Here is a 115343-nt window from a genome sequence, read left to right on the forward strand (position 1 = left end):
CAATCCCCCCCCCCCGGGGGGGGCTTTTTTCGCCGCCCCCCGCCTACCCACCCCCCCCACGACGAGACCCAGATCAGGCCTCGTAGGTACCCGTGATCACGGCACGTCCGATGGCGTGCGAGAACAGGTTGAACCCGAGGTACGCCGGGGTCGCCGTCTCGTCGACCTCGAGCCGATCGACGTCCACGGCGTGCACCGCGATGAAGTAGCGGTGTGGGCCGTGGCCTGCGGGCGGGGCAGCACCGATGTACCGGAACAGGCCCGCGTCGTTCTTCAGCGTCACGGCCGTACTGGGCACCCCGGTTCCACCGTCGTCGCCTGCTCCCGAGACCAGCGACGTCGTCTCGACCGGAATGTTCGCCACGGCCCAATGCCAGAACCCCGAGGCGGTCGGTGCGTCGGGATCGTAGACCGTCACCGCGAAGCTCTTGGTGCCCTCGGGAAATCCGGACCAGGACAGCTGCGGGGAGTTGTCGTGTCCACCGGCTCCCATGATTCCGCTGACCTGCTGGGCCTTCAGGGGCTTGCCGTCCTGCACATCCTCGGACGTCAACTCGAAGGACGGTAGGTCCGGAAGCGAGTCGTATGGGTTGTACGCCACGATGGTTCCTTTCGTATCAGCTGTGCATCAAGAAGTGCTCGAGCACCTGTGTGCCGAACTCCAACGACTCCACGGGTACTCGTTCGTCGATGCCGTGAAACAACGCCGCGAAATCGAGTTCGGGCGGAAGCTTGAGCGGAGCGAACCCGAAACAACGAATTCCGATGCGCGCGAACGCCTTTGCGTCGGTACCGCCGGACAACATGTACGGCACGGTGCGCCCGTTGGGGTCGTGCGCGAGGACGGCGTCGTTCATCGCGTCGACGAGATCCCCGTCGAACGTGGTCTCGTACGGTTCGAGCTTGGTGATCCACTCGCGTTCGACATTCGGGCCGATCAGTTCGTCGACCTCCTTCTCGAAGGCCGCCTGGCGGCCGGGCAACACGCGGCAATCCACCACGGCTGTCGCGGTCTGCGGGATCACGTTGGCCTTGTAGCCGGCCGAGAGCATCGTGGGGTTCGCCGTGTCACGCAGGGTCGCGCCGACGATGCGGGCGATGCTGCCGAGTTTGAGCAGCGTGCCGTCGATGTCCGGTGACGTCGGATCGAAGTCGAGTCCGGATTCCTCGGAGACCGCCTGCAAGAACTGCGATACCGACTCGGTGAGCACCAGGGGAAATGTGTGATTGCCCAGTTTCGCCACGGCCTCGGCCAGGTAGGTCACGGCGTTGTCGTCGTGCAGGAACGATCCGTGTCCGGCCCGCGCCTTCGCGGTCAGCCGCATCCACGCCAGACTCTTCTCGGCGGTTTCGACCATGTACAGCCGCTTCTCGGTGCCGTCCGGTCGAGCGACCGTCAGAGAGAACCCGCCGACTTCGCCGACTGCCTCCGTCACGCCCTCGAACAAATCCGGTCGGTTGTCGACCAGCCAGTGCGATCCGTACTTGCCGCCCGCCTCCTCGTCGGCGAGGAACGCGAACAGGATGTCGCGGGGCGGAACCGTGCCGTTCGACTTGAACTGGCGGGCCAGCGCCAGTGCCATCCCGACCATGTCCTTCATGTCCACGGCACCTCGACCCCAGACGTAGCCGTCTTCGACGGCTCCGGAGAACGGGTGCACACTCCAGTCGGCCGGCTCGGCCGGGACGACGTCGAGGTGTCCGTGTACGAGCAGAGCTCCACGGGACGAGTCGGCGCCGCGCAGCCAGGCGAAGACGTTGCCGCGTCCGGGGGCACCGGATTCGACGTACTCGGTCTCGTACCCCACCTCTTCGAGCTTGCTCGCCACCCATTCGGCGCATTCCTTCTCGCCGACCGTGGTGTCGAGTTCGCCGGTGTTCGAGGTGTCGAACCTGATCAGAGAGCTGACCAGCTCCACCACTTCGTCGAGAGCGACGGTGGGAGCGCGTTCTCCTCGGCTTCGGGCATTGCTCACTTCGGGATCGTTCGAATCGTTTGCCACATCGTCGTTCCTACCATCACCGAGGTGTCGGGGCACCACCGAAAACCGCTCGACGCATGAACTGACGTGGGGATTTGGGTTATCGGGAACCCGTCGGATAATCTTACGCAGCGCACAGCGACCAGCTGTGAGAGCAACAAGAGAATATGCGGCAACGGTCGCACATGTCCGAGTGGCGGAATGGCAGACGCGCTAGCTTGAGGTGCTAGTGTCCTATTAACGGACGTGGGGGTTCAAGTCCCCCCTCGGACACCGTCTGAATGTTGTTCACAGACAAAGATTTTCAAAGATCTGAGTTGAGACAGACGAAACTGACCCTGATTCTTCGGAATCGGGGTCTTTTTCGTTGTTCTCACGTCGACGGCTCGACCGGGCCGATGCTAGGAGACTGAAGATGGACTCGATCGACCCCACCGATCTCGACACGTGTCTGCGGGTGCTCGCACAAGCCGCCGAGCTGGACAAGAATCATCCGGATTCCATCGCCGTCCAGCGGGCGTCCGGTGCCATGTTCAAAGATCTCAAGCGTGCTCGACGCGTTGCCGCACGGAACGCCGTCAGCGCAGCCGACCGGGCCGTCGTGGCGGCCACGGCGACCGGATCCCCGGATCGTATCGACGACGAGACCGCAGGTCTGTCCCTCACCTCGCGCGCCGAGGGTGAGATCGCGGGCACCTTGATCAGGGCGCGCCCGTGCTACATCTGCAAGCAGCGCTACACCGATGTCGATTCGTTCTATCACCAGCTGTGCCCCGAGTGCGCGGCTCTCAACCGCGGTAAGCGAAACGCTCGGACCGACCTGTCGGGGCGACGTGCACTGTTGACCGGTGGCCGAGCGAAGATCGGGATGTACATCGCGCTTCGACTGCTGCGCGACGGTGCCCATACGACCATCACCACCCGCTTCCCCAACGATGCGGTGCGGCGATTCGCCGCGATGGACGACAGCGACCAATGGCTCCATCGTCTGCGCGTCGTCGGCATCGACCTACGAGATCCGGCACAGGTTGTCGCTCTTGCGGATTCGGTGGCGGCCGAGGGACCGCTCGACATTCTGATCAACAACGCTGCGCAGACGGTCAAGCGCTCCCCCGGCTCGTACAGCGCGCTGGCCGACGCCGAAGCGGAACCGTTGCCCGCGGCACTGACCGACGGTGCCGGGCCGGAACGGATCACGTTCGGCAAGACCAGCGACGCCCACCCTGCGTCGTTGGCCAGCTCGTTGCCGGCCACGGCGATCGGCGGTCAGCAGGTCTCGGCGACTCTGAGCGCAGACGACGTTGCGTCTCTGGCGATGGTGGCGGGTTCGGTGACAGCGGAGCGCATCGAGAACGGACTGGCGATCGACGCGGGCGGCCTGGTGCCCGACCTCGCCGAGACCAACAGCTGGATTCACACCGTCGAGCAGGTCGATCCGGTCGAGTTGCTCGAAGTGCAGCTGTGCAATTCCGTGGCACCGTTCATCCTCGTCTCACGCCTGCGCGCGTCGATGGAGGCGTCGCAGGCTCGACGCAAGTACGTGGTCAACGTTTCTGCCATGGAGGGTCAGTTCGGTCGGGCATACAAGGGCCCGGGGCATCCGCACACCAACATGGCCAAGGCGGCACTGAACATGCTGACCCGCACCAGCGCCAAGGAGATGGTGGAGAGCGGCATCCTGATGACCGCCGTCGACACCGGATGGATCACCGACGAGCGCCCGCACCCCACCAAGATGCGGCTGGCCGACGAGGGCTTCCACGCGCCGCTGGATCTGGTCGACGGTGCTGCGCGGGTGTACGACCCCATCGTGCAGGGCGAACTCGGAATCGATCTGTACGGCTCGTTCCTCAAGGATTACCAGCCCTCGCCCTGGTGACGATCGGCCCCGGGGTCGTTCCTCCGGGCGATTCTGCACGTGGATGCCCCGGAGCAACCCCGGGCTGCGATACTCGGAAACGACGCCGTCTCGCGTGAGCGAACGGCACCGAGACACAGCGTTAGGCGGTCACCATGGGCGAGGATGTCGAACGCCGAAAGTTCACCAGACAGGACCGACACCAGTTTCGGCAGAAGGTTCAGGACTGTCTCGACGCGTTGGCCATCATGTTGGCCGACGAGACGTTCCAGGTCGGCGAACCCCAGATCGGCATGGAGATCGAGCTCAACCTCGTAGACGAGGACATGGCACCGTCGATGGCCAATGCCGAAGTACTCGACGCCATCGCCGATCCTGATTATCAGACCGAGCTGGGCCAGTTCAACATCGAGATCAACGTCGATCCTCGACCGCTGCGGGGCTCGTCGATCGCCGAGTTGGAGACGGATCTGCGGCGATCGCTGAATGCTGCCGACGAGCGGGCCCGTGGCTCGGGTAGTCGACTTGCCATGATCGGCATGCTCCCGACTCTGACGAAGGAACACTTCGAGCATCGGTGGCTGTCGGCGAATCCGCGATACGACCTACTGAACCAGCAGATCTTCGCCGCCCGTGGTGAGGACATCGAACTGAAGATCGCGGGCGTGCGTCTGCCCGGGTCTGCGGCCGCCGAGAACCTCGATATCGTGACCGACACGATTCTGCCCGAGGCGGCCTGCACGTCCGTCCAACTGCATCTGCAAGTCGCCCCTGACGAGTTCGCGTCGTATTGGAATGCCGCACAGGCGTTGTCGGGTGTTCAGGTCGCGCTCGCCGCGAACTCGCCGTTCCTCGCCGGGCGTGCACTGTGGCACGAGACCCGCATACCGTTGTTCGAGCAGGCCACCGATACGAGGCCGCAGGAGCTCAAGAACCAGGGAGTTCGCCCGCGAGTGTGGTTCGGGGAGCGATGGATCACCTCGATCTTCGACCTGTTCGAGGAGAACTCGCGCTACTTCCCCGCCCTGCTCCCGGTGAGCAGCGAAGAGGACCCCAAAGCCGCTCTGGCCCGAGGTGACACACCGTCGCTGTCGGAACTGCGGATGCACAACGGAACCGTGTACCGGTGGAACCGGCCGATTTACGATCGGTCCGGCGACGGGCACCACATCCGGCTCGAGAACCGCGTTCTGCCTGCCGGACCGACAGTCGTCGACACCCTCGCCGATGCCGCGTTCTACTACGGCACCGTACGGGCTCTCGCGGATGCCGATCGGCCCCTGTGGTCGCAGATGTCGTTCGATGCCGCCGAGGAGAACGTGCACTCCGCGGCGCGCGGCGGGTTCGATTCGATGCTCTACTGGCCCGAGGTCGGCTGGGTGAGTCCGCAGGAGCTGGTACTGCGCCGATTGCTTCCGATGGCCGAGGCCGGTCTCGCCGCGTACGGCGTCGACTCTGCCGTACGTGACCGCTATCTCGGCATTATCGAAGCGCGGTGCCTGGCCAAGCAGTCGGGTTCGGGGTGGCAGCGAGCCGCCGTCGTCGCGCGCGAACGGGCCGGCGATACTCGGGAGCAGGCTCTCGCGGGGATGTTGGGAGATTACGTGGACAGGATGGACACGGGAGAACCCGTGCACACCTGGACCCACTAGCCGACGCTGCCGGCGGCGTTCGCGTTAGTGTCGTAACCATGACTACGTCCGACTCGGATTTCACCTCAGGCCCCGACCGCACCCACGACATCGTCGTCTACGGCGTCACCGGATTCGTAGGAAAGCTGACGGCGAAGTACCTCGCCGAACACGCGCCTGCCGACACCCGTATCGCGCTGGCAGGCAGGTCCACCGGACGCATCGAGGCAGCGCGAAAGGAACTGGGACCCACCGCCCAGAACTGGCCCGTCATCGAAGCCGACGCCGCCGACACCGCTGCGCTGCGATCCATGGTCGAATCGACCCGAGTCGTCATCACGACGGTCGGCCCGTATGCCAAGTACGGCATGCCACTGGCAACTGCGTGCGCCGAGGCCGGAACCGACTACGTCGACCTCACCGGCGAGGTGCTCTTCGCTCGCGAGAGCATCGACACCAACCACGAGATCGCACAACGTACCGGTGCCAGGATCGTCCACTCGTGCGGGTTCGACTCGGTTCCGTCCGACATCGGTGTCCACGCTCTGTACGAGGCCGTCACGGCCGACAATGCGGGCGAACTCACCGACACCACGCTCGTGGTCACCTCGATGTCGGGCGGGGTCAGTGGCGGTACCGTCGACTCGCTCCGTGGTCAGATCGAGGCCATGAAGAAGGACAAGCGGGCCCGACGCATCGCGGCCCGTCCGTATTCGCTGAGCCCCGATCGAAGCCTCGAGCCTCAGCTCGGCCGCCAACTCGATACCGTGCTCATCGACGGAAAGAAGATCGATCCGAGCCTGCGCGGGTGGAAGGCTCCGTTCGTGATGGCCTCGTACAACACACGAGTCGTGCGGCGTACCAATGCACTTCGAGACTGGGCCTACGGGAAGCAGTTCCGGTACAGCGAGGTGATGAGCGTCGGCTCGTCCGTCGTCAGCCCGGTGCTCGCCGGTGCACTGTCGGCAGGACTGTTCGTCGGAGTGTCGGCCATGACGGTACTGCCGGGCAAGGTGCTCGATCGCATCCTGCCCAAGCCCGGTAGCGGCCCCAGTGAAAAGGCCCGAGAGAAGGGCCATTTCACGGTCGATCTATACACCCTGACGACGTCCGGGGCGCGATACCGGGCCCGGGTCAAAGCGTCCGGCGACCCCGGCTACAAGGCGACGGCGGTCATGCTCGCCGAGTCCGCACTCGCGCTGGTTCTCGGTGGAGACGCACTGCCGAAAGCCAGCGGAGTTCTCACTCCCGCGACGGCCATGGGCGACGTTCTGGTGGACCGTCTGAATGCGGCCGGTATGGAGATCTGGGCCAAGCGGAACTGATTGCGGTGCAGGGAACGTCGGGCACGACTGGATATCTCGCATCGACACTTCCGGTCGCGGCGCTCGCCGCCGAGTCGGTCGGTGCCCTCGGCACCGCCGTCGCCCAGTTGCAAAGCGCGCTGGGATCGGTGACGACGGATTCCGAGACGGTGACGCCGACAGCGTCCATGGCGCGTATCACCGCGTCGTTCATGGGCGACACCGTGTTGCGGATCGACGGCGAGCCGGTGCAGGGTTTCGCCGATCTGTCCGGCTTCTTCCCGGTGTCCGACGGTTGGGTGAGAACCCACGCCAACTACCCACACCACCGAGAGGCATTGCTCGGTGTGGTGGGCCTCGGTGGCGCCGGCTCGGCGGAGTCGATCGACGTGTTCGGCGATCGACTCCGTGGAATGTCCGGGTTCGAGCTCGAAGAGCTGTGCGCGGCGTCGGGCGCTCTGGCCGTGCGGGTCCGCACGGAAGATCAATGGTCCGCTCACCCCGCTGGTATTGCCGCGAGCTCCGGTCCGGTCGTTACACGAAGTGCGGCCGATCCGGCTGCCCGAGTGCGCATTCCGTCGTTCCGGCTGCTTTCGTCGCTTTGGCCACACGGTGCCGAATACCCGTTGGCGGGTATCCGGGTGCTCGATCTGACGCGGGTGATTGCCGGTCCTGTCGCTACGCGCGCTCTCGCACTTCTCGGTGCCGACGTGCTCCGTGTCGATTCGCCCCGGCACCCGGAGTTGCCCTGGCAGCATCTGGAGAACGGCCAGGGCAAGCGGTCGGCCCTGCTGGACCTGGACACGGCGGAGGGACTCGATCGGATGCTCGGGCTCCTCGACTCGGCCGACGTGCTCGTCACCGGGTATCGGCCGGGGGCCCTCGATCGTTTCGGCCTCGAACACCGGGCGGACCTCGTCCACGGGCGCATCAGCGCATGGGGCACAGAGGGTCCCTGGTCGCGGCGGCGGGGCTTCGACAGCCTCGTTCAGGCTGCGAGCGGTATCTCTGTTCTGGAAGGCCGTGACGGTCGGCCCGGTCGGCTTCCGGCTCAGGCGCTCGATCATGCGAGCGGTTATCTGCTGGCTGCCGGAATCGTCTCGGAACTGGCGGCGCGCGTAGAAGGGTCGGGCGCTGCGGCACCGGTCGACGTAGCGCTCGCAGCAACGGCGGCGTGGCTGACCGGTCTTCCCGGGCGCGACCCCGAACACGGCCCCGCCGCGCTACCGCCACCCGAGTGCGTGGTCACGCACGGCTCGGTGACGGCAGCGCGACCGGTGTTCGACTGCTACTCCGACTACGCGTACCCGGCTCACGTCTGGGGTAGCGACGAGGCCGGTTGGTTACCGCGCTGACCGGTCTGCGGAGCTACTCCCGGTCAGTGCAGAAGCCTCGGTGTACAGATCCTTGGCCTCCTCGGTCGAATCCACCTGGGGCGGAGAACCATCGAGCGGCTGAGTAGCCGACTCGCGGAGGAAACCGACGGCGATCAGACCGATGACGCCGCTGATGATCAGGTAGTAGGCCGGGATCATGGTGCTGCCGGTGGAACTGACCAGGGCCGAGGTGACCAGCGGTGTGGTGCCGCCGAAGATCGACACCGACAGGTTGAATCCGATCGACAGTGCGGCGTAGCGCACGCGCGTCGGGAACAGTGCAGGCAAGGTGGAGGCGCTGGGTGCGGCGAAGCACGCCAACACCACTCCCAGCAGCAGGCACGCAATCAGAGGCCCGATCCATCCGCTGCGCTGAATCAGCAGAAAGCACGGGATGGCCAGGACTATCTGTCCGATGGCACCGAACACGAACACCGGCTTGCGGCCGATTCGGTCGGTCAGCCGACCGACGGCCACGATGATGGACACGACCACGACCATCGCGGACAAGACCAACAGATCGGCGCTGAGCTGGCTGCGACCGACGACCTCGGTGAAGTACGTGGGCAGGTACGAGGTCACCATGTAGTTGGTGACGTTGTACAGCAACACGATTCCCATGCAGATGAGCAGTGCTTTCCAATGGACCGTGAAGATCTTTCCGATCGAGCTGCGTCCGGTCTCCTGCGCCTTGACCTTGGAGTCGTGCTCGTCGAGTTGCTTGCGGAACGCGGGGGTGTCCTCGAGCTTGAGGCGCAGGTACAAACCGATGATGCCCATCGGTCCGGCAATGAAGAACGGTATGCGCCAGCCCCATTCGATCATGGTGGCGTCGCCCAGTACCGCATTGAGAATCGTCACCAATCCGGACCCCATCGCGTATCCGACGAAAGTGCCGAAGTCGAGCCAACTGCCGAGAAAACCACGTCTTTTGTCGGGTGAGTATTCGGCGATGAAGGTCGTGGCACCGCCGTATTCACCACCGGTCGAGAATCCCTGAACCAGGCGGGCGACGAGCAGCAGGATGGGAGCCCAGATTCCGATCGAGTCGTAGCTGGGAATCAGGCCGACGGCCAACGTACCGATCGACATCATGATCATGGTGGCGGCCAGGACCTTCTGGCGTCCGATGCGGTCGCCGAGAGGGCCGAAGAAGAGTCCACCGAGTGGCCGTACTACGAACGCGGCCGCGAACGTGGCGAAGGTCGACAGCAACTGGACTGCGGGTGACGCGTCCGGGTAGAACACCTTGCCCAGTGTCGCGGCCAGATAGCCGTACACACCGAAGTCGAACCATTCCATCGTGTTGCCCAGTGCCGCTGCAGACACGGCCCGCTTGAGCATGGGCTGGTCCACGACTGTGATGCTCTCTTCCGACATCGCCGGCTTGCGACGCATACGTTTGAAGAATGCGTCACGCCGCAGACGCTGTACGTGGCGCTGGCCCCATTTCGGGATCTGGGGTGACGACTCGGGCGATTCTGGACCTTGCGCAACCGTCATTGCAGCAACGTTAGCGAGCGCAATGACCAGCAGACAAACGCCGAAACGGACATCGGCACGCACGAGCGTATATTCCCCCAGGTAGAGGACGGTCGATCGAATCTTGGCCACTACCTTGACAATTGGCGCATTGATCGCAATACGGACAGGTCTCCTCGGCGTGCGTGACGACGGTGGACGGCGGCCTGGCACGATGGACCCATGCCCACCCATGACTACGCCCTGGCCGTGAGCTGGACCGGCAATCTCGGACACGGGACGGCGAATGCAGCCGCATACGACCGCGATCATTTGGTCACGGCACCCGGAAAACCCGATCTCTCGGCCAGTTCCGATCCGAGCTTTCGAGGCAATCCCGAGCGGTGGAATCCAGAGGAGCTACTCGTGGCGTCGCTGTCGAGCTGCCACATGCTGTGGTACCTCGGGTTGGCCGCCGCGTCGCACGTGACCGTCACCGACTACGTCGACTCCCCCACCGGGGTCATGACCGAGCAATCCGACGGCTCGGGGCAGTTCGTCGAGGTGACCCTGGCTCCGGTAGTGACGGTCGCCGAGTCCTCGATGGTGACCCGTGCGGAGGAACTGCACGCCGAGGCCGCAGCCAAGTGCTTCATCGCCCGATCGGTCAACTTCCCGGTCCGCCACAACCCGACGACTCGGGTGAACGCATGACCGTACCGATGATCGTCGACGTCGACACCGGGATCGACGACTCGCTCGCACTGCTCTACCTGTTGGCCACCGACGAGGCCGAGATCCTCGGCATAGCGTCCACCGCCGGTAACGTGCCGGTGAACCAGGTCGCCGCGAACAACCTGGCCTGGCTCGACCTGTGCCGCGCGGCCGATATCGAAGTGTCGCTCGGTGCGCAGGTGCCGTTGGTGGCACCTTTGATGACCACCGAGGACACTCACGGACCGCAGGGCATCGGATATGCGGAGCTGCCGGTGTCGAGTCGGGACCTGTCCGCACGCGATGCCACCACGATGTGGATCGAGTTGGTTCGCTCGCGACCGGGTGAGATCACCGGTCTCGTCACCGGTCCGCTGACCAATCTCGCGCTGGCGGTCCGCCGAGACCCCGAGTTGCCTCGGCTTTTGAAGCGATTGGTGCTGATGGGTGGTGCTTTTCAGCATCAGGGCAACACGACGCCGACGAGCGAGTGGAACATCGCGGTGGACCCCGAGGCTGCAGCGGAGGTCTTCGCCGCTTTCTCCGGACTACCCGAGGACCGGCGTCCGATCGTGTGCGCACTCGACATCACCGAGACCATCGAGATGACACCCGAGCACATTCGCCTTCTCGGTGAACGCGCCGGAAGCGTTCCGGCCGAGCTGATCTCGTCGACCGATGCGCCGGGGACGCGATCGACGGCCTCGAACCCGATCGTGCGCCATTTCTCGGACGCGGTCCGCTTCTACTTCGAATTCCATCGCGATCACGAGCAGGGCTTTCTGGCCCACATGCACGATCCGTTCGCCGCTGCAGTGGCGGTGCAACCGGATATCGCCACCTACCGGCACGCGACCGTGGACGTGGAACTGGTCGGAACCCTCACTCGCGGAACGACGGTGGCGGATTGGCGCGGAATGTGGGGCAAGCCTCCGAACGCAGCCATCGCCACCCACGCCGATCCTCAGGCGTTCTTCGATCAGCTCGTCGAACGCGTCGGCGAGCTGGCGGCGACTCTGTACCCCGCCCAGTAGGGACAGCAGACGTCAGGAATCGAAGGCGTCGAGTAGTTCCTGAGCGGCCAATGCGGCCGTGAGCGACCCGTCGCGCACGCGAGATTCCACGTCGTCTCGAATTGCCTTCACCGACGGGCTCTGAGCCAACCGGCGCAGTAGCTGATCGTTGACCATCGTCCACGTCCAGTCCACCTGCTGCTTGCGACGCTTCTCGGCGAACTCGCCTGCGTCACGGAGCACCTGCTGGTGGCGGAGCACCGTGTTCCAGAACTCGTCGAGGCCGGTGCCTTCGATGGCGCTCATCGTCAACACCGGGGGCTTCCAGATCGCATCGTGCGGATAGATCAGCCGCAGCGCACCCGCCAACTCTCGCGCCGCGTTCTTCGCGTCGGTCGCGTGCTTGCCGTCGGCCTTGTTGACGGCCACCAGATCTGCGAGTTCGAGAACGCCCTTCTTGATGCCCTGCAACTGATCCCCGGTACGCGCAAGCGTGAGGAACGTGAAGCAGTCGACCATGTTCGCGACGGTCACCTCGGACTGGCCCACGCCCACGGTCTCGACCAGGATCACGTCGAACCCTGCGGCTTCGAGCAAGACGATGGTCTCTCGAGTCGCGCGGGCCACTCCGCCCAACGTTCCCGAGGTCGGCGACGGCCTGATGTATGCGTTCTCCTGCACCGCCAAGCGCGACATACGGGTCTTGTCACCCAGGATGGAACCACCGGTCCGCGTCGACGACGGATCGACGGCCAGCACCGCGACCCGGTGGCCCTGTTCGATCAACCGCATTCCGAGCGCATCGATGAACGTCGACTTCCCGACCCCCGGAACCCCGGTGATGCCCACCCGGTGCGATCCGCCGGCGTCGGGCAGTACCCGGAGGAGCAACTGCTGCGCCAAGTCGCGATGGTCCGCGCGGGTCGACTCGACCAACGTGATCGCCCGCGCGAGGCCGGATCGTTCGTTCGCTCGGACCGACTCGGCCACCGCATCGATGTCGATGACGCGGCCCTTGTTCGGAGAGTTCATATTCAGGCGTTGGCCTCGCGTGGTGCATGCCCGAGCGCAACGGACAGCTTCTCCACCAGGCCGATCGCCGCGTCGGCGATGACGGTGCCCGGAGGGAAGATCGCCGCGGCACCCGCCGCGTAGAGCTCGTCGAAATCGCCCGGGGGGATGACGCCACCGACGACGATCATGATGTCCTCGCGCCCGACGTCGGCCAAGGCCTGTCGCAAGGCAGGCACCAGCGTCAGATGGCCCGCCGCCAGCGACGACACTCCGACGACATGGACGTCGTTATCCGCCGCCTGCCGGGCCACCTCCTCGGGCGTCTGGAACAACGGACCGACGTCGACGTCGAAGCCGATGTCGGCGAACGCCGTGGCAATGACCTTCTGGCCTCGGTCGTGTCCGTCCTGCCCCATCTTGCACACCAGAACACGAGGACGACGGCCCTCGTCCTCGGCGAACTGTTCGACCAACGCGGTGGCACGGGTGATGTTCTCGGATTTGCCTGCCTCGTCGCGGTACACACCACTGATTGTCCGGATTTCGGCCTGGTGGCGCCCGTAGACCTTCTCCAAGGCGTCGGAAATCTCACCGACGGTGGCCATCTTGCGGGCGGCATCGATGGCGAGAGCCAGTAGATTGTTCTCCATGCCCGGCTGATCCGACGCTGCGGCCCGAGTCAGGTTCGCCAATGCCGCCTCGACCTCGGCGGTGTCCCGCTCGGCACGAAGACGCTCGAGCTTCTCGATCTGTTCTTTTCTCACCTTCGAGTTCTCGACCTTGAGTACCTCGATGGTGTCGGGCTCGTCGGGCACGTACTTGTTGACGCCCACCAGCGGTTGGCGCCCGGAGTCGATGCGCGCCTGGGTACGAGCCGCCGCCTCCTCGATGCGCAACTTCGGAATGCCTTCGCCGATGGCCTGCGCCATGCCGCCCGCTTCCTCGACCTCCGCGATGTGTGCGCGAGCCCGATTCGCCAGCTGATGGGTGAGCCACTCGACGTAGTGCGACCCGCCCCACGGATCGATCGGCCGAACGGTGTTGGATTCCTGCGCGATGAGTAGCTGAGTGTTGCGGGCGATACGGGCCGAGAAGTCGGTCGGCAACGCCAGTGCCTCGTCGAGCGCGTTGGTGTGCAGGGACTGCGTATGGCCCTGGGTCGCGGCCATGGCTTCGACACAGGTGCGGGCGACGTTGTTGAACACGTCCTGTGCGGTCAGCGACCAACCCGACGTCTGCGAATGAGTGCGCAGGGAACGGGATTTGGCACTCTTGGGCTCGAATTGTTGGACGAGCTCGGCCCACAGCAGGCGCCCCGCGCGGAGCTTGGCAACCTCCATGAAGAAATTCATTCCGATGGCCCAGAAGAACGACAGTCGCGGTGCGAACGTGTCGATGTCCATGCCCGCATCCAGACCGGCCCGGATGTACTCGACACCGTCCGCAAGGGTGTAGGCGAGTTCGAGATCGGCTGTGGCACCGGCTTCTTGGATGTGGTAGCCGGAGATGGAGATCGAGTTGTACTTCGGCATCTTCTCGCTGGTGTACGCAAAGATATCCGAGATGATGCGCATCGACGGCTTCGGCGGATAGATGTAGGTGTTGCGCACCATGAACTCTTTGAGGATGTCGTTCTGGATGGTGCCGGCGAGTTTCTCCGGCCCGACGCCTTGCTCCTCCGCGGCGGCGACGTACAGCGCCAGAATCGGCAGCACCGCTCCGTTCATGGTCATCGACACCGAGACGCTACCGAGGTCGATGCCGTCGAACAGCTGACGCATGTCGTAAATGGAATCGATTGCCACCCCGGCCATTCCGACGTCACCCTGCACTCGCGGGTGATCGGAGTCGTAGCCCCGGTGCGTGGCCAGATCGAACGCCACGGACAGGCCTTTCTGCCCGGCCGCGAGGTTGCGGCGGTAGAAGGCGTTGGACTCGGCCGCGGTGGAGAATCCGGCGTACTGACGAATGGTCCACGGCTGGTTGACGTACATCGTGGGATACGGCCCGCGGAGGAACGGCGGAGCACCCGGATAGCTGTGCAACGGGTAGCCCTCTGCCTCGGCGGCGTCCCGGTCTGCCTCGGTGTACACCGGCTTGACGTCGATGCCCTCGGGAGTGGACCACACCACCTGCTCGGGGGTGTAGAAGTTCGCCTTGGCACCGTTCTTCACGTGTGTGGCCACGTCCTCCGCGGACGGCGACGACGGCGTCGGCTCGTCGGGATCGACCAGCGGTACGTCGGCGAAACTGCCGATGGTGTGCGAGATTCGGTTCTCGTCGGTACTCACTTCGAGGCTCCCAGCGTGTCGAGAAGTTCGGTCAGCACGGCGACGGCGTCGACCTTGGCGGTCAGGAATCCATCGGGACGGGACGGGCCGTCGACGCCGGCGAAGATCTTTTCCGGGCCGGCGAGCAAGACCCGCGAGACCCCTGCTGCACGCAGAGCATCCACGGCAGTAGCGGCCTCGTCGCCGTAGCGCTTGTCGGTTCCGCACACCACGGCGATCGAGGCTCCCGACGCTTCGACAGCACCGGCGACAGCGTCGACGCCCAGGGGGCCGGGGTTGACCGCTTCGATTCCCCCCGACGCCAACAGATTGGACGCGAAGGTCGTCCGGACGTTGTGCTCGGCGACGGTCCCCAACGGGACCAGTAGCACCTGGGGCCGCGAATCATGTTGGGCCAGATAAGAATCGGATCGATCTCGGAGCGACTCGAATGCCCGGCCGTACCGATACACGGGTGCCGAGCCGGCAGGCTGCGTCTGCTCGGGAGTCAGGGGGGCCTCGGCCAGATTCGGAAACTCGTTGACACCGGTCAGCGGAGTGATGCGATGCGCGATGTCGGAATCGCGCTCTGCACGGGTCTTCTCGATGTCGGCGACCAGCGAACCGTCCGCGGTTGCTGCAGCGAATCCGCCCGACGCTTCGATGGTCTGGAAGAAGTCCCACGCCGTCGCGGCAACCGCAGCCGTGAGTTCCTCGATGTACCACGAGCCCGAACCCGGATCCAGAACCCGACCCAGATGGGCTTCCTCCAGCAGGAGCAACTGAGTGTTTCTCGCGATACGGGCAGCGAACGTCTTGGACACTCCGGCGGCGCCACCGTTCAGTGCCGCGTCGAACGGCAGCACCGTCACCGAATCCGCACCACCCACTCCGGCGCCGAACGACGCAAGAGTGGTACGCAGCATGTTCACCCACGGATCGCGCTGCGACATCATCGCTTCCGACGTCACCGCATGCTGAGGAGCATCACCGGCGTCGGGCGCACCGCACACCTGCGCAATCCGTGCCCACAGAATGCGAGCAGCGCGAAACTTGGCAATGGTCTGGAACTGGTCGTCGGTTGCCGCGAATCGAAACTCGATCTGGCGCAAAGCATCCGAGACGGCCACACCGTTCTCGGTCATCGAACGGACGTACTCGAGTCCGGCCGCGATCGACGCACCCAGTTCCTGCGCATCCGACGCACCGAGATTGTGGAACACGGTGCCGTCGACGGTGATGGCACGCATCGACTCGGCGCGGTCGATGCACGCGCGAGCCAGTTCGAGTGCCTCGGCCATCGCTATGGATTCCGTGCCTGCCACTGCAGCAGTGAGAGTGTCCACTCCGAGCCTGACGTCGACGGCGGCGCGATCGTCGATCTCTGCCGCATCGAGAACGTCGAACAGTGCCGTCGCTGCCGCGCGAACATCCCTGCGGGCATCGATCGTCAACGGGGCCAGCTCGAGCAGCACACCACGGAGAGCCTCCGACAGATCCGACGGATCCAACCCACGCGACCCCACCGTCAACCAGAGCGCACTGGTGCCGTTGGCGAGCGAATCGAGGATCTGACCGTTCAGCGCGGGCACACCGTCACGAACGTCGGAACCGTGACGCGTGCACACCTTCCAGCCCGCGTTGACGTCCCGATGCGGATCACGCCCCCGCAGGTACGGAAACTGCCCCGGCAACGGACCCTCGGGGCGCTCGTCGAACGCGGTGTACAGCGGAGACACCGTGATTCCGTCGTACGTCGTGGAATCGAGAAGATGTTCGGGATCGGCAGGCAGATCGGCCACATCGACCCGGCGAGACTTGGCCAGGACCCCGGCCACCGCCTGCTGCCAGGCCGCGTGGGCACTGCGTGCGGCATCTTCGTGCGACGCGATGGACACGTGTGCTGCTCCCTCGGTTCGGCGGGCAGTCCTACACCCGACTTGAAGTGATGCTAACCCCACCTACATGCAGGCTATCGTGAGGATCACCTCACGTTCGGTGACCCACGCCGCAGGCTCCGCTCCCGCCCCTTTTCGGTCACTCCGCAGGCTCCGCTCCCGAACCGTTCTGTCATCTCACGCCGGTACTCTTGCCTCTCGTGACCCGGCACCTGCGCGACCTTCGTCTGATCGCGCTACTGGCGGTGATCGTCGTCCTGGCTGTCGTTGCGGTGTTCGCCCCGCATCCGAGCGTCGAGCAGATGCGCCAGTGGGGCACCTCGGTCGGTCCTGCGTTTCCGCTCGTGTTCTTCGCCGTCCATGCACTGGTGACCATTGCACCCATTCCCAGAACCCTGTTCACATTGAGCGCCGGAGTGCTGTTCGGGCCATTCACCGGTCTGGCGGTGACGATCGGTGCCTCTACGGTCAGCGCTGTCCTCGCCCTGCTGTTGGTTCGGGCGATCGGGCGAGAAGCCGTGGCGTCGCGGATGTCGCATTCGGCTCTCGACTCTGTCGACGAGAGCCTGCGCCGACGAGGGTGGCTCGCGGTCGGCTCTCTGCGATTGATCGCCCCGGTGCCTTTCTCTCTGGTGAACTACGCCTGCGGTGTGTCGGCGGTTCGACTCGTACCCTTCGCTCTGGCCACTGCCGCCGGCATGCTGCCCGGCACCCTCGGGATCGTGGTGATCGGTGGAGCAATCGGCGGGCAGACCCATCCCGCACTGCTGGTGCTGTCCGGGATCTGCATTGCGATCGGCGTGAGCGGGTTGTTCGTCGACTGGCGGTTGTCGCGGACTCGTGAGGCCGCGTCGGCACCGGAGAACAGGCGTCAGGGTGAGAACCTTGATTCGGGACAATCAAGCCTGGAAGCTTGACTTGATCCAATCAACGCTCTAGCCTTGTCGAATGTTCGTCATGACCGTCGACCAGCGTCGCAGCAGACGCGACATCGATCGCGTGCCCGATCTACTGGACCGCTATCGAGATTTCGATCTGATCCGCCCGTTCGAACGCACCGCAGGCGACGAGGTCCAGGCCGTCTGCGAGGACGCAGCAACCGTCGTCGCGATCGCCCTCGACCTGGTGGCGACGCCGCATTGGAGCGTGGGAATCGGCGTCGGTTCGGTCGAGCTTCCGTTACCCGACACGACGCGCGCCGGCCGGGGCCAGGCATTCGAGGCTGCCCGAGACGCCGTCACCAGAGCGAAGAACGCGCCTGCTGCGCTCGCCGTCACCGGACCCGAGCCGGAAGCGGCCGAGGACGCCGAAACCGCATCGACCTTGGTTGCCATACTCGTCGCTCGTCGCTCGGACCAGGGCCGAGAAGCGGTTGCGCTCATGGCAGAGGGAATGTCGCAGACCGACGCGGCCGAAAGGCTCGACATCAGCAAACAGGCTATGTCGCAACGACTTTCCGTCGCCGGCTGGCACGTCGAAAACGCCGGCCGCACCCTTGCCGCGAGGTTGTTGAACGCGGCGAACACGACAGGAAGCCACACGTCATGATCGTCGTCGCCCTCGTTCTACTGGCTCTGACGGCAGGTGTCGCCCTCGTCCCGGCCGGTGACCGCGTCAGGCTGTGGGTCCCCACCGCGGCTGCCTCGACTCTGCTCACCGCAGCCGCTGTGCTTGCCACGCTCGCCGGGCCGGCACACGGCGTCGGTCATGCAGTCGGAGTCGTCCTGAGCGTTGCCGTGGCCGCCGTCGGCGGCACCGCCGTGGTGCCGAGCGTCTTTCGCGTCGCCAGACGACAGAACGACTCGACCGACGACGAGCCGGTCGAGCCGCTGCGTGGAGGGTTGACGATAGGAATTCTCGAACGTGTTGCCGTTGCGGTATCCATTCTCACCGGCTGGCCCGAGGGAATCGCCATCGTACTGGCGGTCAAAGGACTTGCGCGCTACCCCGAACTGCGCGAATCCCACGCCTCCGAACAGTTCATCATCGGCACCTTCGCCAGCGTTCTGTGGGCACTGGCAGCAGCGGGCGTGGGATTCGCGATCAATTCGTGATCAGCGCGCTTCCGGTTCTGCCTCGGGAGATGCCGACAGGGCACCGATATCCAGACCCTTGGACAGCTCCGGAGATGCGGCCAACGACGTGTCCACCGGCTTACGGGCCACCGCCTCGGCGGCCTTGACGGCTTCGGCGACAGCCGGATCGGTCTTTGTCTCGAACCACTCTGCAACCTCGTCCGAGTCGTCCTCGGGCTTCGGCTCGTTGCCCGCGGACTCGTTGGGCTCGTATCGGAACACCCCGTCCTCGCCTGGGGCTCCGAGGGTCTTGGCGAATCCCTTGAGAGCGTCGCCGAAATCGCTCGGGATCATCCACACCTTGTTCGCGTCGCCCTGCGCCATCTGAGGCAACGTCTGCATGTACTGGTAGGCCAACAGTTCTGGAGTGGGCTTACCGGCCTTGATGGCACCGAAGACCTTCTCGATGGCCTTCGCCTGCCCCTGAGCCTCGAGGTACTTCGCGGCGCGATCACCCTGAGCCCGCAGAATTCTGGACTGACGCTCACCCTCGGCAGTGAGGATGGCCGCCTGCTTGCCGCCCTCGGCTGCGAGGATTCGGCTCTGCTTGTCGCCCTCGGCTGTCTTGATCGCCGATTCACGGTGCCCCTCGGCCGTGAGAATGGTCGCGCGCTTCTCGCGGTCGGCCTTCATCTGCTTCTCCATCGATTCCTGAATCGAGGGTGGCGGATCGATGCTCTTGAGCTCGACGCGGGCGACTCGAAGACCCCACCGACCGGTGGCCTCGTCCAGCACCACTCGGAGCTGACCGTTGATCGAATCACGGGACGTCAGAGTCTCTTCCAACGTCATTCCGCCGACGACGTTACGCAGCGTGGTCGTGGTCAATTGCTCGACACCGACGATGTAGTTGTTGATCTCGTACACGGCCGACTGTGGATTGGTCACCTGAAAATAGACGACGGTGTCGATCGACACCGTCAGGTTGTCCTTGGTGATGACCGGCTGCGGCGGGAACGAGACGACCCGTTCTCGCAGATCGACTTTCGCACGGATGCGATCGACGAACGGGACGAGGAACGTGAGCTGACCGGACACGGTACGCGTGTACCGACCGAGTCTTTCGATCACTGCTGCCTCGGCTTGCGGGACGATCGAGATGGACTTGGCCATCAACACGGCGACGAACGCAACGATGACGGCCAGTGCTATGAGTGCTTCCACTGGCTTTACGGTCCCTTCCATACGACGGCGGTGGCACCGTCGATTTCCATCACGGTCACGGTGGTACCGGGGGCGTAGACCTCTGTCTCGTCCAACGGACGCGCGGTCCACACCTCGCCACCGAGTTTGATCTGGCCTTCGTGCGCAGTGACCTGTTCGAGCACGACTGCACTCTTACCGGTGAGAGCCGCAACCCCCATCGGGGTGTCCGGCGGATGTGCGAAGCGCCGCAACAAGATCGGACGCAGACCCAGAACCAACGCCAACGACAACACGCCGAAAACGATTGCGTCTGCCCATACCGGGAAGTCGGTCAACGCCGACACCCCGGCGGTACCGAGCGCACCGCCGGCGATCATCAGTAGGAAGAAGTCCCCCGTCAGTGCTTCGGCACCGGCAAGCACAACCGCCGCTATGAGCCACAAGATCGCTGCCACAAGCTCCATCCTGGCACGAATCGGACATCCGCCGACGGATCAGCTGGTCGTAACAGCTACTCGGTGACGAAATCGACCAACTGTTCGACGGCACCGATCAGTGGAGCCTCCAGATCTCGGAAGCTCGACACCGACGAGTACACCCGCCGCCATCCTTCTTGCGGAGTTCCCCAGCCCAGCTCTCGACAGATTCCGGTCTTCCAGTCCTGACCGCGCGGAATCTTCGGCCACGCCGCAATGCCGACCGCCGACGGCTTGACGGCCTCCCACACGTCGATGAACGGATGGCCGGTGACGAGAACGTGTTCGCCCAACGATCTGGTCATCTTCGATTCCTTGGACCCGGTCACCAGGTGGTCGACCAGGACCCCGACGCGACGGCCCGGGCCGGGGCCGAAATCGGCCAACCGCTCCCCCAGATTGTCCAGGCCCTCGAGATGTTCGACGACCACGCCCTCCACTCGAAGGTCGTGTCCCCACACGCTTTCCACCAGGGCCGCGTCGTGCACACCCTCGACCCAGATACGGCTGGCACGAGCCGTCCGGGCTCGCAGGCCCTCGACCTTGGTGGATCCGGACGCCGATCTGGTCGGTTTGGCCGCGGTCGCGGGCTTCGGGCGGACCAGCGTCACCCGGCGGCCGTCGATCAGAAATGCGGCCTCGCGCAAGGCGAACAGTCGCGTCGTTCGGGCGCCGTCCTCGAGTCGGACGAAATCTCCGTCGTACGTGCGCTCGAAGCCGACCACAGCACCGCAATAACCCGAACCCGCGTCCTCGACCACCATGCCGCGCTCGGCCGGCACCTCCGGTGCCGGAACCTTCCGCATGCGACTGTGCCCTTTGAGAATGTCTCCGCCGTACATGTCGTTCACGGCGACCAACGCTAGCGATACCGGCGTCCCGAGCGCGGTTCGCCACGCCGACCTATGCTCGTGAGTCGTGTGTTCTCCGAGTGCAAGTCTTGCCCTGTGGGCCGGTTCCTGGCTGGCCGGTGTCGGTTCGCCGGACGACGTCATCGACGCGATGTCCGAGTGGGCACCGATGCATCTGGTCGGTGCCGGTGACGACGAGGCAGCAACGACGTACGGGCTGCGCTTTCCGGGCTACGCAGAGGGCATCGCCGGGGCGCTCGCCGCGGTCCGAACCGCCGCGAACGCAGGACCCTCACCCGCAGCCGGGGAGGAACGGATACGTCTGGTGCTGCCCGCAGCGGGCGCAGTGGCCGAACTGCCGGCCCGGACAGAATTCTCTCGTGCAGCGATCGGTGCCGAGCAGGCGGTGATGATCGGTACCCCGGGCTCCGCCGGAATCGGGGTGGTACCCGTCGTCGAGGGCCCCGACGTGCTGCGCTGGACCGTGTATTCGATCGACGTTCCCTCTCACGCCCACCGAGATCGAGGTCTCGGTGAGGCCGAGTACGAGATGCGCGAGGCCGTGCGCGGCGCGGCGAATGCACTCGCACAGATGCAATCGCTCCCCACCCGCACTCTCGAGGCCGACCCGCGCACTCGCATCGCCGAGCTCATCACCGACGCTGCACAGCACCGCTATCCCCCCGAGATGTCCGAACGCGCCTTCCGAGTGCTCGAATCGGCCGATCGGGTCGCGGCAATCCTTACCGTCGCCGCCGGATCGACTCCCTCGGAGGCACCGACTGCTGCCGCAGCGGCCGCCCGAGAAGAACTCGTCCGGCCGCTGTGGGCCGCCGTGCGCACGGCCCGGACCATCGCCGTGGCGACGAGCATCGGTGCCTCGATGCAGTCGGCCCGATGACCGACAGGACCGACACGTAGCGGTCCTGTCGGGGCTGGGCCGCGAGACAGGCAAGAGGCCACCCGTCAGGCAGGAGCCGCCAGTCAGGCAGGTGCCGTCGCAGGCCGCGATGGACGCGTCGGCTGCTCGCAACATCCGACGGCACATCGATTGCCGTCGAGGGTGGATCCGTAGCCGGGAACGCTGCCGAGTCCTCGGCACGTCCCGCCGACGCGATACTCGTCCACCAGCTCCCTGATCATCTTCGGGAATCGAGCATCGGAACCGGGCGTACCCGCGCGAGCGAACGCCATCCCGAGTTCACGGGCCTTCTCCTCGGCTTCGGTGTCGAGATCCCACACCACTTCGAGGTGGTCGGACACGAAACCGATCGGGCACACGATCACCGCGTCGACGGACTTCTCGGACAGTGCTTCGAGATGATCGCAGATGTCGGGGTCGAGCCACGGAACCTGCGGTGGTCCGGAACGAGACTGCCACACCAGATCGTATTCGGTGCTGCCGGATGCGGCCGCGACCAGACGCGACGCCTCCGCAACCTGCCGGCTGTACAGATGGCCACCATCCGCGGGTGGGCCTGCATTGGCGTCGGCTGCCGACGGAATGGAATGCGCAGTGAACACCAGCCGCGCTCCTGCCCGATGCTCCTCTGGCAGAGACCTGCGCGCGGCATCGACGGCCTCGGCGAACGCCTCGACCATCAACGGGTGGTCGTAGTACTGACGGATCTTGAGCAAATGCGGGGCGTCGTCCCCCACCGATGCACGGGCCCTGGCGATGTCCTCGTGGTACTGCCTGCACCCGGAATACCCGCCCCACGCGGAAGTCGGGAAGACGAGCGCGGAGCGGACGCCGTCCGCCTTCATCGTCGCAACGGTGTCCTCGACCATCGGATGCCAATTGCGATTACCGAAGTAGATCGGCAATTCGATTCCGGCCGAATCGAACTCGGCCTGCAGTGCGGCGATGATGTCGCGATTGAGTTCGTTGATCGGTGACACGCCACCGAAGTGCATGTAGTGCTCGACGACGGCGTCGAGACGCTCGGGCGGCACACCACGTCCGCGAGTGACGTTCTCGAGAAACGGGCGAACGTCGGCGGGCTTTTCCGGTCCGCCGAACGAGAGCACCAACAGTGCGTCGAAATCTCCAGGGGTGGTCATGAATCCATTGTGCCCCTGTCGCAGCAGGGCTGCGGCAGGGGCACAATCGGTCGACGAAACCTACGGTGAGCGAGCCCACGTCGGACTCCGCTCACCGACGTGTCACATGTTTTCGGGCAGGTACGTGTTGTGGCTCGCTCCGCCGTCGACGTACACGATCGACCCGGTGGTTCCGGGCAGCCAATCCGACAGCAACGCGACGATCGACTTGGCGACGACGGTCGGATCGTTGACGTCCCATCCAATGGGAGCGGCGCCGTCCCAGTACACGTTCAGCTGGTCCATCTTGGCCGCATCGCCGGTCGCGGTGCCCGCAATCGCCTTGGCGGCAAGAGTCCTGATCGGTCCTGCTGCAACGAGATTGGAGCGGATACGCTTGGCTGCGCCCACTTCCCGTGCCACGTAACGATTCACCGACTCGAGAGCAGCCTTGGCCACGCCCATCCAGTTGTAGTACGGCATCGACGTCCGCGGATCGAAGTCCATTCCGACGATCGAGCCACCCTCGTTCATGACCGGGAGCACGGCACGCGCGAGAGATGCGTAGCTCCACGCCGAGATCTCGAATGCCCTCGCCGCGTCGGGGCCGGGGCCGTCGAGGAACGGCTTGGCATCCGGGCCCATCAGGGTGCGAGGTGCGAATGCGATGGAGTGCAGAACTCCGTCGATACCCTCCGGCGCTACTTCACGAATTCGGTCCGCCAGCGCGGCGAGGTGCTCCTCGTTGGTGGCGTCGAGCTCGATCGCCGGGGGCACCTCCTTGGGCAGCCGCTGCGCGATGCGGTCGATGAGCCGCAGCCGATCGAACCCGGTGATGATCACCTTGGCACCCTGCTCCTGCGCCATGGCCGCGGCGTGGAACGCGATCGACGCGTCGGTGATGATGCCGGTGATGAGAATGGTCTTGCCTTCGAGCAATCCGCCCATAATGCTACGTCCTTAATTCGGAGGTGAGTATCTATCGAAATCGTTGTGCGAGAGGGTTTCTCAGTGCCCCATGCCCATGCCGCCGTCGACGGGAATGACAGCACCGGACACGTACGACGAGTCCGGACCCGCAAGGAAACTCACGACTGCTGCAACGTCCTCGGGCTGACCGAGACGCTGAAGTGGAATGTATTCCTTCGCCTTGCCGCGCAAGTCGTCCGACAACTCTGCGGTCATGTCGGTTTCGATGAATCCCGGTGAGACGACGTTCGCCGTGATGGACCGCGAACCCAACTCCCTCGTGATCGACCGGGCCATGCCGATGACTCCGGCCTTGGACGCCGCGTAATTGATCTGCCCCGGCCCGCCGGCCATCGCGACAACGGAACTGAGGAAGATCATCCGACCCCAGCGCGCGCGCAGCATGGCCCGGTTGGCGCGCTTGGCGACTCGGAAGGCTCCGGTCAGGTTCGCATCGATGACCCGCTGGAACTGCTCCTCGGTCATACGCATCAGCAGGGTGTCGTCGGTGATGCCCGCGTTGGCGACGAGTACCTCGACGGGTCCGTGCTTCTCCTCGACCTCCTTGAAGGCCGCGTCGACCGAATCGGAGTCGGTGACGTCGCAGACGACCCCGAGCAATCCGTCGGGTGCCCCGGATCCGCGGTGGGTGACGGCCACCTTGTGCCCGTCGGCACTGAGCCGTTGGGCGATGGCCAGACCGATACCCCGGTTACCTCCGGTGACGAGTACCGATCGCGCGATGAAGTCAGGTGTGGACATGCCTAGCAACCTATCTGTTCGTCCTGGAATGACAAAGCGAAACTTACTGGTGAGTAATAACAGCGATCACGGCAATCGTTGCCGCATCACCAACGCCGAACCGAGCCCGGCGGAGATGCACAGGACACCGAGGATCAACCAGGGTCGCGATGCGTCCCCGCGGGTGATCTCGAAGCCGATCTGCTCCTCCAGGGTGTCGTAGACGTCTCGGAGGCCCTCGAGCGAGGAAGCCGTGAAGAAACTCCCTCCGGACAGAGTCGCGATCTCGCGCAACGACGGGTCGTCGACCGGAACGGGCACGCGCTCGACCCCGCCTCCACCTTCGTCTTCGATCTCGACCGACCCGTAGCTGGTGCCGAACGAGATCGTCGAGATCGGCACTCCCTTGTCCTTGGCTGCGCGCGCTGCGGTGTAGCCGCCTCGTGGATCGTCGAGGTTCTGGGGAACGGTTTGCTTACCGTCGGAGAGCAGCACGATGCGGGCCGGCGGTGCCGCGTCGCCACCCCCGAGGATCGCGCCGAGAGTGTCGATCGACTGCAGCGAGGTGAAGATTGCTTCACCGGTGGCCGTACGCTCGCTGAGCTGCAGTTTGTCGATTGCCGACTTGGTGGCGTCGCGGTTGGCCGTGGGTGAGACCAATACCGAGGCAGTGCCGGCGAATGCGACGAGACCGAGGTTGATGCCGGGTGTGAGGCCATCGGCGAACGACTTCGCTGCTTCTTGGGCCGCAGCCAGCCGAGTGGGTTCGACGTCCGTCGCTTCCATGGACAGCGACACATCGATGACGAGCATGACCGTCGCGCGGTTGCGTGGAACACGTTGATCGGCAGTGGGGCCTGCCAACGCGACGGTCAGGAACATCAGCCCGACCAGTACCAGTGCGGTCGGGAGATGACGCAGACGATTGGGCCGGTTCGGCGCGACCGACTCGAGCAACTCCATGTTGGAGAAACGCAGCACGTGCTTCTGCTTGCGGCGTTGAATCCAGACGTACCCCGCCGTCAGGGCGAGGACGACGACGAGAAACGCAAGCCACCACGGCGCAGAGAAATCGGTGAGGCTCATCGCGAACCTGCCCTCGCGGTATTGGTGAAACCGGAGCCGATGGTGTGCCTGCGAGCAGTGACGAAGCGGACGACATCGGCGATCCAGTCACCGTCGGTGCGCAGAGTCAAACGCGGTGCCCCGCATCGGCGCAACGCTTTCTCCACGTCGTCGCGGTGTGCTGCGGCTGCTCGCGCGAAGTCGGCGCGGAGCCTGGGCGTCGCGGCGAACTCCCGAGTGCGGCCGGACTCCGGGTCGTGCAGAACCACGTCTCCCACATCCGGAAGTTCGAGGTCTCGCGGATCGAGTACCTCGACGGCCAGTACGTCGTGTCTGGCAGAGATCGCCCGCAGTGATCGCTCCCAGTCGATCGGGCCGAGGAAGTCGCTGATCACCACGGCCAGACCGCGACGGCGTTCGGGACGCCGCAGCGCCTCGACGGCATCGCGAAGATCTCCTCGGACGCCATCCGCGGCGGACGGTGTCGTAGCGATCGTCCGCAGCATCGACTGGCTGTGTACCCGCCCACCGCGCGCCGGGATTCGCGTCGTCGTCGCGCCGGTGGCCACGACAGCTCCGATGCGATTACCACCGCCGCCGGTCAGGTGGGTGATGGCAGCCGAGGCCGCGACCGCGAGATCGCGCTTCTCGCACCCCGCGGTTCCGAAGTCGAGGCTGGCCGACAGATCGACGAAAAGCCACGTTTCCAGTTCGCGATCGGCCACCGACTGCCGCACGTGTGGGTGTGTCGTCCGGGCAGTGACCGACCAGTCCATCTGCCGAACGTCGTCACCGGGCTGATACTCGCGCGCGTCCCCCGGTTCGGATCCCGGGCCGGGTATCAGGCCGAGGTGGTCGCCGTGTAGAACGCCGTCGAGACGCCTCCGCACCGTTATCTCGAGCGTGCGCAGCGCAGCGGCCAACTTCGGATCACGCAGTTCGCCGGACCGAAACGACGGCGGACGTGAGACCGCACCTCGGCCGGCACTGTCGGCTGCGCTCACTGACCCGGCGAACCGGTCGACGATGCATCACCCGACGGCTTGTGCAGCGACGGAGCGGGTTCGCCGGCCGGACCGCCCGGTGGGCGCTGCTCGGGTCCGGGCTGGGGTGCCGAGCCGGGCCCTTGCCCGGGGAACTGCGGCTGACCCGGGTACTGCCCCTGGGTCGGGCTCTGTCCCTGCCCCGGATTCTGTCCCTGCCCCGGGTACTGCCCCTGGGCCGGATACGGTCCCTGAGCCGGATACTGCGGCCCCGCTCCCGGGAACTGCGGTGTGCCCTGTTGACCACCGAAGGGCTGACCGGGTGCGGTGCCGTTGTCCTGCGACATCGGAACCGCCTGCGGCGACACCTGCGGTAGTCCGACGGTCTGCAGAATGCGGGAGATCACGGTCTCGGGCGTCACTTCGTCGGCGAGGGCATCGTAGGAGAGCACCAGCCGATGCCGGAGCACGTCGGGAATCACCTCGAGCACGTCCTGAGGAACGACGTAGTCGCGGCCTCGCAGCAGGGCGAGGGCGCGGGACGCAGCGATGATGCCGAGGGTCGCACGCGGGGAGGCCCCGTATGCGATCCAGCTGCCGACATCGTCCAACCCGAACTGTTCGGGCGTGCGGGTGGCGGCGATGACCCGAACCACGTAGTCGACGAGCGCGTGGTGCACGAACACCGAACTGGCCAGGTTCTGCAGACGGACCAACTCGACAGGGTCGAGTATCTGCTTGGGCTCGGGGGCCTTGATCCCCATGCGGTAGACGATCTCGCGTTCTTCTTCCACCGTCGGATAGTCGACGACGATTTTGAACAGGAAGCGGTCGCGCTGGGCTTCCGGGAGCGGGTACACGCCTTCGTTCTCGATGGGGTTCTGCGTCGCCATCACCAGGAACGGATCGGGCATGGGGAACGTCCTGCCACCGATGGTCACGTGCCGCTCGGCCATGACTTCGAGCAGCGCCGACTGGACCTTCGCCGGTGCTCGGTTGATCTCGTCGGCAAGGACGAAGTTCGCGACGACCGGGCCGAGTTCGGTGTCGAACTCTTCGCGGCCCTGACGGTAGATGCGGGTTCCGACCAGGTCGGTGGGTACCAGGTCCGGGGTGAACTGGACGCGGGAGAACGAGCCACCGACAACGCGGGCGAACGTCTCCACTGCGAGGGTCTTCGCCACGCCGGGAACGCCTTCCAGCAGCACGTGCCCACGGGCCAACAAGCCGACCAGAATGCGCTCGACCAGACGATCCTGACCGACGATCACCCTTTTGACCTCGTACACGGCCTTCTCGAGAAGCCGAACGTCGTCGGCGAGATCGGGACTGTCCACCCGCTCCGGCTCCCCACCCTGCGGATTCGGACTCGAAGACCCGATCTGTGTCGGCTCCTCGTCGTTCGAAATCCGGCCGTCACGTGATGTCACCAAGAATTCACCGCTTTCAGTCGATCATCGTCGGGCACGTTCCATACCGCCGAGATCAACTATTCCAGGTGATGCTCGCGCGCGCCGAAACCCACCCCTGACCCGCGCGCCGGAGTGGAGCCTGCGGAACGACGCAGAAGTACCGAACAGCGACCTCGGGAGCGACAGCGAGCTCAGGACACCATGCGCACGGCGTACGGCGTCATACCGCTGTATCTGACGTCGGAGACCTTGACCACCGATCCGGATTGCGGAGCCTCGAGCATCTTCCCGTCGCCGAGGTAGAGCGCGACGTGCTGACTGGCGTTCGGTCCGTAGAAGATCATGTCGCCACGCTTCATCTGCGACGACGGAACCTGCTTGCCTGCCGTGTACTGGTAGCCGGTGTAGTGGGGCAGAGAGATGCCCAGACCTGCGAATGCGTAGATCATGAGGCCGGAGCAGTCGAAGCCGACCTTGTTGTAGTCGCCGTAACTGTCTGCGACTCCGCCGTCTCGGATTCCCTTGGTCGGCCCGTTCTCGTCGCCGCCGCCCCAGGAATACGGAACACCGAGCTGGCTCATCCCGCGGTCGATCGCCAATTCCACGGCAGCACTGCCCGTGACCGACGGTGTGGTCGAGGGCTTGGGCTTGCTGGGTGTGGGCTTGCTGGGTGTGGGCTGGGTCGGAGTCGTGGTTCCGCTCGAACTGTCGGAGTCGGTAAACGAACTCGAGTCGTCGTCGACATCGACGTGCGAGCGTTGGCCCTCGGCGATCGCAGCGGCTCGCTGTTGTGCGGCCAGGTTGGCCGACACCCGGGCCGCCGCCTGAACCGCGGCCTCGCGAGCGGCAGCTGCGGCTGCTGCTATTGCTGCGTCCTCTGCTGTCTTCTGCGCCTCCCAGTCGCTGTATGCGGCTCGTTGACCCTGGAGGCCGGCCACATTGCTGCGGGCTGCGTCGAGCTCGGTCTGAGCGGCGTCTCGCTGGGACTCGATGGCGGCTTTCTGATCGGCCTCGGCTTGCAACGCTGCCTGCGCTGCAGCGATGGCCTGCTCGGCCTCGGCTTTCTTCGATTCGGCTTCGGACGCTGCCGCGTCCGCCTGCTGCTTGGATTCGCGGGCGGCCGAGTCCCGGTTCGCCTGCTCGGTCCGGGCCCGCTGGAGGCTGTCGAGCACGGCATTCTGGCTGTTGGACAGCACCTTCAGGACCTGGGCGCGGTCGAGAACGTCGTCCGGTCCGCTCGAACCGAGGAACGACGCCATCGAGGCGACGCCCGAGCCCTGGGTGTAGCTCGATTTGGCGAATTCGTCGAACTTGCGCTGGGCTGCCTGAATCTGTGTGCCTGCATCGGCGAGCGCCTGCTGCGCTGCTCCCACGACTGCTGCGGCCACGTCAGCGGCGTCCCGGGCGTTCTGCAGGTCGACCAGGGCTTTGTTGACGCCTTCTCGCTTCACGGCAACCTCGTCGTCGAGCTGTGCGAGTTGCTGGTTGGCGGATGCGATCGCGTCGATCAGCTGTCCGACCTGCCCCAGGCGTGAGTCGACGGCGCTGCCGGCCGCGGCGATGTCGGTATCGGACGGGTTGGGCGGGGGTGGCGGTACCGCGGCGGCGACTCCGGGCATGGTCGCGGTCAGCGCGAGAACCAGACCGGCACCTGCCAGTACGAATCGGGTACGGACGAGCGCTCTGCGGCGCGTGCCGCGAACTGGACGTCGGCTCACAAATGTCTCCCTCGGGTCCGGCATTCACTCGGGTCCCGAGAGGACCGTCGTGCCGTCGAGGCGTTCCCCGTTCCCACCCCGATCGCAGGTGACGGTGAACATGTTCGCCGGGCGGGAAAGTGGCGCGCAGCGACACGACAGGTGCGAACCACGTCAGTCACACCCGAAGCAGTGGCCTCCCGAGTTCCCCACGGATGACACCTGCCTTCTGCGACACTCCTTCCCCAGCAGTGCCAATGGCACCGTACGACACTTCGCACACTAAAGAAACTCCAGTCACAAATGACACATTTGTAATTCCACCAGGCACAATGCCGTGAACTCGGTGTTTGCCCGAAACAATTTTTCGGACTTTTTCCGGACCGCCGTCCGGTGGCGCGATCACGCGTCGGTGTCGGTCGGTCGAATGACGAATGTGCGCGCTACGTCAGCGCTCGACGGGCTGCGCTTCGTGCGGGTCGGCAGTGGCCGACCGCGCGCGGTATCGCCGGACCTTCACAGCGGCTGTCAACGCGGCTACCGCGGCGACGATCACCACCAGCCCACCCGTCAGCAAGCCCCACGGAGTCTGGTCCTCGACGAGGGTGTCGACGAAGTTGTCGGCGGCGACGACGTGATTTCCGGTGTAGGTGCGATCCTGCCCGGCTTCGAGTGTCACTCGGCTGATCGAGTCGCTGAAGGTTCCGACCTGCCCCGGGCTCAGCACCAACACCGTTCCGCCCTCGCGGGCACCGACCGCAGTGGCGAGGTCGCGTAGCTGCGAATCGTGGCGCGGTTCGTCGGGGACGATCACGATGCTCAGATCGATTCCGTGGTCCTCGGCTCGGTTCACGGCGGCCGTCAGTCCGTCCTGCTCGCCCGCAGGAGCGCTGACTCCCGACTCGCGGACCGTGGCGACGATGCTGTCGACGTCCAGACCTGCCGGGATATCGGTGGCAAGTGGGGAAACAGCGTGGATCGGCTCAGTCATCTCTCGTCCAGTCGGTAGGAACCAGTCGCGTGGAACCCTACGTCACGGTGCCGTGGATTCTCGGGAGGCAGGTATGCCCGACGCGGCAACTGAGGCCGCCCTTCATTGCGTCGCACGAAGCACTACGTGAGGATTGTGACGTGGGTCGTTCTCTCGGTGTCCACCGCGAAACGGACCCGCACGTTTTCACAGGACAAGCGTACTGTTAGACTTCCATCGAGACACTGCCCGAGGGTCCGCAAGCAATCCGCACGCCGGATGCCATGCCGAGACACACGGTCAGCGCCTCGCTTCAACCGTCGACACAGCCCCGTCGGCGGTGTGCCTCATAGACGAGTGGAGCTGAAGTGACCGCAAGTAACAATTCATTCGGTGCAAAGGGCACCCTCGAAGTCGGAGAGAACTCGTACGAGATCTTTCGGCTGTCGGCCTTGCCCGGTGCCGAGAAACTGCCCTATGCACTGAAGGTCCTCGCGGAGAACCTCCTTCGCACCGAGGACGGTGCCAACATCACCGCCGACCATATTCGCTCGATCGCGTCGTGGGATCCCTCGGCCGACCCGAGTATCGAAATCCAGTTCACCCCTGCACGAGTCATCATGCAGGACTTCACCGGCGTTCCGTGTGTCGTGGACCTCGCCACCATGCGTGAGGCCGTGACCACCCTCGGCGGCGACCCCAACAAGGTCAACCCCCTCTCCCCCGCCGACATGGTCATCGACCACTCGGTCATCCTCGACGTGTTCGGCCGCGCCGATGCACTCGAGCGCAACGTCGACCTCGAGTACGAGCGCAACGGCGAGCGTTACCAGTTCCTGCGTTGGGGCCAGGGCGCCTTCGACGACTTCAAGGTCGTCCCGCCCGGCATGGGCATCGTGCACCAGGTCAACATCGAGTACCTCGCACCGACCGTCATGACCCGCAAGGGCCAGGCGTACCCCGACACCTGCGTCGGAACCGACTCGCACACGACGATGGTCAACGGCCTCGGCGTGCTCGGCTGGGGCGTCGGCGGAATCGAAGCCGAAGCTGCCATGCTCGGCCAGCCCGTGTCGATGCTGATCCCGCGTGTCGTCGGCTTCAAGCTCTCGGGCGAGATTCAGCCGGGCGTCACGGCCACCGACGTCGTTCTGACCGCCACCGAGATGCTGCGCAAGCACGGCGTCGTCGGAAAGTTCGTGGAGTTCTACGGCGAAGGTGTGGCCGAGGTTCCCCTCGCCAACCGCGCCACCCTCGGCAACATGAGCCCCGAATTCGGCTCCACCGCAGCCATTTTCCCGATCGACGAAGAGACGATCAACTACCTGCGCCTCACCGGCCGCAGCGACGAGCAGCTCGCTCTCGTCGAGGCGTACGCCAAGGAACAGGGCATGTGGCACGACCCGAAGAACGAAGCCGTGTACTCCGAGTACATCGAGCTCGACCTCAACACGGTCGTCCCGTCCATCGCAGGCCCGAAGCGCCCGCAGGACCGAATCCTGTTGTCGGAGTCCAAGGTTGCGTTCCGCAAGGACATCCACAACTACGTGGAGGAGAACCACCCGGCGCACGAGGGTGACAGCAAGCTGGACGAGGCCCTCAACGAGTCGTTCCCGGCCAGCGATCCCGCGTCGCTGAGCTTCGCAGAAGACGATGCAGTCGACGTGCGGTCCGCCGCATACGGCTCCGAAGGTCGCCCGAGCAAGCCGGTTCGTGTCATCACCGATGAAGCAGGCGAGTTCGTCCTCGACCATGGCGCCGTCGTGGTGGCAGGTATCACCTCCTGCACCAACACCTCCAACCCGTCGGTCATGCTGGGCGCAGCACTGCTCGCTCGCAACGCCGTCGAAAAGGGCCTGTCCACCAAGCCGTGGGTCAAGACCAACATGGCACCCGGTTCGCAGGTCGTGACCGACTACTACGAGAAGGCCGGCCTGTGGCCGTACCTCGAGAAGCTCGGCTACTTCCTGGGCGGCTACGGCTGCACCACGTGCATCGGTAACACCGGCCCGTTGCTCGAGCCGATCTCGAAGGCGATCAACGACAACGATCTTTCGGTGACCGCCGTGCTGTCGGGCAACCGCAACTTCGAGGGTCGCATCTCCCCCGACGTCAAGATGAACTACCTGGCGTCGCCGCCGCTGGTCATCGCTTACGGCCTTGCGGGCACGATGGACTTCGACTTCGAGACCGACCCGCTCGGTAACGACCACGAGGGCAACCCGGTCTACCTCAAGGACATCTGGCCGTCGTCGCAGGAGATCGAGGACACGATCAAGTCCTCGATCAGCCGGGACATGTTCAGCAAGTCCTACGAGACGATCTTCGCCGGTGACAGCCGCTGGCAGAACCTGTCGACCCCCGAGGGCGACACGTTCGAGTGGGATCCCAACTCGACGTACGTGCGGAAGCCTCCGTACTTCGACGGCATGACGATGGACCCGGCTCCGGTCGAGGACATCAAGGGTGCCCGCGTGCTGGCCCTGCTCGGCGATTCGGTCACCACCGACCACATCAGCCCGGCAGGACCCATCAAGGCCGGTACGCCTGCCGCTCAGTACCTCGATTCGCACGGCGTGGAGCGCAAGGATTACAACTCGCTCGGATCGCGTCGTGGCAACCACGAGGTCATGATTCGCGGAACGTTCGCGAACATCCGTCTGAAGAACCAGCTGCTCGACGACGTGTCGGGTGGCTACACCCGCGACTTCACCCAGGACGGTGGCCCGCAGTCGTTCATCTACGATGCGTCGCAGAACTACCAGAAGGCCGGCATCCCGCTGGTCGTGCTGGGCGGCAAGGAGTACGGCTCCGGAAGCTCCCGTGACTGGGCGGCCAAGGGCACCTCGCTCCTGGGCGTCAAGGCGGTCATCACCGAGTCGTTCGAGCGCATCCACCGCTCCAACCTCATCGGCATGGGCGTCGTTCCGCTGCAGTTCCCGGCAGGCGAGAGCGCCGCGTCGCTCAAGCTCGACGGCACCGAGACGTTCGACATCATCGGCGTCGAGAAGCTGAACGAGGGCACCACCCCGAAGACGATGGCGGTGACCGCGACCAAGGAAGACGGAACCAAGGTCGAGTTCGACGCCGTGGTCCGTATCGATACCCCCGGTGAAGCGGACTACTACCGCAACGGCGGAATCCTGCAGTACGTCCTGCGCAACATGATCAGAGGCTAGTCACACGGCACTGTAGACAAACGCCACGCAGAGCGATGGGCCCGGAACTCGATACGTGTTTCGGGCCCATCGCCGTATCGGTACGGGCCCCTTCATCGGAAAGTAGGAGTTTCACACGTGCCCAAGGTCAGTGAAGACCACCTGGCGGCCCGCCGCAGCGAAATTCTCGACGGTGCGCGTAAATGCTTCGGAGAGTTCGGCTACGAGGGCGCGACCGTGCGACGCCTCGAGGAGGCGACGGGCCTCTCCCGCGGAGCCATCTTCCACCACTTCAAGGACAAGGACGGTCTCTTCCTCGCGTTGGCGCAGGAGGACGCCCGGCGCATGGCAGAAGTCGCTGCGACGCAGGGTCTGGTTCAGGTGATGCGAGACATGCTGGCTCAGCCGGAGCAGTTCGAGTGGCTCGGAACGCGGCTCGAGATCACCCGACGACTACGAACCGACGCCGACTTCCGAACCAGCTGGGCGGAGCGTTCGGCCGAACTGACCGATGCGACGCTCGGCCGACTCGAGCGCCAGAAGACGGCAGGAAAACTACGGGACGACGTGCCGAACGATGTTCTGGCCGACTACCTGGACCTCGTTCTCGACGGTCTGGTCGCCAGAATCGCGTCGGGCAACGGCGGGTCGAACCTGTCGGCCATTCTGGATCTGGTCGAAGAATCGGTGCGCAGGCGCGACCCTGGTCAGGCCAGCTGAATCAGTTCCAGGTAGTCCTGCGACCAGTGGTCCTCGGTGCCGTCGGGAAGGAGGATGACACGTTCTGGTGAGAGCGCCTCGGCGGCACCCGGATCGTGAGTCACCAGAACGACAGCACCCTTGTAACTGCGCAGTGCGTCGAGAACCTGCTCGCGTGAGATCGGATCGAGGTTGTTGGTCGGTTCGTCGAGCAGCAGAACGTTCGCAGCCGAAGACACCAGTCCGGCCAGCGCCAGACGCGTCTTCTCGCCGCCGGACAGCGTTCCTGCGGGCTGTTCGAGCTGGGGTCCGGTGAACATGAAGGCGCCGAGTAGCGATCTGAGCTCCTGCTCGCCGGTGTCGGGTGCCGCATGCCGGATGTTCTCCCACACCGACGCCATGTCGTCGAGGGTGTCGTGCTCCTGGGCGAAGTAACCCACGCGCATGCCGTGGCCGGGTTCGATCTCTCCGGTGTCTGCCTTCTCGGTTCCGGCCAGAATGCGCAGCAGTGTCGTCTTGCCAGCACCGTTGAGCCCGAGCACCACCACGCGGCTCCCCCGGTCGATCGCCAGATCGACGCCGGCGAAGATCTCGAGCGACCCGTACATCTTGGTCAGGTTCTTGGCCATCAACGGTGTCTTGCCGCAGGGAGCAGGCTCAGGGAAGCGAATGTGCGCAACCTTGTCCGATACGCGCTCCGCATCGAGGTTTGCCATCAGCTTGTCTGCGCGCTTCGCCATGTTCTGTGCCGCAACGGCTTTGGTTGCCTTGGCACCCATCTTGGCGGCCTGGACGCGCAGCGCACCCGCCTTCTTCTCCGCGTTCGCGCGTTCGCGACGGCGCCGTTGCTCGTCCGTGGCGCGTGCGTCGAGGTACTTCTTCCAGTTCATGTTGTAGATGTCGGCCTCACCGCGCACGGCATCGAGGAACCACACCCTGTTCACGACATCACCGAGCAGTTCGACATCGTGACTGATCACGATGAGTCCGCCCTCGTGGTTCTGCAGGAAACTGCGCAACCAGGTGATGGAATCGGCGTCGAGGTGGTTGGTGGGCTCGTCGAGCAGCAATGTGGTGTTCGAGCGTCCGCCACTGCCGTCGGATGCGGCGAACAGAATGCGGGCGAGTTCGACGCGTCGGCGCTGACCACCGGACAGGGTTCGCAGCGGTTGACCGAGAATGCGGTCGGCCAAGCCGAGGCTGTTGCAGATGCGAGCCGCTTCGCTTTCGGCTTCGTAGCCGCCGAGGGACGCGAACCGCTCTTCCAGCTCGCCGTACTTACGGACGGCTTTGTCGAGCAATGTCTCGTCGGCAACCTCGGCCATCAGAGCCTGCTGCTTCTCCATACTGTGCAGGAGGGTGTCCAGCCCGCGGGCCGACAGCACCCGGTCCTTGGCCAGCACGTCCAGATCGCCCTCTTTGGGGTCCTGCGGGAGATAACCGAGGTCTCCGGTGCGTACGACCTCACCGGCATACGGTTCGCCCTCGCCCGCCAGGATGCGCAGCGTGGTGGTCTTTCCGGCACCGTTGCGGCCGACCAGCCCGATGCGGTCACCTGCCTGCACGCGGAGCGCGGGCCCCTCGGTGGACAGAAGGGTCCGCACACCGGCACGAACTTCGAGGTCGGTGGCGGTGATCACGCGTGAGCTCCTAGCGATTGCCGAACAAGATGAGTGCTCGTCGACCGACGAGCGAGCAATGAAAGCGCCGTAGGTCGGCACAGCAAACCCCCATTTTAGCTCAGCATTCACGTGCCTCCACCCAGGAACGCAGGTGACCCCGGTAACGTCTGAGCGATGACCGACGTCACCGAAACGGCCACTGCCCGCCCAGCCCTGCCCCTCGACCTCACCGGACGGACCGCACTGGTCACCGGGGGTAGTCGAGGCATCGGCCGCGCGATCGCCGCAGAACTGCTCGCGCGCGGTGCCAACGTGGCCATCACTGCGCGTAAGCGGGAACCGTTGCTGGCCGTCGCGGCGGAACTCGGCGACTCCGTACTCGCGCTGGACGGTAACGCGGGCGACCCGGAACATCGGCGCACCGCAGTGGACCGCACCGTCGAGACCTTCGGTTCGCTGGACATCCTGGTCAACAACACCGGTATCAACCCCGTCTACGGCTCGCTGATGGATGCCGACCTCGTCGGTGTCAGCAAGATCTTCGACACCAACGTCGTCGGCACGCTCGGCTTCGTGCAGAACGCGTTCCATGCGTGGATGGGAGAACACGGCGGTGCGGTCGTCAACATCGCCAGCGTCGCAGGCATCCGCTCCACCGGAGTCATTGCCGCGTACGGCGCATCCAAAGCTGCGTTGATTCGGCTCACCGAGGAGCTGGCATGGCAGCTCGGTCCGAAGATCCGCGTCAACGCGGTGGCGCCGGGCGTGGTGAAGACCAAGTTCGCCGAGGCGTTGTTCGCCGGCGGCGAAGAAGCAGCAGCGGCCGGCTACCCGATGAAGCGACTCGGTACCCCCGAGGACGTGGCATCGCTCGTCGCGTTCCTGGTCTCGGACGCGTCCTCGTGGATCACCGGCGAGACGGTGCGCGTCGACGGTGGCCTGCTCGCCACCGGCGGAATGTGAGCGACCTGTCGGCCGACGTCGCCGTGGTCGGGCTGGGACCGGCGGGTCGCGCGATCGCCCACCGCTGCGCGGCCGCGGGTATGGACGTTCTCGCACTCGATCCGCACCCGTCCAGAACCTGGACGCCGACCTACTCGGCATGGGCGGACGAATTGCCGTCATGGCTCTCGGAGTCCGCAATCGCCTCGACTGCACACAGGCCCGCAGTGTGGACCGATCGGCATCGCGTCATCGACCGGACGTACTGCGTGCTCGACACCCATGCCCTGCAAGCCTCGCTGGCTCTCGACCTCGTACGAGTGCACGCGGGCACCGCAGTCGACGTCACCGGCACCCGCGTCACCACCGTCGACGGGACGGTCGTCACGGCTCGCCACGTCGTCGATGCGCGAGGAACGCTCGACTCGCGTGATCTGGCGCAACAGACCGCATACGGAATCGTCGTCGAGCGGGAACGCGCCGAGCCCATTCTGGAAGGCTCCGACGCCTGGTTCATGGATTGGCGTACCGACAACGGCGTACGACCCGGTGAAGTTCCGAGTTTTCTCTATGCCGTCGCACTCGACGACCACCGCGTTCTGCTCGAAGAAACGTGCCTGGTCGGCAGGCCTGCCCTCCACCTCGATGTACTCCGGACTCGTCTGCACCATCGTCTCGCCCGACGCGATCTCGTGCCGACCGGGACCGAGGACGTCGAGCGGGTGCGCTTTTCGGTCGAACCTCCGCCGCGCTCGCGGCTGCACACCCCACGAAGCGGGCCCGTCTTGTTCGGGTCGCGGTCGAATCTGATGCATCCGGCGACGGGATACAGCGTCGCCGCGTCGTTGGCGTCTGCCGATCACCTGGTCGACGGACTTCGCACCGGCAAGCCGGGGAGCCGACGTGCACTCCACACCTGGACGGTGCAGAAGCTACGCAATCTGGGGCTGCGCACTGCGTTGAGCCTCGAGCCGGAGATGGTGCCGCAGTTCTTCGCCAGCTTCTTCTCGCTGCCGGTCGAACTCCAACGCTCGTACCTGTCCGGTCACGACGACGCCATGGGGACCATGACCGCAATGCTGAGAATGTTCCCTACGCTTCCGGTCTCGGCCAGGCTCGCCATCGCGCGCACCGTCGTCCACGCTCCGAGACGCGGCTGAGTTTCTCGGCAACGGTCGACACACAGGCGCCCGGTCGGCGATCATGAACACATGCGCAGCATTTGGAAAGGCTCGATCGCCTTCGGACTCGTCAACGTTCCGGTGAAGGTCTACTCGGCCACCGAGCAACACGACATCCGGTTTCATCAAGTGCACGCAAAGGACGGCGGACGAATCAAGTACGACCGCATCTGCCAGGAATGCGGAAAATCGGTCCAGTTCGCCGACATCGACAAGGCGTACGACTCGCCCGACGGCGAGCGCGTGATCCTCACCGACGACGACTTCGACAAACTCCCCGCTGCCGAGAAGCACGAGATCCCCGTTCTCGAATTCGTTCCGACCGAGCAGATCGATCCGATCCTCTACGACAAGAGTTACTTCCTGGAGCCCGACTCGTCGTCGCCCAAGGCGTACGTACTGCTGCGAGAGACGCTGGAAGAAACCGAACGCACCGCGCTCGTCCATTTCACGCTGCGACAGAAGACGCGGCTGGCCGCCTTGAGGGTCCGTGACAACGTGCTGGTCATCCAGACTCTGCTGTGGCCGGACGAGGTACGAGCCGCAGAATTCCCGTCGCTCGACGACGCCCCGTCGGCGCGCCCGCAAGAAGTAAAGATGGCGACGTCGCTCGTCGAGAGCATGTCCTCGGAATTCGATCCGACGGAGTACACCGACGACTACCAGATCGAACTGCGCAAACTGATCGACGAGACACTGGCGAACGGTGGCGAGAAGGTCATCCACACCGAGGCCGAATCACAGGACGACGGCGAGGACGCAGAGGTCGTGGATCTGGTCGCCGCCCTCCAGCGCAGCGTCGAGGCCGCGGGAAAGAACGCGAAGTCGGGGTCCGATTCGTCGACATCATCATCGTCGAAATCTTCGTCGTCGAAGACACCGGCCAAGAAGACCACCGCGCGAAAGACGCCGGCAAAGAAGGCTCCGGCCAAGAAGGCCGCAGCGAAGAAGGCTGCCCCGTCCACCGACGAAGCGAAGGGTGCGTGACGGGGCAGCCGGACCGGACCGTCAGACGGTGAAGCCGAGGGCCCGAAGCTGCTCGCGTCCGTCGTCGGTGATCTTGTCCGGTCCCCACGGCGGCATCCAGACCCAGTTGATCTTGAGGTCGGCGGCGAGCCCACTGCGCACGAGCGCACCACGGGCCTGATCCTCGATGACGTCCGTCAACGGGCAGGCCGCCGATGTCAGTGTCATGTCGACGGTGACGATGTCCTCGGCGTCGATCTTGATGTCGTAGACCAAACCGAGATCGACGACATTGATTCCCAGCTCGGGGTCGACGACGTCGCGCATCGCTTCTTCGAGGTCCTCGAGCACCTTGATCTCGTCGGCGGTGAGTTCCACCGGCGTCGTCGTCACAGCCGGTGTGGTCTCTGTTGCGTCGGTCATGATTGCTGTCCTCCGGAAAGTGCCGACTGGGCGGTCTCGCCCGTCGTAGCTGTCGTATCTGCGTCCACTACTTGAACAACCGCATCCTTGAAAGCCATCCAACCCAGCAAGGCGCATTTCACGCGAGCCGGATACTTGGCCACACCGGCGAACGCAATGCCGTCGCCGATGACGTCTTCGTCTCCCTCGACGGTACCTCTGCTGCCGACCATCTCGCTGAACGAATCCACGGTCTTCAGGGCGTCCTGAACTGACAAGCCGACCACCTGATCGGTCAGCACCGACGTGGCGGCTTGGCTGATCGAGCAACCCTGGCCGTCGTACGAGACGTCCGCAACGGTGCCGTTGTCGACGTGAACCCGCAGAGTGACCTCGTCGCCGCAGGTGGGATTGACGTGGTGCACCTCGGCACCGAACGGCTCGCGCAGTCCACGACCGTGCGGATGCTTGTAGTGATCGAGGATCACTTCCTGGTACATCTGTTCCATTCGCATCAGGCGTGTCCCTCCTCACCATTGCGGTCGGTGCCGAAGAACGATTGCGCGCGACGAATCGCGTTTGCGAGCACCTGCACTTCCTCGACCGTGTTGTACAACGCGAAAGACGCCCGCGCGGTCGCTGCCACTCCGAAGCGCCGATGCAGTGGCCACGCGCAATGATGACCGACGCGAATGGCGACGCCTTCGTCGTCGAGAATCTGCCCCAGGTCGTGTGCGTGGATACCGTCGACGACGAACGACACTGCCGAACCTCGATCGACGTTCTCCGTCGGGCCGATGACTCGAACGCCGTCGATCTTTGCGAACTCGGCGAGAGTGGCTGCGACCAAAGTCTTTTCGTGAGCTGCCACGGCGTCGATACCGATGTTGTCGAGGTACCGCACGGCGGCACCGAGCCCGATGACCTGCGACGTCATGGGCACACCGGCCTCGAAGCGTTGCGGCGGAGGCGCGAACGTCGTCTTCTCCATCGTGACCGTCTCGATCATCGATCCGCCGGTGATGAACGGTGGCATCGCATCGAGCAGCGCGGCCTTGCCGTACAACACTCCGACACCCGAGGGTCCCAGCATCTTGTGGCCGGAGAACGCTGCGTAGTCGACGTCGAGGTCGTGGAAATCGACCTTCATGTGGGGCACGGATTGGCACGCGTCGAGAACGACGAGCGCGCCGACAGCTCGGGCGCGACGCACCAACTCCTCGACGGGAGCGACGGCACCGGTCACGTTCGACTGGTGGGTGAACGCGACGACCTTCACCGCGGACGACAATTCCAGCGAGTCGAGGTCGATTCGACCGTCGTCGGTCACCCCGTACCACCGCAGAGTTGCGCCGGTACGGGCCGCAAGCTCTTGCCACGGAACGAGATTGGCGTGGTGTTCGAGTTCGGTGACGACGATCTCGTCACCGGGTCCGAGATGACGATCGAAGCGCTGATCGGCCAACACGTACGTCACGAGGTTGAGCGACTCGGTTGCGTTCTTGGTGAAGACGATCTCGTCGACGTCTGCACCGACGAACGCGGCGATATCCGCCCTGGCTCCCTCGTACGCGTCGGTGGCTTCCTCGGCCAGCTGATGCGCCCCGCGGTGCACCGCCGCGTTACAGGTGGTGAGGAACTCGCGTTCGGCGTCGAGTACCTGCACCGGCCGCTGCGAGGTTGCGCCGGAATCCAGATACACCAACGGCTTTCCGTCGCGGACGGTGCGCGAGAGGATAGGAAAATCGCGGCGAACGGTAGCGACATCGAACGATGTCGCTACCGCCACAGCTGCCGGTGCAGCCATACTCATGCTCCGGTGGTCGCGGCCTGCGTGTAGCCGGCGTAGCCGTTGGCCTCGAGCTCGTCGGCCAGCTCGGCGCCGCCGGACTTGACGATCTCACCGTTGACGAAGACGTGCACGAAGTCGGGCTTGATGTAGCGAAGAATACGGGTGTAGTGCGTGATCAGCAGCACTCCCCCGTCTTCACGCTCCTTGTACTTGTTCACGCCCTCGGACACCACGCGCAAAGCGTCGACGTCGAGGCCGGAATCGGTCTCGTCGAGGATGGCGATCTTCGGCTTGAGCAGTCCCAGCTGCAGGATCTCGTGACGCTTCTTCTCGCCGCCGGAGAAACCCTCGTTGACGTTGCGCTCGAGGAAGTTCGCCTCGATTTCGAGCTCGCTCATGGCGGTTTTGGCTTCCTTGACCCAGTGCCGCAGCTTGGGGGCTTCGCCGCGCACGGCGGTGGCGGCGGTGCGCAGGAAGTTCGACATCGACACTCCGGGCACCTCCACCGGGTACTGCATCGCCAGGAACAGACCTGCGCGGGCGCGCTCGTCGACGCTCATCTCGAGAACGTCTTCACCGTCGAGGGTGATGGTGCCGGAGGTGACGGTGTACTTCGGGTGGCCGGCAATGGCGTACGACAAGGTGGACTTGCCGGAGCCGTTGGGCCCCATGATCGCGTGCGTCTCGCCGGACTTCACGGTCAGGTCGACACCTTTGAGGATGTCGATCGGCTCGGCGGACGAGTCGGTGTTGGCGACGCTGACGTGCAGATCGCGGATTTCGAGTGTGGACATCAAAGTTCCTTTGTGCAGTCGAGAAAGGTTCGGTTGGGCCTACGCGCCGACGACGGCGAGCTCGGTCTCGATGGCAGCATCGAGACGCTCGCGTACGGCGGGGACCGGAATCTTGTCGATGATTTCGTGGAAGAAGCCGCGGACGACCAGTCGGCGGGCCACCTCCTCCGAGATGCCGCGAGCACGCAGGTAGAACAGCTGCTCGTCGTCGAATCGGCCGGTAGCACTGGCGTGCCCTGCTCCGACGATCTCGCCGGTTTCGATTTCCAGGTTCGGTACCGAATCGGCGCGAGCGCCGTCGGTGAGCACGAGATTTCGGTTCAGTTCGTACGTCTCGGTGCCCTCGGCCTCGGCGCGGATGAGAACGTCGCCGATCCATACGGTGTGTGCGTCGACGGTGCCGGGTCCGGTTTCACCCTGGAGCGCGCCCTTGTACATCACGTTCGACTTGCAATGCGGAGCCGAATGGTCGACGAGCAACCGCTGCTCGAGGTGCTGACCGGCGTCGGCGAAGTACACACCGAGCATGTTCGCGTCACCGCCGGGCGCGCTGTAGCGCACGGTCGGGCTGATGCGCACCAAGTCGCCGCCGAGGCTGACGTTGTAGTGGCGCAACACCGAGTCACGACCGAGCAGGGCGTGGTGGGCGGCCACGTGCACCGCGTCCGACTGCCAGTCCTGGATCAGCACGACGTGCAACTGCGAGCTGTCACCCAGCACGAACTCGACGTTCTCGGCGTACGTGCCGCTGCCGCGCTGATCGATCACCACGGTGGCGCGAGCGAACGTGCCGAGGCGAATCTGCACGTGTCCGTAGGCGACGTGGTCGACGCCCGGTCCGTCGATGGTGATCTCGATCGGCTCCGCTACCTCGACCTCGTTGGGAATGCTGACGATCGTGGCCTCGGTGAAGGCCGAATATGCCTGTGCAGCAATCCGATCGGCAGGCACGCCGGCCTTCCCGAGTCGATCGTCGTCGCGTCCCACGGTCTCCACGACCACCTGGTCCGCAGCCCCGACGGTGACCTGAGCGGTCCCGTCGGCGACTGCCGAACCGTCGTGCAGGCCGCGAAGGCGACGCAGCGGCGTGAAGCGCCACATTTCGTCGCGGCCCGACGGCACCTCGAACGCGTTCACGTCGTACGACGTGAATTGAGCGCCCTTGTTGGCGACGAGCTTCGACTTGTCTTCCTTGGCGGAATCGGGGTTCTCGGATGCCGGGTTTTCCGATGCCACGGCACCCATGACTCCGGTGAGGGGGTTGTTCACTTATCCGACCGACCCTTCCATCTGCAACTCGATGAGCCGGTTGAGCTCGAGCGCGTACTCCATCGGCAGTTCGCGAGCAATGGGCTCGACGAATCCGCGGACGACCATGGCCATCGCTTCGTCCTCGGTCATGCCGCGGCTCATCAGGTAGAACAACTGATCGTCGCTGACCTTCGAGACAGTGGCCTCGTGACCCATCGACACGTCGTCCTCACGGATGTCGACGTACGGGTAGGTGTCGGACCGACTGATCGTGTCGACCAGTAGGGCGTCGCACTTGACCGTCGAACGCGAGCCGTGCGCGCCCTTGTTGATCTGGATCAGACCGCGGTAGGACGTCCGTCCACCGCCACGGGCGACGGACTTGCTGACGATGTTCGACGACGTGTGCGGTGCCAGGTGCAGCATCTTGGAACCGGTGTCCTGGTGCTGATCGGGCCCTGCGAACGCGACCGAGAGAACCTCGCCCTTGGCGTATTCGCCGGTCATCCACACAGCCGGGTACTTCATGGTGACCTTGGAGCCGATGTTGCCGTCGACCCACTCCATCGTTGCGCCTGCTTCAGCCTTGGCGCGCTTGGTGACCAGGTTGTAGACGTTGTTCGACCAGTTCTGAATGGTCGTGTACCGGCAACGACCACCCTTCTTGACGATGATCTCGACCACGGCGGAGTGCAGCGAATCGGACTTGTAGATCGGCGCGGTGCAGCCCTCGACGTAGTGCACGTAGGCACCCTCGTCGACGATGATCAGCGTGCGCTCGAACTGGCCCATGTTCTCGGTGTTGATCCGGAAGTAGGCCTGCAGCGGGATGTCGACGTGCACGCCCGGCGGGATGTAGATGAACGATCCACCGGACCACACTGCGGTGTTCAACGCAGAGAACTTGTTGTCGCCCGCGGGGATGACGGTGCCGAAGTACTCGCGGAACAGCTCCGGCTGCTCCTTGAGTGCGGTGTCGGTGTCGAGGAACAACACACCCTGCGCCTCGAGGTCCTCACGGATCGAGTGGTAGACGACCTCGGACTCGTACTGAGCTGCGACACCGGAGACCAGGCGCTGCTTCTCGGCTTCGGGGATGCCGAGCTTGTCGTACGTGTTCTTGATGTCCTCGGGCAGATCGTCCCACGTAGCGGCCTGCTTCTCGCTGGACCGCACGAAGTACTTGATGTTGTCGAAGTCGATGCCGTCCAGGTCGGAACCCCAGTTGGGCATGGGCTTGCGGTCGAAGGTCTTGAGAGCCTTCAGACGGGCTTCGAGCATCCACTCGGGCTCGCTCTTCTTGGCCGAGATGTCACGGACGACAGCCTCGGACAAGCCGCGCTTGGCGCTCGCGCCGGCCACGTCGGAATCGGCCCAGCCGTATCCGTAGGTGCCGAGCGATGCGATGGTCTCGTCCTGAGTCAGCGGCGCGGCGGGTGTCACCTGGTCTGGTGTGACGGTCATGCGGGCTCCTTCCGGAGGCGTGTGCGTTCTCCGACACGGGGCTGCGTGTCGGACGTCATCTTGTGTGAACTATCTGTCGATACGTCGGTACCGGATCGACCGCTCCTCGATCGCGTCGAGGTGAGCGGTACGTGTGTGGTGCAAGCGCAGTTGCCGTTCGCAATGGTGGCAAGACGCTGCACATGCGTGCCGAGGATCTCGGCGAACGCTGCTTGTTCGGCCTCGCACAGCTCGGGAAACTCTGCTGCGACGTGCGACACCGGGCAATGGTGTTGGCAGATCTGCACTCCGTTGCCGACTTGCCGCGTGGTGGCCGAGAATCCCGCCGCACTGAACGCGTCGGCAATTCTTCCCGCCGCCGTTTCCACGGCATGTGCGTCGGAACCGGTCGCGGGTTCGACGTCGGCAACGATGGTGTTGACGCGTTGCCGCGCGAACGTCTCGATGGCGTCGTTGCCACCGATCTTGCGCAGCTGCCGCATGGCGGCTCCGGCCAGATCGTCGTAGGTGTGGCCCAGCCGATTGCGGCCGGCTGCCGTGAGCTGAAAATGCTTGGCCGGTCGCCCGCGTCCACGCTGACGTGCTCCCGCCGGGGTGGTGATCCTGGCCTCGCCTGCATCGATGAGCGCATCGAGGTGGCGCCGGACACCGGCCGCGCTCAATCCCAGGCGAGTGCCGATATCGGACGCGGTGATGGGGCCTTCTTCGAGCAGTAGGGTGACCACTGCGCCCCGCGTCTGCCCCTCGGGGGCCGATGCCGGTCGCACCGACGACGCGCCTGCTCCGGCGGTCGATGGATCGACGCTTTCCGGACGCACGAGCGAGCTCTCGGTTGTTTTCACAACACCAGTGTGACGGAATTGTTTCACCTGGTCCAGCAAGGGTGCCCTATCCCTCAGGTGAATCCGAGCCGGGCGACGAAGGCCGCGGAGTCCGGAGGACCGGGTGAATCGCGCCATGGCACACAGCTACGCTCCCACTGTGCCATCGACCGAGAGTGAGCAGAGTTCCGAGAACTCGCCTTCCGCGACCGGTGCCAGCTCGTCCCCCGATCCCGAGAACCCCGAATCCACGCGCGGCACGCTGCTGCACAGGATGATTCTCACCCCTGCTCGGCGCGTGTTCGGCCTGGAACCGACCCCACCGGGTGCCGGTGTCGCCACGTTGCACGGCGACGAGCCGGAGGCACCCGGTCTCGATCCCGCCGAGACCGTTCAGCTACGCAACATTCGCCGTTTCGGAGCCGCGGGCGCGCTGCTGATGGCGATCGGCGCGCTCGGCGCGGGTGCGCAGCCGGTACTGCAGAACCCGATCGCGGGCGTCCGGTTACTGAGCCTGCCGTCGCGCATGGCCACGTCGGCTCTGACGGTGACCATGACGGGAACCGTCGTCGTGGTCCTCGCGTGGCTACTGCTCGGCAGGTTCGCGTTGGGGCGGACGCGATCGGGCGCGACTCCTCGCCGCCTGTCACGATCGCAGATGGACCGAACTCTGCTGCTGTGGATCCTGCCGCTGAGCGTCGCACCGCCTATGTTCTCGCGCGACGTCTACTCCTACCTGGCCCAGAGCGAGATCACGGCCCGCGGTCTCGACCCCTACGAGATCGGCCCCGTGGATGCACTGGGGGCCGACAACGTCCTGACCCGGACGGTGCCCAACATCTGGCGAGAGACTCCGGCACCCTACGGTCCGCTGTTCCTGTGGATGGGGCGCGGGATCACGTACTTGACCGGCGAGAACATCGTCGCCGGCATTTTCCTGCACCGACTGCTCGCCTTGGCGGGAGTCGCGCTGATCGTCTGGGCGCTGCCGCGTCTCGCACGCCGCTGCGGGGTCGCGTCGGTCACGGCACTGTGGCTCGGTGCCGCGAACCCGCTGTTGCTGTTCCACCTGGTCGCCGGAATTCACAACGAGGCCCTGATGATCGGGCTCATGCTCGCGGGTACCGAATTGGCGCTGCGCGCGATCGAGCGCCCGGGTGCGTTGCGCAGCACCGATATCGCGTTCCTCATCGGTGGAGCGGGTGTGATCGCACTCTCGTCGACGATCAAGATCCCGTCGCTGATAGCGCTGGGGTTCGTCGGAATGGCGCTGTCGAGACGGTGGGGCGGCACTCTGAGATCGGTCGTCTACGCTGCGCTGCTGCTCGGCACGATCGCCGTCGCCGTCCAAGTCGTCGTGAGCCTCGGCAGCGGACTCGGATTCGGATGGATCCACACTCTGGGTACCGCGGGGGTGGTGCGCAGCTGGATGTCGATTCCCACGATTCTCGGCTTGGCCACCGGATTCGTCGGCGTGCTGCTCGGCCTCGGCGATCACACCACCGCTGTGTTGAGTCTCACTCGGCCGATCGCAGCCGTCGTCGCCGGCGTCATCGTCATCCGCATGCTGGTCGCTGTTCTGAGGGGTCGACTGCACTCGGTGGGAGCGCTGGGGGTGGCGCTGGGAGCAGTGGTTCTGCTGTTCCCGGTAGTCCAGCCCTGGTACCTGCTGTGGGCGGTGATCCCGCTGGCAGCATGGGCCACCACTCCGTCCTTCCGGCGTCCCGCCATTGCCTTCTCGTCCTTGGTCAGCGTGATCCTCATGCCGAACGGCAGCGAATACCAGCCGTTCCAGATCGTGCAGGCCGCAGTGATGACCATCCTGACCATCGTCGTGTTGTATCTGCTGACACGGAACCGGCTGCCGTGGCCCACGCGCAGCGGACCACCGGCACCCGAGCGGCACACCGACGAATACGCTGAGTCCTCGTGATCTCCGGGACGTCGAATGCGGCGCAACCTGTCGTGCAGTTGACCGACGTGCGCAAGTCCTACGACGGCACCACCGCCGTCGACGGACTGAGCCTGAGCATCGGTGCGGGTGAAGTTCTCGCGCTGCTCGGCCCGAACGGTGCCGGAAAGACCACCACCGTCGAGATGTGCGAAGGCTTCGTCGTACCCGACAGCGGCACGGTCAGAATCCTCGGCCTCGACCCCATCGCCGAGTCCGCCCAGCTCCGACCCCGCATCGGCGTCATGCTGCAGGGCGGCGGTGCCTACCCGGGGTCCAAGGCGGGCGAAATGCTCGAGCTCGTCGCCTCGTACTCGGCCGACCCTCTCGACACGACGTGGCTGCTCGACTGTCTGGGCCTGACCTCGGCGGTCCGCACACCCTATCGACGGTTGTCCGGTGGCCAGCAGCAGCGACTGGCGTTGGCCTGTGCCATCGTCGGCCGCCCCGAGTTGGTGTTTCTCGACGAACCGACAGCCGGACTCGACGCCCAGGCCCGACTGCTGGTGTGGGAATTGATCGACGCACTTCGACGGGACGGCGTCGGCGTTCTACTGACCACACATCTGATGGACGAGGCCGAGCAGCTGGCGGATCGGTTGACGATCATCGACAACGGTCGCGTCGTCGCCTCCGGATCCCCGTCCGAGCTCACCAAGCAGGGAGCCGAGGGACAGTTGCGCTTCTCCGCTCCCCCCGGTCTCGATCTGTCCCTGCTCGACGCGGCCCTGCCCTCCGGTTACGTACCGTCGGAGACGTCACCGGGGTCGTACGTCGTCACCGGAGTGATCGAACCGCAGATCCTGGTGGTCGTCACCTCCTGGTGCGCACAGCAGAACGTGTTGGCGACGGAGTTGCAGGTCGATCAGCGGCGGCTCGAGGACGTCTTCCTCGAACTGACCGGCAGAGAATTGAGGATGTGACGGTGCGCAGAGAAGCCCGGCTCGCCGACAACCGTTTCGAGACAGGACTGTTCGCGCCGCGCCCACAGCCGGCGTCGGCCGCTCGGATGCTGTTCGCGCAGTCGCGTCTCGAGCTGAAGTTGTTGCTGCGCAACGGTGAGCAGCTGCTGCTGACGATGTTCATTCCGATCACGCTGTTGATCGGACTCACCCTGCTGCCGTTCGGTGAGCTCGGCGACGACCGCGTCGCGCGGGTCGTGCCGGCTGTGATGATGGTGGCCATCATGTCGACGGCATTCACCGGACAGGCGATTGCCGTCGGGTTCGATCGTCGCTACGGCGCCCTCAAGAGACTCGGTGCCACGCCACTCCCACGGTGGGGAATCATCGGCGGCAAGTCGGTAGCCGTCGTGATCGTGGTGATCATGCAGTCGGTTCTGCTGGGCTCGATCGGCGTCGCCCTCGGCTGGCGACCGAGTGCGGCAGGCCTGCTGCTCGGGGCGGTCGTCATCGCTTTGGGAACGGTGACGTTCGCCTCGATGGGGTTGCTGCTCGGCGGCACCCTGCGGGCGGAGATCGTGTTGGCATTGGCCAACGTCGCCTGGTTCGTGATGCTCGGGATCGGCAGCGCGGTGTTCGTCGACGACCAGATTCCGCAGGGCCTGCAGAACGTCGCACGGATAGTCCCGTCCGGCGCACTCGGCGAGGCGCTCAACCGCGGTGTGGCCTCGTCGTTCGACCTCTTCGGGGTCGCCGTGCTGCTCGTCTGGGCTGCGGTCTGCGGCACTCTCGCGGTCCGAACCTTCAAATTCACCTGAGCGAGGCTTTCCGCCGGTCGCTCTACCCAACGACGCTGTGTAGTTGATCGGCGTTTACCATCGTGGAGTGCCCTACCTCCTACGGAAGCTCTACGGCGTGTTCCTGCGCCTCGTGGCCTATCTGCCCCTGCCCTCGCTGCGGGTACAGCGGGTGCTGGCATTCATCGCCATCCTCACCCAGGGCGGCATAGCCGTCACCGGTGCGGTGGTTCGAGTGACCGGCTCCGGGCTCGGGTGCCCCACCTGGCCACAGTGCTTCCCCGGAAGCTTCACGCCGGTCGGAGTATCCGAGGTTCCGGTGCTGCATCAGGCCGTCGAGTTCGGTAATCGACTGCTCACCTTCGTGGTGGTCATCGCCGCTGCGGCCGTCGTTCTCGCTGTCACTCGCGCGGCCCGGCGGCGCGAGGTGTTGCTCTTCGCGTGGTTCATGCCGCTGGGAACCGTCGTGCAGGCCGTCATCGGTGGCTTCACCGTGTTGACCGGCCTGCTGTGGTGGACAGTGGCCATTCACCTCGTGGTGTCGATGGCAATGGTCTGGCTGGCTACCCTGCTGTTCGTCAAGGTGGGTGAAACCGACGCCGCGCCGAAGTCGTTGCCCACCGTCCCCGCCGCGCTACGCGGGCTCACTGCTCTGTCCGGCGTCGCGCTGACCGGCGTACTGATCGCCGGGACGATGGTGACCGGTGCCGGCCCGCACGCCGGCGACAAGAGCATCGACGAGCCGGTACCGCGCCTGGGCATCGAGATCGTCACGCTGGTGCACGCCCACTCGCAATTCCTGGTCGGGTATCTCGCGCTGCTCGTCGGGCTCGGTTTCGCCCTGTACGCGGTCGGAGCGCCGACTGCCGTCAAGCAGCGGCTGCACGTTCTGGTGGCGATCGTGCTGGCCCAGTCCCTGATCGGCCTGGTGCAGTACTTCACGGGCGTTCCCGCAGTACTCGTCGCGTTCCACGTTGCCGGTGCCGGTGCCTGCACGGCTGCCACGGCTGCGCTGTGGGCATCGTGCAGAACACGCGGTCCTGCGGTTGCCGATCGGGAAGCCGACGTGGACAGGGTCGCCGCAGCGTCCTGAGGCCCGGCAGTCTTCGGGTGTCGGCTCCTCAGCCGGCTCGACACGCGGGTGTCCGAGCACAGCAGTTTCGAATCACAGCGGAGGGGCAGCCGACCTCCCCCTCAGATGGCCGACTGCCCCTTCACTGACTTCGACGCATCGGACCGCGAGACGGTTCCCGTCGAGTCGAAAAAACTTTGCGGCTCTCGTCCTACCCGACGATGGCCTGGTTGCGGGCCTTGGGGAACTTCTTCTGCCGAGCGACCCAGCCGGCCATCTTCTCGTAATGGCCCGGTGCCGGATTGACCGAACTGACCAGTTCGCGGTCCCACTCCGCCTCGGTCAGTTCGTCGAACCTGGCGACGATCGCGTGTGCGACCGCTGTGGACGGAACCACCTGATCTCCGAGCACTCCGTCTGCGCCGACCAGTGTGAGCCGGGTTCCGGCCCGACCGATGGGTTGGATCACCACACTTGCCGAGTTGCCGTGATCGGCGAGGAAAGCCTTCACAGCCGCGAGAGTTCCCTTCGGAACCTCGTTGGACGTGTCCTTCTCGTTGCCCGCACTGTCGATTTCGGTAGCCATGCAGACACGATACCGAGGTCGTCCACCGTGGCGGCATCGGCCCGCCGAATCGCTACTGATCGGTAACTTGTCGCACCGGTCGTGGAAGCGTGCCTCCGCCCTCGAACTCACATCGCTCCCGTGTAGAACAGGGATATGCGTGCCATTCGAGTAGACAACACCGGCGGACCCGAGATCATGGTCGTCGTGGACGTGCCCATTCCCGAGCCCGGACCGGGGCAGGTTCTCGTGCGCGTCGACGCCATCGGGATCAACTACATCGACACCTACTTCCGCCGCGGCCTGTATCCACGGTCCCTGCCCTACATCCCCGGCGACGAGGGTTCCGGAGTTGTCCACGAGGCCGGTCCTGACGTCACCGCGTTCGCTCCTGGGGACCGTATCGCCTGGGCGGCCGCGCCGGGTAGCTATGCCGAGTTCGTCGTCGTGGACGCCTCGTCCGCCATATCCGTTCCCGACGGCGTTCCGGCCGATCAGGCGGCGTCGGCGCTGCTCCAGGGCATGACTGCGCATTACCTGATCGAGTCCACCTACCCGGCGCGCAGCGGCGACACGGTCCTCGTGCACGCGGGTGCGGGAGGCGTCGGACTACTGCTGACCCAGATGGCGGTCGGAAAGGGCGTACGGGTCATCACGACGGTGTCCACCGATGCCAAAGCAGAGCGGTCGACCCAGGCCGGTGCCGCCCACGTACTGCGGTACGACGACGACGTTGCGGCCCAGGTCCGCGAACTCACCGGCGGCGAGGGCGTCCATGCCGTCTACGACGGTGTCGGAGCCGACACGTTCGAGGCCAGTCTGGCGTCGCTGCGCATCAGAGGCACGCTGGCCCTGTTCGGTGCTGCGAGCGGACCGGTACCGCCGTTCGACCCACAACGGCTCAACGGGGCCGGATCGGTGTTTCTGACCAGGCCCACGCTGGCGCATCACATACGGGACCGAGCCGAGCTCGAATGGCGTGCGGGCGATGTGTTCGAGGCGTTGTCGAGCGGCGCTCTGACGGTCGAGGTCGGCGCTCGCTACGCGCTCGAAGATGTCGCGCAGGCACATATGGACCTGGAAGGACGTAAGACGACCGGTTCGATCGTTCTCGTCCCCTGATCGGGTGCAGATGTGAGGAGGCGCTCGCTCAGGAGACCAGCTGGGCGAGCGTCTGCCAGCCGAGGACAGAGTCGACGGCGAGGCCGCAGAACACCAGCGCCAGGTATTCGTTGGACAGGATGAACAGCTTGAGAGGCTTGACCGGTGTTCCAGCCCGCACGCCCGCGTACAGGCGATGCGCCACGACGAGGAACCAGATTCCCGATGCCACCGCGATCACCGCGTAGACGACGCCGGAGCCCGGGGCCAGTGCCAACGTCGCAGCAACCGTGGCCCACGCGTAGAGCACGATGTGCTTGGTCACCTTGGTCTCCGACGCGACGGCAGGAAGCATCGGGACGTTGGCCGCCTGGTAGTCCTCCTTGTAGCGAAGCATCAAGGCCCACGTGTGCGGCGGTGTCCACAGGAAGATGACGAGGAACATCACCAGCGCCTGCCAGCCGATCGTGCCGGTGACGGCGGACCAGCCGATCATGACCGGCATACAGCCGGCGGCACCGCCCCACACCACGTTCTGCGAAGTTCGGCGCTTGAGCACCAGGGTGTAGACGAAGATGTAGAAGCAGATCGTGACGACGGCCAGCACGCCGCTGAGGAGGTTGGTCGTCGCCCAGAGCCAGAAGAACGAGAACACCCCGAGGACCAAACCGAACACCAGTGCGTGCGACACAGGCATCGCGCCGCGGGCCAACGGCCGCTTCTCGGTGCGCTTCATCACCTTGTCGATGTCTGCGTCGACCACCATGTTCAAGGTGTTCGCGCTCGCCGCGGCCAGCATTCCACCGAACAGTGTGGTGAGAATCAGCCACGGGTCCACGTGACCGCGATCTGCCAGCAGCATCGCGGGAATGGTCGTGACGAGAAGTAGTTCGATGACCCGAGGCTTCGTCAGCGCGACATAGGCCAGGAAGAGAGCCCACGCTCTGCGCGGCGCCGACGCCGGCGCGGCGTGTTCGGTGTCGCCCTGGTCGTCTGCTCCGAATCCGGGGCCGCCGGCGAAACCGTGTCCGCCCGGCTGCTGCCCAATTCGCACTGCGTCTCCTCGCACGACTGTCGTTCTCTGGCGCTCGGCCACTTGCCACGCGCCGTCGGGCACGCGGGTTCGTTCCTGGCGGCCGACCGATCCTGGGAGAACCCTCACGAGGACCTCGGCCACCGACGCGCACGCGGATGGTCCCGGTTCGGAAATTGCCCCCGGGAGCCGTCGAGCATGCGCCTACTACAGACGATGGTAGACGGCGGGGTTTGCACGTCCAATTCGCAGGGCACCCAAACCGAAGAACGATGCGGCGACGCCACACACGTTCGTGCTCCGACGGGGGAAGGCACGACAGTAGCGTCGGTCGGAACTAGGCTGGTGGGGGACGTCCTTCGGCATCGACTACGTTCGCGCCTCACGCAGGCGCTGTGCAGTTACCGCCGAGCGACGAATCCTCGGAGCCACAACTCGAACGAATGTCAGGAGATTTCTGCTCGTGTCGATCACAGACGATATTGACGTCCTCACCACGGCGCACCACCCCAGCGACTGGACGGACCTGGACACCCGGGCGGTCGACACCGTTCGTGTCCTGGCAGCGGACGCAGTGCAGAAGGTCGGCAACGGCCACCCCGGAACCGCGATGAGCTTGGCTCCCCTCGCGTACACCCTCTTCCAGCGCACCATGCGCCACGACCCCACCGACACCCATTGGATCGGCCGCGACCGTTTCGTGCTGTCGTGCGGTCACTCGAGCCTGACCCTGTACCTGCAGCTCTACTTGGGCGGTTTCGGTCTCGAGCTCGCCGACATCGAAGCACTGCGGACCTACAAGTCCAAGACCCCGGGGCACCCCGAGTTCCGCCACACCGACGGCGTCGAGATCACCACCGGCCCTCTCGGTCAGGGACTGGCATCCGCTGTGGGAATGGCAATGGCATCGCGCCGTGAACGCGGACTGTTCGATCCCGAACCTGCGCTCGGCGAGAGCCCGTTCGATCACTTCATCTACGTGATCGCCTCCGACGGCGACATCGAAGAAGGCGTCACGTCCGAGGCGTCGTCGCTCGCAGGCACCCAGCAGCTCGGCAACCTGATCCTGTTCTACGACGACAACAAGATCTCGATCGAGCACTCGACCGACATCGCCCTGTCCGAGAACACCGCCGCTCGGTACGAGGCCTACGGGTGGCACGTACAGGTCGTCGAGGGCGGCGAGAACGTCACCGCGATCGAGGAGGCCATCGAGGCCGCCAAGGCCGTCACCGACAAGCCGTCGATCATCGTGCTGCGGACCATCATCGGGTTCCCGGCTCCGACGATGATGAACACCGGTGCCGTCCACGGTGCCGCGCTGGGCGACGACGAGGTCGCGAAGGTCAAGCAGGCCCTGGACTTCGACCCGGCCAAGACGTTCGAGGTCAGCGACGAGGTCATCGGCCACACTCGCAAGCTCCAGGAACGCGGCCGCGCCGCACACACCGAGTGGATGACGCAGTTCGAGGCCTGGGCAGCCCGTGAGCCCGAGCGCAAGCAGTTGCTCGACCGTCTTCAGCAGGGCACGCTGCCCGAGAACTGGACCGACGTGCTGCCCACGTGGGAGCCCGGCAGCAAGGCCGTCGCCACGCGTGCGGCGTCGGGCGAGGTCCTCAACGCCGTCGGACCCGTTCTTCCGGAACTGTGGGGCGGCTCGGCCGACCTCGCAGGCAGCAACAACACCACGATCAAGGGTGCGAAGTCCTTCGGCCCCACGTCGATCTCCACCGACGACTGGGACGCCGAGCCCTACGGCCGCACGCTTCACTTCGGTATCCGCGAGCACGCCATGGGTGCGATCCTGTCTGGCATCGTCATGCACGGTCCGACCCGCGCGTACGGCGGAACGTTCATGCAGTTCAGCGACTACATGCGGCCGTCGGTTCGCCTGGCGTCGCTGATGGACATCGATCCCATCTACGTATGGACCCACGACTCCATCGGCCTCGGCGAGGACGGCCCGACGCACCAGCCGGTCGAGCACCTCGCGGCCCTGCGTGCGATTCCCAACCTGTCTGTCGTACGCCCCGGTGACGCCAACGAGACGGCCTACGCCTGGCAGTCGGTGCTCGCCAGGTCGAGCAGCAGCGGGCCCGTCGGCCTGGCGCTGACGCGTCAGGGCATCCCGATCCTGGAAGGCACCAGCTTCGAGGGCGTCTCGAAGGGTGGCTACATCCTCTCCGAGTCCTCCAAGGCCGCTCCCGACGTCGTCCTGATCGGCACCGGTTCCGAACTGCAGTACGCAGTGGAGGCCCAGAAGCTGCTCGAGGCGCAGGGCATCGCGGCACGCGTGGTGTCGATGCCGTGTGTCGAGTGGTTCGAGAGCCAGGACCAGAACTACCGCGACCAGGTCATTCCGCCCACCGTCAAGGCGCGGGTGTCCATCGAGGCCGGCATCGCGATGCCGTGGTGGAAGATCGTCGGCGGTTTCGGCGAGATCATCTCGCTCGAGCACTACGGCGAATCTGCCGATGCGGCAACACTTTTCCGCGAGTTCGGCTTCACGGCCGACGCCGTCGTCGCGGCCGCGCAGCGCTCCATCACCAACGTGAAGGGATAACTCATGACCCAGAACAAAAACCTTGCCGAGCTGTCCGCCGCCGGAATTTCGGTCTGGCTGGACGACCTGTCCCGCGACCGCATTCGGTCGGGCAACCTCAAGGACCTGATCGACACCAAGAGCGTCGTCGGCGTGACGACCAACCCGTCGATCTTCCAGGCCGCATTGAGCAAGGGCGATGCTTACGACGAGCAGGTCACCAAGCTCGCCGGCGAAGGTGCCGATGTCGAGACCACGATTCGCACCGTCACCACCGACGACGTCCGTGAGGCGTGCGACATCCTCGTGCCGCAGTACGAGGCCAGCGCGGGCGTCGACGGACGCGTGTCGATCGAGGTCGACCCCCGCATGGCGCACGACGCGGACAAGACGTACGAGCAGGCCGTCGAACTCTGGAAGATCGTCGACCGTCCGAATCTCCTCATCAAGATTCCGGCAACCGAAGAAGGCATCCCCGCCATTGCCAAGGTGGTCGGTGAGGGCATCAGCGTCAACGTGACCCTGATCTTCTCCGTCGAGCGCTACGAGCTGGTCATGAACGCGTACCTCGAGGGTCTCGAGGCCGCCCGCGCCGCCGGTCATGACCTCGACAAGATCCATTCCGTGGCGTCGTTCTTCGTGTCCCGCGTGGACAGCGAGATCGACTCGCGGCTGGACGCCATCGGCACCCCCGATGCCGAGGCCCTCAAGGGCAAGGCCGCGCTGGCCAATGCGCGCCTTGCGTACGTGGCCTACCAGCAGGTGTTCGAGGTGGCTCCCCGGTTCCGCGAACTCGCGGGCAACGGTGCGCGCCCGCAGCGGCCGCTGTGGGCCTCGACGGGCGTCAAGTCCGACGCCTACCCGGACACCATGTACGTCACCGAGCTCGTCTCTCCGAACACCGTGAACACGATGCCGGAGAAGACCATGGACGCGGTCGCAGACCACGGCGAGATCGTCGGCGACACGGTCTCGGGTAAGGGACCGGAGTCGCAGGAGATCTTCGACCGCATCTCCGCCCTGGGAATCGACCTCACCGACGTCTTCCTGACGTTGGAGAACGAGGGCGTCCAGAAGTTCGAGGCTGCGTGGAACGAGCTGCTCGAAGCTACCGAGGAGCAGCTCCGCCAAGCAGGTCAGAAGAGCTGACCTGTGCCCACCGCAGACACAGAAAACCTGAATTCCGCGGATTGGCGCAATCCACTTCGCGACGCGCGAGACAAGCGGCTCCCCCGCATCGCCGGGCCGTGCAGCATGGTCATCTTCGGGGTGACCGGTGACCTCGCGCGTAAGAAGCTCATGCCTGCGGTGTACGACCTGGCGAACCGGGGGCTCCTACCCCCCGGTTTCGCCCTGGTCGGCTTCGCTCGCCGTGAGTGGCAGAACCAGGATTTCGAGAAGATCGTGCACGACTCCGTGCGCGATCATGCTCGAACTCCGTTCAGCGAAGAGGTGTGGAACACCCTTGCCGAGGGCTTCCGGTTCGTTCAGGGTTCGTTCGACGACGATGCCGCGTTCGACGAGTTGTCGCGGACTCTCACCGAACTCGACACCACCCGCGGCACCGGCGGCAACCATGCCTTCTACCTCTCGATCCCACCCGGCGCGTTCCCTGTTGTACTGCAACAACTATCACGTTCCGGACTGGCCCAGGCGCAGGACGGCAACTGGCGACGCGTCGTCATCGAGAAGCCGTTCGGTCACGATTTGCAGAGCGCCAAGGAGCTCAACGCGATCGTGAACCGAGTGTTCCCCGAGGACACCGTCTTTCGGATCGATCACTACCTGGGCAAGGAGACGGTGCAGAACATTCTCGCGCTGCGCTTCGCCAACCAGTTGTTCGATCCGATCTGGAACGCGCACTATGTGGACCACGTGCAGATCACGATGGCCGAGGACATCGGATTGGGTGGCCGCGCAGGCTATTACGACGGGATCGGGGCAGCGCGCGACGTCATTCAGAACCATCTCCTCCAGTTGCTCGCCATCACTGCGATGGAGGAGCCGGTGAGTTTCAACCCCACCGAGTTGCAGTCCGAGAAGATCAAGGTGCTCTCGGCGACCAAGCTCGCCGAGCCGCTCGATCGCACGTCCGCCCGCGGGCAGTACTCCGCCGGGTGGCAGGGCAGCCAGAAAGTGAAGGGGCTCAAGGAGGAAGAGGGGTTCGACTCCGAGTCGAACACCGAAACCTACGCCGCCATCACCCTCGAGGTCGACACTCGGCGCTGGGGTGGAGTCCCGTTCTATCTGCGAACCGGAAAAGCGTTGGGCCGCAGAGTCACCGAGATCGCAATGGTGTTCAAGCGTGCCCCCCATCTGCCGTTCGACGCCACCATGACCGAGGAACTCGGTCAGAACGCACTGGTCATTCGAGTCCAGCCGGACGAGGGCGTCACGATGCGCTTCGGTTCCAAAGTTCCCGGGTCCAGCATGCAGGTGCGCGACGTCAGCATGGACTTCAGCTACGGCCAGGCGTTCACCGAGTCATCTCCCGAGGCGTACGAGCGACTGATACTCGACGTACTCCTGGGTGAGCCCTCACTGTTCCCGGTCAACGCCGAAGTGGAACTGTCGTGGAAGATTCTCGACCCGATTCTCGAGTACTGGGCCTCGGGCGGCACCGCCGAACCGTACGAGGCCGGCACCTGGGGTCCGTCCTCGGGTGACGAGATGATGCACCGCACCGGACGCGAATGGAGAAGGCCGTGATTGTCGACATTCCCGCCACCACGACGGCCGAGGTCGGCAAGAAGCTCGTCGAGGTTCGTGAAGCAGGTGGCGCGGTCACCATCGGCCGCGTGCTGACCTTGATCGTCGCGAGCCGTGATGCGAGCAAGGCCGAACGGGCGATCGATGCCGCGAACGAGGCGAGCCGGGAACATCCGTGTCGCGTCATCGTCCTCATCCACGGTGATCGGTCCGCCGAGTCGAGTCTTGACGCCCAGATCCGCGTCGGCGGAGACGCCGGCGCGTCCGAGGTCGTCGTACTACGACTGAACGGCGAGCTCGCCGATCACGAACACAGCGTCGTCATTCCCTTCCTGCTGCCCGATACGCCGATCGTCGCGTGGTGGCCGGACGAGGCACCGACGGTACCGGCGAAGGATCCACTGGGCCGGTTGGCGATCAGGCGGATCACCGATGCCACCAATTCGTCGGATACCACCGCAGCGATCAAGGGACGGCTGAGCAGCTACACCGAGGGTGATACGGATCTGTCGTGGAGCCGAATCACTTACTGGCGCGGCCTGCTGGCGACTGCCCTCGATCAGGCACCGTTCGAGGCCGTCACCTCGGCCACCGTGTCGGGACTGGCAGAGGAGCCGGCACTCGACATTCTGGCCGGCTGGTTGGCGGCGAAGCTCGACGTGCCGGTCTACCGGCGAGCCGGCGAGCTCAAGGTCGAGCTGAACAGGGAGAACAGCAGTATTTCGCTGACCCGTCCGCAGACCGGAAAAACCGCCACACTGCGGCGTACCGGTCAGCCCGACGCTCAGGTTGCTCTGGCACGTCGCAACACCCGCGAGTGCCTGGCCGAGGAACTGCGGCGGCTCGACACGGACGAAATCTACGAACTCGCCCTCCACGGTCTGTCGAAAGTGAGCTATGAGTAATCAGTCGGTCCTCCGATACCTCGACGCACAAGGGCTGGTCGATGCCGCCCGCACTCGCTTCGTCGACGTTGTCGTCGCGGCGCAGGCCGAGCGCGGTGTCGCGTCGGTGGTGTTGACCGGAGGCGGGACGGGAATCGCCCTCCTCGAGGCACTGCGCGCGGATTCCGGTGCCATCGACTGGTCACGGGTGGACATCTACTTCGGTGACGAGCGTTTTCTCCCCTCGGGAGATCCCGAGCGCAACGAGGTCCAGGCATCGGACGCGCTGCTGAAGCACGTGGACGTGCACCCGGATCGACTGTTCACGATGGCGACGTCGGACGGTGCCTACGGCTCCGACCCGGAAACGGCTGCGGCGGCGTACGCACAGACGCTGCACTCACGGGCCGCCGACGGTCAATGCCCCGACTTCGACATCCACCTGTTGGGCATGGGCGGCGAGGGCCACATCAACTCGCTCTTCCCGCACACCGACGCGGTGCGCGAGCAGCATCGCTTCGTCGTGGCCGTCGAGGACTCCCCCAAGCCGCCACCGGTTCGCATCACACTCACCCTGCCCGCCGTCCGGAGGGCGAAGCACGTGTGGTTGCTGGTGTCCGGTGCAGCGAAGGCCGAGGCCGTTGCCGCCGCCGTCGGTGGAGCAGCGTCCGACGACTGGCCGTCGGCCGGTGCCATCGGCGCGGAATCGACGGTCTGGTTCGTCGACGAGGCCGCGGCCTCACAGCTGGACCGGTGATCGGCTCGAGCCACAGCTGACAGCAGACGTACAGCGGCGTCGATTCAGGAGATTCACTCCCCTGAATCGACGCCGTGGTCGTTCGAACCTACGCCGTTCGAACCGCTGGCGTCCCCGCCACCGGTGGACTCGCCGACGCCACCGACCCCGTCTCGGAAGTCCGCATACCGCGATCGAGCGATCACCCGATACGCCGTCCCGTCCCGCCACGCGTCGAGAGTGTTTCTGCACGTCCTCATACCCGGTTGGACGCAGACTGTCGGCCACCGGTTCCGCGGCAGCGCAGCGAGACATACGGTGCTAGCCGCTGTTGCGTAGTGCCGTGGCCAGGCCGTTCATCGTCAGCAGGATTCCTCGTTTGACCCGTTCGTCGTCGTCGCCGTTGCGGTATCGACGCAACATCTCGACCTGCATCTGGTTGAGAGGTTCCAGGTACGGGAACCGGTTGTGTACCGATCGCTCCAGCGCCGGGTTGTCCTCCAGCAATCGACTGTGACCGGTGATCTTCAGATACATCCGCACGGTGGTGGCGTGTTCGGCCTCGATCATGCCGAAGATGCGTGCGCGGAGGTCTGCGTCGGGAACGAGTTCCGCATACCGAGCGGCGATACCCAGATCGGACTTGGCCATGACCTGCGCCAGGTTGGACAGCACAGTGCGGAAGAACGGCCACTTCCGATACAGATCCGCGAGTACCTCCAGCTTGGAGTCGTCGTCACCGACCCACTCCTCGAACGCCGATCCGGTGCCGTACCAGCCGGGCAGCATGACGCGGCACTGACTCCACGACATCACCCATGGGATAGCACGCAGGTCGTACACGGAATTCGTCGGCTTACGCGACGCCGGACGCGACCCGATGTTCAGCTCGCCGACCTCGGCAACGGGCGTGGACGTGCGGAAGTACTCGACGAACCCGGGCTCCTCGTGCACCAGCCGGCCGTACGCTGCCCGAGCCTTGGCCGCGAGATCGTCCAGAACGTCGTAGGCGGCCTCGGCACCGTCACCCAATCCTTCGAGGTCGAGCAGCGTCGATTCGAGGGTGCCCGCGACCAACGATTCGAGGTTGCGCCGCGCCATCGACGGTTCGGCGTACTTCGCTGCAATGATCTCGCCCTGCTCGGTGAGACGAAGCGATCCCTGCACCACGCCGGGCGGTTGCGCCAGAATCGCGTCGTAACTGGGGCCGCCGCCGCGCCCGACGGTGCCACCGCGACCGTGGAAGAGTCGCAACCGAATTCCTGTCTTACGGGACGCTTCGAGCAGGTCGAGTTCGGCCCGGTACAGCGCCCAGTTGGCCGCGAGATAGCCACCGTCCTTGTTCGAGTCCGAGTACCCGAGCATGACCTCCTGGTTCATGCCTCGACCGGCCACGAGAGCACGGTAAATCGGAACGTCGAGAGTGGCGAGCAGTGTCGCAGCACCCTGCTGCAGGTCCTCGATGGTCTCGAAGAGCGGCACGACACCCACCGTCGACGTGGGTGCCGAACCATCGACGCCGGGATCGAAGATCCCCGCCTCCTTGAGCAGCAGGGCCGCCTCGAGCATGTCACTGACGGACTGACACATGCTGATGATGTAGTTCTGAACGGTGTCCGGGCCCAGGTGGTCGATGGCCTCCTTGGCCGCCCTGACGATGCCCAGTTCCTTCGCAGCGAGGTCGCTGAGTTGCGCGGTGGGCCCGATCAAGGGACGCCGAGTGGCGAGTTCGTGCGAGAGCACCGAGACGCGCTCGTCCTCACCGAGCGACCGATAGTCCTGATGAACCCCGGCCCAGGCCAACAGCTCCGCGACCACTTCCTCGTGGGTCTCGGAGTTCTGCCGCATGTCCAACGCCTGGAGATGAAATCCGAACGTCTCGACCGATTGCCGCAGTCGAAGCAGCCGATCGTCGGCGATCAGACCGTCTCCGTCGGCCCGGAGCGCGCGGTCCAGAGTGTCGAGATCGTCGAGGACTTTCTGCGGGCTCGCATACGGGTTGGCACCGAGATCGATTCCGGACACCGGAACCGCGTCGAGCACCGCCCGTGCCGTTGCTGTCAGCCGGGCACGGATACCGACAACGGCAACACGGTACGGTTCGTCGGCCCGGCGGTCGTCCGGTTCCGCAGACGCCTCGGCCAGAGCCTCCAGTTCCTCGGTGACCGCGACGAGCCGCGCGGACATCGACAACTCTTTCTCCAACGCAACCAGTTCGTCGAGGTAGTGCTCGAACGCCACGTAACCGGCCTGATGAGTGGCCGTGTGCACCACCTCGCCGGTGACGTTCGGGTTACCGTCGCGGTCTCCTCCGATCCACGACCCCGGCCGAAGTATCGGCCGCGGCAGCAGGTCGTCCTCCGGCCATCGCGCTCGCAGCGCCGCGCGGACATCGGCATTGAGGGCGGGCATGACATCGAACAGCGAGGACTCGAAGTATCGGAGACCCACTTCGATCTCGTCTTGGATGCGCAATCGCGACAGCCGAATCAGGGCGGTTTCCCACAGCGTCAGCACCTGCCGGCGAATCTGCACGTCGATCACGGCCAATTCCTTGGCGGCTCCGGCGGCTTTGCCCTCCGGGGCAGCCGACGCGACCTCGCGCCGACGCATCAGTGCGGTGATCTTCGATTGGACGTCGAACACCGTTCGACGACGCGTTTCGGTGGGGTGCGCGGTGATGACCGGGGCCACCAACGCGTCGGTCAGCGCGGCGGCAACCTGCTCGCGCGACGGAGCGGCGGCGTCGATCTTCGACCACGTTGCGTCCAGGCTGCTGTCCTGCGGCGGGTCTCCGTTGTCCAGATGAATGGCTCTCCGGCGCTCACGGTGAAGATCCTCGGCCAGGTTCGCCAGCAACGAAAAGTGGCTGAACGCGCGGATCAACGGAACAGCTTGCGCCACTTCGACATCGGTGTACCGGCCGACAGAGTCGTCGCGTTCGATCTCCGAGCGGCGCACCGCGAAGGATTCCACTCGCGCGGACTCGATGAGCTCGAAGACCTCGTCGCCCTCGTGTACCCGAATGATCTCACCGAGGATGCCACCGAGATAGCGGATGTCCTCCCGCAGTGGCTCGGTCAACTCTCGCCCGCGAGCTGTCGGTGTGACGAATGCCGGGGAACCGACTGACTCGTAAGAGGATTCGCTCATCCCCCCAGTATCGTCGCTCGGCCGTCAACTCGCACTCGGAGCCGGGACGGATCAGGTGTACTTGATCTCGAGACCGATCCCGAGGATCGCGATGAGCCAGATGAGGCCGGTGAAGACAGTGAGGCGGTCGAGGTTCTTCTCGACGACCGTGGAGCCGGACAGGCTGGACTGCACGCCGCCACCGAACAAGCTGGACAGACCGCCACCCTTGCCGCGATGCAGCAGGATCAGCAAGATCAGCGCCAGGCTGGTGATGACCAGCAGAATATCCAGAAACAGATCCATGTCCACCTCAAACTCGATTCGATGCCCTCAGCAGCCTACCTGGCCCCACGAACGACTTCAGACACCCCGCCGAAGCGAGGTGTCCGAAACCAGTTCTGCGCAGCGGTGACGATGGCCGATCAGGGCAACGGTCCGCCTGCGGCAATCGCCGACAATGTGGCGAACTCGTCCGCCTTGAGCGAAGCGCCACCGACCAGCGCGCCGTCGACGTCGGGCTGACCGACGATCTCGCCGACGTTCTTGGCGTTGACCGAACCGCCGTACAGCACGCGGACGCCCGCGGCGACCTCGGCCGACGCCAATTCCTTCAATTCCTCCCGAATGGCACCGCACACTTCCTGAGCGTCCGACGCCGAGGCCACGCGTCCCGTGCCGATGGCCCATACCGGCTCGTAGGCGATGACGACCTTGGCGATGTCGTCGGCCGAGAGGCCGTCGAGCGAACCGCGGAGCTGAGCCACGTTGTAGGCCACGTGCTCACCGGCCTCACGAATGTTCAGACCCTCGCCGATGCACACGATCGGTGTGAGCCCGTTCTTCAAGGCAGCCTTCGTCTTCGCCAGCACGACGGCGTCGTCCTCGCTGTGCAACGTGCGTCGCTCGGAGTGGCCGACCACGACGAAAGTGCATCCCAGCTTGGCCAGCATCGACCCGCTGATCTCGCCCGTGAATGCGCCGCTGTCCTCGGCGGAGACGTCCTGCGCACCGTAGGTGAGCAGGAGCTTGTCGCCTTCGATGAGCGTCTGGACGCTGCGGATGTCGGTGAACGGCGGAATGACCGTGACGTCCACCTTGTCGAAGTACTTCTCGGGCAGCGAGAAGGCGATCTTCTGCACCAGCGAGATGGCCTCGAGGTGGTTGAGGTTCATCTTCCAGTTGCCCGCGATGAGCGGCTTACGTGCCATGCGTTACGCCTCCAGGACGGATAGACCGGGCAGCTGCTTGCCCTCGAGGTATTCGAGGGATGCACCGCCACCGGTGGAGATGTGCGAGAAGCCGTCGTCGGGCAGCCCGAGGGTGCGTACCGCAGCCGCGGAATCACCACCACCGACCACGCTGAACGCGCCCTTCTCGGTGGCTCCGATGATCGCCTCTGCGATGCCCTTGGTACCGGCCGAGAACTGGTCGAACTCGAAGACGCCTGCAGGTCCGTTCCAGAAGATCGTCTTCGCATTGGACAGCACGACGGCGAAACGACTGACCGAGTCCGGTCCGATGTCCAGACCCATCCAGCCGTCCGGAATTTCGGATGCCTTGACGGTCTTGGACTCGGCGTCGGCCGCGAACTTGTCTCCGACGACGATGTCGACAGGAAGATGGATCACGTCGCCGAAGCGCTCGAGCAGGTCCTTGCAGACCCCGATCTGATCCTCCTGCAACAGCGAGTTACCGACCGAATAACCCTGGGCGGCAAGAAAAGTGAACGCCATGCCGCCGCCGATGACGAGGGTGTCGACCTTGGGAGCCAACGCCTCGATCACGCCGAGCTTGTCCGAGACCTTGGAGCCGCCGAGCACCACCGCGTACGGACGAGCCGCATCCTCGGTCAGCTTGGCCAACACCTCGACCTCGGCCGCGACGAGTGTGCCCGCGTAGTGCGGAAGCAGCTGCGCCACGTCGTAGACCGACGCCTGCTTGCGGTGCACGACGCCGAATCCGTCGGAGACGAATGCCGCATCGTCGCCGGCCAGAGCAACGAGCTCACGAGCCAGTGCGGCTCGCTCGGACTCGTCCTTGCTGGTCTCACGCGGATCGAAGCGGATGTTCTCGAGCAGCAGTACGTCGCCGTCGGTCAGGCCCTCGGCGCGTGCCTCGGCGTCCTGACCCACAACGTCTCCCGCGAGCTGGACGTGCCGGCCGAGCAGTTCGCCGAGCTTGGCAGCGACCGGAGCCAGACTGTACTTCGCATCGGGCTTGCCGTCGGGGCGACCGAGGTGAGCGGTGACGATGACCTTCGCACCGGCCTCGACCAGTGCACGAAGGGTCGGAATCGACGCCTGGATGCGGCCGGGGTCGGTGATCGTGCCGTCCTCGAGCGGGACGTTGAAGTCCGATCGCACGAGGACGCCACGTCCTTCGACACCGGCATCGAGCAGATCCTGCAGTGTCTTGACAGCCATCGGTGTCAGAGGGACTTGCCGACGAGACCGATGAGGTCGGCGAGGCGGTTGGAGTAGCCCCACTCGTTGTCGTACCAGGAGACGATCTTCACCTGGTCGTCGATGACCTTGGTCAGCGGCGCGTCGAAGATCGACGAGTGCGGGTCGGTGACGATGTCCGAGGACACGATGGGATCGGTGTTGTACTTCAGGATGCCCTTCAGCGGGCCCTCCGCGGCAGCCTTCATCGCGGCGTTGATGTCCTCGGCGCTGGCCTTCTTCTTCAGCAGAGCGGTCAGGTCGGTGACAGAGCCGGTGGGGATCGGCACCCGAAGTGCGTAGCCGTCGAGCTTGCCGAGCAGCTGCGGGAGAACCAGGCCGATGGCCTTGGCTGCACCGGTACCGGTGGGGACGACATTCAGAGCTGCGGCACGTGCACGACGCAGATCGCTGTGCGGGCCGTCCTGCAGGTTCTGATCCTGCGTGTACGCGTGAATGGTCGTCATGAGACCCGAGACAATGCCGAACTCGTCGTCGAGAACCTTGGCGATGGGGCCGAGGCAGTTGGTGGTGCACGACGCGTTGGAGATGATGTTCTGGCTGCCGTCGTACTTGTCGTCGTTGACGCCCATGACGATGGTGATGTCCTCGCCCTTGGCGGGCGCGGAGATGATGACCTTCTTGGCACCGGCGTCGATGTGACCCTGAGCCTTCGCAGCGTCGGTGAAGATGCCGGTGGACTCGACGACGACGTCGACACCCAGGTCACCCCACGGAAGTGCGGACGGTCCCTCACGCAGCGACAGAGCCTTGATCTTCTGGCCGCCGACGACGATGGTGTCTTCGCCTTCGAGCGAGACGTCGTGCGGCAAGCGGCCCAGGATCGAGTCGTACTTGAGCAGGTGTGCGAGCGATGCGTTGTCGGTCAGGTCGTTGACAGCAACGATTTCGATGTCGGTGGTACCGAGCGCCTTCTGCGCGTCGACAGCCCTGAAGAAGTTACGCCCGATGCGGCCGAAGCCGTTGACGCCTACCCGGATCGTCACTGTTCGCTCCTAAAAGTTGTGAAAACAGATGTCTGGTCGTGCCTGCATGCGGGGTGCCACACGCGGTTCCTACCCTAGTGTGCGCTCCGGCGGAGCGCGCGCATCACTCGATCGAGGCGCTCTACGCCTCGTCGAGCAGCTCTGCGGTGACCGCCGACTCGGTGTCGGGTATCCCGGTCTCCTTCGCTTTCCGATCGGCCATGGACAGCAGACGCCGGATCCGACCGGCCACCGCGTCCTTGGTCATCGGCGGGTCGGCCAACTGACCGAGTTCCTCCAGCGAGGCCTGGCGGTGCTGGACTCGAAGCGATCCTGCCGCAGCGAGATGATCGGGTACGTCGTCGCCGAGAATGTGCAGAGCCCGCTCGACGCGAGCGGCGGCCGCAACCGCGGCCCGAGCGGACCGGCGCAGGTTGGCGTCGTCGAAGTTGGCCAGACGGTTGGCGGTGGCCCGCACCTCGCGGCGCATCCGGCGCTCCTCCCACACCAACCGGGTGTCCTGAGCGCCCATGCGCGTGAGCAACGCTCCGATTGCTTCGCCGTCTCGTACGACGACTCGATCGGTGCCGCGCACCTCACGTGCCTTGGCTGCCACTCCGAGGCGCCGAGCGGCACCGACGAGGGCGAGCGCTGCTTCGGGCCCGGGGCAGCTGATCTCGAGCGCGGACGACCGGCCCGGCTCGGTGAGCGAGCCGTGGGCGAGAAACGCGCCGCGCCACGCGGCCTCGGAGTCGCCGACGGTGCCGCCCACGACCTGAGCGGGCAGGCCACGCACGGGACGTCCACGGAGGTCGAGCAGCCCGGTCTGGCGGGCCAGAGCCTCGCCGTCCTTGGCCACGCGCACCACGTACCGAGACGTCTTGCGCAGGCCTCCGGCACTGAGCATGTGGACATCCGAGGAGTAGCCGTACAGCTCGAATATCTCGCGTCGCAGCCGCCGTGCGATGGAGCCGAGATCCACCTCGGCCTCCACCACCACTCGACCCGCGACGATGTGCAACCCGCCGGCGAAACGCAGCAGGGCGGACACCTCGGCCTTGCGGCAGCTGACCTGACTGACGGTGAGCCTGCTCAGCTCGTCCTTGACCTCCGCTGTCATGGCCACGAAGTGATCCCCTCTCTGCGCGCCGCTGTCGGTGCCGAGCCGTCGGTGGACGACACGATGGCTCCGAGAGCAGCAGCCAGGTTTCCGTAATGATGTGCGTGAGTGCCGGTTTCGGCAACGTCGACGTAGACGACCCCAGCGCCGAGCCGGGCAGCGGCGCGCGCCACGTGCTCGCGGTTGCTGCCCTCCGGGACCGAGGCGGAATCGACCAACACGTGGTCGATTCCCAAATCAGGTGCGTGTTGGGAGAGTACGTGGACATGGCGCTCGGCGGAGAATCCGGTGGTCTCCCCCAGCTCCGGTGCCAGGTTGAGTACGAGCACCTTGGGCGCGCTTGTGTGCGCCAGTGCAGCGAGCTGATCCGGCACCAGAACGTGGGGAATGACACTCGAGAACCACGATCCGGGACCGAGCACGACCAGGTCCGCCGCCGCGATGGCGGCCAGCGCCTCCGGCGACGCAGGCGGGTCCGGTGGCAACAGCCGCACGCGCCGGACCTTGCCGGGCGTCGTGGCGACGGCGACCTGACCGCGAATGACGCGACTCACGCGTGGGTCGTCCTCGAGGCCGGATACATCGGCTTCGATGTCGAGCGCAATCGGTGACATCGGCAGCACTCGTCCGTCGATACCGAGCATGTGCACCATCTCGTCGAGGGCAGCTATCGGGTCGCCGAGTACTTCGGTGAGCCCGGCGAGAACCAGATTTCCCACCGAGTGGCCGGCCAAGGCACCGGTGCCCCCGAATCGGTGCTGAATGACGTCGGTCCACAGCTGGGTTCTGGCATCCGAGCGGGCCAGGGCAGCCAGCGCCATCCGGAGATCTCCGGGCGGGATGACGCCGAGTTCTGCCCGCAGACGACCCGAGGACCCGCCGTCGTCGGCGACCGTCACGACCGCAGTGACATCGCTGCTGAGCAGCCGAGCTGCCGACAGCGTCGCGTACAAACCATGGCCGCCGCCCAGAGCGACGATCTTGGGACCCGAACCCGATACCGGACGGTGCGGAGTATCGCTCATTCGCGGCCCAGATCACGGTGCAGGACGCGGACCGATACGTCCCCCTGTTCGGCGAGAATACCGGCCAGGGCCTCCGTCATCGCGACGCTTCGGTGTTTTCCTCCGGTGCAGCCCACGGCCACCGTCATGTATCGCTTGCCTTCCCGCACGTATCCCTCGATGGTCAGATTCAACAGGTGCGTGTACGTCTGCAGGTAGTCGTGCGCCCCGTTCTGTCCGAGGACGTAGTCGCGCACATCCGCGTCCTGACCGGTGTGTTCGCGCAGTTCGGGCACCCAGTGCGGATTGGGCAGAAAACGCACGTCGCAGACCAGGTCGGCATCCATCGGTAAGCCGTACTTGAAGCCGAAGGATTGGACCGTCACGCCGACGCCGACAGTGTCAGCGGCCCCGAAGACCGTTTCGATCTTGCGCCGAAGCTGGTGCACCGACAACGAGGTCGTGTCGACGGTCAGGTCGGCGGCCGCCTTGACCTGCGCGAGCCGTAGTCGCTCGGCCGTGATCCCCTCGGTCAGAGTTCCGTCCTGGCCGTCGTTCTGCAACGGGTGACTGCGCCGATTCGATTCGAACCGCTGGACCAGCACGGCGTCGGACGCATCCAGGAACAGCACGCGATTGCGCACACCCTTGGAGTCGAGTTCCTTGACCACCCAGCCCAGATCGCCGGTGAACAGGCGGCTGCGCACGTCCATCACCAAGGCGAGACGCTCGATACGGGGCTGCGACTCCAGCCCGAGATCGACCATCTTGGAAATGAGCTCGGGCGGCAGGTTGTCGGCCACGTACCAACCCAGATCTTCGAGAATCTTGGCGGCCGTGCGCAACCCGGCGCCGGACACGCCCGTGACCAACGCCACTTCGATGCCGTCGTGCGGCGAGTCGGCCCGCTCGTCGGGGTTTCCGGGGTGCGGCTCGGACGGTGGGTGTGCCTGTGTCTGGTGTTCGCTCACTACGAAGCCTGTCCCGCCGATTCCACACGCGGTTCGATCGCATGGTCGGCCGTGTTCTCGCCCGGTGTCGTTGCCGTTGCGCTGCCATCATCGCCTACATCGGCCCCGCTCGGGTCGGAACCCAATGCGGCCAGCACCGACCTGGCGGTGGTCGCGCCGATTCCGGGGACCTCGACGATCTCTTCGACCGTTGCCTTCTTGAGATTGGCCACCGATCCGAAATGCGCCACGAGCGCGGTTCTCCTCGACTCGCCGAGCCCGCGCACCGAGTCGAGGGCCGACGCAGTCATACGGCGTGATCGCTTGCTTCGATGGAAGGTGATGGCAAATCGGTGCGCCTCGTCGCGCACTCGCTGCAGGAGATACAGAGATTCACTCGTGCGCGGCAGGATCACCGGATCCTCCTCCCCCGGTACCCACACTTCTTCCAGTCGTTTGGCGAGCCCGACGACGGCGACGTCGGTGACACCGAGTTCGTCCAGCACTGCTGCGGCCGCTGCGACCTGTGGTGCACCGCCGTCGACGACGAACAGGTTGGGCGGATAAGCGAACCTGCGTGGCCTCCCGGTTTGGGGATCGAGCGCGGCTTCGGGAGCCAGATCGCCGCCGCTGCCGACAGCGTTGGCTCCGTCTGCAGAATGACGGAGGAAACGACGCCGGGTCACCTCGGCGATGCTGGCGACGTCGTCGGAATGCCCGTCGCCTGCCGCTTCCTTGATCGCGTAGTGGCGGTAGTCGCTCTTGCGCGGCAATCCGTCCTCGAACACGACCAGTGACGCGACCACATCGGTGCCCTGTACGTGCGAGATATCGATGCATTCGATTCTCAGCGGCGCCGAATCGAGGTCGAGCGCCTCCTGAATACCTTGCAGCGCAGCAGATCTCGATGTCAAATCACCCGCACGCTTCAGCTTGTGCTGCTGCAGAGCCTCTTTGGCGTTGCGTTCGACGGTCTCGGCCAGTGCCTTCTTGTCGCCGCGCTGCGGAACCCGCAACGTGACGTTGGATCCACGCAACTCGCTGAGCCACACCTGCACTTCGTCGGCGTTGTCCGGTAGCACCGGCACCAGAACCTCGCGAGGAACGGCGTTGGACCCGCCGTCGTCGGTGCCCGGGGTCTGCGCGGACAACGCCGCCTGTTCGCCGTAGAACTGGGTGAGAAACTGTTCGACGAGGGCGGGGAGGTCGGCCTCGTCCTGCCGTTCGATCACCTCACCCGCCTTCTCGACCACCCACCCGCGCTGTCCCCGTACGCGGCCACCGCGGACGTGGAAGACCTGAACGGCGGCTTCGAGGGCGTCGGTGGCGAATGCGACCAGATCTGCGTCGGTACCGTCACCGAGCACCACGGCCTGCTTCTCCAACGCCCGACGCAGCGCGCCCACGTCGTCACGTAACCGTGCCGCGGTCTCGAAGTCGAGATCCTCCGAGGCCGCCTGCATCTTCTTCTCGAGCTGTCGCACGAGTTTGTCGGTCTTGCCGGCCAGGAAGTCGCAGAAGTCCTCGACGGTACTGCGGTGTTCTTCGGCACTGACGCGTCCCACGCACGGCGCCGAGCACTTGTCGATGTACCCGAGCAGGCAGGGGCGCCCGATCTGGTTGTGCCGCTTGAAGACTCCGGTCGAGCACGTTCGTGCCGGGAACACGCGCAGCAGCAGGTCGAGCGTCTCGCGAATGGCCCACGCATGAGCGTAGGGACCGAAGTAGCGCACGCCCTTACGGCGGGGTCCGCGGTACACGAACAGGCGTGGGAATTCCTCGTTCATCGTCACCGCGAGCATCGGGTAGCTCTTGTCGTCGCGGTAGCGGACATTGAACCGTGGATCGAATTCCTTGATCCAGTTGTACTCGAGCTGCAGTGCCTCGACTTCGGTGGTGACCACCGTCCACTCCACGGACGCCGCGGTGGTGACCATCTGCCGGGTCCTCGGATGCAGCGAGGCCACGTCGGCGAAGTAGGAATTGAGGCGACTGCGCAGGCTCTTGGCCTTGCCTACGTAGACGACGCGACCGTGCGGATCGCGGAATTTGTACACGCCCGGTTCCACCGGGATGGTTCCGGTGGCCGGACGATAGGTAGCGGGGTCGGACACGCCTTCCACGTTAGCGGTCGGGTCCGACGTTCTCCGCATCTCCAGCTCAGCAGCGGTGCACGAGAGCGTGCGGCAGAGAGTCAGTCCTGATCGACGCGAGCGGGCGCGTACTCGCGCTCGAGCGCACGGAACTTTCGAACGGCCGCGACGGCGTGCTCACGATCGTTGGACTGGATGGCCATCACATTGATGAACTCGTCATCGGGGATGTCGACCCTGGCCCACATCGCCCCGTCGGGAAATGACAGGCCGCGCACGAGGTCCCACTCGATCATCCGCTCCGAGAACACGTTTCGGACCGCCACACCTGCCGGACCGACGCGAATGCGCGGGCGGGTGAGCAGCAGAGCCAGGCCCGCCAGCAACACGCCTATTCCCGCCATCGCCAGCTGATCGGCGGTCCTGAAGTAGACCCCGGTCGGCGACACCCGAAGCAGCACCGCGACAGTCGAGTGAGCGACGACGAGCAACACCGCGGCAGCGATCGCGTACCGGGCCGACTTACGGGACTTCACTTCCATGTCCCATTCGGACGGAGATTCGTCGCGCGTCATTGGAAGTCCTGATTCGTCCACGGCTGCCGGAGGTGCTTGAGGGTCAGGGCCGTGTCGATGGCGGCCGCGGTGGCCTGCCCACCCTTGTCCTCGAACGAGTCGGGCAGACCGGCGCGATCGAGCGCCTGCTGCTCGTCGTTGGTGGTCAGCACCCCGTTGGTGACCGGAGTGCCCTCGTCGAGCGATACCCGTGTCAGGCCTGCTGTGACGGCATCGCAGACGTACTCGAAGTGCGGTGTGCCGCCGCGGATGACCACGCCGAGAGCGACGACGGCATCGTGGGTGCGAGCCAGGGCCTGGGCGACTACGGGTAGTTCGATGGCTCCGGCGACGCGAATGACCGTGACGTCGCGTACCCCGGCGGACTCGGCTTTGCGGAGCGCACCGGCGAGCAGCGCCTCGGAGACCGTCCGATGCCACTGACCGGCCACGACAGCCAACTTCAGATCACTCGCGCCTGCGAGCTGCAGGGTGGGTTCGCCGTCGCCGCTCATGGGTTGACCCCGTTCTCGCGGACAGGAGTGGAGCCTGCGGAATGACCGTTGTCACCAGGAGTGGAGCCTGCGGGGTGTGCGGGGTCATTTTGCTCGAAGTCGTCCAGGCCGACCAGGTCGTGGCCCATGCGGTCGCGTTTGGTGCGCAGGTAGGTCAGGTTCTCGGCGTTGGCGCGCAACGGCATCGGCACCCGCTCGGTGACGTGCAGGCCGTAGCCGTCGAGCCCGACTCGTTTGGCCGGATTGTTGGTGAGCAGGCGCATGGACGAGACCCCGAGGTCGACGAGGATCTGGGCACCGATTCCGTAGTCGCGGGAGTCTGCGGGCAGACCGAGCTGCAGATTGGCGTCGACGGTGTCCGAGCCTGCGTCCTGGAGTTGGTAGGCCTGGAGTTTGTGCAGCAGGCCGATTCCGCGTCCTTCGTGTCCTCGCATGTACAGCACGATTCCGCGATCCTCGGCCGCCACCATTTCGAGGGCGGCGTCGAGCTGAGGGCCGCAGTCGCAGCGCAACGATCCGAAGACGTCGCCGGTGAGGCATTCGGAGTGCACCCGGACCAGCACGTCGCTGCCGTCGGCGTCGGGGCCGGAGATGTCGCCGCGCACCAGCGCGACGTGCTCGACCTCGTCGTAGATGCTCTGGTAACCGACGGCCCGGAAGGTGCCGTGGCTGGTGGGGATTCGCGCGTCGGCGACGCGGACGACGTGCTTCTCGTGCTTACGACGCCACGCGATCAGGTCGGCGATCGAGATCAGTGCGAGGTCGTGTTCGTCGGCGAACACCCGCAGCTCGTCGGTCTGCGCCATCGCTCCCTCGTCCTTCTGGCTGACGATCTCGCAGATGACTCCGGCGGGGCGGAGGTCGGCCATGCGGGCGAGGTCCACGGCCGCCTCGGTGTGGCCGGGGCGGCGCAGTACGCCGCCTTCCTTGGCGCGCAACGGGACGACATGGCCGGGGCGGGTGAAGTCGTTCGCTCCGGTGTCGGGGTCCGCGAGCAGGCGCATCGTGGCTGCTCGGTCGGAGGCGGAGATACCGGTTCCGATACCTTCTCGCGCGTCGACGGTGACGGTGTACGCCGTTCCGTGTTTGTCCTGGTTGGTGGCGAACATCGGCGGCAGGCCGAGTCGGTCGCAATCCTCACCGGACAACGGGACACAGAGGTAGCCCGAGGTATAGCGGACCATGAAGGCAACCAGTTCCGGGGTGGCCTTCTCGGCGGCGAAGATGAGGTCGCCTTCGTTCTCGCGGTCCTCGTCGTCGACGACCACCACTGCTTTGCCCGCAGCGATGTCCGCAACTGCGCGCTCGATACTGTCGAACCTGGTCACGAAAGTGCGCTCCATAGGTCTCGGGCCTGGCTCAGCGCCCTGGAAATGTCTCCGATGCACCGTTACCTGCGTGCACTTCAACAGTACTTACTGTGCGTCGATCGCCTGCAGCCGCTCCACGTACTTGGCGATGACGTCGACTTCGAGGTTGACCGGTGAACCCACCTCGGCCGTGCCGAGTGTGGTCAGGTCGAGGGTGGTGGGGATCAGCGAGATCTCGAACCAGTGCCCGCCGTCGTCGACTCCGAGCCCGGACACGGTGAGCGAGACACCGTCGACCGTGATGGATCCTTTCTCGACGACGTAGCGCGCTACCGACGTGGGCATGGTGATGCGCACGACGGTCCAGTTCTCGGACGGGCTGCGTCCGGCTACCGTGCCGGTTCCGTCGACGTGTCCTTGGACGAGGTGCCCGCCGAGCCTGCTACCGAGTGCCGCTGCGCGTTCGAGGTTGACGCGACTGCCGACATCCAGAGCGCCGAGGCTCGATCGGTTCAACGTCTCCTGCATGACGTCGGCGGTGAATCCGCCGTCGGGAAGTACTTCGACGACGGTCAGACACACTCCGTTCACCGCGATGGAATCCCCGTGGCCGGCATCGGAGGTCACCACCGGGCCCCGGACGGTGAAGCGAGCGGCGTCGGGCAGTTCGTCCTTGGCCACGATCTCGCCCAGCTCTTCGACGATTCCGGTGAACATCTACTTCGCTCCTTCGGGCACGACACTCAGAAGAACGTCGTTGCCGATCATGGTGACTGTCTCCGTGCGGAACCGAATTGCGTCGGCAATTGTTCCGATCCCCGCATTCTCCACCGCAGCCGGGCCGGTCCCCAACACCGCAGGTGCGATGTAGGCGACAACGCGGTCCACGAGACCGGCGGCGAGGAACGCGCCTGCCAGAGTCGGACCACCTTCTATCTGAATGTCGGTGTACTCGCTCAGCGCGTCGATCACCGCAGCCGGGTCGTGTGTGTCCAGAAACACCGTCGGTGCCTCCGGACCGCGGATCGCGGCGGTCGCCGGTGCGGGCCTCGATCCGACGACGACTCGAACCGGCTGATGCGATGCCAGGGTGCCGTCGGGGCGACGAGCAGTCAGCCGTGGATCGTCGGCCAGTACGGTTCCGGTTCCGACGACGATGGCGTCGAGCTTGGCCCGTTCGGCGTGCACGTGCGCCCGCGCCTCGGGTCCGGTGATCCACTGGCTCGTTCCGTCGGCGGCGGCGCTGCGTCCGTCGAGCGTCGCGGCGTATTTCCAAGTGACGTGCGGCCGTCCGGTGCGTTGTTTGTGCAGCCAGGCCCGCAGTGGCCCCTGCTGTACCTCGCGCGTCCCCACGCCCTGTTCGACGCGAATCCCGGCGTTCCGCAGTGTGTCTGCCCCGCCGGACGCGAGCGGGTTCGGATCCGCTATCGCGAACACGACCGACGCGACCCCGGCTGCGACGAGAGCCTGCGAGCACGGTCCGGTGCGGCCCGTGTGGTTGCACGGCTCGAGTGTCACCACCGCGGTGCCGCCGCGCGCACGGTCGCCGGCCTCGGTGAGTGCGACGATCTCGGCGTGGGGGCCGCCGGGTGGACGGGTGGAGCCGGAGCCCACCACGATGCCGCGGGCGTCGAGGATCACGGCACCGACCGCGGGGTTGGGGCTGCTGATGCCCCGAGCGGCCTCGGACGCGTCGACGGCCAGAGCCATCGCCTCGACGACCGACACGGCCGAGCCCGGGGCATCGGTCACGACAGGTGGTGCGATGCGCGGGCGGCCCGGCCGCGGAGATCACGCACTGCGGCGGCGGGATCGGCGGTGTTGTACACGGCCGAACCGGCCACGAAGCAATCGATGCCGGCCTCGGCGGCCTGCTCGATGGTGTCGGAGTTTATGCCGCCGTCGATCTCGACCACCAAGCGTAGATCTCCGGAATCGACAAGTGCCCGAACAGCTTTGGCTTTGGACAGTACTTCGGGCATGAACGACTGCCCTCCGAAACCGGGCTCCACACTCATCACCAGCAGAGTGTCGAAGTCGCGCAGAATCTCGAGGTAGGGCTCGATCGGGGTACCCGGCTTCACCGACAGGCCGGCTTTCGCACCGGCGGCCCTGATGTCGCGCGCCACGGCGCTGGGGTCATCCGTTGCTTCGGCGTGGAACGTGACGTTGTATGCCCCGGCCTCGGCATACGGCGGGGCCCAGCGCGCCGGATCCTCGATCATCAAGTGGCAATCGAGGGGAATGCTCGTTGCTTTGAGCAGACTCTCGACCACCGGTAGCCCGAGGGTGAGGTTGGGGACGAAGTGTGCGTCCATGACGTCGACGTGGAGCCAATCGGCCCCCGCGACGGCATCGGCTTCGGCGGCGAGGCGCGCGAAATCGGCGGACAGAATCGAGGGAGCGATCATCGGGGAAACCACGACTGGTGAGCCTAGTCGAGCCGGTATCGTGCCGACATGGCCACCATGGACTCCGCGAGCGCCGTCCTTGCCGAATTGCCCGAAGTCACCGAAAGCGTTCGGTACGGGAATCCCGCCTGGGGCATCGGCAAGCACGTGTTCGCGTGGGTACGACCGTTCAGCAAGGCCGACCTGAAACGATTCGGCGACGAGACCCCGCCCGCCGGACCGATCCTGGCCGTCAGGACTGCCGACCTGCACGAGAAGGAAGCCATCCTCGCCGCACATCCGCGCTCGTGCTTCACGATCCCGCACTTCGACGGGTTCTCTGCCGTTCTGATCGACGTCGACAACGCCGAGGACGACGAACTGCGCGAACTCCTCGTCGACGGGTGGCTGGTGTACGCACCCGCAGACGTGGCCGAGGCGTTCCTGGCCGGAGGGTGATCAGACCGGCTTGCGCAGCGCCGCCATGAACATCGCGTCGGTACCGTGCCGATGCGGCCACAGTTGCACCGACGGGCCGTCACCCAGTTGCGGTACTCCCGGCACGAGCGCGCGGGTGTCGAGCTGTTCGACGCCGTACCGGCGTACGGCGTCTGCAACGACGGCCGCTGTTTCGGACAGATGCGGCGAGCACGTCGAGTACAGCACCACCCCGCCGGGCCGGACCAGATCGATCGCTGCCGCCAGCAATTCCTTCTGCAGGGTGACCAATGCCGCCACGTCGGACGGTTGGCGACGCCACCGCGCTTCGGGGCGACGACGCAGCGCTCCGAGACCGGTGCACGGCGCGTCGACGAGCACGCGGTCGTAACCCGCGTCGAGTCCGGACTCGCGGCCATCGACGGTGTGCACCGTCACCGGTAGGTCCTTGGTGGTCTTGGACACGAGGTCGGCGCGGTGCGGGGTCGGTTCGACGGCGTCGACCCGTGCGCCGTCGATCTCCGCCAGGGCACCGAGCAGGGCGGCCTTGCCGCCCGGACCGGCGCACAGGTCCAACCATCTGCCACCGTCGTCGCCGAGCAACGGTGCCAACGTCAGCGCGCGGCCGACGAGCTGACTGCCCTCGTCCTGGACTCCGGCCAGTCCGTCCCGGACGGCATCGAGCTTGCCGGGGTCGCCGCCGTCGAGGTGCACCGCGTACGGCGAATAGGGACCTTCCTCTCCCCCGGTGATCAGCGCCAGTTCTTCGGCGGAAATCTCTCCCGGTCGCGCGACGAGGTGGACCGAGGGACGCGCGTCGTCCGCCTCGAGCACCGCGGCGAGTTCCCCGGCATCGGCTCCGAGCGCATCGGCGAAGGCCTGCGCAATCCACTTGGGATGGGCGTATTCGAATGCCAGGTGACCGACCGGATCCGCCGTCGTCGCCGGTGCCAGCTCGTCGACCCACTGCGCTGCGGTTCGCTCGGACACTCGTCGCAGCACGGCGTTGACGAAACCTGCCTTGCCGGAACCGAATTCGGAGCGGGCGAGATCTACCGACGTGGCGACGGCTGCGTGCGGGGCAACCCGGGTGCGCAGCAGCTGATAGGCCCCGAGCCGAAGGATGTCGAGCAGTGGTCCGTCGATCTCTGCGGCAGGCCGCCCGGCCGCGTGTGCGATCACGGCGTCGAGCACACCCCGAGCGCGTGATGCGCCGTAGGCGAGTTCGGTGGCCAGCGCGGCATCGCGAGAATCCAACTTGCGCTCGCGGAGCAACCCGGGCAGCACCAGGTTCGCGTACGCATCGCGCTCCCGCACCGCTTTGAGCACGTCTCTGGCCGCACGCCGTGCCGGATCGATCGCGTCGACCGCACGGGGTCCGGTGCCCTGCGGCGGCCGGTTCCCTTTGGGCCCACGTGCCCCCGGTGACTTCTTGACGTACTTGCGGGGCTGGCTCGACTCGCGCTTACGAGGCCTGTCGGGCTCTGTCATCGTGCCACCGCCGTATCGTCCAGCCGAGCGCCGCGCGCCCAGTCGAGTGCCCTCATGACCTTCTTGCCCTGAGGTTGAATATCGCCGAGAACGACTGCGCCGGTTCCGGTTCCGATGTGTACACCGGTCTTGCGTACGTCGATCGTTCCCGGCTCCAACGTGTCCGGCGACAGCTGAACAGGAGCGATCTTGACGCGGAGATCCCCGATGGTCGTCCACGCGCCCGGGGCCGGTGTGACGGATCTGATGTGTCGGTCGACGAATGCCGCGGATCTCGTCCAGTCGATGCGCGCGGCATCGACTGTCACTTTGCTCGCGTAGGACACACCGTCCTCGGATTGCGGTAGCGCTGCCGCCGTTCCGTCCTCGATCGCGTCCAACGTCGCGGCGAGCAAGTGGGCTCCGCTCGACGCCAGACGCCCGAGCAGATCACCCGTGGTGTCGGAATCCCGAATCCGTTCGGTGGTGACACCGAGTACCGGACCGGTGTCCATCCCGACGTCGAGAAGGAACGTCGATGCGCCTGTGACGTCGTCGCCCGCGGCGATCGCGGCCTGTACCGGTGCCGCGCCACGCCACGCGGGCAACAGTGAGAAGTGCAGATTGATCCAGCCGTACCGAGGTATGTCGAGTACCTGTTGCGGCAACAACGCGCCGTACGCAACGACCGGGCACACGTCGGGGGCGAGGTCGGTCAGCGCCGCCACAAACTCCGGGTCCGACGGCCTCGCGGGAGTGAGCACCGGGATGCCGTGCTCGTCCGCCAACACTCCGACGGGCGAGCGCACGGTCTTGCGTCCACGGCCGGCTGCGGCATCGGGCCGGGTGACCACGGCGATCACCTCGTGCCGTTCGGACTCCACCAGTCGCGCGAGTGACGGGACCGCAGGTTCCGGTGTTCCGGCGAAGACGACGCGCACTGAAGGCAACTCCCTGGGATGGACGAAACGATGTCGGTTGTCCATCCTAGGGAGTCACGGCAGCGTGCGACGATTCCGCACCGACGATCACGTCGCGTCGGTGCTGTCGGAACTGTCGGAAGCGTCCTCCGCGAGGATGCGATACAGCGATCGGCGTGCCTCGATGAGCACCTCGGCTGCCTGGTCGACCTGACGCACGGTTCCGACTCCGGCCACCTGACCGGCAGCTCCCATCAATTGTCCGATCAGTGCCCGAAGATCACGCGCATCGACGCCGACGGAACCGGCTACGTCGTCCCAAGGACTGCCGAGATCTGCTCGATGGTCGTCGACATGACGCCTGCCCTCGGCCGTCAGTGCTGCCGTCTTCCGGCCGGCCACCTTGTCGATCAGCACCAAGCCCTCGTCTTCGAGCTGCGACAGGGCCGGGTAGATCGATCCCGGGCTCGGCTTCCAGGTTCCGTTGCTCTTCTCGGCGATCTGCTGGATGAGTTCGTAACCGTGCATCGGCCGGTCCTCGAGCAGCAGGAGGATCGCCGCGCGGACATCGCCACGTCGGCCCCGACCGCCTCGGCCCCGACCACGACCGAAGTCGGCATTCGGCCCGAAACCGCCGGCCCCGACACCACCGGGCCACATACCGTCACGCCCCCGCCCGACAGGACCTCCCCGACGTCTGCCGTGTTCTCCGTGACCTCTCCTTCCCCGACCTCTCTCGTGTCGTTCTCCGCCTTCTGGTTCTCCGTCTTCTGCCGGGCCGTGCTCGTCGTCCTGCGCAACCCACATCTGGAACGGCGCGCCACGTCGGCGCGGGTCTCCGTGCCGATTGCCTGCGAGTCCCATCCGGGGACCTCCGCGGCGTCCGAATTCGTGTGCAAAGCCTTCGAATGCGTAGTTCATCTCGTTCTCCTTAGTATCGATTGAACAAGTCGACGATATATCGGCAATAGAACTTTAACAAGGCCCTGAGGTTGCCTCTCTATCTGGACGTAGGGAACGCGACAGGACAGAGAAAGCCCATCACCCGATCCGAATGGGATCGATCTGAATCCGTACGCCCGCGCCGAGCTTCTTGGCGCTTCGGGACGCCTGCGCAGTCGACAGCGCTCGCGCCAGCGCTGCTCCGGTGCTTCGCGGAACCCGGATCAGCAGCCGCTGCACGTCTCCGGACAACCCGTCCTCGCTGCTCCCTGCCGGTGCGCGTTGACCGTCCGGGAGATCGACGGGACCCAGTACCTCCACCGTCTCGGGCAGATCTGCACTGTCGACCAACGCTGTGATCGCGTCGGTGGTCCCGTCGATCGCCGCCACGTGAACGGCCGGTGGAAACCGAACCTCGACTCGTTCGTCCAGCTGACTGCGCGCGTGCCACAGCGGATCCCAGCGCACCAGGGCCTGGACGGTGGGGATCTCGGACTCGGCCACCACGACCACACGTCCCCCAGCCGCCCCGGGCCGAACCATCGACGCAGCCGTCATCCAGCGGCGCAGTGTCTCCTCTGCCGCACGCAGATCCGCCCGGCCCAGCAGCGCCCAACCGTCGAGCAGCAGCGCGGCGCCGTATCCGCCGTCCACGGTCGGCTCGGCACCGACGGTCGACACCACGAGCGAACCACCGGGGCGCACGGTATCGAGGACGGTGGCCCCACCGGAGTTGTGTATCGGCACGCCAGGGAAGGCGCGGCCGAGCTCCTCGGCCGTGCGTCCCGCTCCGATCACCACGGCGCGCAGGTTGCGAGACCCGCAGACCGTACAGCGGTGTGCGGCATCGGCGATTCCGCACCAGGAACACGTCGGGCTGCCCGCGCCGTCGCTGCCCGGAGCCGAGGGCAGGGCGAGCGGACCGTTGCAGCGTCGACACCGAGCCGGATGGCGGCACTTCGCACACGCCAGCGACGGAACATAACCGGCGCGTGGAACCTGAACCAGCACAGGGGTATCCGCTTTCAGCGCCGCACGTGCGGCCTCGAAAGCGATCGCCGGTAGCCGCGCGACCCGGGCTGCCGGATCCCGAGCGAGCGCGTGGTCCGAGTCGGCCAGCGCGACCACGTGAGGTTGCCGTTCACGCACCAGCTCACGTGGGGCGACCAGGTCGTGGGCCCAGCCGGAATCGACGAGAGCCTCGGCCTCGGCCGTCCGGGAATGTCCGCCGACGACGACCGCGGCTCCCGACACGTGCGACCGGAGCAACGCCACCTCACGTGCATGCGGATACGGTGAGCGTGGTTCGGCGAAACTGTCGTCGCCGTCGTCCCAGATCGCGATCAGGCCGAGGTTCGACACGGGCGCGAACACCGCACTGCGTGTCCCTACCACGACAACGGGGCCCGACCTCAGACAGCGCAACCACTGCCGGTACCGCTTGGCCGGTCCCAAACCGGCCGACAGCGCCACCACACGGTCGGCCCCGACTGCCGCGGCGCATGCACCCTCCAGGCGATCGAGATCCCGTTGGTCGGGCACCACGACCACTGCGGACCGTCCGCTCCCCACGGTGACGGCAGCCAATTCGGCCAATCGAGCGGGCCACACCTCGCCGGGTAGGGCCTGCCACACCGCACGCGGAACACGGTGCTCGCCAAGGGCATCGAGGAAATTGGAGCCATGGGTATACGCCGCCCAGCCCGTGCGATCGACGACCGGCTCTGCTGCCTCGTCGACGACCGGAGGGGGCTCTGCCTCGACCCGTGCGTGGCGAGCCGGAACCGCCAGACGCAGCACATCCGCTCGCGTTCCTGCGTAGCGATCGGCCACCGCCGACACCAACTCGGCGATCTCGGGAGTCAGTACGCGCTCGGCGGACACGACCCGGTCCAGCCAGCCGAGACGACCGGGATGGTCGGTCTCGGCCAGCCTGGCGAGTACGAACCCGTCGACGAGCCGGCCGGCAAAACGAACGCGTACCCGCACACCGGGCTGGGCATCGTCGCTGACGTCCTCGGGAACGAGGTAATCGAACTCGCGGTCGAGGTGCGGCAGCGGAAGCATCGGAAGAATGCGCGCGATCGGCAGATCGGTTGCCGCTACCGGCGTCACACCAGCCACCGCACCTCCTTCTCGATCGTCACCCCACACTCGTCGTGGGAGCACCGAGCCGGTGCGAACAGGGTACGTGCGGCAGCATCGCTGCCGGAGTGGAGGGACCTACAGGCCTGCCGCATCCCGGAGCTTGTCGGCGCGATCGGTGGATTCCCACGGAAGATCGATGTCGGTACGTCCGAAGTGACCGTACGCGGCCGTCTGCGCGTAGATCGGGCGCAGCAGGTCGAGGTCGCGGATGATGGCACCGGGACGGAGGTCGAAGACCTCGCTGATCGCCGCCTGAATACGCGCGGGATCGGTCTTCTCGGTGCCGAACGTCTCGACGAACAGACCGACCGGTGCTGCCTTGCCGATCGCATAGGCCACCTGCACCTCGATGCGGTCGGCCAGACCGGCTGCGACCGCATTCTTGGCGACCCACCTCATTGCGTATGCGGCGCTGCGGTCGACCTTCGACGGGTCCTTGCCCGAGAATGCTCCGCCGCCGTGCCGAGCCATGCCGCCGTACGTGTCGACGATGATCTTTCGGCCGGTCAGACCGGCGTCTCCCATCGGACCACCCAGCACGAACTTTCCGGTGGGATTGACCAGCAACCGGACGTTCGAGGTGTCGAGAGTCGGTACGTCCAGCTCTGCGAGTACCGAGCCCAGGACCTTCTCGCGGATGTCGGGAGTGAGCAGGTTGTCGAGGTCGATGTCTGCTGCATGCTGCGTCGAGATCACGACGGTATCGAGACGAACGGCGTCGTCCCCGTCGTACTCGATGGTGACCTGAGTCTTGCCGTCCGGACGCAGATACGGCAGCACACCGCTCTTGCGAACCTCGGTCAGTCTCCGAGAAAGCCTGTGTGCCAACGCAATCGGCAGTGGCATGAGCTCGGGCGTATCGGTGTTGGCGTAGCCGAACATCAATCCTTGGTCGCCGGCACCCTGACGGTCGATCTCGTCGTCGGACAATCCTTCGACGCGGGCCTCGTGCGAATGGTCGACGCCCTGCGCGATCTCGGGTGACTGCGCGCCGATGGCGACGTTCACACCACAGGAGTTTCCGTCGAATCCCTTGGCGGACGAGTCGTATCCGATCTCGAGCACCTTCTCGCGCACGATCTTCGGGATGTCGGCGTAGGCGGTGGTGTTCACCTCACCTGCGACGTGGACCTGGCCCGTGGTGACGAGCGTCTCCACCGCCACTCGGGCTCGCGGATCCTCGGTGAGAAGAGCGTCGAGGATGGAATCGCTGATGGCGTCACAGATCTTGTCTGGATGACCTTCTGTAACGGACTCGCTGGTGAAAAGCCGACTACCGGACTTGCTCACGGACTTCCTCTCGACGCATGTTCTTGCCCGACCCGACGGCTGATGCCGGCCGAGCACTCCACGAAAATTGATGTTCCCTCGGTGTTATCGCCCCTGTGGGAGCCACGCAAACCTTTACGGCGCTGTCGCCCTGGTACCCAGAACGCTAGCTGCTACGACATCGATCGTGCACCCTCGACATCAGCGGGTGTCCGAAGTGGGCCGCGTATCGCGGGAGCGAAGCATCTGGGCGACCGAATCCAACACCCTGCTGGCGAGCAGAGCTTTCGAGCCCTCCCCCAGCGCGGCCTCGGAGCCGTCGGACCCCAACAACCAGCCGTCGTTGTGGTCGACCTCGAAGGCCTTGCCGTCACCCACCGCATTGACGACGAGCAGATCGCAGCCTTTGCGTTCGAGCTTGGCTCGCGCGTAGGTGAGCACGTCACCGTCGGCGTCGCCCGTCTCGGCGGCGAATCCGACGATCACCGTCGACGATCGGACGTCTCCGCTGTGCCGAGCCGACACGAGACCGGCGAGGATGTCGTCGTTGCGGACCAGAGGGATCGACGACGGTTCGTTCGAGCCCTTCTTGATCTTGCTGCTCGCGATGGACTCGGGTCTGAAGTCGGCGACCGCAGCCGCCATCACCACTGCGTCGACGTCGGTCGCATACGAGCGCACCGCGTCCTGCATATCGGACGCGGTCTTCACGTGGACCACATCGACCGCCGCGGGTGCCTCGAGGTCGCTGGTGTACCCGGCGATCAAGGTCACGTGGGCACCGCGCTGGGCTGCGACGCGAGCCAACGCGTACCCCTGCTTGCCGGAACTCCGATTCCCCAGAAAACGAACGGGATCGAGGGGTTCCCGCGTACCACCGGCCGAGATCAGAATTCGCCGTCCCTCGAGATCGCGCGGCATCGCGTCCGCACGTTCGGTCAGCAGCATGGCGAGAGCGAAAATCTCCTCGGGCTCGGGCAGTCGGCCCGAACCGGTGTCGCGTCCGGTCAACCGGCCGGACGCAGGCTCGATCACCTGGGTACCGCGCGATCGGAGCGTGGTGACGTTCGCGACGGTGGCCGGGTGTTCCCACATCTCCGTGTGCATGGCCGGGGCCAACACGACGGGGCACCGAGCGGTCAGCAACGTCGCGGTGAGCAGATCGTCCGCCCGCCCGCCCGCGATTCGAGCCATCAGGTCCGCGGTGGCCGGCGCGACGACGACGAGATCCGCTTCCTGCCCCAGCCGGACGTGCGGCACCTCGGGCACATCGGCGAACACGCCGGTGTGCACCGGCTGGCCGGACAATGCCTCGAATGTTGCGCGGCCGACGAATTCGAGCGCCGACGCAGTCGGAATCACTCGAACCTGATGGCCGTTCTCGGTGAATTTTCGAATGAGCGCACAACTCTTGTAGGCGGCGATACCGCCGCCTACTCCGACGACCACATGCACGTCAGGTGTCCCCTGTCGGGTTCTTATTCGCCTTCGGTGTGCTCGAGGAGGTCTGCGTGAATCTCGCGAAGCGCGATGGACAGCGGCTTTTCCTGCAGACCGGGCTCGACCAGCGGTCCCACGTATTCGAGGATTCCGTCACCGAGCTGGTTGTAGTAGTCGTTGATCTGGCGTGCACGCTTGGCTGCGTAGATGACGAGGGCGTACTTCGACGAGGTGCGCGCGAGCAATTCGTCGATGGGTGGATTGGTGATGCCGAGCGGCGTGTCGTAGGCCGGCAGAGCGCTGCGTCCGTCGAAGTCGGAAACGGCCGCTGAAGTGCTGCTCACTGATGATCTCCTGAAATTGCATCGTTGGTGCTACGAACTAGCTGGTCGGGGCCTCGTGCGCCGTGAATATGGTCAGCTGTTACCGACCGACGACCTACCGACCAACAAGGATACCAACTGTTCGCACGAATGGTCGACATCGGTATTGACAACGACCGTGTCGAACTCGTCCTGTGCCGCCAATTCCACCCTCGCCGTTTCCAGCCGCCGCTCGGTGGCGGCGCTCTCCTCCGTCGCTCGACCTACCAGACGAGAGACCAGGTCTTCCCACGTCGGCGGTGCCATGAACACCAGCAGGGCTTCCGGCTTGGACACCCGAACGGCACGCGCACCGGCCAGATCGAGCTCGAGCAGCACCGGACTGCCGGCTTCCAGAGCGGCGTCCACTGCGGCTGCAGGGGTTCCCGACCGCTGCAGGCCGCCGTGGATACTCGCCCACTCCAACAGCTCACCGTCGGCGATCATCCGGTCGAACTCCTCGGACGACACGAAGTGGTAGTCCTGACCATCCACCTCGCCGGGCCGCGGCGATCGCGTCGTGACCGACACACTGAAGACCAGCTCCGGTAGCGCCGCGCGCACGAGCCGAACGACACTGGACTTGCCGACGCCGGAAGGGCCGGACAGCACCACCAACCGGCCCCGCTTCTTCTCCGGCGCGGACGTCGCCGCAGTGTCACTCACCGTCGTCAGGCCTCGAAATCGAACTTCGTCAACAGCGCTTTGCGCTGCCGATCCCCGAGTCCGCGCAGTCGACGAGTGGGCGCGATCTCCAACTCCGTCATCAGCTCCGCGGCCTTGACCTTGCCCACCTTCGGCAACGCCTCGAGCAATGCGGATACCTTCATCTTGCCGAGAATCTCGTCCGTCTCGGCGTCCTTGAGAACCTGCTTGAGGTCGGTGCCGCCGCGCTTGAGGCGCTCCTTGAGCTCGGCGCGAGCCTTGCGGGCGCTAGCTGCCTTCTCGAGGGCAGCAGCGCGCTGCTCGGGGGTCAACTGGGGAAGGGCCACTGTCGGTTCCTCCGTCTTCTCGTTTCGGGGCGAGCGACCGGTCCGATCAGGATCGGTACGCCGCTCATCGGTAGGTGCCTGCCGAGGACCATCCGTGCAGGGGTTCCCGGTCGATTCGCATTGTCGTCGGCAGCGTTAGCGACCGTACCGACGACGGGCGCTCACCGCTAACCCACCCCCACACGCTCGCCGACGCGACCATGGACTATGCGAGACCCGCTTCGATCTCGTCACGCAACTGCGTCGCCGCCGCACGCAACGCCGTCACCGACGGACCCGCCGCCAGCACACTCCGAGAGGAGTTCGGCAACAGCAGCTCTCGGCAATCACGGAAGATCTCTGCCAGATCGTTCACCGTGGCACCTTGGGCACCCAAGCCGGGCGCGAGCACCGGCCCGCGGTAGCCCGACAGATCGAGGCCGTGATCGCGGGTGGCGCCGACCACCAGGCCCACCGTGTCCGCATCGACACGGTTGCGCGCAGCCGCCGCGTCGACGATCGACTGCGCAACGGACCCACCCGTCGACATCGACGCGTGCTGCAGCGCGGAACCTTCCGGATTCGACGTCCGGGCAAGGACGAACACACCGCGGTCGTTTGCGACAGCTCGGTCGATCGCCGCACCCAACGAGTCGAACCCCAGGTACGGCGACACCGTGACGGCATCGGACGACAACGGAGAACCCGGCTCCAGCCACGCCTGCGCGTACGCATCCATCGTCGTTCCGATATCGCCGCGCTTGGCATCGGCGATCACCAACGTGCCTGCGTCCCGCAACACCCCGACAGTGCGCTCGAGAACCGCATAGCCGGCTGAACCGTACGACTCGAAGAACGCCACCTGAGGCTTGACGACAGCCACCTCACCGACGAACGCCTCCACACACAGCTCGGCGAAGACCTCGAGACCGTCCGCCGAGCGCGGCAGGTCCCACGCCTCGAGCAGAGCCGGATGCGGATCGATGCCGACGCACAGCCGACCGCGCGCGGCGACCGCTGCCCGGAGCCGGTCCGACCAACTGTGGTGATGACTCACGGCAGAACCAGGCCTTCCTTCAGACCCGCATGCAGATCCTGCAGGGAACGAACACCGATTCCACCGGCGATGGCGGCCTCGATGCCCTGCACTGCGGCCGACGCACCCTGCACCGTGGTGATGCACGGAATGTTCTGCGCCACAGCGGCAGAACGGATTTCGTATCCGTCGACGCGGGGACCGGAGTTGCCGTACGGGGTATTGATGACCATCGCGATGTCGCCGGCCAGGATGCGGTCGACGATCGTCTGCTCACCCTCCGGGACATCCTCGCCCGACTGCTTGTACACCTGCTCGCACTTGATTCCGTTGCGCCGCAACACATCTGCGGTTCCTTCGGTGGCCAGGATGTCGAACCCGAGATCGGCGAGTCGTTTCACCGGGAAGATCAACGACCGCTTGTCCTTGTTCGCCACCGACACGAATACTGCACCGCCGGCGGGCAGCGAACCGTACGCGGCGGTCTGACTCTTGGCGAAGGCAGTGCCGAAATCGAAGTCGATACCCATCACCTCACCGGTGGACTTCATCTCCGGGCTGAGCAGTGTGTCGACGCCGGTTCCGTCCGCGCGGCGGAACCTGTTGAACGGCAACACCGCTTCCTTGACGGCGATAGGCGCACCCGCCGGGACGGTGCCACCGTCTCCGGTCTCCGGCAGGATTCCCGCAATCCGAAGTTCGGCGATGCTCTCCCCCAACATCACTCGGGCGCAGGCCTTCGCCAGCTGCACGGCCGTCGCCTTGGACACGAACGGCACCGTCCGGCTGGCCCGAGGGTTGGCCTCGAGGACGTACAGAATGTCGTCCTTGAGGGCGTACTGCACGTTCAGCAGGCCCTGGACACCGATTCCCTTCGCGAGGGCTTCGGTCGATCGACGCACGTTCTCCAAGTCGGTCTTGCCGAGCGTGATCGGCGGGAGCGCACATGCGGAGTCGCCGGAGTGGATGCCGGCCTCCTCGATGTGCTCCATGATGCCGCCGATGTACACCTCGGTGCCGTCGCACAGCGCGTCGACGTCGATCTCCACGGCATCTTCCAGGAACCGGTCGACCAGCACCGGTCGGTCGTCCGAGATCTCCGTCGCATTGGAGATGTAGGTCGCCAGGGATGCCTCGTCGTAGACGATCTCCATACCGCGTCCGCCCAGCACGTACGACGGGCGCACCAACACCGGGTAACCGATTCCTGCGGCGATCTCACGCGCCCCGTCGAACGTCGTCGCGGTGCCGTACTTGGCTGCCGGCAGTCCTGCCGCGTCCAGTACCTTGCCGAACTCTCCGCGGTCCTCGGCGAGGTCGATGGCCTCGGGAGAGGTTCCGACGATGGGTACGCCTGCGGCTTTCAGTCGCTTCGCCAGACCGAGCGGGGTCTGTCCGCCCAGCTGCACGATGACCCCGCGCACCGTTCCCGACGCCGCCTCGGCCCGGTACACCTCGAGCACGTCCTCGAACGTCAGCGGCTCGAAGTACAGGCGATCGGCGGTGTCGTAGTCGGTGGAGACGGTCTCGGGGTTGCAGTTGACCATGACCGTCTCGTAGCCGGCCTCGGACAGCGTCAGCGCCGCGTGCACACAGCTGTAGTCGAATTCGATGCCCTGACCGATGCGGTTGGGACCGGATCCGAGGATCAGGACCTTGGGCCGGTCCGGCTGCGGGGCAACCTCGGTCTCGGCTTCGGGGTCGAGCTCGTAGGTGCCGTAGTGGTACGGGGTCTTGGCCTCGAACTCCGCCGCACAGGTGTCGACAGTCTTGTAGACCGGGTGCACACCGAGCTCGTCGCGCAGCGCCCGCACTCCGTCCTCACCGTCGAGTTCGGGTCGCAGAGCGGCGATCTGGCGATCGGACAGACCGTGGTACTTGGCCTGACGCAGCAGCGCCTCGTCGAATTCGGCCGCCTCGCGAACCTGGACGCCGAGTTCGTGGATCTGCTGGAACTGGTCGAGAAACCACGGGTCGATCTTGGTCGCCTCGAACAGCTGCTCGGGGGTGGCACCGAGAGCGAAGGCCTTCTCGATCCCGTACATCCGACCGTCCTGCGGAACGGACAGGTCCTTCAGCAACGCGTCCAGACTTTCTGCCTCGACCTCAGGGCCGGTCCAGTAGCCCGCGCGCTTGGTTTCGAGCGAGCGCATCACCTTGCCGAAGGCCTCGGTGAAGTTGCGGCCGATGGACATCGCCTCGCCGACGGACTTCATCGTCGTGGTCAGCGTGCCGTCGGCACCGGGGAACTTCTCGAACGCGAATCGCGGTGCCTTGACCACCACGTAGTCCAGCGTCGGCTCGAAGCAGGCCGGCGTCTCCTTGGTGATGTCGTTGACGATCTCGTCGAGGGTGTACCCGATGGCCAGCTTGGCGGCCATCTTGGCGATCGGGTAGCCCGTGGCCTTGGACGCCAGAGCCGACGAGCGTGACACGCGCGGGTTCATCTCGATGACGACCAGTCGGCCGTCGGCCGGATCCATGGCGAACTGGATGTTGCAGCCACCGGTGTCGACGCCCACCTCGCGCAGGATGTCGATGGAGAGGTCGCGCATCTTCTGGTACTCGCGGTCGGTCAGCGTCATCGCGGGCGCAACGGTGACCGAGTCACCGGTGTGCACGCCGACCGGGTCGACGTTCTCGATGGAACAGACGATGACCACGTTGTCGCGGCCGTCACGCATGAGCTCGAGCTCGTATTCCTTCCAGCCGAGGATGGACTCCTCGATCAGCACGTTGGCCGTCGGGGACGCCGCCAGGCCGCCTCCCGCGATCCGAGTCAGGTCCTCGTCGTTGTAGGCCAATCCCGAACCGAGCCCACCCATCGTGAACGACGGCCGGACGACGACCGGGAAACCGAGCTCGGCGACGGTCTCGCGTACCTCGTCCATCGTGTAGCAGACGGCCGACTTGGCGGATTCTCCACCGACCTTGGCGACGATGTCCTTGAACTTCTGTCGGTCCTCGCCGCGCTGGATCGCGTCGAAGTCGGCACCGATCAGTTCGACGCCGTACTTGGTGAGAATGCCCTGATCGTGCAGAGCGACAGCAGCATTGAGAGCCGTCTGTCCGCCCAGGGTCGCGAGTACGGCCTGGATGGGGTGGCCCTGCTCGGCCTCGCGAGCGAAGATCTTCTCGATGAACTCCGCGGTGATCGGCTCGACGTACGTCGCGTCGGCGAACTCCGGGTCGGTCATGATCGTGGCCGGGTTCGAGTTGACGAGGCTGACCCGCAGGCCTTCCTCACGAAGCACTCGACACGCCTGGGTGCCGGAGTAGTCGAACTCGCAGGCCTGGCCGATGACGATCGGGCCGGATCCGATGACCAGGACGTGGTTCAGGTCTGTGCGGCGTGGCATTACTTCTTCTCCTGAAGGACGCTGGTGAAACGGTCGAAGAGGTAGGCGGCGTCGTGCGGGCCGGCCGCGGCCTCGGGGTGGTACTGCACCGAGAAGGCGCTGCCGCCGATCAGCTCGACGCCCTCGACGGTGCCGTCGTTGGCGCAGGTGTGGCTGATTCGTGCTCGACCGAAGTCGGTGTCGAACTCCTCGCCGGCTTCACCTTCGAGTGCGAACCCGTGATTCTGCGCGGTAATCGCGATGCGACCGGTGGTGTGCTCGATGACCGGGATGTTCATGCCGCGGTGGCCGAACTTCATCTTGTACGTGCCGCGACCCAGTGCCCGCCCGAAGATCTGGTTGCCGAAGCAGATGCCGAACAGCGGCAGCTCTCGTTCGAGTACCTGCCTTGTCAGCGCGACACTCGTGTCTGCCGTGGCCGGGTCTCCCGGGCCGTTGGACAGGAACACACCGTCCGGGTTCAGTTCGAGAACCTGCTCGATGCTGGTGTTCGACGGCACCACGTGCACGCGGATACCGCGCTCGGCGAACATTCGTGGAGTGTTGGTCTTGATGCCGAGATCGACTGCCACGACGGTGAATCGAGCGTCGCCGGTCGGTTCGATGGTGTACCCGGCACCGGTGGTCACCTCGCCGGCGAGATCCGCGCCGAGCATGGACTGCTGACCGGTCACCTGCTCGAGCATCTCTTCAGAGGTGCCAAGGGCGTCGCCCGAGAACACTCCCGCCCGCATCGAACCGCGCGTACGCAGGTGCCGAACCAGGGCACGCGTGTCGATTCCGGCGATGCCGACGACGTTCTGCGCCTCGAGCTGGTCTTGCAGCGTTCCGGTCGAGCGCCAGCTCGACGTCCGGCGCGCTGGATCTCGAACGACGTAACCGGCGACCCAGATCTTGTTGGGATCCTGGGCACTGGCCGCCTCGCCGTCCTCCTGGTTCCAGCCGGTGTTACCGATCTGCGGAGCCGTGGCCACCACGATCTGGCGGTGGTAGCTCGGATCGGTCAGCGTCTCCTGGTATCCGGTCATACCGGTGCAGAAGACGGCTTCGCCGAGCGTGCGTCCCTGGGCCCCGAACGTGGTGCCGCGGAACGTCCGGCCGTCCTCCAGAACAAGAACTGCGCTGCTCACGCGGTTTCCTCCTTGGTTTCTCCGGTGAAACCCTCTGTCCACACCGGGTAGATCTGCTTGTCGTCGGCCCTGAAGCCGGTGTCTATCTCGGTCCCCGTCGGCAACTCCCATCGGATCACCAGGAGACCGTCCTTGGTCATGACCTTGCCCGCGAGTCCGCGCTCGGTACGGATCGCCCGGATCGATTCGTTCGGAATCCAGATGGGTGACTCGCCGTCCCGATCGAGGAGGATTCCCTTCTCGTGTCGTGACAGCTCGCCGGTGGCGCGGTGGCCGATGTCGCCCACGGCGATCCGGTCCTGCCAACTCGGCGCAATGGTGCTGCCGACGTAGAGCCCGGTGGCCGGCTGGATTCGGTTGGCACCCAGGTCGTCCGGCACGGCCGGGAACTCGCCGATGCGTCCTTCCTGACGCTTCTGACGCCCGCGCCAACCCCGGAAGATCAGCGCGATCATCAGCGCCCAGAACAGGATGAAGCCGATGACGATGAGAACTCTGTCCACGGCTCTACTCCCCTGCCCTGTTCGCCACGACTCCGTCGCGGACGGTGATACGTCCACGGAAGACGGTCGTGGTCACCTTGGACGAGAAGCTCATGTCCTCGAACGGTGTGTTGTGTGCGACGCTGGCGAGCTTCTTGCCCGACACCGTCCAGTCGGCCTTCGGATCGACCAGCGTCAGGTTGGCGATTTCGCCCACCTCGATCGGACGGCCCTGATCGGCCAGGCCGACGATCTCGGCCGGACGTTCGCTCATGACCCTCGCCACACCGCGCCAGTCCAGCAGACCCGGGTTCACCATCGTGTCGACGACGATCGACAGCGCGGTCTCCAGTCCGAGCATCCCGGGCCGCGCGATGGAGAACTCACAGCACTTGTCCTGCTCGGCATGCGGTGCGTGATCGGTTGCCACGCAATCGATCACGCCGTCGGCAAGACCCCTGCGCAACGCGTCCACGTCGGACTTCTCGCGCAACGGCGGGTTCACCTTGTTGACGGCGTCGTACGTCTCCAGACGCGAGTCGTCGAGGAGCAGGTGATGGGGCGTTACCTCGGCGGTGATCGAAATTCCCTGCCCCCGAGCCCATTTCAGCAACTCGACGGTGCCGGCAGTGGAGGCATGGCAGATGTGCACCCGCGCATTCGCGTCCCGAGCGAGCAGGGCATCGCGCGCGACGATCGATTCCTCGGCGGCACGGGGCCATCCGGTGAGACCGAGCCGGGCGGCGTTGGGACCCTCGTGAGCGACCGAACCGACGGTCAATCGCGGTTCTTCCGCATGCTGGGCGATCAACACTCCGAGCGAACTCGAGTACTCCAGTGCGCGACGCATGATCAAGGGATCGTCGACGCAGTGGCCGTCGTCGGAGAACATCTTGACCCGACCGACCCCGGCAGCCATCGTGGCCATCTCGGCCAGCTGCTTGCCTTCGAGCCCCACGGTGACGGCCCCGACGGGGTGCACGTCGACGAGCCCGACTTCCTGTCCGCGGCGCCACACATGGTCGGTCACGACGACCGAATCCGCGACCGGCGAGGTGTTGGCCATGGCGAACACGGCGGTGTACCCGCCCAGAGCGGCTGCGGCGGAGCCGGATTCGATGGTCTCGGTGTCTTCCCGACCGGGCTCCCGCAGATGGGTGTGCATGTCGACGAATCCGGGCAGCAGAACCTGGCCGCGCGCCTCGACCACGTCGGCACCGTCGGCGTCGACGTCAGGCCCGATCTCGACGATCTCCTCGCCAGTGATCAGGACGTTCGTTTCGGGGCCCTCGCCGTACAGCAGGACTCCACGCAGCAGTACCGACGGTGCCGGAGCGGTCATGATGCTCCCCCGTCCGAACCGACCAGCAATCGGAACAGGACTGCCATCCGCACGTGAACTCCATTCGTAACCTGTTGCAAGACTGCAGTTTTGGGTGAGTCAGCCACCGAGGACGCGATCTCCATACCGCGCAGCATCGGCCCCGGATGCAGCACCACGGCGTGCTCGGGCAGCAAGTCGAGTCGGCGCTGCGAAAGCCCGTACGTGATCGAGTACTCCCGCGCCGACGGAAAGAACCCGCCGTTCATCCGCTCGGCCTGCACCCGAAGCATCAACACCGCGTCCAACCCGGGTAGCTCGGCATCGATGTCGTGCGAGACCCGAACCGGCCAGCCCTCGACACCGACCGGCAGCAGAGTCGGTGGCGCTACCAGCACGACGTCGGCTCCGAGGGTGGACAGGAGAATCGCGTTCGATCGCGCTACCCGGCTGTGCAGAACATCGCCGACGATCGCGATCCGGCGACCGGAGATATCGCCCAGGCGTTGCCGAACCGTCAGGGCATCGAGTAGCGCCTGAGTGGGGTGTTCGTGGGTACCGTCGCCCGCATTGATGACCGCAGGACCGGCACCAGCGGAACGACCATCGAGACCAGCGCCTTGGTCGGCGGTCCACCGGGCGATCTGGTGCGCGGCACCGGACGCAGGGTGGCGGACGATGAGTGCGTCGGCACCGGCCGCACGCAGGGTCATCGCAGTGTCGCGGAGGGACTCCCCCTTGGATACCGACGAACTGCTGGCGCTGACGTTGATCACGTCGGCACTCATCCATTTGCCCGCGACCTCGAACGACACCCGTGTTCGGGTGGAGTTCTCGAAGAAGACGGTCATGATCGTCCGGCCGCGCAATGTCGGCAGCTTCTTGACCTCGCGACCGAGCAGTGCCTGCTCGAAACGTTCGGCCTCGTCGAGTAGTTCGGTGGCGGATTCTGCGGTGAGGTCGGCGACCGACAGCAGGTGTTTCATCGCGTCGATCCTCCCTCGGACAAGCTGACGCCATCCCGCCCGTCGTGCTCGGAGAGCAGCACCGAGACGTCCTCGGAGCGGGCCGTGGGCACGTTCTTGCCCACGTAATCCGCCCGGAGGGGAAGTTCGCGGTGGCCGCGATCGATCAGGACCGCGAGTTGGACGGCGCGAGGGCGTCCGACATCGCGCAGCGCGTCGAGCGCCGAGCGGACGGTACGGCCGGAAAACAGCACGTCGTCGACCAGAACGACCAGGGCATCGTCGACTCCGCCGGTCGGCACCGAGGTGCGTTCGAGTGGACGGTGCGGCTTGTTGCGCAGATCGTCGCGGTACAGGGTGATGTCGAGCGAGCCGAGCGGGGGCCGCACGCCGGAGAACGCCTCGATACGTTCGGCGAGACGCTCGGCCAGAGTGGTACCGCGAGTGGGAATGCCCAGCAGCACGACACGCGGCGAGTCGGGAGCGTCGAGCGCGGTCTTCTCGATGATCTGGTGAGCCATACGAGAGATGGTCCGACCTACATCGGCTGCGGACAGCAACTCGCGGACGGCAGAATCGGCGGATGAACTTTCGGGCGCAGGCAAACTACGACCTCCTTCTCCGCCTCTCTGGACGGATCGTTAAAGGATGTCTGGCACTAGAACTGCGTAAAGCCTAGCAACGCTCTGCGAACCGGACCCACCAGGCTCGCAGAGCGTTCGGTCACACTGCCGTGGACGGGTGTGTCACTGATCGGAGTCGACCGTCGCATCGTCCGGGCCTGCGGCCTGGGGACGCGACGACACAGCTGCCGCAGCGGCGCGAACCTGCGGTGCCACGAGCACGATCTGGCCGAGTACACCGTTGACGAAGCCCGGCGAATCGTCGGTGGACAGCTGCTTGGCCAGCTCGACGGCCTCGTCGACAGCAACGACCGGTGGGACGTCGGTGGCGTGGAAGAGCTCCCACACCGCGACCCGCAAGATCGCCCGATCGACTGCGGGCAGGCGGCCGATCGTCCAATCCTTGAGATGATCGGCGATCACGCCGTCCAGTCGGTCCAGGTTCTCTGCCACCCCCTCGACCAGCGTGGAGGTGTACTCACTGACCGGTGCGATCGTGTCGTCGCCGCGCGCGAGTTCGATCCGTTCGCTGGTCAGATTCACCGGGTCGACGTTGCGCGCTTCTGCCTCGAACAGGAAATCCACGGCACGCTTGCGGGCCTTGTGGCGCGCACCCAGCTTCTTCGCGCCGGGGACGCCGTTCTGCGAACCGGAGGATGTCGACTTCTTCGATGACACGTTAGGAGTTCACACGCCCGAGGTAGTTGCCGTCACGGGAATCGACCTTGAGCTTGTCGCCGGTGTTGATGAACAACGGCACCGAGATCTCGGCTCCGGTCTCGAGCGTGGCCGGCTTGGTGCCACCGGTCGAGCGGTCTCCCTGCAGGCCGGGGTCGGTGTGCTTGACCTCGAGCTCGACGGTGACGGGCAGCTCGACGTACAGCGGGACGCCCTCGTGCATCGCGACCTGGACGCGAAGGTTCTCGAGCAGGAATCGCGCGCCGTCGCCGACGGTCGCCTCACCGATGGAGAGCTGATCGTAGGTGTCGGCATCCATGAACACGTAGTCGCTACCGTCGTGGTAGAGGTACGTCATGTCGCGTCGGTCGACCGTTGCGGTCTCGACCTTCACACCGGCGTTGAACGTCTTGTCTACGACCTTGCCCGACAGCACGTTCTTGAGCTTGGTTCGCACGAACGCAGGCCCCTTACCGGGCTTGACGTGCTGAAATTCGATGATCGACCACAGCTGGTTCTCCAGGTTGAGAACCAGTCCGTTCTTGAAATCGCTGGTGGAAGCCACTTGCTTCGCGTCTCCTCAATCGTTTGTGCGCGTGACGCGCCGTCGGTCACGTGCGGGATTCGCTCCCGCCCGCGCGCTAGACGGACGTGAGTTCCTTGCTTGTCAGGGTGAGCAGTTCCGGACCCTCGTCGCGAACGACGAGTGTGTCCTCGATCCGAACGCCGCCGCGGCCGGAGAAGTAGACACCCGGTTCGACGGTGACCGCTGCACCGCTCAGCAGTGTACCGGTGCTCGACTTCGCGATTCCCGGCGCTTCGTGAATTTCGAGGCCGACTCCGTGACCGAGCCCGTGCAGGAAGTACTCGCCGTACCCTGCCTCCTCGATGACCGACCGCGATGCGGCGTCGACCGAAGCGGTCTCGATACCGGGTGCCAGCGCCTCGCGACCTGCGGCCTGCGACCGCTGCACCAGTTCGTACAGCTCGCGCTGCCACTGCGCCGGCTCGCCGATGACGAAGGTGCGCGTCATGTCCGAGTGGTACCCGGCCACCAGCGCGCCGAAGTCCAGCTTCACGAAGTCCCCCTCGGCCAGTACGGCGTCGGTCGGCCGGTGATGCGGCACCGCGGAGTTCGCCCCGGCGGCAACGATGGTCTCGAACGAGACGGCGTCGGCACCGTGATCGAGCATCAGCGATTCGAGCTCGCGAGCCACCTCACGCTCGGTCCGGCCCGCGCGAATCCCGCCGCCGCTCAGAAGCTCGGCGAGCGCGTCGTCGGCGGCGCGGCACGCGTCTCGAAGCACACCCACCTCGTACTCGTCCTTGACCATGCGCAGCGATTCCACGACTCCCGGCGCACGCACCAGTTCGAGGCCGCCGTCGAGCTCGGCCCACGCCCGATGGGCGTCGACCGTGACCACATGACTCTCGAAGCCGACACGGGTGCCGCGACCGGAAATACCGGAACCGAGCAGGTGCAGCGCCGACGGGCGGTCGATCTCTGCGCGCAGATCGGGAACCTGCTCGGCGACCTGGGTGACGTAGCGGCCGTCGGTGCAGATCACTGTTCGCTCGTCACCTCCGGTCGACACGAGCAGCGCGGCATTCGAGCCGGTGAAGCCGGTCAGGTAGCGCACATTGAGCAGGTCGGTGATCAGAATCGAGTCGAGGCCGTCCTGGGTCAACAGCTCTCGCAAGGCACCGCGGCGGGCGCCGAAATCAGCAGACATGTTCCCGACATTACTGGTCGGCCGTCAACGGATCGGGAGCCTCGGCTGCGCCGCCCCCACTGCGAACCTGTGGGCCCCGACACACAATCGGCCACGTGCGGATATGCTGTGCCGCATGACTGGGTGGGCAGTGCGTGGCATAGGTATGGCTTTGATCAACGTCGTCGCTCGACTGCTGCTGGGGGCAGCGGTGTCGATGTGGCCTCTGAGCGGTTCGGCGCTGCGATGGGTGGCGTATGCCCTCGTCGTGCTCGTCATCGCCGTCTGGGCCGGCATCGACGGGATCCGCGACCGACGCAGGAACCCGGACCCGGACAAGGGCGAGGACCTGACGATGGTCTGGCTGAAGGCTGCTGTGGTCGGCGGACTGCTCGCCGGATTGCTCAGTTGGATCATCGATTTCTTCGTCGACTTCAGCCTGGGTCAGAACGGACTGATCTTCGAGCTGACCTCGGGCGCAGCGTTCACGATCCTGACGGTGTTCGTCGTCGCGAGCATCGCGATGTTCGTCGGCAGGCAGATCGTCAACCGCGAGGCGAAGAAGAAGTTGGCCACCTCCGACGCCGAGCGAGCACACGAGCGCCAGCTGGTGAACGCGGGCTCGGCCGAGCAGGCGGACCGGGCGGGCACGCGGTCGCAGGCCGAACCGCAATGGGCACCCGAGCACGGCGAGGCCGACACCGAGGTGTTCTCGGCTGTCGACGCCTACGGCAAGCCCCGGATGGACAAGCGCGGCAACCGTCGCGGGAGCGCCGACGCCTCCTGATCCACGCGACACACGTCCAACGGGCGGTGGTCGATGCAGTGTTTGCATCGACCACCGCCCGTTGTGTGTTCGGAGTGTGTCCCAGGCCTACAACACCCGGATCTACAACATGATGGCGGAACCACCGGCCGCCGGAGCCTCGCGCCCCACAGCCGAGAAAGCCGCGACGAGCAGAGCCGGATCCGGGCCCTCGAGTCGACCGGGCTTGGCCAATCCGTCCAGGACGACGAATCGAAGCAAGCCTGCGCGGTTCTTCTTGTCCGTCTGCATTCCCTTGAGCAGATCCGCGAACGCGTGCTCGTCGTAGGTCACCGGCAGGCCGACCGATTCGAGAATCGCCCGATGGCGGTCCGCGGTCGCGTCGTCGAGCCGGCCCGCCAGACGACCGAGCTCGGCGGCAAACACGAGCCCGACCGACACCGCAGCTCCGTGCCGCCAGCGATACTGCTCGCGTCGCTCGATGGCGTGGGCGAGGGTGTGCCCGTAGTTCAGGATCTCCCGTAGATTCGATTCCCGCAGATCGGCGGCCACGACCCTGGCCTTGACTTCCACGGACCGTCTGATGAGCTCCGGCAGTACGTCGCCGGTCGGATCGAGCGCCGCAGCGGGGTCTGATTCGATGATGTCCAGAATCACCGGGTCGGCGATGAAGCCGGTCTTGATCACCTCGGCCAGGCCCGACACGATCTCGTTCTTCGGCACGGTCTCGAGTGTCGCGAGGTCGACCAGCACCGCGGCCGGTTCGTGGAACGAGCCGACCAGGTTCTTGCCGGCATCGGTGTTGATTCCGGTCTTTCCACCGACGGCGGCGTCGACCATGGCCAGCAGAGTCGTCGGAACGTGGACGATTCGAACGCCGCGCATCCACGTCGCCGCCACGAAACCGGCGAGATCGGTGGCCGCGCCGCCGCCGAGCGAGACGATGGCGTCACTTCTGGTCAGGCCGATGCGTCCCAGCACCTCCCAGCAGAATCCGGCGACCGCGAGGTCCTTGCCGTCCTCGGCGTCCGGAACTTCGATGCGGTGTGCATCGATCCCCTTGTCCGCCAATGCAGCTCGCACTGCTTCGGCCGTCTCGGCCAGGGGTGGCTGATGGAAGATCGCGACCGTCGCGGTTCCGGCGAGCTCGTCGACGAGGTCCGTCAACAGGCCTCGGCCGATGATCACCGGGTACGGGTTGGCACTCTCGACCTGGACGCGTACGGGCTCTGTCATCGAATCACCTTCATCTACTGGGGGTTTCGTCGTTCACTTCGCGAACGGGCACCGGTGCGAGAGCAGTGAGCTTGGCCACCAACTGATTCACGACTCGGGCCGGACTACGACTGTCCGTCCGCACTCGCACGGTGGCAACCGAGCGATAGAGGGGGCGGCGGTGACGCATCAATTCCTGGTACTTGGCGCGCGGGTCCGGGCCCGCGAGCAGTGGCCGAGACGTGTTGGCTCCAGTTCGCCGAAGCCCCTCCGACACACTGATTTCCAGATAGACCACAGTGTGCGCGGCGAGCAGCTTTCGGGTTGCAGCCGACAATACGGCTCCGCCGCCGAGGGAAAGAATGCCGTCGTGCGAGGCCAGGGCATCGGCGACGATCCGCTCTTCGATCTCGCGAAATGCAGGCTCACCGTCGTGCGAGAAGATATCGGCGATGGTTCGCCCGGCTTTTCGTTCGATGGCCACGTCGGTATCGAACAGATCCAGATTCAACGCCTGGGCCAGTCGCCGTCCGATGGTCGATTTTCCTGCACCCGGCGGTCCGACGAGGACCGCGTACGGGCTCATCGCGGAGGTCGGGCGGCGGTGCCCTTCACGTAGTGGTCGACGTTGCTCGTCGTCTCCGCCAGCGAATCCCCACCGAACTTCTCCAACGCTGCCTGCGCGAGTACAAGGGCAACCATCGTCTCCGCCACGACTCCGGCGGCCGGAACAGCGCACACGTCCGAGCGCTGGTGGATGGCAACCGCTTCGTCGCCGGTCGACATGTCCACCGTCGACAGCGCGCGGGGAACCGTGGAGATGGGCTTCATCGCGGCGCGCACCCGCAGAGCCTCACCGTTGGTCATTCCGCCTTCGATCCCGCCCGCGCGGTTCGTCGAGCGGAGAATTCCGTCGGGCCCTGGCTTGATCTCGTCGTGTGCGACACTGCCGCGTCGGCGCGCGGTCTCGAAACCGTCGCCCACCTCGACACCCTTGATCGCCTGGATGCCCATCAGCGCAGCCGCCAGTCTGGCGTCGAGCTTGCGTTCACCCGAGACGAACGAGCCGAGGCCGACCGGCAGTCCGTGCACGACGACCTCGACGATGCCGCCGAGGGTGTCGCCGTCTTTCTTGGCGGCTTCGATCTCGGCGATCATGGACTCCTCGGCGGCCTTGTCGAAGGCCCGCACCGGAGACTCGTCGATGGCATCGATGTCCGCGCCCGCGGGCGGCGGGCCGACGTAGGGATCCGAGGCACCGATGGAGATCACGTGCGAGACGACGTCGATGCCGAACGCCTGCTTCAGGAACAGCCGCGCGACCGTTCCGATCGCCACCCGCGCCGCGGTCTCACGCGCACTGGCACGCTCGAGCACCGGACGTGCGTCGTCGAAGCCGTACTTGAGCATCCCGGAGAAGTCGGCATGCCCGGGTCGTGGTCGAGTCAGTGGAGAGTTGCGGGCCAGATCGGCGAGGACGGCCTCGTCGACGGGGTCGGCCGACATCACCTGTTCCCACTTCGGCCATTCGGTGTTGCCGACCTCGATCGCCACCGGCCCGCCCATGGTCCGGCCGTGACGAACGCCGCCCGTGAGGGTCACCTTGTCCGCTTCGAACTTCATGCGGGCACCGCGGCCGTAACCGAGGCGACGGCGAGCGAGTTGGCGAGCAATGTCGTCCGAGGTCACCTCGACTCCCGCGACCATTCCTTCGAGGATGGCGACGAGAGCGGGTCCGTGGGATTCTCCGGCAGTTATCCAGCGCAGCACTCGAACATCTTTTCACGCCGTGGCCGCCGCAACTGCCAGCAGGGTGGCCGCGCACATCGACGGCCCGTGCGCGATGCGCGCACAGGGGTATCCGCAGGCCGCCGCGACCGACCCCACCACGGCTGTGGCCACCGGCGCCGCCAACGCCGCGACGGTCCACCCGGCTGTACCGCCCAGGCAAGCGATCGAACCCACCGACCAGGCGAGCTTGACGTCACCCGCGCCGAACGCCCTCGGCGCACCGAGATGAACCACGAGGTAGATGCCGAACAGCAGCCCGCCGCCCAGCAGAGCCTGAGCTGAACCCGTCGCCACCAGCACTGCCGGAACCACGACCGCACCGGGAACGGTCAACACGTTCGGCAGCCGGCGACACCCCAGATCGACGGCGATCAGCGCAGCGAACCACCACGTCAGTACGCACCAGGTGATCAGCCCCCACGACGCGGCATGCGGGCTGTCCCCGAATCTCCACCACGCCCACCCGGATCCGAGGACACACAGCGCCGGTAGAAGACGCGGCTGCCATCGACGCAACACGACGCGCAGCACCACACCGACCACAGCACCGACCGTGACAGCAACACCCAGACTCCACATGGCTCGAAGCGTCGCACCGAGACGAACCGAGTCGCGCGCACAATCCAGGTCACGAAAAGACCTGTGGACAACCGCCACCCTGTGAACAACCGTCGCCCTGTGCACAGCCGATGATCGACGGGTGCCGATGGAGGTTGCCAGTCGGTCGACCACAGAACGCGGCTACCGAACGACGCCGAGCGCCTCTCGCATGGCCGATCGTGGTGCCGGCATACCGGTGAATTGCTCTACCTGCCCGTAGGCCTGGTTGAGCAGCATCGACAGTCCGCTGATGACGGTTCCGCCGGCGTCGTCGACCGCAGCGGCGAGTGCGGTCGGCCAGGGGTCGTAGATCGCATCGAGTACGACGGGTGCCCGGCCGAGAGCGGCCGCGAAGGGGGCAACCCCGGCTGCGGGGACGGTGCTGACCAGCACGGCCGACGCCGCTGCGACGTCGGCGAGCCCGGGATCGGTGAACTGTGCGAAGTCGGCGCGGAGCCCGGCGGCCACCGCGCACCCGAGAGTGGCCGTCGCACGATCGGCCGATCGAGCAACCACCGTGACCGACGCGGCACCCAGTGTTGCCAGGGCCACGATCGCGGGTCTCGACGTACCTCCTGCACCCACCACCGTCACGGCGGCACCGGTCAGATCGTCGATTCCAGCATCTCGCAGTGCGCCGACGACACCGTCCACGTCCGTGCAGTCCGCCCGCCATCCCGACGCCGTCCGCAGCAGAGTGTTGGCCGACCCGGCCAGGACGGCGCGTTCGGTACGTTCCGACGCGTACGTCAGAGCAGCGACTTTGCCGGGCATCGTCACCGACACGCCGACCCAATCCGGCCCGAAACCGTCGACCAGTCCGGGAAGTTGCTCGGCAGTGCACTCGATACGGTCGTAGGTCCACTCGTCGAGGCCGAGGGCGCGGTAGGCCGCCCGATGGAGCACCGGTGACTTCGAGTGCTCGATCGGGCTGCCGAGTACGGCGGCACGCATGTCAGCGGCCGCTGTCGAGGAATCCGGCTTCCACCTTGCCGATGTTGGCCAGGTGCTCGTCGTAACTGCGGGTGAACAGCGTCTCCCCAGCCTGGTTGATGGTCACGAAGTACAGCCAGTCTCCGTCGGCCGGCATCTCGACGGCCTGTACCGCACCGATGCTCGGGGACGAGATCGGAGTGGCGGGCAGCCCTTCGCTGGCATAGGTGTTCCAGGGCGTCACCGTGGCGCGATCGGCGTCGGTGGTGGCCACCTCGGTGGTGTCGAGCGAGTAGTTCACCGTCGAGTCGAATTCGAGCTTCTGCGGCACCGCGAGACGGTTGAGGATCACCCGCGCCACTTTGCTGAAGTCCTGTGGCAGGGATTCACGCTCCACCAACGAGGCCGCGACGAGTGTGTCGTACGGGGTCAGTCCGGAGTTGCTGCCCGCGGTGAGGATTCCGGTGTCCTCGTACCGGGTGGCGCTCTCGGACACCAGTTGTTTCAGGATGTCCGCAGGAGCGGCGCTGGGATCGAAGTCCCACGTTCCGGCGGCGATCAGACCTTCGAGCTGGCGGTCTCGGTCCGGCACGCCCTCGACGCGGTCGGTTGCCCACTGCGGCACTCCCAGGGCCGCCGGATCGTCGACTGCTCCTGCTGCGTTGAGATCGTCGTAGCTGATGCACGTCGGACTGCCACTGCCGGTCCGATCCACGCAGCTGGCCTCGGAAATCAAGGTATAGATCCCCTTCTTGACCGAACCGGTGTTGACGTCTCTCGCGTCGTGGAGTTGACGCCCCTCCGAGATGACCATGTTTCCCACCCGCGAGGCAGGATCCACCAGCTCCTCGACCGCGCGGGAAGCCGGAACACCGCTGGTGAGCAGGTAGAAGCCCGGCTGGACCGACGTGATCGCATTGTTCTGCAGCGCAGCTTCGAGGAACGCTCCGGAACTCGCCACCACGCCCTTGTTCGCAGCCTCGGTACCAATTTGCTGGGCGGTGTCGTTGGGATGGACCTGAATCACGACTCCGTCACCGGACGAACCGGCCGCGAAGTCCTCGTTCGGTGTCGTTCGATTCCCGAACTTGTTCACTGCGAAGTACCCCCCTCCTGCCACGGCGACGACCAACAGCAGCCCGAGAACCAGGGCGACGACTCGGCCACGACGCTTCCGGCTGGACGCAGCGCGTTCCCTGCGACCGGCGGCGCGGCTCCGACCCACGGCCTGCGGCATCGCTCCGGCATCCGGGTCGACTACCGGGCCGCCGCCGGCCTCGCGATCCGCACGACGGGTGCCCTGCGTATGCGGTTCACTGCGTTGCGGCGGCCGGGACCGATTCATACTCCGGTGGAACTCACTGCCCTCGTCCACGCGATACCCGATCGGATCGGTGTGGGCCTCGTCCGGGGCCACCCGCCGTCGACCCCGATCATCGGACCCATGGTTGCTCACTCGTCGACCTCCGTCGATCCTGAATTCGTCGTTGCTCGGTGCGCCGCGGCCCGTCGTTCGTCGAGCCAACCCTGCAGTATCGCTACCGCGGCGGCCTGGTCGATGACCGATCGCTGATCCTTCGCGCGCACACCACTCTCCCGTAAGGCACGCGACGCGCTCACCGTAGTCAGTCTCTCGTCCGCCATGCGAATCGGCACGTCGCCCAACCTCCTGTGCAGAGAACGGCCGAATCTCTCCGCCGCGTCGACTGCACTTCCACGTTCACCGCGCAACGTCCGAGGCAGTCCGATGACGACCTCGACGGCCTCGTACTCGGCAATGATCTCCGCCACCCGGACGACGTCCGGCGCATCGGGCCCCTTGACCTTGGACCGCGGCACCGTTTCGACGGGCGTCGCGAGGACACCGTCGGGGTCGGACGACGCGATGCCGATGCGAACGCTCCCGACGTCGATGCCGATGCGTCGGCCGCGGCCCGGATCGTCGACGCCGGGTCGATCGGGGCCTCGCCCCTGAGTCGGCACGATCGTCAGTGGGTGGTGAGTTCGGTCAATCGCGCCCGAGCGGCGTCGATCCCTGCGGCGATGCCCGCGACATCCGAGCCCGATCCCTGGGCGAGTTCGGGCTTGCCACCACCTCGGCCACCGATGCTCGGGCCGAACGACGCGACCAGCTCGCCGGCCGCGATTCCGGTCTCCTGGGCGGCCTTGTTCACCGAGACCACGAACGGGACCTTGCCACCGACCGTGCCGAACAGCACGACCACGGCCGGATCCGTCCCGAGTCGGCCGCGGATGTCGGTGGCCAGCGTGCGCAGGTCGTTCCCGCCGACGCCGTCGGGTGCCTGCGCGACGACTGCTCGCACGTCACCGAACCGTTCGGTCTTACCGACGTACTCTCCCGCCGAGGCCAGTACGGCCGCGGCCTTGACCGACTCCAGTTCCTTCTCGGCGACCCGAAGACGCTCCACCAGGTTCTCGATGCGCGCCGGCACCTCCTCGGACGGGACCTTCAACGACGACGCGACGCCGGCCAACAGCGCGCGTTCCTTCGCCAGGTAGCGGTACGAGTCGAGGCCGACGAAGGCTTCGACGCGGCGTACTCCCGAGCCGACCGAGGATTCGCCGAGGATGGTGACCGGACCGATCTGCGACGAGTGTTGGACGTGAGTGCCACCGCAGAGTTCCATCGAGAACGGCCCGCCGATCTCGACCACGCGGACCTCGTCGCCGTAGTTCTCGCCGAACAGCGCCATGGCCCCCATCTTCTTGGCGCTGTCGAGGTCGGTGACGAGGGTGTTGACCTCGTAGTCCGAGCCGACCGCATCGTTGGCGACATTCTCGATGTCGTCGCGCTGCGCCTCGGACAACGCGCCCTGCCAGGAGAAGTCGAAGCGCAGGTACCCCGGCTTGTTCAGCGAGCCTGCCTGCGTCGCATTGGGTCCGAGCACCTGGCGCAGTGCGGCGTGCACCATGTGCGTGCCCGAGTGTCCTTGGGTGGCGCCCTTGCGCCAGGCGTGGTCGACGTCGACATGCACGGTGTCGCCCTCGGTGATCTGGCCGGCATCGACCACGGACTTGTGGGTCCACACCTTCTTGGCGATCTTCTGCACATCGTTGACCTTGACGGTCAGGCCGGGTGCGGTGATGGTGCCGATGTCGGCGATCTGACCACCGGATTCCGCGTACAGCGGGCTGCGGTCGAGGATGATCTCCACGCTCTCGCCGGCGACCGCGGTCGGAACCCGAACGCCGTTGGAGATCAACGCGAGAACCGTTGCCTCGGAACCGAGTTCGTCGAACCCGGTGAACTCGGTCGGCGAACCGTCGACGAAATCCTTGTAGACGGTGAGGTCGGCGTGTGCATGCTTGCGCGCGCGGGCGTCCTCCTTGGCGCGAGTGCGTTGCTCGGCCATCAACGAGCGGAATCCGTCCTCGTCCACGGACAGTCCGGCCTCGGCGGCCATTTCGAGCGTCAGGTCGATCGGGAACCCGTAGGTGTCGTGCAGCGCGAAGGCTTCGGCGCCGCCGATCTTTTTCGCGCCCGACGCCTTGACGGCCTCCGCGGCACCCTCGAACAGCCGCGACCCCGACGTCAGGGTCTTGAGGAAGGCGGTCTCCTCCCCCACTGCGACGGTGAGGATGCGATCGAAGTCCGTGACCAGGTTGGGGTACGACTCGGCCATGGTGTCGCGGACGACGGTGATGAACTGCGCCATCGTCTCGTCGGGTGCGCCGAGGAGACGCGCGGATCGGACGATGCGACGCAGCAGGCGCCGAAGCACGTAGCCGCGGCCGTCGTTGCCGGGATTGACTCCATCGGAGATCAGCAATGCAGCGGTGCGCGCGTGGTCGGCGATGACGCGGAAGCGGACGTCGTCGTCGTGGTTACTGCCGTAGGTCCGACCCGACAGCTCCTCTGCCTTGGCGATGACCGGCCGCACGAGATCGGTCTCGTACACGTTGTCGACGCCTTGGAGCAGGAATGCCACGCGCTCGACGCCCATGCCGGTGTCGATGTTCTTCTTCGGCAGTGGGCCGAGGATCTCGAAATCGTCCTTGCTGATGCCTTGGCCGCGTTCGTTCTGCATGAAGACGAGGTTCCAGATTTCGATGTACCGGTCCTCGTCGGCTTCGGGGCCGCCTTCGGCACCGAACTCGGGGCCTCGGTCGTAGTAGATCTCCGAGCAGGGTCCACAGGGTCCGGGGATTCCCATGGACCAGTAGTTGTCGGCCATTCCACGACGTTGGATGCGTTCGTCGGGCAGACCGGCGATCTCCTTCCACAGCTCGATCGCCTCGTCGTCGTCGAGGTAGGCCGTGGCCCAGATCCGCTCGGGATCGAACCCGTAGCCGCCGTCTTCGACGCTGTCGGTCAGCAGGGTCCAGGCATGCTTGATCGCGTCGCGCTTGAAGTAATCGCCGAACGAGAAGTTTCCGGCCATCTGGAAGAACGTGTTGTGCCGAGTGGTGATACCGACGTTCTCGATGTCGAGGGTGCGCACGCACTTCTGGACGCTCGTCGCCGTCTTGTACGGCGGCGTCTGCTGCCCGAGGAAGAACGGCACGAAGGGAACCATGCCCGCGTTGACGAACAGCAGGTTGGGATCGTCGAGGATCAACGACGCACTGGGTACTTCGGTGTGTCCCGCCTTCACGAAATGGTCGAGGAAACGCCTGCGGATCTCATGGGTCTGCACTGATACAGGTTAGCGTCGTCAGACCCTGTGCCGATTCGAGGGCCTATCGGCCTCGGATGATGCGCCGCAGTTTCCCCACCCTGGTCGCGATTTCGCGCTCGGCACCGTGTTCGGTGGGCTCGTAGTAGTTCACGCCCACCAGTTCGTCGGGCGGATACTGTTGCCCCAGCACGCCACCCGGACTGCTGTGCGGGTATTTGTATCCGACCGCGTTGCCCAACCCCTGGGCACCCTTGTAGTGGCCGTCGCGCAGATGCGGAGGCACCGATCCGGACTTGCCTGCGGCGACGTCCGCCATGGCCGCTCCGAGGGCGCCGATCACGGCACCGGACTTGGGCGCTGTCGCCAGGTGAATGGTTGCCTGCGCCAGCGCCAGTCGCGCCTCCGGCATCCCGATCATCTGCACGGCACTCGCCGCGGCGGTGGCCGTCTGCAGTGCGGTGGGATCGGCCATCCCGATGTCCTCGCTCGCATGGACGACGAGCCGCCGCGCGATGAAACGGGCGTCCTCCCCCGCGGTGATCATGCGCGCGAGGTAATGGAGTGCGGCATCGACGTCGGATCCCCTGATCGACTTGATGAACGCGCTGATGACGTCGTAGTGCTGGTCGCCGTCACGGTCGTAGCGCACCGCGGCCTTGTCGACACTGGCCTCGACCGTCGCGAGGTCCAGCGTTCCGTCGGTTGCTGCACCCGCTGCCGCCTCGAGGGCCGTCAACGCTCGGCGGGCGTCACCGGCGGCAAGCCGCACCAGGTGATCCATTGCGTCCTCGGCGATGGTCACCGCACCGTCCAGGCCTCGGGGATCGTTGGCCGCACGGGTCAGCAACAGTTCGATGTCCTCGGAGCCGAGCGGCTGCAATTGCAGCACCAGCGATCTCGACAGCAGTGGTGACACCACAGAAAAGGACGGATTCTCCGTCGTGGCGGCCACGAGCAACACGATTCGGTTCTCGACGGCGGCGAGCAGTGCGTCCTGCTGGGTCTTGGAGAAACGGTGGACCTCGTCGATGAACAACACGGTCTGCTCACCGGACAACAGCCGGCGGCGCGCGAGTTCGATGACGTTGCGCACTTCCTTGACCCCGGCCGACAGGGCGGACAACGCCTCGAACTTGCGACCGGTCGCCCCCGAGATCAACGACGCCAGCGTGGTTTTCCCTGTTCCGGGCGGGCCGTACAGCATCACCGAGGACGCTCCGGATCCCTCGACGAGACGACGCAACGGTGCGCCGGGTGCCAGCAGATGAGACTGTCCGACGACCTCGTCGAGCGTCGTCGGTCGCATGCGTACCGCGAGCGGTGCGTCGGGTCGCGTGTACGTGGAAGTAGGACGGGGCTCGTCGATCATCGGATCCGGTGCCGCGGGCGGATCGAACAATCCGTCGCCGTCCGACTCGTCGTCCGAGATGTCACTTCCGAAACCGCCGCTCACCGGTCGAACGCTACCGATTCGACGGTACGAAAGGCGAACGCGTTCGCGCTCAGCGGTCCCGCTTCGCCCGCAGAGCGGACACGACCGACTCGGCGTAGTCGGCGATATCGGGCTCTCCCGAACGCACTGCGCTGTCCTGGAGCACCGACCAACGCGAAATCAGCGCCTGCGACCGCGGTACCGACAGCTGATGTGCGCGCGCCGCGGCAATTCGAGTGTGATCGTCGGGTAGGAACCAGTACGTGGTCAGCCACACCCAGATCAACCTCGCGTCGAGCAGCTTGGTCGCCAGCACGTGGTCGTCCGCCAGTGCAGGCCAGATGCCGACGACCTCCGAACGCCACGCGTCGATCATGGCCTGCTCGCGATCGTGCGAGAGCTCGAAACTGCACAGACACCCCGGGAACGACGCCAACGCGTACGTGATGTCGAGAGTGGCGTCTCGAAAACCGCCCCACTCGTAGTCGAGGAATCGAACGCCTTCGTCGTTGACGATGATGTTGTCGGGACACAGATCCGACGGGCTGAAGGCACGGAACGCCCCGTGAGCGAACAGCCGTCCGCTGCGCGAGACCCGTTCGAGAAGGACGTCCGGTGGTGCCCCTACTCCGAGCAATCCGGTCAACATGCCGGGTACCGCGGCGAGAGCGTCGGGTATCTGCGCGGAAATTCCGTCAGCCGAGTCGGGCTGGCCGACCCGCCGAAGCAATGCTGCGAAATCGTCCTCACGGCCCACGGTTGCCGCATGCATGCGCCCGAGCGCCTGAGCCATGGCCATCAACGAGTTGGTGACCATCGATGCATCGGAACTGCGCAGCAGCGTGGGGATCGCACTGGCGTCACCGAGGTCGCTCAGAATCAACAGCCGAGCATCGAGATCGTAGGCGTGCAGCTCCGGCCCCGGCCTGCTGTCGGTGGCCAGCGCATTCGCGAACTGGTACGAGGCGGCCTCGCGCAGAAATGCACTCGACCCGGCGACATCGGTGAGCTCGGAATGCAGCTCCGATTCTCCGGGAAGATCGCGCACCTGCTTGACGACAAGGGTTCGCGGAAGCTGAAAAGGATTCTCGGACACCTTCACTCGCAACACGATGGCTTGGCCACTACCCCCGAGGTCGACGGGATCGATCAGCGTCACCGGTGCCCCGGTGCGCTTGGTCAGTAGTCGCTGGGCTGCTGCCACTACCTCGGATACAGGGTCTGCAAGTGTTGCGGTCATCGTTGTCCAAGCTACCTGTTCGCTACGTCGTACTGTGCCGTGTCGCCGGCTACGAAAGAGACACGATTGTCCGTTTTGCGGCTTTCGAGATCCTGTTCGTAGACCCGACCAGCTGGCCGGTTACCCCGAAGCCACCAAAGTATGCAGCGCGAATTACATCGGTGCAACGTCTACCGACACCGCGATCGTGCTCTTCTCGGCCTCGGTGTAGATGACCCCGCGCAGCGGCGGAACGTCGGCATAGTCGCGGCCCCAGGCGACCGTCGCGTACCGCTCGTCGACCAGCTGATCATTGGTCGGATCGAAGGCCAGCCAGCGGTCGTCGGGCATCCACACCGCGGCCCACGCATGGGTCGCATCGACACCGATCATGCGTTCCTTGCCCGGTGGCGGTTCCGTGGCGAGATAGCCCGACACGTACCGTGCCGCCAACCCCTGCGACCGCAGACAGGCGATGGCCAACCGAGCGAAGTCCTGACAGACCCCCGAACGTGCGGCGAGGACGTCGACCACGGTGGTCGATACCGTCGTGGACCCGGACAGATACCGAAAGTCGATGAAGATCCGGTGCGTCAGATCGACGATGACGTCCGCGAGCGGACGCCCCGGCGTGAAACTGGGCGCGGCGTACGCTCTCACCTCGTCCGTGATCTCCGGCGTCGGCAGATCGAGGGCGAACTCCACCGCCGATGAACGTGCCGAGTCCGCTGCATCGGTCCTGGTGGGGTCGAACATGGCCATCCGGGCCGATTCCCACGGGGCAGTCGCAGGCCACGACGTGGTCTCGTCCACCGGCCGCGGGTACACCTCGACGAGCGAATCCGCCGTGACGACCAGCTTCTCGTGATCGTTGGTCACGTGGAAGTACACGTCTTCGTTGCCGTAGACATCGACGCCGAACGATTGATCGGTGGGTGGCGGCTCCACCGTGACCGACTTCTCGACGCAGTGCTGCCCATCCATGTCCCGCGGCGCGAGAAATCCTCGCCCGTAGGACGACGTGACGCGATCGGAGTAGGTGTACGTGGTGATGTGCTTGATTCGGTACCGACGACTCGTCATCGTGCCCCGCTTCCGATCCGCGCACCGACGCTGCCCCACAGCGGCTGGGTACCGCCCGGCAGCGACATGTGCGTCGCGAGAACAACTCGGGACAGTTCTTCGAGCGAATCGTGAATACCGTCCACGAGCTCGATAAGTTCCACCCGCCGCCCGGTGGCGTCGACCGACTCCAGATCACCCGGGTCGACGCGCCGCAACCGAACCCGCATCTGCTCGACGAGTTGTTCGGGCCGCGAGCTACCGGACGCATCCGGTAGCGCCCCGAGATCGTCACGAAGGCGGTCGAGTTGGTACACCAGTGCGCGAGGGTTGCCGGCGTCGAACAGCAGCAGCTGCGCAACTGCAGCCGGCCGTGCACGACCACTGTTGCGTCGGCGATAGATCACCGAGGACTCTGCCGCAGACAGCACCGAATCGATGACCGCCTGTTCGGTGGACGGCGTCAGGGCGTGACTCAGAGTCGCTGACAGCAACGCTGTCAGTTGCAATCCCCGCTCGATTCGCTTGCCCGCGTCCATCAGGTACCAACCGGCGTCCCGAACCATCGACTCCGACGCCAGTCCGGACAGCGCGAGCAGACCACGCAGCACGCTCGATTGCGATGCAGCCAACTGGGCACCGTTGTTGACGGCCGACTCGCCCAACTCCTCGAGCGCGGTGTCGATGCGAGCGAGCACTGCCCAAGTGTCGTTCGAGAGTTGATCGCGCACCGCACGAGCTGCCTGTTGCATCCGGTCGACCGACTGCGCCAGTGAACCGAGGCGCTCCACCGAGAGCATCAGCGAGCGCATTTCGGCCATCGCATCGGCGCGGATCGTCTCGTCCAGGAATCCCGGTCCCGTGCGCGATACCTTCGTGACCGCTTCCAGCAGAATCGGCAGGCTGTCGCTGCCGTCGAGCCACGGCATCGACCGATAGTCCTGATCCCGCTCCCGGGCGGCGATGAGCAGACGCGTCATGTCCTCCGCGCGTTCGCTGTACCGACCGAACCAGAAGAGATCGCCCAGCACACGCGGGGAACTGACCACCTCGACGTTGGACGCGGCGTACTGCGGCAACTCCTCCACCGTGGCAGGCGGAGTGTGCGGAGCAGAATCGGCCGGCGTGACCCTCTCCACCGACTTGACCCACACGTCCTTGGACGCGACGGTGATGAGCGGTTCGGTGACCGGCGCCGTGATCATGACCTGACCGAGACCGCCTCGCATCGGGGTGTAGCCGACCCGCTGCGCGACGGTGAACAAGCGCATTCCGACCTGGGCGGGAGCAACCGCCAACTGCTCCCCCGACCCGCTGCCCCAGGACGAACCCACCGGAGCCAATGAGAACTCCGGCACTTCCTGACCGGTCCATTTCCACGGAGCTGCCTCGACCTCGTCCCACAGCGCCCGGGCCGCGTGCTCGGTGAGATCGTGACCCACGACCGCGCGTCGGGACACGGTGGATCTCAATACCAGCGATCGGAAGCGAGTTCGCATGTGCGAGAGTGCGATCGGATCACCACCCCAATAGGTGGGGACCGAATCGAGAGTCAGATCCTCATCCAGCAGAGCCCGGCTCAGAGCCGGCAGCAACGGTGTCAGTGCGGGATTCTCGAGGACTCCGCTACCGAGAGTGTTGACCACGCTCACCGCACCGCGCCGCAGGACCTCGACCAGACCGACCACACCCAGATGCGAATCCGGACGCAGATCGAGCGGGTCGACGAACTCGGCGTCGACGCGTCGTAACACCACGTCCACCCGTCGCAGTGTGCCGAGCGAACGCATCCACAAACAGCCGTCCCGCACCACCAGATCGGCGTTCTCGACGAGCGGAAAGCCCAGAACCGTTGCCAGATAGGCCTGGTCGAATGCCGTCTCGGAATGCGAACCCGGCGTCAACACCACCACGACAGGATCCTCGGCGGACGCGGGTGCAGCGTCACGCAGAGCCAAGCGCATCGCCCGAGCGAAAGTCGACAACGGCCTCGGATTGCTCGCCTGGAACAACTCGGGCATCGCCCGCGACATCACTCGGCGATCGGCCAGCGCATACCCCACCCCGGACGGTGCCTGAGTGCGATCCGCAACGACCGAGAACCGGCCGTCGGACCCGCGCGCGATGTCGGCTGCGTGCATGAACAACTGATGCGGACCCGGAACGGTGATGGCGTGAGCAGGCCGAAGATAGCCGGGGTTGCCGAAGATGAGCTCGGGCGGAATCAAACCGCGCCGGACTGTCTCCTGCGCTCCGTAGATGTCGGTCAGGATGGCGTCGAGCAGTTGCGAACGCTGGACCAGCCCCGCTTCGAGCCGATCCCATTCGTCCGCTGCAACGACGTACGGGACGCTGTCCAGTCCCCACCGCACAGAACTGGGCCCGGGCTCGTTGCTGCCCGTCGGAATCGGGTTGTAGGTGATTCCGTGGTCGTCGACCAGCCGACTGACCCGAGACTGCAACGTCTGCATCGCACCCGGGCCGGCGTCGCGCATACCGTCGACCAGCTCCGCCCAGTGCGGACGCACCGTGTCGTCGGCACCGAGCATCTCGTCGAACAGATCTCTACGACCCGTCACGGCCTCACGTCGACCGTGGTATTCGAGCCACGGTGACACCAGGTCGGGTGACACGGGGTCGGGCGCACCGGCCGCCGTCTCGTTGCGGCCCGCCTCACTGTGAGCGGTATCCACGGGCACCATCGAGCCGTTGTTCCTTCCGTCGGTCGATCACACTCCGTCGCCGGATGAGGTGTGGTCGTTGCCGAATCCACCCGTTCCGCGTCGGACCGCAATCGCTACCGGTCGACTCGTTCTTTTCTGCCCGCCTCAGGACGTGTGAACCCCGGTCCGGCGCAGGTCCAGCATGCCGGGCGCAGTCACGTCGATCGCTTGGCGAGCGTGCATCTCGAGCAATCTTGCTATGTCCACCTTGCCGGACGTGAACCCGCCCTCCTCGAACCGGCCGTTGCGTCGCGCTTCCGCCTCCACCGAGTTGACCGGTGGACCGTCGTACGACCGTCCGCCGGGGTGCACCACGTGATACGAACACCCACCGACTGCGCGCCCGGTCTGCATCTCCACCAGATCGAATCGCAAGGGACTCTGCACCTCGATCGTGGGATGCAGCGCGCTCGGCGGCTGCCAGGCGCGATAGCGAACTCCGGCGACCTGGACGTCCTGTCGCTCGGTGCGCAACATCGGTACCGGCACCCCGTTGCAGGTCAACAGGTAGCGGCCCACATCGGCACCGGCAACGCGAACCTGGATGCGCTCGACCGAGGAGTCCACGTAGCGCGCCGTGCCCGACGACGTCGACTCTTCCCCGAGCGTGTTCCACGGCTCGATTGCACCGCGCAGTTCGATCTCGGCATCGCCGACGACGGTGGTACCGATGCGCGGGAAACGAAACTCGGTGAACGGGTCCAGCCAGCTGGTGTCGAATTCGATGCCGTGCTCGCGAAGATCCTCGGCGACCCGGCCGATGTCACCGATCACGAAGTGCGGCAACATGTACCGACCGTGCAGGTTGGCACCGTGCCGAATCAGTGGTGCTTCGAGCGGGGTATCCCAGAATCGCGAGACCATC

Annotated in this window: 101 protein-coding genes and 1 tRNA gene (1 of these 102 cut by a window edge); 28 read left to right on the forward strand and 74 right to left on the reverse strand. The window is 65.6% G+C overall.

Going from position 1 to position 115343, the window contains the following annotated elements; translation table 11 throughout:
* Nucleotides 1-73: 73 nt before the first annotated feature.
* Both AB0P23_RS07245 and AB0P23_RS07250 read right to left on the reverse strand, forming a co-directional pair.
* Nucleotides 74-601: a YbhB/YbcL family Raf kinase inhibitor-like protein gene (locus tag AB0P23_RS07245; protein ID WP_027497057.1), complete on the reverse strand. Its 528-nt coding sequence runs from the start codon at nt 599-601 to the stop codon at nt 74-76.
* A gap of 16 nt (nt 602-617) precedes the next feature.
* A complete protein-coding gene (locus AB0P23_RS07250) occupies nt 618-1976 on the reverse strand; it encodes a M20/M25/M40 family metallo-hydrolase (protein ID WP_080729261.1) in 1359 nt (452 codons plus the stop codon).
* A 193-nt stretch (nt 1977-2169) separates the two neighbouring features.
* Here AB0P23_RS07250 and AB0P23_RS07255 point away from each other — a divergent pair.
* From AB0P23_RS07255 to AB0P23_RS07275, 5 genes are all read left to right on the forward strand, one after another.
* Nucleotides 2170-2255: transfer RNA gene (locus tag AB0P23_RS07255), tRNA-Leu, on the forward strand.
* A gap of 142 nt (nt 2256-2397) precedes the next feature.
* Nucleotides 2398-3861, forward strand: a complete 1464-nt coding sequence (locus AB0P23_RS07260; RefSeq protein WP_032372440.1) for an SDR family NAD(P)-dependent oxidoreductase — start codon at nt 2398-2400, stop codon at nt 3859-3861.
* 134 nt (nt 3862-3995) lie between these two features.
* A complete protein-coding gene (locus tag AB0P23_RS07265; protein ID WP_032372441.1) occupies nt 3996-5492 on the forward strand; it encodes a glutamate-cysteine ligase family protein in 1497 nt (498 codons plus the stop codon).
* Between the two features lie 38 nt (nt 5493-5530).
* Nucleotides 5531-6796, forward strand: coding sequence for a saccharopine dehydrogenase NADP-binding domain-containing protein (locus tag AB0P23_RS07270; protein ID WP_037219349.1), 1266 nt, complete (start codon nt 5531-5533; stop codon nt 6794-6796).
* A 5-nt stretch (nt 6797-6801) separates the two neighbouring features.
* Complete coding sequence (locus AB0P23_RS07275) at nt 6802-8130, forward strand: CoA transferase (RefSeq protein ID WP_283348091.1); 1329 nt, start codon at nt 6802-6804, stop codon at nt 8128-8130.
* Here the strand turns inward: AB0P23_RS07275 and proP are convergent.
* Nucleotides 8119-9654: a glycine betaine/L-proline transporter ProP gene (gene proP, locus AB0P23_RS07280; protein ID WP_045841908.1), complete on the reverse strand. Its 1536-nt coding sequence runs from the start codon at nt 9652-9654 to the stop codon at nt 8119-8121. The genes AB0P23_RS07275 and proP overlap by 12 nt on opposite strands.
* Nucleotides 9655-9855: 201 nt before the next feature.
* Between proP and AB0P23_RS07285 the strand changes: the two genes are divergently transcribed.
* Nucleotides 9856-10326 (forward strand): OsmC family protein, encoded by a 471-nt coding sequence (locus AB0P23_RS07285; RefSeq protein WP_032372444.1) that lies wholly within the window; start codon nt 9856-9858, stop codon nt 10324-10326.
* Nucleotides 10323-11360, forward strand: a complete 1038-nt coding sequence (locus tag AB0P23_RS07290; RefSeq protein WP_094717472.1) for a nucleoside hydrolase — start codon at nt 10323-10325, stop codon at nt 11358-11360. The genes AB0P23_RS07285 and AB0P23_RS07290 overlap by 4 nt, the downstream gene beginning before the upstream one ends.
* Before the next feature lie 12 nt (nt 11361-11372).
* Here the strand turns inward: AB0P23_RS07290 and meaB are convergent, their stop codons facing one another.
* From meaB to mutA, 3 genes are read right to left on the reverse strand one after another with little or no spacing between them, the layout of a single operon-like run.
* The gene (gene meaB / locus AB0P23_RS07295; protein ID WP_032365780.1) at nt 11373-12371 is read right to left on the reverse strand and encodes a methylmalonyl Co-A mutase-associated GTPase MeaB; all 999 of its coding nucleotides are present in this window, start codon (nt 12369-12371) and stop codon (nt 11373-11375) included.
* Nucleotides 12372-12373: 2 nt separating this feature from the next.
* The gene (gene scpA / locus AB0P23_RS07300; protein ID WP_032372446.1) at nt 12374-14644 is read right to left on the reverse strand and encodes a methylmalonyl-CoA mutase; all 2271 of its coding nucleotides are present in this window, start codon (nt 14642-14644) and stop codon (nt 12374-12376) included.
* Nucleotides 14641-16521 (reverse strand): methylmalonyl-CoA mutase small subunit, encoded by a 1881-nt coding sequence (mutA, locus tag AB0P23_RS07305; protein WP_206497538.1) that lies wholly within the window; start codon nt 16519-16521, stop codon nt 14641-14643. The genes scpA and mutA overlap by 4 nt, the downstream gene beginning before the upstream one ends.
* Before the next feature lie 200 nt (nt 16522-16721).
* On the opposite strand from mutA, the gene AB0P23_RS07310 reads away from it, so the two are divergent.
* From AB0P23_RS07310 to AB0P23_RS07320, 3 genes are read left to right on the forward strand one after another with little or no spacing between them, the layout of a single operon-like run.
* A complete protein-coding gene (locus AB0P23_RS07310; protein ID WP_032400764.1) occupies nt 16722-17438 on the forward strand; it encodes a TVP38/TMEM64 family protein in 717 nt (238 codons plus the stop codon).
* 31 nt (nt 17439-17469) lie between these two features.
* A complete protein-coding gene (locus tag AB0P23_RS07315) occupies nt 17470-18069 on the forward strand; it encodes a hypothetical protein (protein WP_206497537.1) in 600 nt (199 codons plus the stop codon).
* Nucleotides 18066-18575 (forward strand): hypothetical protein, encoded by a 510-nt coding sequence (locus AB0P23_RS07320; RefSeq protein ID WP_094715397.1) that lies wholly within the window; start codon nt 18066-18068, stop codon nt 18573-18575. Before AB0P23_RS07315 ends, AB0P23_RS07320 begins: the two co-directional genes overlap by 4 nt.
* Here the strand turns inward: AB0P23_RS07320 and AB0P23_RS07325 are convergent, their stop codons facing one another.
* The 3 genes from AB0P23_RS07325 to AB0P23_RS07335 are packed head-to-tail and all read right to left on the reverse strand — an operon-like array spanning nt 18576 to nt 21060.
* Nucleotides 18576-19760: an SPFH domain-containing protein gene (locus AB0P23_RS07325; protein ID WP_032370513.1), complete on the reverse strand. Its 1185-nt coding sequence runs from the start codon at nt 19758-19760 to the stop codon at nt 18576-18578.
* A gap of 5 nt (nt 19761-19765) precedes the next feature.
* Nucleotides 19766-20197: an NfeD family protein gene (locus AB0P23_RS07330; protein WP_027497041.1), complete on the reverse strand. Its 432-nt coding sequence runs from the start codon at nt 20195-20197 to the stop codon at nt 19766-19768.
* A gap of 56 nt (nt 20198-20253) precedes the next feature.
* Complete coding sequence (locus AB0P23_RS07335) at nt 20254-21060, reverse strand: DUF3097 domain-containing protein (RefSeq protein ID WP_032365846.1); 807 nt, start codon at nt 21058-21060, stop codon at nt 20254-20256.
* A gap of 76 nt (nt 21061-21136) precedes the next feature.
* On the opposite strand from AB0P23_RS07335, the gene AB0P23_RS07340 reads away from it, so the two are divergent.
* Nucleotides 21137-21970 carry a hypothetical protein gene (locus AB0P23_RS07340; RefSeq protein ID WP_048318436.1) on the forward strand — a complete coding sequence of 278 codons (834 nt, stop codon included), beginning with the start codon at nt 21137-21139 and terminating at the stop codon, nt 21968-21970.
* 83 nt (nt 21971-22053) lie between these two features.
* Here AB0P23_RS07340 and AB0P23_RS07345 read toward each other — a convergent pair whose 3' ends face one another.
* The 8 genes from AB0P23_RS07345 to AB0P23_RS07380 form a co-directional block, all read right to left on the reverse strand.
* On the reverse strand, nt 22054-23133 hold the full coding sequence (locus AB0P23_RS07345) for a ferrochelatase (protein ID WP_032365774.1): 1080 nt from the start codon (nt 23131-23133) through the stop codon (nt 22054-22056).
* 102 nt (nt 23134-23235) lie between these two features.
* Nucleotides 23236-24060, reverse strand: coding sequence for an NADH-dependent enoyl-ACP reductase InhA (inhA, locus tag AB0P23_RS07350; RefSeq protein ID WP_027497037.1), 825 nt, complete (start codon nt 24058-24060; stop codon nt 23236-23238).
* Between the two features lie 60 nt (nt 24061-24120).
* On the reverse strand, nt 24121-24843 hold the full coding sequence (fabG1, locus tag AB0P23_RS07355; protein WP_032365773.1) for a 3-oxoacyl-ACP reductase FabG1: 723 nt from the start codon (nt 24841-24843) through the stop codon (nt 24121-24123).
* A gap of 66 nt (nt 24844-24909) precedes the next feature.
* Nucleotides 24910-25908: a VWA domain-containing protein gene (locus AB0P23_RS07360; protein ID WP_027497035.1), complete on the reverse strand. Its 999-nt coding sequence runs from the start codon at nt 25906-25908 to the stop codon at nt 24910-24912.
* Nucleotides 25905-26891, reverse strand: a complete 987-nt coding sequence (locus AB0P23_RS07365; protein ID WP_363797143.1) for a DUF58 domain-containing protein — start codon at nt 26889-26891, stop codon at nt 25905-25907. Before AB0P23_RS07365 ends, AB0P23_RS07360 begins: the two co-directional genes overlap by 4 nt.
* Nucleotides 26888-28207 carry a MoxR family ATPase gene (locus tag AB0P23_RS07370; protein WP_032391432.1) on the reverse strand — a complete coding sequence of 440 codons (1320 nt, stop codon included), beginning with the start codon at nt 28205-28207 and terminating at the stop codon, nt 26888-26890. The genes AB0P23_RS07365 and AB0P23_RS07370 overlap by 4 nt, the downstream gene beginning before the upstream one ends.
* 266 nt (nt 28208-28473) lie before the next feature.
* Nucleotides 28474-29901, reverse strand: coding sequence for an NlpC/P60 family protein (locus tag AB0P23_RS07375; protein WP_241257643.1), 1428 nt, complete (start codon nt 29899-29901; stop codon nt 28474-28476).
* Nucleotides 29902-30427: 526 nt separating this feature from the next.
* Nucleotides 30428-30970 carry a DUF6676 family protein gene (locus AB0P23_RS07380; protein ID WP_057474701.1) on the reverse strand — a complete coding sequence of 181 codons (543 nt, stop codon included), beginning with the start codon at nt 30968-30970 and terminating at the stop codon, nt 30428-30430.
* Nucleotides 30971-31317: 347 nt separating this feature from the next.
* Between AB0P23_RS07380 and AB0P23_RS07385 the strand changes: the two genes are divergently transcribed.
* Both AB0P23_RS07385 and AB0P23_RS07390 read left to right on the forward strand, forming a co-directional pair.
* A complete protein-coding gene (locus tag AB0P23_RS07385) occupies nt 31318-34128 on the forward strand; it encodes an aconitate hydratase (RefSeq protein WP_032387342.1) in 2811 nt (936 codons plus the stop codon).
* Between the two features lie 117 nt (nt 34129-34245).
* Entirely contained in the window at nt 34246-34827 is a 582-nt protein-coding gene (locus AB0P23_RS07390) for a TetR/AcrR family transcriptional regulator (protein ID WP_027497031.1), read from the forward strand.
* Here AB0P23_RS07390 and AB0P23_RS07395 read toward each other — a convergent pair.
* Nucleotides 34815-36446: an ABC-F family ATP-binding cassette domain-containing protein gene (locus AB0P23_RS07395; RefSeq protein WP_027497030.1), complete on the reverse strand. Its 1632-nt coding sequence runs from the start codon at nt 36444-36446 to the stop codon at nt 34815-34817. The two genes, AB0P23_RS07390 and AB0P23_RS07395, sit on opposite strands and share 13 nt — an antisense overlap.
* A 156-nt stretch (nt 36447-36602) precedes the next feature.
* On the opposite strand from AB0P23_RS07395, the gene AB0P23_RS07400 reads away from it, so the two are divergent.
* From AB0P23_RS07400 to AB0P23_RS07410, 3 genes are read left to right on the forward strand one after another with little or no spacing between them, the layout of a single operon-like run.
* The gene (locus AB0P23_RS07400) at nt 36603-37391 is read left to right on the forward strand and encodes an SDR family oxidoreductase (RefSeq protein ID WP_045841762.1); all 789 of its coding nucleotides are present in this window, start codon (nt 36603-36605) and stop codon (nt 37389-37391) included.
* Nucleotides 37388-38530 carry a lycopene cyclase family protein gene (locus AB0P23_RS07405; RefSeq protein ID WP_032400765.1) on the forward strand — a complete coding sequence of 381 codons (1143 nt, stop codon included), beginning with the start codon at nt 37388-37390 and terminating at the stop codon, nt 38528-38530. The genes AB0P23_RS07400 and AB0P23_RS07405 overlap by 4 nt, the downstream gene beginning before the upstream one ends.
* Before the next feature lie 51 nt (nt 38531-38581).
* A complete protein-coding gene (locus AB0P23_RS07410) occupies nt 38582-39538 on the forward strand; it encodes a Ku protein (protein ID WP_206497533.1) in 957 nt (318 codons plus the stop codon).
* 21 nt (nt 39539-39559) lie between these two features.
* Here the strand turns inward: AB0P23_RS07410 and AB0P23_RS07415 are convergent, their stop codons facing one another.
* Genes AB0P23_RS07415 through AB0P23_RS07445 form a run of 7 tightly spaced genes read right to left on the reverse strand, consistent with a single transcriptional unit; the run spans nt 39560 to nt 46098 of the window.
* Nucleotides 39560-39940 (reverse strand): metal-sulfur cluster assembly factor, encoded by a 381-nt coding sequence (locus AB0P23_RS07415; RefSeq protein ID WP_027497026.1) that lies wholly within the window; start codon nt 39938-39940, stop codon nt 39560-39562.
* Nucleotides 39937-40434 carry a Fe-S cluster assembly sulfur transfer protein SufU gene (sufU, locus tag AB0P23_RS07420; protein ID WP_027497025.1) on the reverse strand — a complete coding sequence of 166 codons (498 nt, stop codon included), beginning with the start codon at nt 40432-40434 and terminating at the stop codon, nt 39937-39939. Before sufU ends, AB0P23_RS07415 begins: the two co-directional genes overlap by 4 nt.
* Nucleotides 40434-41726 carry a cysteine desulfurase gene (locus AB0P23_RS07425; RefSeq protein ID WP_032372457.1) on the reverse strand — a complete coding sequence of 431 codons (1293 nt, stop codon included), beginning with the start codon at nt 41724-41726 and terminating at the stop codon, nt 40434-40436. Before AB0P23_RS07425 ends, sufU begins: the two co-directional genes overlap by 1 nt.
* Nucleotides 41727-41728: 2 nt before the next feature.
* The gene (gene sufC / locus AB0P23_RS07430) at nt 41729-42505 is read right to left on the reverse strand and encodes a Fe-S cluster assembly ATPase SufC (protein ID WP_027497023.1); all 777 of its coding nucleotides are present in this window, start codon (nt 42503-42505) and stop codon (nt 41729-41731) included.
* 39 nt (nt 42506-42544) lie between these two features.
* Complete coding sequence (gene sufD / locus AB0P23_RS07435) at nt 42545-43750, reverse strand: Fe-S cluster assembly protein SufD (protein WP_206497595.1); 1206 nt, start codon at nt 43748-43750, stop codon at nt 42545-42547.
* Between the two features lie 24 nt (nt 43751-43774).
* Nucleotides 43775-45220, reverse strand: coding sequence for a Fe-S cluster assembly protein SufB (sufB, locus tag AB0P23_RS07440; RefSeq protein WP_027497021.1), 1446 nt, complete (start codon nt 45218-45220; stop codon nt 43775-43777).
* Nucleotides 45217-46098 carry a metalloregulator ArsR/SmtB family transcription factor gene (locus AB0P23_RS07445; RefSeq protein ID WP_032391608.1) on the reverse strand — a complete coding sequence of 294 codons (882 nt, stop codon included), beginning with the start codon at nt 46096-46098 and terminating at the stop codon, nt 45217-45219. Before AB0P23_RS07445 ends, sufB begins: the two co-directional genes overlap by 4 nt.
* A gap of 217 nt (nt 46099-46315) precedes the next feature.
* On the opposite strand from AB0P23_RS07445, the gene mptB reads away from it, so the two are divergent.
* The 4 genes from mptB to AB0P23_RS07465 all read left to right on the forward strand — a co-directional run bounded on the left by mptB (nt 46316) and on the right by AB0P23_RS07465 (nt 50784).
* Complete coding sequence (mptB, locus tag AB0P23_RS07450) at nt 46316-47974, forward strand: polyprenol phosphomannose-dependent alpha 1,6 mannosyltransferase MptB (RefSeq protein WP_239536226.1); 1659 nt, start codon at nt 46316-46318, stop codon at nt 47972-47974.
* Nucleotides 47971-48915 carry an ABC transporter ATP-binding protein gene (locus AB0P23_RS07455; protein ID WP_032365765.1) on the forward strand — a complete coding sequence of 315 codons (945 nt, stop codon included), beginning with the start codon at nt 47971-47973 and terminating at the stop codon, nt 48913-48915. The genes mptB and AB0P23_RS07455 overlap by 4 nt, the downstream gene beginning before the upstream one ends.
* Entirely contained in the window at nt 48912-49712 is an 801-nt protein-coding gene (locus tag AB0P23_RS07460; protein ID WP_032382065.1) for an ABC transporter permease, read from the forward strand. Before AB0P23_RS07455 ends, AB0P23_RS07460 begins: the two co-directional genes overlap by 4 nt.
* A gap of 67 nt (nt 49713-49779) precedes the next feature.
* The gene (locus tag AB0P23_RS07465; RefSeq protein WP_206497531.1) at nt 49780-50784 is read left to right on the forward strand and encodes a heme A synthase; all 1005 of its coding nucleotides are present in this window, start codon (nt 49780-49782) and stop codon (nt 50782-50784) included.
* Nucleotides 50785-50974: 190 nt separating this feature from the next.
* On the opposite strand, the gene AB0P23_RS07470 is transcribed toward AB0P23_RS07465, so the two are convergent.
* A complete protein-coding gene (locus tag AB0P23_RS07470; RefSeq protein WP_027497017.1) occupies nt 50975-51349 on the reverse strand; it encodes a hypothetical protein in 375 nt (124 codons plus the stop codon).
* 135 nt (nt 51350-51484) lie between these two features.
* On the opposite strand from AB0P23_RS07470, the gene AB0P23_RS07475 reads away from it, so the two are divergent.
* Nucleotides 51485-52450, forward strand: a complete 966-nt coding sequence (locus tag AB0P23_RS07475; protein WP_363797150.1) for a quinone oxidoreductase — start codon at nt 51485-51487, stop codon at nt 52448-52450.
* A 28-nt stretch (nt 52451-52478) separates the two neighbouring features.
* Here AB0P23_RS07475 and AB0P23_RS07480 read toward each other — a convergent pair whose 3' ends face one another.
* Nucleotides 52479-53483 (reverse strand): heme o synthase, encoded by a 1005-nt coding sequence (locus tag AB0P23_RS07480; RefSeq protein ID WP_027497015.1) that lies wholly within the window; start codon nt 53481-53483, stop codon nt 52479-52481.
* 442 nt (nt 53484-53925) lie between these two features.
* Here AB0P23_RS07480 and tkt point away from each other — a divergent pair, with 442 nt between their 5' ends.
* The 5 genes from tkt to pgl are packed head-to-tail and all read left to right on the forward strand — an operon-like array spanning nt 53926 to nt 60354.
* Nucleotides 53926-56025, forward strand: coding sequence for a transketolase (gene tkt / locus AB0P23_RS07485; protein ID WP_363797152.1), 2100 nt, complete (start codon nt 53926-53928; stop codon nt 56023-56025).
* A gap of 3 nt (nt 56026-56028) precedes the next feature.
* Nucleotides 56029-57153 carry a transaldolase gene (tal, locus tag AB0P23_RS07490; RefSeq protein ID WP_222059143.1) on the forward strand — a complete coding sequence of 375 codons (1125 nt, stop codon included), beginning with the start codon at nt 56029-56031 and terminating at the stop codon, nt 57151-57153.
* 3 nt (nt 57154-57156) lie between these two features.
* Entirely contained in the window at nt 57157-58713 is a 1557-nt protein-coding gene (gene zwf / locus AB0P23_RS07495; RefSeq protein ID WP_027497012.1) for a glucose-6-phosphate dehydrogenase, read from the forward strand.
* On the forward strand, nt 58710-59618 hold the full coding sequence (opcA, locus tag AB0P23_RS07500) for a glucose-6-phosphate dehydrogenase assembly protein OpcA (RefSeq protein ID WP_363797154.1): 909 nt from the start codon (nt 58710-58712) through the stop codon (nt 59616-59618). Before zwf ends, opcA begins: the two co-directional genes overlap by 4 nt.
* Nucleotides 59611-60354 (forward strand): 6-phosphogluconolactonase, encoded by a 744-nt coding sequence (gene pgl, locus AB0P23_RS07505; protein ID WP_032387333.1) that lies wholly within the window; start codon nt 59611-59613, stop codon nt 60352-60354. Before opcA ends, pgl begins: the two co-directional genes overlap by 8 nt.
* A 300-nt stretch (nt 60355-60654) precedes the next feature.
* Here the strand turns inward: pgl and ppc are convergent, their stop codons facing one another.
* The 15 genes from ppc to rpe all read right to left on the reverse strand — a co-directional run bounded on the left by ppc (nt 60655) and on the right by rpe (nt 76864).
* Nucleotides 60655-63486: a phosphoenolpyruvate carboxylase gene (gene ppc / locus AB0P23_RS07510; RefSeq protein WP_363797157.1), complete on the reverse strand. Its 2832-nt coding sequence runs from the start codon at nt 63484-63486 to the stop codon at nt 60655-60657.
* Between the two features lie 51 nt (nt 63487-63537).
* Entirely contained in the window at nt 63538-63771 is a 234-nt protein-coding gene (gene secG / locus AB0P23_RS07515; RefSeq protein ID WP_027497008.1) for a preprotein translocase subunit SecG, read from the reverse strand.
* A 119-nt stretch (nt 63772-63890) separates the two neighbouring features.
* Nucleotides 63891-64676, reverse strand: coding sequence for a triose-phosphate isomerase (tpiA, locus tag AB0P23_RS07520; RefSeq protein WP_027497007.1), 786 nt, complete (start codon nt 64674-64676; stop codon nt 63891-63893).
* Between the two features lie 3 nt (nt 64677-64679).
* Nucleotides 64680-65891 (reverse strand): phosphoglycerate kinase, encoded by a 1212-nt coding sequence (locus AB0P23_RS07525; protein ID WP_222080170.1) that lies wholly within the window; start codon nt 65889-65891, stop codon nt 64680-64682.
* A 5-nt stretch (nt 65892-65896) separates the two neighbouring features.
* Nucleotides 65897-66916, reverse strand: a complete 1020-nt coding sequence (gene gap / locus AB0P23_RS07530) for a type I glyceraldehyde-3-phosphate dehydrogenase (protein ID WP_008716538.1) — start codon at nt 66914-66916, stop codon at nt 65897-65899.
* A 121-nt stretch (nt 66917-67037) separates the two neighbouring features.
* Nucleotides 67038-68021, reverse strand: coding sequence for a DNA-binding protein WhiA (whiA, locus tag AB0P23_RS07535; RefSeq protein WP_027497005.1), 984 nt, complete (start codon nt 68019-68021; stop codon nt 67038-67040).
* On the reverse strand, nt 68012-69040 hold the full coding sequence (gene yvcK, locus AB0P23_RS07540) for a uridine diphosphate-N-acetylglucosamine-binding protein YvcK (RefSeq protein ID WP_206497524.1): 1029 nt from the start codon (nt 69038-69040) through the stop codon (nt 68012-68014). The genes whiA and yvcK overlap by 10 nt, the downstream gene beginning before the upstream one ends.
* On the reverse strand, nt 69037-69903 hold the full coding sequence (rapZ, locus tag AB0P23_RS07545; protein WP_027497003.1) for an RNase adapter RapZ: 867 nt from the start codon (nt 69901-69903) through the stop codon (nt 69037-69039). The genes yvcK and rapZ overlap by 4 nt, the downstream gene beginning before the upstream one ends.
* Before the next feature lie 86 nt (nt 69904-69989).
* Nucleotides 69990-72083: an excinuclease ABC subunit UvrC gene (gene uvrC / locus AB0P23_RS07550; protein ID WP_206497523.1), complete on the reverse strand. Its 2094-nt coding sequence runs from the start codon at nt 72081-72083 to the stop codon at nt 69990-69992.
* Between the two features lie 80 nt (nt 72084-72163).
* A complete protein-coding gene (locus tag AB0P23_RS07555) occupies nt 72164-72637 on the reverse strand; it encodes a PH domain-containing protein (RefSeq protein ID WP_027497001.1) in 474 nt (157 codons plus the stop codon).
* Complete coding sequence (gene ribH / locus AB0P23_RS07560) at nt 72634-73131, reverse strand: 6,7-dimethyl-8-ribityllumazine synthase (protein ID WP_027497000.1); 498 nt, start codon at nt 73129-73131, stop codon at nt 72634-72636. Before ribH ends, AB0P23_RS07555 begins: the two co-directional genes overlap by 4 nt.
* The gene (locus AB0P23_RS07565) at nt 73128-74459 is read right to left on the reverse strand and encodes a bifunctional 3,4-dihydroxy-2-butanone-4-phosphate synthase/GTP cyclohydrolase II (protein WP_255182425.1); all 1332 of its coding nucleotides are present in this window, start codon (nt 74457-74459) and stop codon (nt 73128-73130) included. The genes ribH and AB0P23_RS07565 overlap by 4 nt, the downstream gene beginning before the upstream one ends.
* Nucleotides 74460-74546: 87 nt before the next feature.
* Nucleotides 74547-75158 (reverse strand): riboflavin synthase, encoded by a 612-nt coding sequence (locus tag AB0P23_RS07570; RefSeq protein ID WP_027496999.1) that lies wholly within the window; start codon nt 75156-75158, stop codon nt 74547-74549.
* On the reverse strand, nt 75159-76151 hold the full coding sequence (gene ribD / locus AB0P23_RS07575; protein ID WP_045841913.1) for a bifunctional diaminohydroxyphosphoribosylaminopyrimidine deaminase/5-amino-6-(5-phosphoribosylamino)uracil reductase RibD: 993 nt from the start codon (nt 76149-76151) through the stop codon (nt 75159-75161).
* Between the two features lie 38 nt (nt 76152-76189).
* Entirely contained in the window at nt 76190-76864 is a 675-nt protein-coding gene (gene rpe / locus AB0P23_RS07580) for a ribulose-phosphate 3-epimerase (protein WP_032365752.1), read from the reverse strand.
* A 36-nt stretch (nt 76865-76900) separates the two neighbouring features.
* Here rpe and AB0P23_RS07585 point away from each other — a divergent pair, with 36 nt between their 5' ends.
* A complete protein-coding gene (locus AB0P23_RS07585; RefSeq protein ID WP_032372467.1) occupies nt 76901-77290 on the forward strand; it encodes an MmcQ/YjbR family DNA-binding protein in 390 nt (129 codons plus the stop codon).
* On the opposite strand, the gene AB0P23_RS07590 is transcribed toward AB0P23_RS07585, so the two are convergent.
* The 19 genes from AB0P23_RS07590 to AB0P23_RS07680 form a co-directional block, all read right to left on the reverse strand.
* Nucleotides 77291-78760: a transcription antitermination factor NusB gene (locus tag AB0P23_RS07590; protein ID WP_032372468.1), complete on the reverse strand. Its 1470-nt coding sequence runs from the start codon at nt 78758-78760 to the stop codon at nt 77291-77293.
* Complete coding sequence (fmt, locus tag AB0P23_RS07595; protein ID WP_032372469.1) at nt 78757-79680, reverse strand: methionyl-tRNA formyltransferase; 924 nt, start codon at nt 79678-79680, stop codon at nt 78757-78759. The genes AB0P23_RS07590 and fmt overlap by 4 nt, the downstream gene beginning before the upstream one ends.
* Before the next feature lie 87 nt (nt 79681-79767).
* Complete coding sequence (locus AB0P23_RS07600; RefSeq protein ID WP_080733171.1) at nt 79768-80466, reverse strand: PadR family transcriptional regulator; 699 nt, start codon at nt 80464-80466, stop codon at nt 79768-79770.
* A gap of 234 nt (nt 80467-80700) precedes the next feature.
* Nucleotides 80701-82668 carry a primosomal protein N' gene (locus tag AB0P23_RS07605; protein WP_196249498.1) on the reverse strand — a complete coding sequence of 656 codons (1968 nt, stop codon included), beginning with the start codon at nt 82666-82668 and terminating at the stop codon, nt 80701-80703.
* Between the two features lie 156 nt (nt 82669-82824).
* Complete coding sequence (metK, locus tag AB0P23_RS07610; protein ID WP_032372472.1) at nt 82825-84039, reverse strand: methionine adenosyltransferase; 1215 nt, start codon at nt 84037-84039, stop codon at nt 82825-82827.
* Nucleotides 84040-84219: 180 nt separating this feature from the next.
* Nucleotides 84220-85473 (reverse strand): bifunctional phosphopantothenoylcysteine decarboxylase/phosphopantothenate--cysteine ligase CoaBC, encoded by a 1254-nt coding sequence (gene coaBC / locus AB0P23_RS07615; protein ID WP_032372473.1) that lies wholly within the window; start codon nt 85471-85473, stop codon nt 84220-84222.
* A 23-nt stretch (nt 85474-85496) separates the two neighbouring features.
* Complete coding sequence (rpoZ, locus tag AB0P23_RS07620; protein ID WP_008716576.1) at nt 85497-85802, reverse strand: DNA-directed RNA polymerase subunit omega; 306 nt, start codon at nt 85800-85802, stop codon at nt 85497-85499.
* 72 nt (nt 85803-85874) lie between these two features.
* On the reverse strand, nt 85875-86486 hold the full coding sequence (gmk, locus tag AB0P23_RS07625) for a guanylate kinase (protein ID WP_032372474.1): 612 nt from the start codon (nt 86484-86486) through the stop codon (nt 85875-85877).
* Between the two features lie 5 nt (nt 86487-86491).
* Nucleotides 86492-86812, reverse strand: a complete 321-nt coding sequence (mihF, locus tag AB0P23_RS07630; protein ID WP_206497522.1) for an integration host factor, actinobacterial type — start codon at nt 86810-86812, stop codon at nt 86492-86494.
* A 205-nt stretch (nt 86813-87017) separates the two neighbouring features.
* A complete protein-coding gene (gene pyrF, locus AB0P23_RS07635; RefSeq protein WP_032372475.1) occupies nt 87018-87848 on the reverse strand; it encodes an orotidine-5'-phosphate decarboxylase in 831 nt (276 codons plus the stop codon).
* Nucleotides 87845-91186: a carbamoyl-phosphate synthase large subunit gene (gene carB / locus AB0P23_RS07640; RefSeq protein WP_206497521.1), complete on the reverse strand. Its 3342-nt coding sequence runs from the start codon at nt 91184-91186 to the stop codon at nt 87845-87847. Before carB ends, pyrF begins: the two co-directional genes overlap by 4 nt.
* On the reverse strand, nt 91186-92316 hold the full coding sequence (gene carA / locus AB0P23_RS07645; RefSeq protein WP_032370494.1) for a glutamine-hydrolyzing carbamoyl-phosphate synthase small subunit: 1131 nt from the start codon (nt 92314-92316) through the stop codon (nt 91186-91188). The genes carB and carA overlap by 1 nt, the downstream gene beginning before the upstream one ends.
* Nucleotides 92313-92819 carry a hypothetical protein gene (locus tag AB0P23_RS07650; protein WP_032372477.1) on the reverse strand — a complete coding sequence of 169 codons (507 nt, stop codon included), beginning with the start codon at nt 92817-92819 and terminating at the stop codon, nt 92313-92315. The genes carA and AB0P23_RS07650 overlap by 4 nt, the downstream gene beginning before the upstream one ends.
* Before the next feature lie 4 nt (nt 92820-92823).
* Complete coding sequence (locus tag AB0P23_RS07655; RefSeq protein WP_027496982.1) at nt 92824-94140, reverse strand: dihydroorotase; 1317 nt, start codon at nt 94138-94140, stop codon at nt 92824-92826.
* On the reverse strand, nt 94137-95105 hold the full coding sequence (locus tag AB0P23_RS07660) for an aspartate carbamoyltransferase catalytic subunit (protein WP_032372478.1): 969 nt from the start codon (nt 95103-95105) through the stop codon (nt 94137-94139). The genes AB0P23_RS07655 and AB0P23_RS07660 overlap by 4 nt, the downstream gene beginning before the upstream one ends.
* Nucleotides 95102-95689: a bifunctional pyr operon transcriptional regulator/uracil phosphoribosyltransferase PyrR gene (gene pyrR / locus AB0P23_RS07665; protein WP_032372479.1), complete on the reverse strand. Its 588-nt coding sequence runs from the start codon at nt 95687-95689 to the stop codon at nt 95102-95104. The genes AB0P23_RS07660 and pyrR overlap by 4 nt, the downstream gene beginning before the upstream one ends.
* 141 nt (nt 95690-95830) lie before the next feature.
* Nucleotides 95831-96385, reverse strand: coding sequence for a transcription antitermination factor NusB (nusB, locus tag AB0P23_RS07670; protein WP_032370491.1), 555 nt, complete (start codon nt 96383-96385; stop codon nt 95831-95833).
* 1 nt (nt 96386) lies between these two features.
* Nucleotides 96387-96950 (reverse strand): elongation factor P, encoded by a 564-nt coding sequence (gene efp / locus AB0P23_RS07675; protein ID WP_027496978.1) that lies wholly within the window; start codon nt 96948-96950, stop codon nt 96387-96389.
* 76 nt (nt 96951-97026) lie between these two features.
* Nucleotides 97027-98118 carry a Xaa-Pro peptidase family protein gene (locus AB0P23_RS07680; protein WP_032372481.1) on the reverse strand — a complete coding sequence of 364 codons (1092 nt, stop codon included), beginning with the start codon at nt 98116-98118 and terminating at the stop codon, nt 97027-97029.
* A 115-nt stretch (nt 98119-98233) separates the two neighbouring features.
* On the opposite strand from AB0P23_RS07680, the gene AB0P23_RS07685 reads away from it, so the two are divergent.
* On the forward strand, nt 98234-98884 hold the full coding sequence (locus AB0P23_RS07685; protein WP_219519392.1) for a B-4DMT family transporter: 651 nt from the start codon (nt 98234-98236) through the stop codon (nt 98882-98884).
* A gap of 102 nt (nt 98885-98986) precedes the next feature.
* On the opposite strand, the gene aroB is transcribed toward AB0P23_RS07685, so the two are convergent.
* The 13 genes from aroB to AB0P23_RS07750 form a co-directional block, all read right to left on the reverse strand.
* Nucleotides 98987-100099 carry a 3-dehydroquinate synthase gene (gene aroB / locus AB0P23_RS07690; protein WP_032372482.1) on the reverse strand — a complete coding sequence of 371 codons (1113 nt, stop codon included), beginning with the start codon at nt 100097-100099 and terminating at the stop codon, nt 98987-98989.
* A 10-nt stretch (nt 100100-100109) separates the two neighbouring features.
* Nucleotides 100110-100664 (reverse strand): shikimate kinase, encoded by a 555-nt coding sequence (locus AB0P23_RS07695; RefSeq protein ID WP_032372483.1) that lies wholly within the window; start codon nt 100662-100664, stop codon nt 100110-100112.
* Complete coding sequence (gene aroC, locus AB0P23_RS07700; protein ID WP_206497520.1) at nt 100661-101848, reverse strand: chorismate synthase; 1188 nt, start codon at nt 101846-101848, stop codon at nt 100661-100663. Before aroC ends, AB0P23_RS07695 begins: the two co-directional genes overlap by 4 nt.
* Before the next feature lie 12 nt (nt 101849-101860).
* Nucleotides 101861-102448 carry a prepilin peptidase gene (locus AB0P23_RS07705; RefSeq protein WP_080736532.1) on the reverse strand — a complete coding sequence of 196 codons (588 nt, stop codon included), beginning with the start codon at nt 102446-102448 and terminating at the stop codon, nt 101861-101863.
* A gap of 162 nt (nt 102449-102610) precedes the next feature.
* Entirely contained in the window at nt 102611-103423 is an 813-nt protein-coding gene (locus AB0P23_RS07710) for a shikimate dehydrogenase (protein ID WP_206497519.1), read from the reverse strand.
* 1 nt (nt 103424) lies between these two features.
* Nucleotides 103425-104858, reverse strand: a complete 1434-nt coding sequence (locus tag AB0P23_RS07715) for an endolytic transglycosylase MltG (protein ID WP_206497518.1) — start codon at nt 104856-104858, stop codon at nt 103425-103427.
* Entirely contained in the window at nt 104855-105388 is a 534-nt protein-coding gene (gene ruvX, locus AB0P23_RS07720) for a Holliday junction resolvase RuvX (protein ID WP_206497594.1), read from the reverse strand. Before ruvX ends, AB0P23_RS07715 begins: the two co-directional genes overlap by 4 nt.
* A 2-nt stretch (nt 105389-105390) precedes the next feature.
* Complete coding sequence (gene alaS / locus AB0P23_RS07725; RefSeq protein WP_219519395.1) at nt 105391-108060, reverse strand: alanine--tRNA ligase; 2670 nt, start codon at nt 108058-108060, stop codon at nt 105391-105393.
* A 43-nt stretch (nt 108061-108103) separates the two neighbouring features.
* The gene (locus tag AB0P23_RS07730; RefSeq protein ID WP_032372488.1) at nt 108104-109495 is read right to left on the reverse strand and encodes a replication-associated recombination protein A; all 1392 of its coding nucleotides are present in this window, start codon (nt 109493-109495) and stop codon (nt 108104-108106) included.
* Between the two features lie 49 nt (nt 109496-109544).
* The gene (locus AB0P23_RS07735) at nt 109545-110714 is read right to left on the reverse strand and encodes a kinase (RefSeq protein WP_032372489.1); all 1170 of its coding nucleotides are present in this window, start codon (nt 110712-110714) and stop codon (nt 109545-109547) included.
* Nucleotides 110715-110867: 153 nt separating this feature from the next.
* A complete protein-coding gene (locus AB0P23_RS07740; RefSeq protein WP_032372490.1) occupies nt 110868-111776 on the reverse strand; it encodes a transglutaminase family protein in 909 nt (302 codons plus the stop codon).
* Entirely contained in the window at nt 111773-114457 is a 2685-nt protein-coding gene (locus AB0P23_RS07745) for a circularly permuted type 2 ATP-grasp protein (protein WP_032400786.1), read from the reverse strand. Before AB0P23_RS07745 ends, AB0P23_RS07740 begins: the two co-directional genes overlap by 4 nt.
* 126 nt (nt 114458-114583) lie before the next feature.
* Nucleotides 114584-115343 carry the 3' portion of a transglutaminase family protein gene (locus tag AB0P23_RS07750; protein WP_032400787.1) on the reverse strand. 2630 nt of this gene lie beyond the right edge of the window, so only the last 760 of its 3390 coding nucleotides appear in the window; its start codon lies beyond the right edge, outside the window; the stop codon is at nt 114584-114586.

Source organism: Rhodococcus sp. NPDC077669 (genome assembly GCF_040686915.1).
In the GTDB taxonomy this organism is placed as follows: domain Bacteria; phylum Actinomycetota; class Actinomycetes; order Mycobacteriales; family Mycobacteriaceae; genus Rhodococcoides; species Rhodococcoides fascians.

Bases quoted from the DNA above. Each gene is read 5' to 3' on its own strand.
- AB0P23_RS07260 (WP_032372440.1), top strand. From the start codon at position 2,398: ATGGACTCGATCGACCCCACCGATCTCGACACGTGTCTGCGGGTGCTC.
- AB0P23_RS07265 (WP_032372441.1), top strand. From the start codon at position 3,996: ATGGGCGAGGATGTCGAACGCCGAAAGTTCACCAGACAGGACCGACAC.
- AB0P23_RS07270 (WP_037219349.1), top strand. From the start codon at position 5,531: ATGACTACGTCCGACTCGGATTTCACCTCAGGCCCCGACCGCACCCAC.
- proP (WP_045841908.1), bottom strand. From the start codon at position 9,654: ATGACGGTTGCGCAAGGTCCAGAATCGCCCGAGTCGTCACCCCAGATC.
- AB0P23_RS07285 (WP_032372444.1), top strand. From the start codon at position 9,856: ATGCCCACCCATGACTACGCCCTGGCCGTGAGCTGGACCGGCAATCTC.
- AB0P23_RS07290 (WP_094717472.1), top strand. From the start codon at position 10,323: ATGACCGTACCGATGATCGTCGACGTCGACACCGGGATCGACGACTCG.
- meaB (WP_032365780.1), bottom strand. From the start codon at position 12,371: ATGAACTCTCCGAACAAGGGCCGCGTCATCGACATCGATGCGGTGGCC.
- AB0P23_RS07315 (WP_206497537.1), top strand. From the start codon at position 17,470: ATGTTCGTCATGACCGTCGACCAGCGTCGCAGCAGACGCGACATCGAT.
- AB0P23_RS07320 (WP_094715397.1), top strand. From the start codon at position 18,066: ATGATCGTCGTCGCCCTCGTTCTACTGGCTCTGACGGCAGGTGTCGCC.
- AB0P23_RS07335 (WP_032365846.1), bottom strand. From the start codon at position 21,060: ATGTACGGCGGAGACATTCTCAAAGGGCACAGTCGCATGCGGAAGGTT.
- AB0P23_RS07345 (WP_032365774.1), bottom strand. From the start codon at position 23,133: ATGACCACCCCTGGAGATTTCGACGCACTGTTGGTGCTCTCGTTCGGC.
- inhA (WP_027497037.1), bottom strand. From the start codon at position 24,060: ATGGGCGGATTGCTCGAAGGCAAGACCATTCTCATCACCGGCATCATC.
- fabG1 (WP_032365773.1), bottom strand. From the start codon at position 24,843: ATGTCCACACCTGACTTCATCGCGCGATCGGTACTCGTCACCGGAGGT.
- AB0P23_RS07360 (WP_027497035.1), bottom strand. From the start codon at position 25,908: ATGAGCCTCACCGATTTCTCTGCGCCGTGGTGGCTTGCGTTTCTCGTC.
- AB0P23_RS07375 (WP_241257643.1), bottom strand. From the start codon at position 29,901: ATGCCCGGAGTCGCCGCCGCGGTACCGCCACCCCCGCCCAACCCGTCC.
- AB0P23_RS07380 (WP_057474701.1), bottom strand. From the start codon at position 30,970: ATGACTGAGCCGATCCACGCTGTTTCCCCACTTGCCACCGATATCCCG.
- AB0P23_RS07400 (WP_045841762.1), top strand. From the start codon at position 36,603: ATGACCGACGTCACCGAAACGGCCACTGCCCGCCCAGCCCTGCCCCTC.
- AB0P23_RS07410 (WP_206497533.1), top strand. From the start codon at position 38,582: ATGCGCAGCATTTGGAAAGGCTCGATCGCCTTCGGACTCGTCAACGTT.
- AB0P23_RS07415 (WP_027497026.1), bottom strand. From the start codon at position 39,940: ATGACCGACGCAACAGAGACCACACCGGCTGTGACGACGACGCCGGTG.
- sufU (WP_027497025.1), bottom strand. From the start codon at position 40,434: ATGCGAATGGAACAGATGTACCAGGAAGTGATCCTCGATCACTACAAG.
- AB0P23_RS07425 (WP_032372457.1), bottom strand. From the start codon at position 41,726: ATGGCTGCACCGGCAGCTGTGGCGGTAGCGACATCGTTCGATGTCGCT.
- sufC (WP_027497023.1), bottom strand. From the start codon at position 42,505: ATGTCCACACTCGAAATCCGCGATCTGCACGTCAGCGTCGCCAACACC.
- sufD (WP_206497595.1), bottom strand. From the start codon at position 43,750: ATGGGTGCCGTGGCATCGGAAAACCCGGCATCCGAGAACCCCGATTCC.
- sufB (WP_027497021.1), bottom strand. From the start codon at position 45,220: ATGACCGTCACACCAGACCAGGTGACACCCGCCGCGCCGCTGACTCAG.
- mptB (WP_239536226.1), top strand. From the start codon at position 46,316: ATGATTCTCACCCCTGCTCGGCGCGTGTTCGGCCTGGAACCGACCCCA.
- AB0P23_RS07470 (WP_027497017.1), bottom strand. From the start codon at position 51,349: ATGGCTACCGAAATCGACAGTGCGGGCAACGAGAAGGACACGTCCAAC.
- AB0P23_RS07475 (WP_363797150.1), top strand. From the start codon at position 51,485: ATGCGTGCCATTCGAGTAGACAACACCGGCGGACCCGAGATCATGGTC.
- tal (WP_222059143.1), top strand. From the start codon at position 56,029: ATGACCCAGAACAAAAACCTTGCCGAGCTGTCCGCCGCCGGAATTTCG.
- pgl (WP_032387333.1), top strand. From the start codon at position 59,611: ATGAGTAATCAGTCGGTCCTCCGATACCTCGACGCACAAGGGCTGGTC.
- ppc (WP_363797157.1), bottom strand. From the start codon at position 63,486: ATGAGCGAATCCTCTTACGAGTCAGTCGGTTCCCCGGCATTCGTCACA.
- secG (WP_027497008.1), bottom strand. From the start codon at position 63,771: ATGGATCTGTTTCTGGATATTCTGCTGGTCATCACCAGCCTGGCGCTG.
- tpiA (WP_027497007.1), bottom strand. From the start codon at position 64,676: ATGGCACGTAAGCCGCTCATCGCGGGCAACTGGAAGATGAACCTCAAC.
- AB0P23_RS07525 (WP_222080170.1), bottom strand. From the start codon at position 65,891: ATGGCTGTCAAGACACTGCAGGATCTGCTCGATGCCGGTGTCGAAGGA.
- yvcK (WP_206497524.1), bottom strand. From the start codon at position 69,040: ATGAGCGATACTCCGCACCGTCCGGTATCGGGTTCGGGTCCCAAGATC.
- AB0P23_RS07555 (WP_027497001.1), bottom strand. From the start codon at position 72,637: ATGACGCGCGACGAATCTCCGTCCGAATGGGACATGGAAGTGAAGTCC.
- ribH (WP_027497000.1), bottom strand. From the start codon at position 73,131: ATGAGCGGCGACGGCGAACCCACCCTGCAGCTCGCAGGCGCGAGTGAT.
- AB0P23_RS07570 (WP_027496999.1), bottom strand. From the start codon at position 75,158: ATGTTCACCGGAATCGTCGAAGAGCTGGGCGAGATCGTGGCCAAGGAC.
- ribD (WP_045841913.1), bottom strand. From the start codon at position 76,151: ATGGCTCTGGCCGTCGACGCGTCCGAGGCCGCTCGGGGCATCAGCAGC.
- AB0P23_RS07585 (WP_032372467.1), top strand. From the start codon at position 76,901: ATGGCCACCATGGACTCCGCGAGCGCCGTCCTTGCCGAATTGCCCGAA.
- AB0P23_RS07590 (WP_032372468.1), bottom strand. From the start codon at position 78,760: ATGACAGAGCCCGACAGGCCTCGTAAGCGCGAGTCGAGCCAGCCCCGC.
- AB0P23_RS07600 (WP_080733171.1), bottom strand. From the start codon at position 80,466: ATGTGGGTTGCGCAGGACGACGAGCACGGCCCGGCAGAAGACGGAGAA.
- AB0P23_RS07605 (WP_196249498.1), bottom strand. From the start codon at position 82,668: ATGCTTCCGCTGCCGCACCTCGACCGCGAGTTCGATTACCTCGTTCCC.
- carB (WP_206497521.1), bottom strand. From the start codon at position 91,186: ATGCCACGCCGCACAGACCTGAACCACGTCCTGGTCATCGGATCCGGC.
- AB0P23_RS07655 (WP_027496982.1), bottom strand. From the start codon at position 94,140: ATGACCGCTCCGGCACCGTCGGTACTGCTGCGTGGAGTCCTGCTGTAC.
- AB0P23_RS07660 (WP_032372478.1), bottom strand. From the start codon at position 95,105: ATGAAACACCTGCTGTCGGTCGCCGACCTCACCGCAGAATCCGCCACC.
- AB0P23_RS07680 (WP_032372481.1), bottom strand. From the start codon at position 98,118: ATGTCTGCTGATTTCGGCGCCCGCCGCGGTGCCTTGCGAGAGCTGTTG.
- AB0P23_RS07685 (WP_219519392.1), top strand. From the start codon at position 98,234: ATGACTGGGTGGGCAGTGCGTGGCATAGGTATGGCTTTGATCAACGTC.
- aroB (WP_032372482.1), bottom strand. From the start codon at position 100,099: ATGACAGAGCCCGTACGCGTCCAGGTCGAGAGTGCCAACCCGTACCCG.
- AB0P23_RS07695 (WP_032372483.1), bottom strand. From the start codon at position 100,664: ATGAGCCCGTACGCGGTCCTCGTCGGACCGCCGGGTGCAGGAAAATCG.
- AB0P23_RS07705 (WP_080736532.1), bottom strand. From the start codon at position 102,448: ATGTGGAGTCTGGGTGTTGCTGTCACGGTCGGTGCTGTGGTCGGTGTG.
- AB0P23_RS07710 (WP_206497519.1), bottom strand. From the start codon at position 103,423: ATGCGTGCCGCCGTACTCGGCAGCCCGATCGAGCACTCGAAGTCACCG.
- AB0P23_RS07735 (WP_032372489.1), bottom strand. From the start codon at position 110,714: ATGACCGCAACACTTGCAGACCCTGTATCCGAGGTAGTGGCAGCAGCC.
- AB0P23_RS07740 (WP_032372490.1), bottom strand. From the start codon at position 111,776: ATGACGAGTCGTCGGTACCGAATCAAGCACATCACCACGTACACCTAC.
- AB0P23_RS07745 (WP_032400786.1), bottom strand. From the start codon at position 114,457: ATGGTGCCCGTGGATACCGCTCACAGTGAGGCGGGCCGCAACGAGACG.